Below are 111777 nucleotides of genomic sequence, written 5' to 3'. Positions count from 1 at the left end.
CGAGGTGCGCTTGAGGTAGAAGAACAGCGAGGCCAGCACGCCGGCGTAGACGGCGTTCTGCAGCGGCAGCAGCAAGGTCGCGGCGAGGGTCAGCAGCATCACCAGGGATTCCGCGCGGCTGCCTTGCCACAGTGCGCGCAGGGCAGGCCGATCAATCAGGTTCCAGCAGATCAGCAGGATGCCGGCGGCCATGGCCGGCAGCGGGATGTGAGTGATAAGCCCGGCGCCAGCCACTGCTAGAAGTGCGACCCACAGTGCGGAGAAAACCCCGGCCAGCGGCGTGCGTGCGCCCGCCTCCTGGTTCAGCCCGGAACGGGTGAAGGAGCCGGCGGAGAGCGTGCCGGACAGCCACGGCCCGATCAGGTTGGACAACCCTTGCGCACGCGCTTCCTGATTGGCATCCAGCGGCTGGTGCGAGCGCGCGGCCAGCGCGCGGGCAATCGACAGGCTGGTGACCAGCCCGAGCATGCCGCAGGCCACGGCGGCGGGGAGCAACTGGGCGAGGGCGGACAGATCGAACGACAACGGGCTGAGCGGCGGCAGTGCGCTACGGAAGGCGGTCACCCTGGCGACCTCGGCAAAGGTCGTCGGCATCGCCCAGACCAGCGCGCTGGCGCCGAACAGGCCGACCAGCAATGCCGGCCCGCGTCGCCACAGGCACTTCACCACGAGGCTCAGCGCCAGGCTGACCCATCCCACCAGCAGCGAAGGCCCATGGAACTGCGGCAGCTTCCACCAGAGTGCGGCGGCGCTGGTCAGCGCCGTGCCCTGCCCCGCAGCACTGATGCCGAGCAGGTAAGGCAACTGGCCGATCACGATTACCAGCGCAGCGCCGCAGGTGAAACCGAGCAGCACCGAGTGCGAGACGAAATTCACCAGCACGCCGAAGCGCAACAGGCCCAGCAGCCACTGGAACAGCCCGGCGAGGAAGGTCAGCAGCAGCGCATACTGGATGAACTGCGTGCTGCCCGGCGCGGCCAGTGGTGCGATGGCGGTGAACAGCACCACCGAGATCGCCGCAGTGGGCCCGCCAACCATATGCTTCGACGAACCCCACAGGCAGGCGATCAGCACCGGCAGCATCGCCGCGTAGAGCCCGTACTCCGCCGGAAGTCCGGCGATCAGCGCGTAGGCCATGGACTGCGGCAGGGCGAGCACCGCGCCGGATAGGCCCACGCCCAGGTCACGACGCACATCGCGCCCGCTGACCCGGGGCAGCCAGGCGAGGAAGGGCAGCAGGCGGATCAGGCGCTCCATCGACGGCCTACAGCTTGGCCTTCACGGCCGCCAGGGCGTCGCCGCCATCGCGGGTCTTCACGCCTTGCAGCCAGGTGTCGAGGCTCTGCGGGTTGGCCTTGATCCAGGCCTTCACCGCGTCGGCGTTCTTCACGTTTTTTTCCAGCACCTCGGCCATGATGGCGTTCTCCATCTTCAGGTCGAAGGACAGGTTGGCCAGCAGCTTGCCGCTGTTCGGGCACTGCTCGGTGTAGCCGTTGCGGGTGACGGTGAACACGCTGCCGGTGCTGCCGAAGTACTTCTCGCCGCCGGTGAGGTACTTCATGTCGACCTTCACGTTCATCGGGTGCGGCGTCCAGCCGAGGAATACCACCCAGCGCTCGCGCTTCACCGCGCGGCCCACCTCGGCGAGCATCGCCTGTTCGCTGGACTCCACCAGCTTCCAGTCGCGCAGGCCGAACTCATCGCCGCTGATCATCTTCTGGATCGACTGGTTGGCCGGCGCGCCGGAGCCGATGCCGTAGATTTTCTTGTTGAACTGGTCGGCGTGCTGGTCCAGGTCGGCGAAGGTTTTTACTCCGGCATTCCACACGTAGGTCGGCACGGCCAGGGTGAACTCGGTGCCTTCGAGGTTTTTTGCCAGTTGGGTGACCTGCTTGCTGGCGATGAACTGGTCATGGAAACCCTGCTGCGCCGGCATCCAATTGCCGAGGAAGGCGTCCACCTGGCCGTCGCGCAGACCGCCGTAGGTGATGGGCACCGACAGAGTGTCGATCTTCACCTGGTAGCCCAGGCCTTCGAGGAGGAAGGCGGCGATGCCGTTGGTGACGGCGATGTCGGTCCAGCCCGGATCGGCCAGTTTCACCGTACTGCAGGCTTCATCTTCGGCCCAGGCCAGCGGACCGCCCAGCGCGAGTGCGCCGGCCAGCAACAACGTCGATGCGTGTCGTACGGTGAATAGCTTGGTCATGCTCCCTTCCCCTTCGGCTTGTTGTGGTTGTTATTTCGGTTGCGGATAGCGGGCGCGGCGCTCCAGATCGTCGAGGTCGATGTGGTTGCGCATGTACTGCTGGCTGGCGTCGACCATGGGCTGGTGGTCCCAGCTTTTCAGCGTGCCGTGGGTCAGCGCGTCGGCCACCAGCCGGCGGCGACGCTGGCTCGCCAGCACCCGTTGCGTGATGGCGGAGATATCCCAGCGGGCGCGTGCCTCACCCAGCAGGTCGCGTACCAGGTTGGCGTGGGTGGGCGAGTCCATGAGGTTTTCCAGTTCGCGCGGGTCGTTCTTCACGTCGAACAGCAGGCATGGGTCCTGTTCCGAGTAGATGAACTTGAAGTCACCGCGACGGATCATCATCAGCGGGCTGACGGTGCCTTCGGCGGTGTATTCGCCGATCACCTCGTCATGGCCGCCTGCGCCTTGCAGGTGTGGCAGCAGCGAGCGGCCGTCGAGATCGATGCCAGGTTCGAGCTGCCCGCCGGCCAGCTCGACGAGGGTTGGCAGCAGGTCCACGGTGGATACCGACTGGCTGACCCGATGTGGGGCGAAACGCTTGGGCGCGTGCACCAGCAGCGGTACTCGGGCGGCCATCTCGAACCAGTGCATCTTGTACCAGAGGCCGCGCTCGCCGAGCATGTCGCCGTGGTCGCCGGAGAACACGATCAGCGTGTCTTCACTCAGGCCGCAATCTTCCAGGGTGCGCAGCAGCGCGCCGATCTGCGCGTCGACATAGCTGCAGGCGCCGAAGTAGGCACGGCGCGCGGCGCGGACTTTCTCTTCGGGCATTTCCTGGCCCCACAGGTCGATCACCTTCAGCAGCCGCTGGGAATGCGGGTCCTGCTTACCCTGGGCGATCTGCACCGAGGGCAGCGGGACGTCCTCGTCGCGGTACAGGTCCCAGTATTCGCGCCCGATGGTGTAGGGGTCGTGCGGGTGGGTCATGGACACGGTGAGGCAGAACGGCTGCTCGGGGTGTTCACGCACATGGTCGTAGAGGTACTGGCGTGCCTTGAACACCACTTCCTCGTCGAAATCGAGCTGGTTGGTGCGCACGCACGGGCCGGCCTGCAGCACCGAGGACATATTGTGGTACCAGCTCGGGCGCACGTCCGGCTCGTCCCAGTTCACCGCCCAGCCGTAGTCGGCGGGGTAGATGTCGCTGGTCAGGCGTTCCTCGTAGCCGTGCAACTGGTCCGGGCCGCAGAAGTGCATCTTGCCCGAGAGCGCGGTGCGGTAGCCCAGACGCCGCAGGTAGTGCGCATAGGTGGGGATGTCGGCGGCAAACTCCGCGGCGTTGTCCCAGGCGCCGATCCTGGTCGGTAACTGGCCGCTTACCAGAGTGAAGCGCGAGGGCGCGCAGAGCGGGCTGTTGCAGTAGGCCGAGTCGAACACCACGCCTTCACCGGCGAGGCGCGAGAGGTTGGGCAGCTTGATCGGCGACTGGGCGTCGTAGAAGGGCAGGAGCGGCGCGGCCATCTGGTCGGCCATGATGAAGAGGATGTTCGGGCGCTGGCGCTTCATGGCGTTGGGCTTATCCTGTTGGCGCTGTTATGGGATGCTGTGCGGTATGAGTCTGTTGGTTGATGGATAGAGGGTAAAGCGCATGGTGCGGCATGCTTCGGATAACGCCTGCTTATGTGAACGAAAGCCATGAGCGTGCCGCTGGAACTGCTGCGCGTGTTCGAGTCCGCCGCCCGGCTGCTCAGCTTCACCGCCGCCGCCGGTGAGCTGGGCACCACCCAGCCGGCGGTCAGCCAGCAGATCAAGCGCCTGGAGAAACTCCTCGCCGTGCGCCTGTTCGATCGCATCCACCGCGGCATCGCCCTCACCGAAAGCGGACAGGTGCTACAGCAGCACGTTCAGGCCGGGTTGGAGAGCATCGACGCCGGCATCGCCGCCATCACCGCCAAGCATCCCCACGAGGTGCTGCAGGTCGCCACCGACTTCGCCTTTGCCGCCTACTGGCTGATGCCGCGCCTGCCGCGCTTCCGGCAGGCCCATCCGGAGCTGGATGTCGGGCTGATCAGCAGCGACCGTAGTCCGATCTCCTTGCGTAGCGATATCGACGTCGCCATCGCCTTCGGTGATGGGCGCTTCAAGCATGGCGAGGCGTTGCGCCTGTTCAGCGAGGAAGTTTTCCCGGTGTGCAGTCCGCGGCTGCTGGAAGGCCGCGAGCTGCCACTGTCGCCCCAGGCGCTTACGACGTTGCCGACGTTGCACCTGAAGCCCGAAGCCTCCAGCCGCTGGTTCGACTGGGCCGGCGTCTATCGCCAGCTGGGCATCGACTCGGCGCCGGGCCCGGCCGGGCTGCGTTTCGACAACTACACCCTGCTGATCCAGGCGGCCATCGCCGGGCAGGGTGTGGCCATCGGTTGGCGGCACCTGGTCGACGAATTGCTGGAGCAGGGGTTACTGTGCCGGCCCATTGCCGGAGCGTTGCAATCGCGTTTCGGCTATTACGCCGTGCTGCCCGAACGCAAACGGCGCATGCGCCTGGTGCAGCGTTTCGTCGATTGGCTGCAGGCTGAACTGGAGCAGGACCGATGAGCGAGATTCAGGACTTCCACGCCCACGTCTATTTCGACGCTGGCAATATCGAGCGCGCCCGTGCGCTGTGCGAAGAGGCGGCACGCCGCTTCGGCGCAAGGATGGGCCGTGTCCACGAACGACCGGTCGGCCCGCACCCGGACTGGAGTTGCCAACTGGCCTTCGACAACGCCACCTTCGCCACCCTGGTGCCGTGGCTGGCGCTGAACCGCGATGGCCTGGTGATCTTCGTCCACCCCAACACGGGCAACGATCTGCGCGACCACCGCGACTACGCCATGTGGATGGGCGAAGTGCGCCCGCTGGACCTCTCGCAGTTCACGAGCTGACACGTTTTTGCATTCGATAATAATTCTCGATTCGGTGTATGCTGCCGTCCCTTCGCATCGGTCTGACAGACGTTGGCCGGTTTTTCGGGGTATTTCGGCCATCATGCGGCGCTTCGCTTCCTCCTCCCTGCTGCAGAGCTTCCAGGCGCATTACGCGGACCTGATGCGCTTCCTCGCCCGCAGGCTGGGAGACAACCAGCGCGCTGCCGACGTCGCCCAGGACACCTGGCTGCGTCTGGCCGACCATCCTGCCGAAGCCGAGGTGCAGGACCCGCGTGCCTACCTGTTCCGCGTCGCCGGCAATATCGCCATCGACAACCTGCGCCGCGAGGGCCGGCTGGCGGAGTTGCATGTCGATGAAGCCGCCGCCAGCGACCTGAGCGACCCCGCCTCCGGGCTGGAGCATCGTCTGCTCGCCCATGAGGCGCTGGAGCATCTGGACGCCGCGCTCGACCAGTTGCCGTCGAAGGCCCGCGAAGCGCTGCTGATGAACCGCCTCGACGGCCTGACCCATGCGCAGATCGCCCAGCGTCTGGGAGTGTCCGAGAGCATGGTGGGCAAGTACATCGTCCAGGCCATGCGCCATTGCCGTGACTGGGCGCAGCGCCAGGGGGACGCGCCATGAGCCGCGTCGAACCGAACCTGCTGGGCGATGAAGCCATCGAGCGCCTGGTGCACCTGCAGTCGGGAAGCGCCGGGGCCGCCGAACGCATGGAGTTCCTGCGCTGGCGCGGGCAGAGCCCGGAACACGAGCGCGCCGCCCGTGAGGCCGAGATGTTGTGGGGCGCGCTGCCGGAAACCCGCAATGCCGAGGAGTACCGACGCCGCGCCCGGCGTCCGCGTCGCTGGCTGGCGCTGGCCGCGACGGCCTGTGTCGCGGCGCTCGCCGTCACCATCGCCCTGCCCGAACCGCTGGCCGGGCTGTACTCCGATTACGCGACGCGCACCGGCGAGCGGCGGATGCTGGAGCTGGCCGACGGCAGCCGCGTGTGGCTGAACAGCGGCAGCGCGTTGTCCGTGGACTTCAGCCCGCAGCAGCGGCGCCTGCGTTTGCACAGCGGCGAAGCCTTGTTCGAAGTGGCGAAGGACGCGTCGCGGCCCTTCATAGTCGAAGCCAAGGGCGGCGAAGTGCGCGCCGTGGGCACGCGCTTCGATGTGGACAGCCGTGGGCCACAGGTGCGCGTGGACGTGACCGAGGGCGTGGTGCAGGTGAACAGTGCCGGGAGCGCGCCGGTGCGGCTGTCCGCCGGCGAGCGTCTGAGCTACCGCGAGGCCGCCGTGCCGGAGCCGGTGCAGCCCCTGGACCTGTCCAGCGCCAGTGCCTGGCAGCGCGGCAAGCTGATCTTCAACCAGCGCCCGCTGGGCGAAGTGCTCGATGAACTGGAGCGCTACGTGCCCGGCCGCATCGTGCTGACCGACAGCGCGCTGCGCCAGCACAAGGTTAGCGGCGTGTTCGACCTCAAGGACCCGGATGCCTTGCTCAAGACCCTGGAGCGCTTGCAGCCGGTGACGGTCACCCATATGCCCTGGCTGGTGCTGATCCGCCCCGCCCCAAAAACCTGACGTCGCGCTTTTCGTAGGAGCGAGCTTGCTCGCGAACCGCCCGACCGAAGACCCGCCGGGAAATCTGTTCGCGAGCAAGCTCGCTCCTACAGGTGAAGTCTCGTTCTGTGCCAAGAAAATGAAAATATTTTCCATTCAGCACTGCAAGGTTTGCATGACCGTTTCGTCGTAGGCAGGAACGCGAAAAATTCTCAATACGCGACCCTGTCCACACAAGAACGGATTTCACCCGCATGCATTACCGTCCGTCCCCGCTGCACCGCGCGATTCTGCTCGCTTCCCTGCTCGGCGCCGCCGCGCCCGTCGTCCACGCCGCGAACGCTGCCGCCGTCGAGCTGCATATCGCCCCGCGCAGCCTGGATAGCGCGTTGACCCAGTTCGCCGACCAGGCCGGGCTGCACCTGCTATTCAACTCCGAGGACATCCAGGGCCTGCAGAGCGAAGGGCTGGACGGCACCTACACCACCGAAGAGGCGCTCAATCAGCTGCTCTCCGGCAGTGGCGTGAGCTGGCGCTTCACCGACGAGCGCACCGTGCTGCTCAAGCGCGAGAAGGACGATTCCGCCGCCCTGAGCCTGGCACCCATGCAGATCAGCGTGGCGGCGCGCACGCCCACCGACATCAGCTCGATTCCCGGTACCGTCTGGGTAGTCGATCAGACTCAGCTGCGCGAGCAATTGGACACCGGAGTGAGCCTGAAGGAGGCCGTGGGAAAGCTGGTTCCCGGTCTTGATCTGGCGCCCGAGGGCCGCACCAACTACGGCCAGAACATGCGCGGGCGCAACGTGCTGGTGATGATCGACGGTGTCAGCCAGAACAGCTCGCGTGGCCTGTCGCGCCAGTTCGACAGCATCTCGCCGTTCAACGTCGAGCGCATCGAAGTGCTCTCCGGCGCCAGCGCCATCTACGGTGGCGGCGCCACCGGCGGCATCATCAACATCATCACCAAGAAGGGCGCGGCCGGTGATGCGCGCTTCGAGACGCAGCTGGGCGCCACCAGCGGCTTCAATAACAGCGATGACCTGTCGACCCGCGCCGCGCAGTCCATCAGCGGCGGCAACGACCGTGTCGTGGGCCGCCTGGGCGTCTCGGCAGAGAAGAACGAAGCCTTCTACGACGGCGGCGGCAACCAGATATTCATCGACAACACCCAGACCGACCTGCAGTACAACCGCACCGTCGACGTCATGGGCAACCTCACCACGCAGTTCACCGACGAGCAGAGCCTCGATCTGCTGGCGCAGTATTACGACTCGGGCAACGACGGCAGTACCGGCATCTACTTTCCCAACCTGAAGTACCAGGCCCCGTCGAACCTGGAAGATGCGGAAATCCGCAGCGGCCTGGACACCGATCTCGAGCCGCGCTCGCGTCGTGTGCTGCTCAATGCCAACTACCACCACAGCAACCTGCTGGAGCAGGACTTCTACCTGCAGGCGTACTACCGCAAGGAAGACGACAACTTCTACCCCTTCCCCTACTACAACACCGGCAAGCCGACCGGCTCCAAGGGCGTGTACTTCGCCGGCTCGCAGCAGAACTTCGAGGTCAGCGGCCTGAAGGGCCTGTTCAGCAAGCAGTGGGATGCGTTCAAGTTCACCTATGGCGTGGACTTCGACCACGAGCGCTTCAACGCCGAGCAGAAGGTCTTCGACCAGCGACTGTCCTCCGAGAGCGGCGGCCTGGACCTGGAAACCGCCAGCAGCGCGCCGCGCTACCCGAGCTACATCGTCGATGGCCTGTCCTTCTACGGCCAGCTGGACTGGAAGGCCACCGACAACCTGACCCTCTCCGGCGGCGCGCGCCACCAGAAGATGGACGTCGAGGTGGACGACTTCAAAGGCGTGCCCGGCGGCAGCAACGACTACCAGGTCAACCTGTTCAACCTCGGGGCGATCTACGACTTCAAGAACGGCCATCAGCTGTGGACCAACTACAGCGAAGGCTTCGACCTGCCCGACCCGGCCAAGTACTACGGCAAGGCTGGGCTGTCGGTGGACGATAACCCGCTGGCCGGCATCAAGAGCCGCCAGGTCGAGACCGGCTGGCGCTACAGCGACATGCAGTGGCAGGCGCAGGCGGCGGTGTATTACATCTGGTCGGACAAGATCATCACCACCGACATGGCGACCCTGACCATCGACGTGGAAGACCAGAAGAGCCGCGATTTCGGCTTCGAGGGCGCGGTCACCCGCTACTTCGACAACGGCTGGCAGGGCGGCACCACGCTGCACCTGGTGCGCTCGGAAGAAGAAGATGCCGATGGCGACTGGATCAAGCGCGATGCGCGCTACGCGTCGCTGTCCAAGTCCACCGCCTTCGTCGGCTGGGGCGATGGCGAGCGCAGTGCGCGCCTGCAGGCCCAGCACGCGTTCAACCTGAAGGACGATGCGGACCATGAGATCGACGGCTACACCACGTTTGACCTGATGGGCGAGCAGAAGACCGGCTTCGGTACCTTCAGCGCCGGTATCCAGAACCTGCTGGACAAGCAGTACAGCACCGTCTGGGGCCAGCGCGCCGCGCTGTTCTATTCGCCGACCTACGGGCCGGCCTATCTCTACGACTACCAGGGTCGAGGCCGTACCTTCACGCTGGGCTGGAGCCTGGAATATTGAGTGTCTGAAAACGCTCTACCTGAAAAGACTCAGGCCACCTTTCCGGTGGCCTGATCGAGGGTTTCCACTATGCCGCCACTGAGGCTTCGGCAGTGGCACAAGAGCACTTCGCCGAGCAGCTGCAAGGAGGGCGTGGCGAAGTAGTCCAGCAGCGCCTCCTCATCTTTCCAGCTGCCCTGCAGCAGCCATGGCTGGTCGCTGTCCCGGGCCACCAGTTGGCAACGCAGGCATCCCGGCGCACGGCGGGCGCCGTCGATGAGGTTGTCGATCAAGGCCCCCAGTTCCGCTTCGTGCCCCAGTCGGGGATGAATCTGCAGTTCGTGTTCGATGGGTGTTTGCCAGTGCATGTCCTGTCCTCCGCGCTACAGGAAGAGGTCCGAGGTGGCTCCTCGGACGACTGACAGGAAGATTACGGCCACGCCAGGGCCGGGCGTTATCCGGATGCTGCCGTCTTCTTGCCTGATCCTGCGTGACATTCGCCGCCGTCTGAAACCGGGTGTTTCCGGCCTCTGCACCGCCACGGTGCGCGACCCGATGGCGGGATGACTTGTCCATTCCTGCCGATTGCTTGCCTGATCCTCCAGCGGCTGCCTTACTGTCACACGCGCGCATGCGCCGTGGGCGTAAGCTGCGTGCGCCGCCACTGGAGGTCCTGTGCATGTCCCAGTCCGTTCCCGCCTTTGATCCCATCGCCGCCGGCCGCCAGGAGCTGGCCGACATCATCCAGCGCCACTGCCAGGGTGAAGGTCTCTTCGAAACCGCCATTGACTCCCTGCTGGTCGCCCGCGGTGACTGCCCCAACGAAGGCCGCATGCCGACGCTGTACCGTCCGGCCCTGTGCGTGATCGCCCAGGGTTGCAAGGAGGTGCGCCTGGGTAGCGAGGTCTATCGCTACGATGAACTCAACCTGCTGGTGGTGTCGGTGACGCTGCCGGTCTCCGGCCAGGTGATCGAGGCCTCGCCGGACAAGCCCTACCTGTCCATCCGCCTGGACATCGACCCCGGCGAGCTGACCCGGCTGATCGCCGAGGCCGGCCTGGCCGGCACTGCGCCGCGTCCGGCCAGCCGTGGCATCTACCTGCAGCGCCTGGATTGCACCGTACTCGACGCCCTGCTGCGATTGATGCGCCTGCTGGACACCCCGCGCGACATCGAGATGCTGGCGCCGTTGTTCGTCCGCGAAATCCTCTACCGCCTGCTGCGCGGCCCGCAGGGACACCTGTTGCACGACCTGGCGATGACCGACAGCCAGACCCACCGCGTTACCCGTGCCATCGAGTGGCTCAACCGCAACTACGACAAGTCGCTGCGTATCGAGGATCTGGCCCGCGAGGTGAACCTCAGCGTGTCCACCCTGCACCATCGCTTCAAGGAAGTGACCGCGCTGAGCCCGCTGCAATACCAGAAGCAACTGCGCCTGCAGGAAGCCCGTCGCCTGATGCTGTCGGAAGGGCTGGAGGTGGCGGTGGCCGGGCATCGCGTCGGCTACGAGAGCCCGTCGCAGTTCAGCCGCGAGTACAGCCGCCTGTTCGGCGCGCCGCCGCTGCGCGACCTGGCGAGCCTGCGAGGGGCTTTGGGCAGCGAGGCGGTGCCGGCCTGAATTGGTAGGAGCGAGCTTGCTCGCGAACGATTTTGCCGGCAGCTCCGATGCTGGGCGGGTTCGCGAGCAAGCTCGCTCCTACAGGGCGCTGGCTAGTCGGTGGGCATCAACGCTCGTAAAGCTCCAGCGGCAAATCATCCGGATCGGCGAAGAAGGTGAAGCGTTTGCCGGTCAGCTCGTCCTCGCGGATCGGCTCGCAGGCAACGCCGTGGCTTTCCAGGTGGGTCACGGCGCCTGCCAGGTCATCCACGGCGAACGCGAGGTGGCGCAGCCCCTGCGCCTCCGGGTAGGAAGGCCGCGCTGGCGCGCCGGGGAAAGAGAACAGCTCCAGCCGCGCATCGCCCAGTTCCAGGTCGAGCTTCCAGGAGTCGCGGGCGGTACGGTAGGTCTCGGCGACCACCTTCAGGCCCAGCACCTGGGTATAGAAGTGTTTGGAGCGCGGGTAGTCCGAGCAGATCAGGGCGACATGATGGAGGCTGTGCAGCAGGGCCATGGCAGAGGCTTCTCGGACAGGGGGAGCGCTCTATCCTGACAGCCGTGCCCGGCGGGTCAATGCTGGCGCTGTGAAGTCGGTCGCTGACGACGCTGGAGTGATGGCAGTGCGCCTGCTAGCATCCCGCCGCCACCCCCAAAATCACGGTCGACAGGATGTCCCCCGTACGGCCGCACTTGAAAGGACTCAGCATGAAGAAGACCGCCCTGGCCATCGCCATTCCCGTTGTCATCGCGGGCGCCGCCATTGCCGGCGCCTGGTACACCGGTACCCGCGTCGAGCAGGAAGTGAACCGCGGCATCACCGAAGCCAACGAACTGTTCAAGCAGGAAGCCCCCGGCCTGGGCGCCTACCTGACGCTCGTGGACATCCAGCGCGGCCTGTTCTCCAGCTCCGCGCGCTACAACCTGACCTTCACTGGAAAGGATGGCGAGCAGCCGCAGACCCTGGTCTTCACTGATCGCCTCGAGCACGGCCCCTTCCCGGCCTCGCGCCTGGCGGCCGGCAAGCTGGCGCCGGTCATGGCGCAGAGCCATTTCGCCCTGGAGCAGAACGAACTCACCGCCCCCTTGTTCACCGCCTCCGGCGGCAAGGCGCCGCTGTTCGGCGAGCTGACCATCCACTACGACCAGAAACAGGAAGGGGCCGTCGAGACCGCCGCCCTGGAATTCGCCAAGGACAGCGACAAGCTGCGCCTGTCCCCGGCCAAGATCACGTTCAACGTGTCCGGCGACAAGAAGGACGTGAGCGCTGTCGGCAACCTCGCCGAAGTGGACCTGGACTTCACCGACGAGAACACCGGCCAACCGGCGCGCGTACAACTGCGTGACCTGGGCATGCAGGGCGACAAGAAGGAAAACGCCAACGGCTTCGCCCTGGGCCCCAGCTCCGCCACTATCAAGAGCCTGAACATCAAGTCGCCGGGCGCTCCGGAAGTCGAGCTGCGCGACGCCGTAGTCGAGGAAACCCTCAAGCAGGGCGGCAAGGGCCTGGACCAGAGCGTCTCCTACCGCGTCGGCAAGGTCGTGGTGCAGGGCCAGGAAATCGGCGGCGTGAAGCTGGACCTGAGCCTGCGCAACCTCGACGAAGGCGTGCTCAAGACCTTCAAGGAGTCCTACAACAAGATGGCGCTGGACAGCCTGGAAAGCACCGAGCTGACCCCGGCGCAGGAAGAGGAACTCAAGCGCCTCGGCCTGGCGCTGCTGGAAGGCTCGCCGGTGCTGTCGCTGGACGAGCTGTCCCTGCAGACCAGCCACGGCGTGGCCAAGGCTTCGCTGTCGGTCGACCTGCGCAAGCCCAATGCCGCCGCAGCAACGCCTGACGAGATGGCCCGCAGCATCCTGGCCGCGCTCAAGGCCGACCTGAAGGTGGACAAGGCGGTGATCGGTGACATCGTTGCCCTGCAGGGCTCGCTGGGTGGCGAGGCTGCCGGCAGCGTCGATCCGGTGGCGCTCAAGCAGCAGTCCGATGCCATGACCGACCTGTTCAGCGGCATGGCGCTGAACTCGCAGTGGGCCGTTCTGGACGGCAATGCGCTGAGCAGCTCGCTGGCCTACGCCAACGACCAGGTGAAGTTCAACGGCAAGGACATGAGCGTGCCGGAATTCATGGCCTTCGCCATGGGCTCGGCGCAGGGTCTCGGCCTGGGCGGCGCGGCTGCCGGTGGCGAAGAGGAGCCGCAGGAAGAGAGCGTGGAATAAGCCTCGCCAGAAACGAAAAAAGCCCGGCATCTGCCGGGCTTTTTCATGCTTCCTGTAGGAGCGAGCGTGCTCGCGAACAGTTATTGCCGGTAGCTCCGATGCTGGGCCGGTTCGCGAGCAAGCTCGCTCCTACAGAAAAGCGATCCGGCGTCGCCGCTATCAGCGAGCGTTACGCACGCCTTCGGCCAGTTGGCGGCACAGGCCAAGCACGCCCTGCACCGCATCGGCGGAGCTGGTGGCTTCGGCGATCTTGTCGATCAGCGCCGAGCCCACCACCACGCCATCGGCCAGGCGGGCGATGCTTGCGGCGTGTTCGGCGGTGCGGATGCCGAAGCCGATGGACACCGGCAGGTCGGTGTGGCGACGCAGGCGTGCCACGGCTTCCTCGACGTGCTCCAGGGTGGCGGCGCCCGCGCCGGTCACGCCGGCCACCGAGACGTAATAGACGAAGCCGGAGCTGCCCTCGAGCACGGTGGGCAGGCGCTTGTCGTCGGTGGTCGGAGTGGTCAGGCGGATGAAGTCGATGCCCGCGGCCTGGGCCGGGTGGCAGAGGTCTTCGTTGTGCTCCGGCGGCAGGTCCACGACGATCAGGCCGTCGACGCCGGCCTCTTTCGCGTCGGCGATGAACTTGTCCACACCGTAGTAGTGGATCGGGTTGAAGTAACCCATCAGCACCAGCGGAGTAGTGGTGTTGCCGGCGCGGAATTCGCGGACCATCTTCAGCGTCTTGGCCAGGTTCTGGCCGTTGCCCAGTGCGCGGATGTTGGCCAGCTGGATCGCCGGGCCGTCGGCCATCGGATCGGTGAAGGGCATGCCCAGCTCGATCACGTCGGCGCCGGCTTCGGGCAGGCCCTTGAGGATGTCCAGCGAGGTCGAGTAGCCCGGATCGCCAGCGGTGATGAAAGTCACCAGGGCGGCGCGGTTCTGTTCCTTGAGTTCGGCGAAGCGGGTCTGCAGGCGGCTCATGCTTGCGGCTCCTGTTGCATGTGGTGCATGACGGTCTGCATGTCCTTGTCGCCACGACCGGACAGGTTCACCACCATGATGTGGTCCTTGGGCAGGTTCGGCGCGCGCTTGAAGACCTCGGCCAGCGCGTGGGAGGACTCCAGCGCGGGGATGATGCCCTCCAGGCGGCAGCACTGGTGGAAGGCGTCGAGGGCTTCGTGGTCGGTGATCGAGGTGTACTCGACGCGGCCGATGTCATGCAGCCACGCGTGTTCCGGACCGATGCCGGGGTAGTCCAGGCCAGCGGAGATGGAGTGCGCGTCGATGATCTGGCCGTCTTCGTCCTGCAGCAGGAAGGTACGGTTGCCGTGCAGCACGCCCGGCACGCCGCCGTTCAGGCTGGCCGCGTGCTTGCCGGTCTCGATGCCGTGGCCGGCAGCTTCGACGCCGATGATCTTGACGCTGGTGTCATCGAGGAACGGATGGAACAGGCCCATGGCGTTGGAGCCGCCGCCGATGCAGGCGACCAGCGAATCGGGCAGACGCCCTTCCTTCTCGGCCAGTTGCTCGCGGGTTTCCTTGCCGATCACCGCCTGGAAGTCGCGGACCATTGCCGGGTACGGGTGCGGGCCGGCCACGGTGCCGATCAGGTAGAAGGTGCTGTCGACGTTGGTCACCCAGTCGCGCAGGGCTTCGTTCATCGCGTCCTTGAGGGTGCCGGTGCCGGCGGTAACCGGGATCACCTCGGCGCCCAGCAGCTTCATGCGGAACACGTTGGCCTGCTGGCGATCGATGTCGGTGGTGCCCATGTAGATCACGCACTGCAGGCCGAAGCGCGCGGCCACGGTGGCGGTAGCCACGCCATGCATGCCGGCGCCGGTCTCGGCGATGATGCGCTGCTTGCCCATGCGCTTGGCCAGGAGGATCTGGCCGATGCAGTTGTTGATCTTGTGCGCGCCGGTGTGGTTCAGCTCTTCGCGCTTGAGGTAGATCTTCGCGCCGCCGCAGTGCTCGGTCAGGCGCTCGGCGAAGTACAGCGGGCTCGGGCGGCCGACGTAGTCGCGCTGGAAGTAGGCGAGTTCCTTGAGGAATTCCGGATCGTCCTTGGCCTTCTCGTACTCGCGGGCCAGGTCGTGGATCAGCGGCATCAGGGTCTCGGCGACGTACTGGCCGCCGAAGCTGCCGAACAGGCCCTTGGCGTCTGGACCGGTGCGCAGTGTGGACATGGGATCACTCCTGGATCGTGTCTCTTTCCGAGACAGTGTGCCTGGGCTCCCCTTCTCCCCAGTCCTGGCTACGCGCCCCGCTCCGAAGGGAGAGGGAGCCGTATGTGCCGGCTGATACCGAGGTTTCAACCTGCACCGAACAATCCCCTCTCCCGCTTGCGGGAGAGGGTTAGGGAGAGGGGCTCTGGTCATGCAGGAGCGGGCCATGGCGGCGCGGCTCCTACGAATGGTGCTCAGGATACGGCTGTGTGATGACGGGGAAAAGCGATAAGATCGCCATGACATGTCAGAAAAACTCACAGGTTGAATGCCATGAGCCGCGACCTTCCGCCCCTCAATGCCCTGCGCGCCTTCGAAGCCGCTGCCCGCCTGCGCGGCGTAAGCGCAGCGGCAGATGAGCTGAGTGTCACCCACGGGGCGATCAGCCGGCAGGTCCGCCTGTTGGAGGAAGAGCTGGGCGTTGCGCTGTTCGTCAAGGAAGGGCGCGGCGTAAAACTCACCGATGCCGGGGTTCGCCTGAGCGAGGTGTCCAGTGATTCCTTCGAGCGCCTGCGCAGTGTCTGCGCCGAGCTGCGGCGCCAGGCCGGGGGCGATGCGCCCTTTGTCCTCGGCTGCCCGGGCAGCCTGCTGGCGCGCTGGTTCATTCCGCGTCTTGATCGCCTGAATCGCGACCTTCCGGACCTGCGCCTGCAGCTTTCCGCCAGTGACGGCGACCTCGATCCGCGTCGTGGCGGCCTCGACGCCACCTTGTGTTTCGCCGCACCGCCGTGGCCGGCGGACATGCGGGTGCTTGAGCTGGCGGTGGAAAGCATCGGCCCGGTGCTCAGTCCGCGCTCGCCGCGCTTCGAGCAGTTGCGCGCGGCTCCGGCCGAAGCGCTGCTGGGGGAACCGCTACTGCACACCGTCTCGCGCCCGCAGGCGTGGCCGGAGTGGGCGGCGCGCCACGCGCTTGACTCATCGCGGCTGAAGTTGGGCCAGGGCTTCGAGCACCTCTATTACCTGCTGGAAGCCGCCGTGGCCGGCCTCGGCGTGGCCATCGCCCCGCAGCAACTGGTAGCCGACGACCTCGCCGCCGGCCGCCTTGCCGCGCCCTGGGGTTTCGTCGCAACCACCGCACGGCTGGCACTGTGGGTCCCCGAGCGCCGCGCCGATCCCCGCGCCGAGCGCCTGGCGCAGTGGCTGCAGGTCGAGTTCAACGGTCCGGCCTAAAGTCTGAACCCGTGCGTTTGCCCTGGGTCCACCCCTCTACTACTGTCCATTGAGGCGCTGGCAATCTGCCTGCGCGGCCCTGCGAATGAGGAGAGCCGTCATGTCCAATCACCACACCTACAAGAAGATCGAGCTGGTCGGCTCCTCGCGCACCAGCATCGAGGACGCGATCAACAACGCCCTGGCTGAAGCGGCGAAGAGCATCGATTTCCTGGAATGGTTCGAGGTGGTGGATACCCGCGGGCACATCGAGAACGGCGCGGTGGGGCACTACCAGGTGACCATCAAGGTCGGTTTCCGCATCGCCAATAGCTAGATCGAAGCGCTCGAACATTTGATGTCACGCGGCTTTTTTGTCACGCGTCTGGGCCATGCTGGCCGGGCGCGTGGATGTGCGTACCGGGGTAGCCCGGTTTTCCGGCCTGTTCGGGCCTTTTCTGTGTAAGACGAGGGAGCGTTACCGATGAAGAAGTTCATGATCGCTGTGGGGGTCTTCGCCCTGGCTGGCAACGTCTTTGCCGCCGGCAAGCCGTGCGAAGAGCTGAAGTCGGAAATCGAGGCGAAGATCAAGGCCAAGGGCGTCGCCTCATTCAACCTGGAGGTCGTCGACAAAGGCAGCGCGGGCGGCAAGCAAGTCGTCGGCACCTGCGAAGGCGGCACCAAGGAAATCGTTTATTCCAAGTAAGCCCCTGGACGTGAATCGAGGCCGGGCTCCGCGAGGGGCCCGGCCTTTTTCATGCACCGACGTTGTGTAGGAGCGAGCTTGCTCGCGAACGGGATGGCACCGTGCCGTGCAGGTTCGCGAGCAAGCTCGCTCCTACAAAGGACAGTGCGAAAAGCTGAACCCTGCGCGCGTCGCCGCCTCGAACGTCCTGACTGCAATCCACGCGGAGGACGCGACATGAAGAAATCGGCATCGGCCCACTGGCAGGGTGGCCTGAAGGACGGCAAGGGCACGATCTCCACCGAAAGCGGCGCGCTCAAGTCGCAACCCTACGGCTTCAACACCCGTTTCGAAGGCGCGCCGGGCACCAACCCGGAAGAACTGATCGGCGCGGCCCACGCGGGCTGCTTCTCCATGGCTCTGTCGATGATGCTTGGCGAGGCTGGCCTTACTGCTGACAGCATCGACACCCAGGCTGAAGTCAGCCTTGAGAAACTCACCGACGGCTTCGCCATCACCGCCGTGCACCTGACGTTGAAGGCCAAGGTGCCGGGCACCGACGCGCAGACCTTCCAGGCCATCGCCGACAAGGCCAAGGCTGGCTGCCCGGTCTCGCGGGTGCTCAACGCACGCATCACCCTCGACGCCAGCCTCGAATGAGCCCGCGCGGCACTCTGTCCGGCGATGGAGGTCCACCGTTAGGATAGGGTGCCCCACCGTGGGGCTTTGACGAGGGAATGTGATGACGACGAAGAAGTGGGCCGTGGCGACCGGCGTGGCGCTGCTGCTGGCGAGCGGCGCGAGCTGGGCGGCGGTGAAGCCGTGCGAAGAGCTCAAGGCCGAGATCGAAACCAAGATCCAGGCCGCCGGGGTGACCTCCTACACCCTGGAAATCGTGGACAAGGCCGAGGTGAAGGACCCGAACATGGTGGTCGGCACCTGCGACAACGGCAAGCGGCGAATCATCTACCAGAAGAACGACAGCTGAGTTCTGCGCGCGGGTGCTTGCTTGTAGGGGCGGGCCATGCCCGCTCCCACAGGGAAAGCCCGATTCAGAGGTCCAGCAGGTAACCCGCTGCGGCCGCGCTCAAGGCCAGCGCCGAGAACACCAGGGCCGGTTTCGACGTCAGTAGCCTGAGCATCATCTGGCTGACCTTGTGACGAGCCTCCCAGCGGATCTTGCGTAGCTCGTCAGCGGCCTCGGGGTGGATGTCGCGGATGAAGTACGTGCTGCTGTAGATCAGGTAACGCGCCTGCTTCATCTCGCTCACATTGGGGCAGGCGATGGAGAACAGCGGGCTGCCATCGCGGGCGACGCCGACCTTGAAGACGTAAGAGTCCAGCCCGTGCCGGCGCAGGGCCGAGTTCAGGTACTCGGCCAGCGCTTCATCCTTGAAATCGAGCAGCGTATGCATGTGGTCGCGAGGCTCCGCTCACTGGGAGCGCGACTGTACGACAGGATGCTGCGCGGGAGAAACGCTTCGACTAGTGAGCGACTCAGAACGGCCCGCAGCGCACCGCGCCCTGGAAGTCCGTCTTCGCCACCAGCTTGCCGTTGGCGTCCGTCAGCAGTGCCAGGGCGCTGCGTAATTGCGGGCGCAGCTCCAGGCGGTAGCGCTGGCCGGCGGCGAAGTCGTCGTAGGTTACCTTGACCCGGCAGGTCAGCTCCGAGGGGTCGGTCATCTGGCCCATGCCGCCGCCGCTGGAGACTTCGTACTGGAAGCGCACCACCAGCTCGTGGCGCCCCGGCGTCACCTGGTAGAAGCGGCCGTCGGTCACCGACTTGCCGTCCAGGCGCTCGGCCATCAGGGTCTTGCCCGGCGTGGTGTAGAGGTCGACCCAGGCCATCTGCGGGTCGTGGGCGGGCAGCGGGCTGGCGCAGCCGGCGAGCAGGGCGAGGCTCAGGGAAAGCGGGCCAGGCAGGTAGCGCGGACGCATGTTGGTTCACCGTGGGATGGGCTCATCCCACAGCATACCCCGCTCAGGCCTTGGCGCAGCCCCGTTCGCGACCGCGAGCGATCTCGCCGCCCTGGGCGTCGTAGAGCTTGGCCCAGGGGCGGAAGCCAATGCTGCCGGTCTCCAGGCGGTAGCGCTGGCCGGCGCTGAATTCCTTGTATTGCACCGTCATTTCGCAGTCGCGCCACAGCGCCTCGTCCACCGGGCCGATATCCACAGGTTCTACCTGGAACTGGAAGCGCACGCGCAGTTCGTGGGAGCCCGGGTCGACCTCGAAGTAGCGGGTGCTGGACCATTCCTTGTTGTCCACTTCCATGGCCGCCAGGTCGCTCTGGCTATTGGTATCCAGATCGACCCAGGCGCGGTTCGGGTCCGGCTGGGGCATCAGCATCGAACAGCCGCTCAGGGCGAGCAGGCCGGCAGGTATGAGAAGGGCGCGCATCGGGGGTGGCTCCTGGGTCAAGGGGGGCGGCAGCGAGCGGACCAGGCGCTGTGCTATGTTCCGCGCATGCCCTTCCGCCTTCTTATCCCGACACTCGACCGCCGCCTGTGCCGCTGGGTTCCCTGCCTGGCCATCTGGGCGCTGAGCGGTTGTTCCACCGTGGGTTATTACGGCCAGTTGGCGGACGGCCAGTTGCGCCTGCTTGCCGCCCGCGAGCCGGTGGCTGAAGTGGTCGCCGACCCTACCCGCGACCCTGCGCTGCGCCAGCGCCTGGAGCTGTCCCAGGAGGCGCGCGCCTTTGCCAGCGCCGAGCTGGGTCTGCCGGACAACCAGAGCTACCGCCTCTACGCCGACATCCATCGGCCCAACGTGGTGTGGAACGTGTTCGCTACGCCCGAGCTGTCGCTGCAGCCGCTGACCCACTGCTTCCCCATCGCCGGCTGCGTGGCTTATCGCGGCTACTACGGCGACAAGGGCGCGCAGGCCGAGGCGAAGCGCCTGAAGGAGCAGGGACTGGATGTCTATATTGGCGGCGTGGAGGCCTATTCGACCCTCGGCTGGTTCGACGACCCGATCCTCAGCAGCATGCTGCGCTGGGGTGACCAGCGCCTGGCCGAGACGATCTTCCACGAGCTGGCGCACCAGAAGTTCTATTTGCCGGGTGATACGGCCTTCAACGAGTCCTACGCGTCCTTCGTCGAGGAAGAAGGCGGCCGCCGCTGGCGCGCTGCGCGCAACCTGCCGGATGAATCGCCGCTGCTGGCCGAGCAACGCAAGCGCTTCACCCAACTGGTGCTCGATACCCGCGAGCGCTTGCAGGCGCTGTATGCCAGCCCGCGCAGCGACGCGCAAAAGCGTGCCGGCAAGGCCGCCGAGTTCGAGCGCCTGCGCCGCGACTACGCGCAGATGCGCGATCATGACTGGGGCGGCAAGGCGCCGTTCGACGCCTGGGTCAACGGGCCGATGAACAACGCCAAGCTGTTGCCCTTTGGCCTCTACGACCAGTGGGTGCCTGCCTTTGCGGCGTTGTTCAGGCAGGTGGGCGGTAACTGGCCGGCGTTCTTCGCGCGAGTGGAAAAGCTTGGGGCGTTGCCGCCAGCGGAGCGCAAGGCGGCGTTGGAGAAGCTGAAAGCCGGGGAGTTCGTCAGCTTCCAGTAGTGTTTTCGGGGAACCGGTTCGCGCAAGGCCATGACGTGTAGGAGCGCGCTTGCTCGCGAACCGATACCTGACGGCGGCGGCGCGCCTTACGCCCGCTCCACTCCCGGCATCTTCCACACCCCGCCCACCACTTCCTGCTTCGGCCCGTAGATACGCAGGATGACGTTGAACGGCCCCTGCTGCGTCGACGGCAGCCAGTTGGCTTCCTGCGCCTTGCCGGGTGAATCCGCCTGGATGTACAGCGTTACTCCGCCGTCTGCGTCGCGCACGAGGTGGTCGCGGCTGCTCAGGCAGTAGCGCTGGATCGGGTTGTCCACCAACTGGCGGTCCGGCAGATCGTAGAGAGTGATCGACCAGAACTCCTTCGCCGGCGGCAACGCGCCCGGTGCGAAGCGCAGGCGATAGCGCTGGCCGCCCACCAGCGGCTGCTGGCTGACGTCGCTGCGGGTGCCGAAATAGATCGCCTCCTCCACGCTGTTGCCGTAGATGCCGCTGGCCGCCGCCGCGGCGCGGGCCAGGTAGTCGTTGTGCATCGCCGCGCGGGTGCCGAACAGGCCGGCGGACGAGCGTAGCGTGGCGCCTTTCGCCTTCAGTTCCGCTACGCCCTGCTGGATGCCGGCGCCCAGCGCCTGGCGCTGTTCGGGCGACAGTGCGGCCGGGTCGAACCGTAGCCCCGCGCCGATGCCGAGCTGGGCAAAACGCTCGCGCAGCTCGATTTCGCTCGGGTCCACCGGGCAGAAGGCGAGGATCTGGTTCAGGTGCGCGATGAAGGCCGGACCGAGGTCACGGGGATATTCCCAGGGCAGCCAGTTCACCGCTGGCGCGCCGACCGGCGCCGGGCGGCCGGCGAACTCGTGCAGCGGGCGCAGACGGTACTGCTGTTGCAACTCGCGCACGGCGGGCAGGTCGTTGGCATCGCGCAGGCCGGTGCGGCCCAGGATCATGGCGATCTGCGTTTCGCTGCGCAGCACCTGGCGCACGCCCGCGGGTGTACTGCCCTGCCAGTCCGGCCCGGCAATCAGGTAGTCGCCGGCCTCGTGGCCGGTGCTGAGCACGCCGACGTAGCCGAAGTTGAACGTGTATTGGTCCACCAGTTGGTGCACGTAGTAACGGTCCTCGGGCACAGCAGGCACGCTGAGCACCCAGGGCTCGGCGCGCAGGTCGAGCCAGGCCCAGGAGTAGGGCGTGTCGTTGTTGGGCGTGACGATGTCGCGGTTCTTCGGCGTGAACAGTTCGCTGTAGTGGCGGAACACGCCGAAGCCGCCGACATACTCCGGCGATTTCGCATCGAGCGCCTGCTTCTGCATCGTCTGGTAGTGCATCAGCATCGGGTAGGCGTAGAGCCACGCCTGGCGAATGGTTTCCTGGAGCATGGCGGGATCACGCACCGGGGAGGGGGTTGCGGCCAGCAGCCAGCTCGGACAAACACCCAGGCCGAAGCCGAGCGCACCGCTGGCGCCGAGGAGACGGCGGCGGGTCAGGTTCGGATTCATGGCCTACTCCTGGGTGGCGATCGGCTGGGCGACGAGGGGCTGCACGGCCGGTGGCAGGTACTCGCCCTTGAGCGCCTTTTGCTGCGGCAGGTACATGCGCAGGATCAGGTTGAACGAGCCCGCTGGCGCCGGCAGCCAGTTGTCGGTGCTGGCCGGCCGGGCATGCTGGATGGTCAGGGTCAGGCCGCCATCGGCATCCTTCTTCAGAGCGCTGGCGCTGTTGATGGCGTAGCGATTCAGCGCATTGGCGGCGAGCATCTGCGTCTTGCCGTCGTAGAGGGTGACGGACCAGAAGGCATCCACCGGCGGCAACTGGCCCGCAGCGAAGTGCAGACGATAGGCACGACTGCCGTCGAGCGCCTGTCCGGCGGCGTCGACACGGGTGAGCGGGTACATCGCTTCGGCGGGGTCGTTGGCATAGATGTACTTCCAGGCGACCGCCGCGCGCGTCAGGTCGTCGTTGCCGTAGTGGCCGATGTTGGTCGGCGAGTTCTGCCAGCCATTGACCGGCGCGGCGAAGCGCTCGGTGGCGGCGACGATTTTTTCGCGCCCGGCCTCGGCGCCCTGCTCCACCGCCTGGGCGATGTCCGCCGGCAACTGTGTGGCGTCGAAGGGATTGCCGGTGCCCACGCCGATCTGCGCGAACTGCTTCAAGCGCTCCTGTTCTTCCGGGCTCCAGGCATGCCAGGCGGAGAGGCCGTTGAAGTCGATGAAGACGTTCTCCGCCGGGCCTTCCTTGGTCGGCAGATACTGCGGCACGTCGATCTTGTGCGGCAGCAGCGTGGGCTTGGTGCTGCGCAGCTTGTAGCCGTCCATCACGGCCTTGGCGGCGTCGAGGTCGGCTTCGCCATCCACTGCCGTGCGGCCGAGCAGGAAGACGATGCGGCTGGGCGAACGGATCACCTTGCCGTTGAAGTCCTCGGGTGTCTTGCCGTCCCAGTCGGGACCGGCGATCAGGAAACTGCCCGCGTCGCGCCCGGTGGCGCGGGTGCCGATGTAGTCGAGGTTGTTGGTACGCATGTCGATCAGCTGGAAGCTGTAGTAGCGCTGCGGAACCGCCGGCACGCTGAGCAGCACCGGATGTTCGCGCAGGTCGAGCAGCGCATAGGAGTAGAGCGTGTCGTTGTTCGGCGAGACCACGGTGCGGTCTTCCGGGCCGAGCAGCGTGGTCTTGTTGTACAGGTAGTTCACCGGCAGCTTGGCGGCGATGGCTTGCAGGGTCTTGCCGTGCTCGGCGGTGGCGAAGGCGAACAGGTAGGCCTGCTCGGCCAGGTCGCGGGCCTGTTGCGGCGTCGGCCCGGCGGCCCAGGCGTGGCCGGCGAACAGGGGAAGCAGGGCGAGTGCGGGCAGCCAGTGGCGCATGAGGTGTTCCTCGTTGTTCTTGTTGGCATGTCGCCGGCCAGAGTGCTCCACGGCGCTGCGCTCACAGTTAGCGCCAGCGGACAGAAAACGATCATCGCCGCTGGCGCACTACTCCGCCCGATCCGGGCTATGCAGCGGCAAATCCAGCTGCACCCGTCGCCGCAGCCAGGGACTGGGCCGGTAGCGTGCCTCGCCGTAGCAGGCCTGCAGGCCCTGGAGGATGGTGAGGATGCGCGCCGCGCCGTAGTGCTCGCCGAAGGCCAGCGGGCCCAGGGGATAGCCCAGTGCCAGTTGCACCGCGCGGTCCAGCGTCACTGGCGTAGCGATGCCGCGCAGGGCGATCTCGCAGCCCAGGTTGACGATGCCGGCGACCACCCGCTGGCTGATAAAGCCGGGCGAGTCGTTGATCACTTCCACCGGCACGCCGTCGCTGCCCAGCGCCTGGCGCGCCTGCGCCTCCAGCGCCGGGTCGAGCGCCGGCTGGCGCATCAGCACGCGACGGCGGTCCAGTTCGGTGAAGGTCTCCAGCGCCAGGCTGCGTTCCGGCGGCAGGCCGAGGGCGTCGATGCGCGTGCTGGCATCCACGCCCAGCGGAGTGACCAGGCAGATGGCGCGCGACGACGGCGCCTCGCCGGTCTCCAGTACCACGCCGCCGAGGGTGAGTATCGCCGCCACGCGGTGGCGCAGCTCCGGGTCCTGGCTGTCGAGCCAATAGGGGCGATTGAGCAGCACGGGTTCGTACTGCTCTTGCGGCTCGCGCACCGGCTGGCCGTCGCGGTAGCGGTAGAAGCCCTCGCCGCTCTTGCGCCCCAGCAGACCGCCGGCGACACGTTGCGCGGCCAGGGGCGACGGGGTGTAGCGTGGGTCCTGGTAGAACTGTTGGTAGAGCGACTCCATCACCGCGTGGGAAACGTCCAGGCCGGTCAGGTCGAGCAGCTCGAAGGGGCCCATGCGAAAGCCCACGCCGTCACGCAGGATGCGGTCGATCTGCGCCGGGCTGGCAATGCCTTCGCCGAGGATGCGCAGCGCTTCGGTGCTGAAGGCGCGGCCGGCGTGGTTGACGATGAAGCCAGGGCTATCCGGCGACACCGCCGGGTAATGCCCGGCCTGCTCCGCCAGTCGGCTCAGGCGGCGCACGACCGACTCGCTGGTGCGCTGGCCGCGCACCACCTCGACGATGCGCATCAGCGTCACCGGGTTGAAGAAATGGAAGCCGGCGACCCGTTCCGGGCGCTGGCAGCGCGCGGCGATACGGGTGACCGAGAGCGATGAGGTGTTGCTCGCCAGCACGGCATCCGGCGCCACGCGTTTTTCCAGCTCGGCGAGCAGCGCCTGCTTGGCGCCCAGGTCCTCGATGATGGCCTCGACCAGCAGGTCGCAGTCGGCCAGTTCGTCGAGGCTGTGGGTCGGCAGCAGGCGTTGCATCGTCGCGCCGAGTGCGTCAGGGCTGAGCTTGCCCTTGGCCACCGAACGCTCCAGCAGTTCGCGGTTGAAGGCCAGGGCCTGCTCCACGGTCTGCGGGTTGCTGTCGTACAACCGCACCGGCAGGCCGGCACTGGCGAACAGCTGGGCGATGCCGCGGCCCATGGCCCCGGCGCCGATGACGCCGATACGGTGGAAGGACTCGGTCATGCTGCGGCTCTCGTCGTGCGCACCTGCATCAACCATAGACGTTGTGCTCACACGGTGGCCCTTTTCGCCAGCTCCAGATCGCGCAGCTGACGGCGCAGCAGTTTGCCGACACTGGTCTTGGGCAGCTCGTCGAGCACCTCGACGAAGCTCGGCACCTTGTAGCCGGTGAGGTGCTCCCGGCAGTGGGCGATGATCTGCGCTGGCGCCAGGGAATCGTCCTTGAGGCTGACGAACAGCTTCACCGACTCGCCCTTGCGCTCGTCGGGCACGCCGATGGCCACGCACTCGCGCACGCCCGGGTGGCGCATCACTGCGTCCTCCACTTCGTTGGGGAACACGTTGAAACCCGAGACCAGGATCATGTCCTTCTTGCGGTCGACGATCTTGAGCATGCCGTCGGCGTCCAGTTCGGCGATGTCGCCGGTCTTCAGCCAGCCGTCCTCGGTCAATACCTGGGCGCTCTCCTCCGGGCGCTGCCAGTAACCCTGCATGACCTGTGGGCCGCGCAGCCACAATTCGCCGGGCTGGTCGGGGCCGGTGTCATTGCCCTCCTCGTCCACGGTGCGCAGCTCGGTATCCACCAGCGCCTGGCCGACGTAGCCCTCACGATACGGGCTGAGCAAGGTACCGGTGGAGACCACCGGGGAAGCCTCGGTCAGGCCGAAGCCTTCGCGCACCGGCGCACCGGTCGCCGCTTCCCAGCGCCGGCCCACTTCGCGGTTCAGCGGCGCACCGCCGGAGGTCACCCACTTCAGGTGGCTGAAGTCGATGACGGGGAAATCCGGGTGGTTCATCAGGCCGACGAACAGGGTGTTGATCCCGCTCATCAGGGTGAAGGGATAGCGGCGCATGGCGCCGATGATCTCGTCGAGGTTGCGCCCATCGCGGATGAATACCGTGTGCAGGCCCATGCCCACCGAGCTCAGCAGGTTCGTCGAGAACGCCATGATGTGGTAGAGCGGCAGTGGCGCGATGCGCACGTCGCTGGCCGGCTCCAGCAGGCCGGGGCGCAGGAACAGTTCCAGGGTCTGCACGACGTTGGCGATCAGGCTGCGGTGGCTGAGCATCGCGCCCTTGGAAACGCCCGTGGTGCCGCCGGTGTATTGCAGTAGCGCGAGGCGATCCAACCCCGGCTCGGCGTCCACAGGTGGCGCCTCGGCGCCCAGGCGCAGGGCCTGTTGGAAGCGCGTGCAGTCGGCTTCGTCACTGTCGAGCTGCGGACGTTCGATGTCGTCGATCGAGGTCAGCAGCACCTGCCGCACCTCGCTGTGCGCCTGCACGCCACGCAGCAGCGGCAGCAGGCGGTCGAGCAGGAGCACGGCAATGGCGCCGGAGTCGGCCAACTGGTGGCGCAACTCGCTCGCGGTGTACTGCGGGTTGGTGTTCACCAGTACCACGCCGGCCTTCAGTGCGCCGAAGGTGGCGATGGGGTACTGCAGGGAGTTGGGCAACATCAGCGCCAGGCGCTCGCCCGGTTGCAGGCCGGCGTGGTGGCGCAGGTAGCGGGCGAAGGCGTCGGCTTGGCGCTCGAGTTCGGCGAAGGTGAGATGACTGTCGCCGCAGGAGAAGGCGAGGCGTTCGGGAAACTCGCGACAGGCATCGCGCAGCAGGTCGTGGAGGTTCTGGTAGCCGTGACGGGCGATCTCGCGGGCTACGTGACCGGTCGGTTGAGCGGACATCGACTTCTCCGTTGCTTTTCCGAGCCTGGATCGGCTCTGGCTTCGAATTGTTGTTCTGCACAGCGAAACAGTGTGTCGAAATCGATGGTATGCGATAGGCTAGCTGCGTGCAATGAGCGCACGCGGACCGCTGCGAGGCGAGGGGGCTATCTGCTATCGTTCGCCCGCGCCGCGCGTGGCGCCGCAGAAATGATCCCGCCGAGGCCCCATGAGCGACGAAGTCGAAGACAGCAGCAACCCCAAGGACCGCAAGTACGTCGAGGCCCTCGCCCGCGGCCTGGATGTGCTGCGCGCCTTCACCCACGGCTCGGTGGTGCTCGGCAACCAGGAAATCTCGCGGATCACCGGCCTGCCCAAGGCAACGGTGTCGCGCATGACCTACACCCTGACCCAGCTCGGCTACCTCTGCTACTCGCAGCAGCACGAGAAGTACCAGCTGGATTCCGGCGTGCTGGCGCTGGGTTACGCCTACGTCTCCAACCTGCGCGTCCGCCAGCTGGCCAAGCCGTACATGGATGCCTTCGCTCGCCGCACCAACACCACGGTCGGCCTGACCTGCCGGGACTGGCTGTCGATGATCTACGTGGAAAACTGCCGTCCGCCGGAAGCCACTTCGCTGCGCATGGACGCCGGTGTGCGCCTGCCATTGGCAACCACCGCCGCCGGCCGCGCCTACCTCGCCGCGACCCCGCAGCAGGAGCGCGAGCACCTGCTGTCGGCGCTGCAGGAGCGGCATGAGGGCGACTGGTCCGTGATGCGTGCCTCGCTGGATGCTTCCTTCGAGGAGTATTACGAGCACGGTTTCTGCCTGTCGCTGGGCGACTGGGACCGTAACGTGCGCGCCGCTGGCGTGCCGCTGCGCCTGGCCGATGGTGGCCTGATGGCGCTGACCTGCGGGGCGCCGTCATTCCAGCTCAGCGAGGAAACCCTGCGCGGGTCGCTGGCCCATGAGCTGGAGATATTGGCGCGGGATATCGAGAGCCTCGGGGCCTGATTTTTTCCGAGCTTTCGTAGGAGCGGAGCTTCTCCGCGATGCTTTTCGTTTGGGTGTTCTGCGTCGCCTCGGCTTGCGCTGATAGATTTTTTTCGCCCCCTCGGGCGCCCCACTTTGGAGAGACCCAAAGTGGGCAAAGGTCTTGCCCCTCCATCCGGTTTTTCGCTTGGGGCGAAAAATACCCTCGTTGAGTCGGAATTTCAGGGGCACGCGCTGACGGGCCATCCCTGGCCCGACAGCGCTCTCGCGACATCCATGTCGCTCAACCCCTGAAACTCCGCTTCAACGAGGCCTCCTGAAAGGGGCGCTTCGGAGTGCGCTGACATTTCTCTGGAATTCTTTAGAACCAAAGCCTGAGCTGAGGTGTTTTCTGTAGGAGCGAGCTTGCTCGCGAACAGGTTCGCCGGCAGCTCCAATGCTGGGCGGTTCGCGAGCAAGCTCGCTCCTACAAGGGCAGGTGCATGCGTTACGCCACTTCCATCAACCCCGCGTACACCTTCAGGTGATGGTCGTCGTCACCCAACTGGTGGCTGAGCATCACCAGGCGCTTGGCGTGGTGAGCGAGTACGTATTCCCAGGTCATGCCGATGCCGCCGTGCAGCTGGATCGCCTGTTCCGCCACATAGCGCGCCGCACGGGTGACGATGAACTTGGCGGCGGCCAGGGTGCGGCTGCGCTCGGCGCTGTCGGGCTGGTCGGCGACGCAGGCGGCGAGGATCGCCATGCTGGTGGCCTGTTCCAGCTCACTGCGCATGTCCACCATGCGGTGCTGCAGCACCTGGAACTTGCCGATCGGGATGCCGAACTGCTTGCGCGTCTTCAAATAGTCCAGGGTCAGCGCGCAGGCTTCCTGCAGGCTGCCGAGGGCTTCGGCGCACTGCGCGGCAAGGGCGCGGCCCTGCTGGTAACGCAGCGCCGCTAGCGCCTCGCCCGGCACGCCGAGGGCTTCGCCAACAGCGCCATCGAGGAACAGCTCACAGGCGCGCTGGCCGTCCACCGTCGGGTACTCGCGGCGGCTGACGCCGCCTTGCTGTGGATCGATGAGGAACAGGCCGATGCCCGCCTCGTCCCGCGCAGTGCCTGCTACTCGAGCCGAAACGAGTATCGCCGTGGCGCTCTGCCCGCCGATAACCACCGCCTTGCGGCCGCTCAGTTTCCAGCTATCGCCGGCCTGCTCCGCGCGGGTCTGCACGTCGTGCAGGTGGTAATGGCTTTGCGGTTCTTCGAACGCGACCGCGAGCTGCGCTTCGCCGCTGGCGATGCGCGGCAGCCAATGGGCCTTCTGCGCATCGCTGCCCAACTGGGCGATCAGCCCGCCGGCGTGCACCACCGATTGCAGGTACGGCTCCAGGCAAAGCCCACGGCCCAGCTCGGTAAGCACCAGCATGCTCTCGACACCACTGCCGAAGCCGCCGTATGCCTCGGGTAGCGCCACCGAAGTCAGCCCCAGCTCGCCGAGCTGGCGCCAGAAGTCAGCGCTGTAGCCCAGCTCGGAGCGGCTGAAGCCTTCGCGCTTGTCGAACGGGTAGGCGTCGCGCACCAGGCGCGCCGCGGTGTCCTGCAGCATCTGCTGCTCTTCGCTCAGTTTGAAGTCCATGGTCAGCCCCTCACAGCTCGAGAATCATCTTGGAGACGATGTTCTTCTGGATTTCATTGGAGCCGCCAAAGATCGACAGCTTGCGCAGGTTGAAGTACTGGCTGGCTGGCGCCGCCGAGTAGTCCGCGTGCAGCGGTTCGGCGCCCAGCTCGAATTCGTCTTCGATGAAGGGCAGCGCGTAGGGGCCGAGCACCTTGCGCAGCAGGTGGCTGATCGCCTGGCGGATTTCCGTGCCCTTCACCTTCAGGATCGAGCTTTCCGCTCCCGGCACACCGCCTTCGCGGGCGGCGGCGAGGATGCGCAGCGTGCTCATCTCGATGGCCATCAGCTGCATTTCCACTTCCGCTACCTGGGCGCGGAACAGCGGGTCTTCGAGCATCGGCTTGCCCTCGCACAGCTCTCGGCCGGCCACGCGCTTGAGGTGCGCGAGCACCGCCTTGGACGCGCCGATGCCGGCCAGGCCGGTGCGCTCGTAGGTGAGCAGGTACTTGGCGCAGGTCCAGCCTTCGTTCTCGCGGCCCACCAGGTTTTCCACCGGTACGCGCACGTTGTCGAAGAACACCTCGTTGACCTCGTGCTCGCCGTCCAGGGTGATGATCGGGCGCACGGTGATGCCCGGCGTCTGCATGTCGATCAGCAGGAAGCTGATGCCGCGCTGCTGCTGCGCCTCGGGGTCGGTGCGCACCAGGCAGAAGATCCAGTCGGCGTGCTGGCCGAGGGTGGTCCAGGTCTTCTGGCCGTTCACCACGTAGTGATCGCCGTCGCGCACCGCGCGGGTCTTCAGCGAAGCGAGGTCGGAGCCGGCACCTGGCTCGGAGTAGCCCTGGCACCACCAGTCGGTGCCGTCGAGGATGCGCGGCAGGTAGTGCGCCTGCTGCTCGGGCGTGCCGAACCTGATGATAACCGGGGCGACCATGTTGACGCCGAAGGGGATGGTGCGCGGCGCGCCGAAGGCGGCGCATTCCTCTTCGAAGATGTGCTTCTGCACGGCGTTCCAGCCGGTGCCGCCAAACTCCTCGGGCCAGTGCGTGGCGTACCAGCCCTGTTCGGCGAGCACACGCTGCCAGCGCTGGTGGTCGCCCTTGTTCAGGTGTTTGCCCAGGCGCACCTTGCTGGCGATGTCCTGGGGCAGTTTGCTGTCGAGGAAGTGGCGTACTTCATCGCGGAACGCCAGTTCGTCGGGGGTGAAATGGATGTCCATGGCAGGTCCTCTACAGATCGGCGAAGCGGCGGCCTTCGGCCGCCAGGCGTTCGAGCAGTGGTGCGGGTTGCCACCAGGCGCCGAGGCGCTGGTGGAATTCGCGGATTCGTTCGAGCACACGGGCAAGGCCGATGCTGTCGGCATGGAACAGCGGGCCGCCACGCCAGGCGGGGAAGCCGTAGCCGTTGAGGAAGATCACGTCGACGTCGCTGGCGCGCTGGGCGATGCCTTCGTCGAGGATGTTCGCCGCCTCGTTGATCAGCGCGTAGATGCAGCGCTCGACGATTTCCTCGTCGCTCACCGGCCCACGGGTGATGCCACGGTCGGCCGCGGCCTGCTCCAGCATGGCCGGCAACGCCGGGTTGTCCTGCGGGGCGCGGTCACCCTCGCCGTACTGGTAGAAGCCGGTGCCGCTCTTCTGCCCGAGCATGCCGGCGGCGATCAGGTGGTCGAGCACGGTCGGCAGCGTCTGGCCGGGTTTCAGGTTCGGCCGCTGGCGCGAGCGGATCGCGTGGCTGATGTCCAGGCCGGACAGGTCGCGCACCGCCAGCGGCCCCATGGCCATGCCGAAGGCGCGCAGCGCATGGTCCACCTGCGCGGGTGTGGCGCCCTCCTCCAGCAGGAACTCGGCCTGGCGGCCGTACTGGAAGATCATGCGGTTGCCGACGAAGCCATCGCATACGCCGACCACTACCGCGACCTTCTTCAGGCGCTTGCCCAGTTGCATCGCGCTGGCCAGCACGGTGTCCGAGGTGGCCTTGCCGCGCACCACTTCGAGCAGGCGCATGACGTTGGCCGGGCTGAAGAAGTGCAGGCCGACCACGTCCTGAGGGCGTTGGGTGAAGGCGGCGATTTCGTCGAGGTCCAGCGAGGATGTGTTGCTGGCGAGGATCGCGCCGGGTTTGCAGGCGACGTCCAGCTGCTCGAAGACCTGGCGCTTCACGTCCAGGCTTTCGAACACCGCTTCGACCACCACGTCCGCATCGCCCAGCGCAGCGTAATCGAGCACGCCGCTGATCAGGCCCATGCGCCGCTCCATCTCCTCGGCGCCCAGGCTGCCACGCGTCACGCTGGCGGCGTAGGTGCTGCGGGCGCGGTCAAGGCCGCGTTGCAGGGCTTCGTCGTTCACCTCCAGCAGCTTGACCGGGATGCCGGCGTTGGCGAAGCACAGGACGATGCCGACGCCCATGGTGCCGCCGCCAATCACGGCGGCGTTGCGCACCTCGCGCGGCTGGATGCCGGCCGCCAGGCCTTCGACCTTGGCTGCCTCGCGCTCGGCGAAGAAGGCGTGGATCTGCGCGGCGCGTTGCGGCGACTCCATGCATTGCTGGAACAGCGCACGCTCGCGCACCAGGCCTTCGCGCAGCGGCAATTGGCTGGCGGCTTCCACGGCGTCGATGCAGCGTTGCGGCGCGAACTGGCCGGGCAGGCGCTTGTGCACCTCGCCGCGATTGTGGGCGATCAGCGCGGCCACGCCGGCTTGCTGCACGCGTTCATTGCGCTCGCCGGTGCGGCGCGGGCCCTTGCCGTCTGCCAGCAGGCGCTGGGCGAAGGCGAGGCCGGCTTCGATGAGGTCGCCGTCGAACAGTTCATCGAGGATGGCGTTTTCCAAGGCTTGCGGCGCGCGGATCGGCGCGCCGCTGACGATCATGTCCAAAGCCATCTCGATGCCGGCCAGGCGCGGCAGACGCTGGGTGCCGCCCGCGCCAGGAAGCAGACCGAGCTTCACTTCCGGCAGGCCGACCTGGGCGTCGCGGCGGGCGATGCGGTAATGGCAGGACAGCGCGACTTCCAGCCCGCCACCCAGCGCGGTGCCATGGATCACGGCAACGCTGGGTTTGGTCGAACCTTCGATGATCTCGACCACTTCCGGCAGCGAAGGCGCCTGCGGCGGCTTGCCGAACTCGCGGATATCGGCGCCGGCCATGAAGGTGCGCCCGGCACAGACCAGCACCACCGCGCGCACCTGCGGATCGGCCTCCGCCTGTTGGAAGGCGGCGAGCAGGCCAGCACGGACGGCTTGTCCGAGGGCATTCACCGGTGGGTTGTCGACCGTCACCAGGGCTATCTCGCCCCGGCGTTCGAGCAGTACCGCTTCTGACATGCTGTGCTCCGTTTAGACTTGTTTTAACGGAATGATGTTTCGCTGTGCAGAATACGATGCTGATTTTTGCTTGTCGATAGGACGGGCCAGCTCTTTGTAGGAGCGAGCTTGCTCGCGAACAGATTTGCCGGTGGCTCTGATGTTGGGTGGTTCGCGAGCAAGCTCGCTCCTACAAGGGGCTCTTGCGCTCAGGCTTGCCCGCACCTCCGCCCTCTTCCACAGGGAGAGGGCTGGGGTGAGGGAACGTGCTCGCGCCGGAGGCCCAGGCAGCACCCCGCCGAAAAACAAAAACGCCCTCTCCGGATTTCCGGAGAGGGCGCAACCGCGCCGGCTACGCCCAGCCGGGACAAGGGAGCGGAAGCGCTACTTCGCCCAGCGCCGCAGCTCCGATGGCGTGTAGTCACTCATCTTCGCGTGCTGGCCGGTTTTCAGGCCGCTGTTCTCCTCGTTCATCAGGCCGTTGACAAAGTAGCGCCCGCTGATGAGGTCGTAGGCCGCGGCCAGGGCTTCGTAGGTGAACTGCTTGTCGTAGTACGGCATGGCATGGGACTGGTAGTTGCGCCACAGCTCGCCACGGCTGTCATAGAACTCGCCGAGGACGATGTTCCAGCTGTCCTCGTCGAGGTAGTAGCGGCGCTTGCTGTAGATGTGGCGTGCGCCGGCCTTGAGGGTGGCTTCGACGACCCACACGCGGTGCTTCTCGAAGCGCGTCAGGTCCGGGTTGAGGTGGCCGGTCTTGAGGATATCGGTGTATTTCACCGAGCGGTCGTACAGGCGGAAGCTGTTGTACGGTACGAACAGTTCCTGCTTGCCCGTCAGCTTCCAGTCGTAGCGGTCCGGCGCGCCGTTGAAGCCGTCGAGGCTGTCGGCGGTGATCATGCCGTCGCTGTAGCGCGCACTGTTGTCATAGGCGATCAGCGGTGCGCGGCGCACGCGGCGCTGGCCGGGGATGTACTGCCAGGCGGCGCGCGGTTCGGCCATCTGGTCCATGGGCTCGTGGGACAGCACCGCCTCGCCGGACAGCCGCGCCGGTTCCAGCACGCGGGTCTTGAACAGGTAGAGCAGGTTGCCGTCCTGCGGCAGGTCGTCGATGGTTTCGGCGTAGTTCATCTCGGTCTGCGAGCGGACCAGGGCGAAGACGCCGTTCTCCTTCACGTTAGCCGAGCTGAAAGTGCGCGAGAGGCTGCCGCCGCGGTAGCGGGTGATGTGATTCCACAGCGCTTCGACGCCCTCCCTGGGCAGCGGGAAGGGCACGCCGCGATGGTAGTTCAGCACACCGTTGCCGCCGTCGGCGAGCTTGCTCTGCTCGGCGTTGCGGCGGGTTTCGGCATTGATGTCGTCGGGCAGCCGCGCGCTGCGATGGCTGGGGTAGACGTTGATCCTGTAAGTCGCCGGATAGCGCTTGAGCATCGCCTGCTCGCCGGGGCTGAGCCACTGGCTGTACTGCCCGGCGTTGGCCGGAGTGATGGTGAACAGTGGCTTCTCGCTGGCGTAGGGATTGGCGTAGCCACCCTTGGCGTCGACCTGCCCGGCGTCGGGTTTCAGGCCGCCGTCCCAGGCGGGGATGCTGCCGTCGGCGTTGCCTGCTTTTTCCGCACCGGTCGGGGTCAGCTTGCCGCCCAGGTCGGCGGCCGTGTTGGCGTGGGCGTTGAAGACCAGGCCCATGGCGAGCGCCAGGGCAGTGATTGGCATGAGTTGCATCGGCAGGTTCCTCAGAAGTCGACCTTGGCGCTGACGCTGTAGAAGTCGCGGTCGTCGAGCGTGCTGTACGTGTTGGTGCCGAAGAAGGTGTTGTAACCGAACTCCAGGCTGTAATCGTTGAGGTAGTTGAAGGCCAGCGACAGGCCGGCGGCCATCTGCCCTTCCTGGAACGGGCCGCCCGGATCGTAGGAGTAGCCTTCGACGTCGTGGCGGAAGTTCAGGCTGGGCAGCATGTTCACCCCTGGCAGCACGTCGCTGTATTCCAGGCCGGCGCGCAGGCGGTAGCCCCAGGACCAGGGCGTGGTGAATCCATCGTCGGTGCAGTAGCGGTTGGTCACGCCGCTCGCGACGGTGTTGCACGTCGTGCCGTTGAGCGGCGCGCTGCGGCCGAAGGCTGCGTTGCGCCCCAGGCGTTCATCGCCGACATCGCCCACGTGCACCACGCCGGCCTCGCCGAGCAGCGTCAGGCGGGTGGCGCCCAGTACGTTGTCGATGATCTGGGTGGCGGAAGCGGTCATCTGCCACACCGGCTTGCGCTCCCAGCCGTCCAGGGTCTGGCCGGTAGTGGTGGCGCTGGCCGGAATCCCCTCGATGGCCGAACTGCCGGATGGCCCGGTGATCATCGCGACGTTCATGTCGGGGCCGTTGTAGGCCACTGGCATGTTCGGCCGGTAGCTCAGCTCCGCCGCCAGCGAGGTACCCCAGCCTGGCAGTGCACCGTTGATGCTCAGGCCGTAGAGGTGGATGTTCTCCGGAAAGGCGGCGGCATACACCGGGCCCTGCACGCGGCCGATGGGGAAGTTGCCGGGCTTGCTGGCGTCCCGCGCGGTGAGCTGCAGGTACGGCAGGCGCGCGTGGTAGTTGACGTAGTAGAAGGCCGCCTCGGCATCGTTCAGCGAGCTGATCAGGGTGCGCAGGGCGACGCCCCACTGGCCCTGGTCGGACGGATCCTGGTCGTCGCCGTGGGAGGCGTACAGACCGCTGACCTGCATCTGCGCGTCGGTCTGCACCTGGCTCAGGTACAGCGGGCCACAGCCGGGCTGGATGACATCGCTGGTGGCGAAGAAGGTGCCGCAGCCGTCGAGCACGCTGGGGCGCCAGTTGTACTGGTAGAAGCCTTCCAGGTTGACCTTGTCGGTCAGCCCGAGGTTGAAGGAGAGCATCTCCACCGGCAGCTGGCCTTCCTTGATGTCCACCCCGGGTTTGTTGAAGGCGCTGTAGTCCAGCGGGTTGATCACGTTGACGCCGTTCTGGATCAGGATCGCCTCGCCCCAGGACAGCACCTGTTTGCCGAGCTTGAGGTTGAGCGGATGCTCGTCGACGTCGAAGTCCTTCCACACGTAGGCATCGAGGGTATCGAAGCCGTGGTAGCGCGCCAGGGTCGGCCAGCCGCTGTCGTCGAAGTCCTTGAAGCGGCCGTCGCCGGTTTCGTAGGCGTGGTCGTACCAGTACTTGACGCGGACAAAGGCGCCCTGCCCCTGGCCGTCGAGACTGAAGTCAGTGAGGCCCTTGAACATCTGCGAGATGGGGTCGCCCTTCTTGAAGTTCAGGCGGTTGTCGTCGGCGCTCACGCTGCTGCCGTCGGCGTTGTCGATGTGCTGCGCCTGCACCGCGTTGGCGTGGGTCATCAGGTGCCGGTCCGGGTCCTGCGCGGACCAGCTGGCGCCCAGGCTCAGGGTGGTCTTGGTCGACAGGCTCCAGTCGTCGTTCAGCTCGAAGGTGGTGGCCTGCGCGGGGATGGCGCTGCCCACCGCGAGGACAAGCAGGAGAGGTTTGCAGTGTTGGCACCGCCCCAGAAGCGGAATGGGGGCAGGGGCCGGATGGATTCTTGTCATTATGGGCTCCGGATGGGTAGTACCGCGGGCCCACCTTGCCGGGCGCGGGCCGTTGGGCCGCAAGCCGGGAAAGACAAAAACCGATCATCCTGCGCTGCGCCGGTGCCGCCTCGCCGCCTCAGGAATGCCCCAGGCGGAACTGCTTGGGAGTGATGCCGAAGCGCTTGCGGAAGGCGCGGATGAAGTTGCCGCTCTGCCGATAGCCGATGCGCTCGGCAATGCGTTCGATGGGCTGATCGGAGGAGCGCAGCCAGATGCGCGCCAGGTTCAGGCCATCGCCCTCGCCGGCTTCCCGCGTACCGCTCCATTGGCGCCGCAGGCTCTGATAGAGGAACTCGTTGGCGCCGGCCAGTGGCGTCTCCAGCAGCACGGTGGGTAGTGCCAGGTACGGGGTATGGCTCGTGCGCCACGGCACGCCCCATTGCGTCAGCACTTCGCCGCAACGCTGACGCGGGCCAGTGCCGGCTTCGATGAAGGTGGCGCGCGGCAAGCGGCTCACGCGGCGGGCGATGTTGCGGATCAGCGTCAGCTCAGCCGCATCGAGCCCGAAGTGATGCAGCTGCTGGCTCACCGGCGTGAGCGTTAGCCGGGTGGCATCGCCGTCGTGCGTCAGGCTTACCTCCAAGCAATTGGTCACCGACGGCACGTGCTCGCAGAAGGCCGCGAGGCTGGCGCCCAGGGTGGGCGCCGAGTCCAGCAGGATGTTCAGCCCTTGCAGGCAGTGAGTGGCCATGCCGTTGACCAGCCCACAACCGAACTGCGGGTTGCCGCTGGCGCGCTCGCATTCGCGCCAGAGCGATTCCATCTGCTCGACTGGAACGCGGGCGCGGTGGTCCGCCAGCAACGCCTCGGCGATCCCGGCGCGCGCCCGCAACTCGCCGGCACTCAGCCCAAGGCGGGTGGCGTGCAGCAGGATGGTGCTGGCAAAGGCACTGGAAGCGAACAGCAGGACGGACATGGCGATGGACCGGAGCGGCGACCGGTTTACTACATCAGCTCCCTCTGCTATCCATCAAATTCATTCGACTCAACACTTTGATGCGCAGGATGCATGATGGAATTGAGACAGCTCCGCCACCTGGCCGCCCTCGCCGATTTCCAGAACTTCCAGCGCGCCGCCGACGCCATTGGCCTCAGCCAGTCGGCGCTGAGCCGCAGCATCCAGACTCTGGAGCGCGACCTGGACTGCGAGCTGGTGGATCGCCAGAGCCGTGAATTCCGCCTCACCGGCCAGGGCCAACTGGTGCTTCAGCACGCCCGCCGCCTGCTCGCCGGAACGCGCTCGCTGCGCAATGAACTGGAGCAGTACAACGGCCTGAATGCCGGCGAGCTGCGCTTCGGCTGCGGCCCCTACCCCGCCCAGTTGCTGGTGCCCGAGGCGATGGCGGATTTCATCCGCGCGCACCCGGCCATAAACGTCGGTTTCCTCATGGGAGACTGGCTGCAGATGGCCCAACTGCTCAAGGAAGAGCAGGTGGAATTCTTCGTCGGCGACGCCCGCGAGTTCGCCGGCAATCCGGACTACCAGGTGCGCTGGATGGACCTGCGCCCGGGCCGCTTCTTCTGCCGTGTCGGTCACCCACTGGCCCTGCGCCCGACGCTGAAACTGGGCGAGCTGCTCGACTACCCGCGCGTTGGCACACGCATCCCGCCGCCGCTGCGCAAGGTGCTGGCCGAGGTGATCGGCGAGCGGGATTTCCACATGAACGTGGAGTGTGCGCAGTTCGCCGCCATCCTGCACATCGTCGCGCGCTCCGACGCCGTCGGCCTCGCCGCGGTGGAGGCTTTGCACGACCCGGTGCAGCGCGGCGAAATCGCTCTGTTGCAGATCACCGACGTCCCGCAGGATCGTCCTGAATTACGCCTGCACTACGGCATCGTCAGCCGCGCCGACTACGGACTTTCACCGGCGGCCCAGGCGATGGTGGAAGCGATCTACGCGGCCGATCGGCGGCTGCCACGTGGGGCGAAAGCCTAGCAGTGCGCGATGGCGATTCAGGAGCGGGGATGCTTCGCGAGCAAGCTCGCTCCTACAGGCCCCCGCGCGCTCCTTGTAGGAGCGAGCTTGCTCGCGAACCGCGCGGCACCAGGCCATCGCGAGCGCAGCCTGCTCCCACGTCCAGGGCTTTTGCGTGCTCCTCGCTCCTGCAGGCCCCCGCACGCTCCTTGTAGGAGCGAGCTTGCTCGCGAACCGCGCGGCACCAGGCCATCGCGGACGGAGTCCGCTCCTACTCTCCCTGGGGATGTTGGGTGCTACCGGCGACCAACAGATCGCCATGCAGCTCGCAGTAGCACTCGTCATTCCAGCCATAGTGCGGATCGCGGCAGATCGAATGGCGCACCGGGCCGGTGGTGCCGGGCTTGCGGGTTTTCAGGCTGTCGCGCAGGGCGGCGTAGATCGAGCCGGGCTGTGGCCAGTCGGTAAGGACAGGCCCCTCGCCCAACTGGTTTCCAGCGCGCAGCTCCGCGCGCAGGATTGCATCGAGTTCCGGGCAAAGGCTGGCGGTGGGCGATCGTCTCATGGAATTCCCTGCTCAAAGGCGGCAAACCCGCGGGACATTATCCAGGGTTTGCGCGCGCCAGAACGGAAATGGAAGCGGTTATTCGCTAGCGCTGCATACTCGACCGTTGCGACGGTTTCGGCAGGCCGGCGAACGCGGCCTGCACCTGGCGAATCGCCCGCTCCATGGCCTGCTCGAAGCGGTAGCGATTCTCCACGTACAGGCACAGCTCGATGGCGATCGGCTGCTCGATGGGCAGCGGGCTCTGGCATAGGCCCAGCTGCGTCGCGACGCGGCTGGGCAGGGTCAGGCCGTAGGGGCGCTGATCGGCGATCAGACGCGCCGCCAGCGCGCTCTGCAGGGTCAGCGCGATGTGTCGGCGCTGCCCGCGCAGGCCCAGCTCAAGGTCCACTGGCCCCAGGCCGTCGCGGCGCTGGGATACCTGGATCTGCGGCACCTTCAGGTACTCCTCCAGGGTGCGCGGCGGCTGCGCGAGAGCAGCGCCGTGGGCAAACACGAAGTGATCGCCGAGCAGCGCAATCTTGCGGATGCCCGCTTGCCGGGAAAGCGGCTGGTCGATGTCGATCAGCAGGTCGAGCTTGCCGCCGGTGAGCTCCTGCAATGCATCGCGCCGGCGGCTCTGGTAGAAGCGTGGCTGCCAGTCGATGCCGGGGCCTTCCAGCAGCGCCTCCAGCAGCAGCGGCTGGAACGCCTCCGGGCAACTGATGCGCAGGCTGCGTGCGGCGGGCGCGGCATGGGCAGCGGGTGTCTGGGCCAGGGCTTCGCGCAGGGCGTCCAGCGCCTCGCGGATCGAGCCGGAAAGCCGGTGCGCCACCAGCGTCGGCGCCACGCCCAGGTGGGTCTTGATGAACAGCGGGTCGTCGCACAGCAGGCGCAGGCGACGCAGTGCGTTGCTCATCGCCGGCTGGGTCAGGCCCATCACCTCGGCGGCGCGAGTGATGCTGCGCTGGTGGTAGATGGCGTCGAAGGCCAGCAGCAGGTTGAGGTCCAGTTGGCGAAGGTCGAGCATGGTGGGCACCGCGGCGAGCGCTGAAACGAGCGGCGCATGCTAGTGAGCGCCCTGCCCCGCGCCGCCAGCCCTACAGGACAATTTCCGATCATTGCGACGCTTCGCCGACAGGCGTGGTGCCGGCATTCGTCCGGTGAATGCGCTTCGGCGATGGGCGCCGGGCTTGGCATAGTGGAGGCCACCACTCGCGGGAGGGCGCGCCATGAATGAGTTCGAACAGCAGCTGCTGGCGGTCAACGACATCCAGCTCAGCGTCTACAGCTGCGGCCCGGAAGGCGGCAAGCCGGTCTGGCTGCTGCACGGCTTCCCCGAGTGCTGGCATTCCTGGCAGCACCAGATGCGCGCCCTCGCCGCTGCCGGCTACCGGGTGTATGCCCCGGAGATGCGCGGTTATGGCCAGACCAGCGCGCCCACCGAGGTGGATGCCTACGACGTGCTGACACTCTGCGCGGATATCCAGGGGGCAATGGACGCCCTGGGCCACGAGCGCGTGGCCATGGTCGGCCACGACTGGGGTGCGCCGGTGGCGTGGCACCTGGCGCTGCTGGAGCCGCAGCGTGTCGAGGTGCTCGCCACGCTCTCGGTGCCCTTCGCAGGCCGCGCCAAGCGCCCTGCGGTGGAGATCATGCGTGAAGTCTTCGCCGGCAAGTTCTTCTACATCCTCTACTTCCAGGAGCCCGGCCGCGCCGAGGCTGAGCTGGATGCGGACATCGCCATCAGCCTGCGCCACTTCCTCGGCGACAACGTGCGCCTGGCGCCCGACCAGCCGCCCGAAGGCCGCCTGTTCGACGGCCTGCCGCCCCCACCTGAACACCCGGACTGGTGCAGCGCCGAGGACTTCCAGCACTACGTGCGGACGTTCGAGGGCCGCGGCTTCCATGGCGCGCTGAACTGGTACCGCAACTTCGAGCGCACCTGGCAGCGCACCGAGCCGCTGGCCGGACGCAAGGTCGAGCAGCCGACGCTGTTCCTGATCGGCGACCGCGACCCGGTCGGGCGCTTCGAGGCCTACACCGTGCAGCGCATGCCCGAGCATGTGCCCAACCTGGAACAGCACGTGCTGGAGAACTGCGGCCACTGGATCCAGAGCCAGCAGCCGCAGCGGGTCAACGCCTTGTTGCTGGACTTCCTCGGCCGTCATTACACAGCCTGATCCGGCTTGTGGGCGCGCGGCGCAATGCGTAAGGTCGGCCGGCCAGCCTTCCGAGCCGCGCACCATGAGCCCACGCACCGCCGATCCGTCCAACGCCTTCTACGCGCCGACCCTGCTGCCGGCGATGGAAGAGCTGTTGTCGCGCGGCATCGCTGGCGCCGAGTTGGAGGCCTGTTTTCGCCGCAGTCTGCTGGAGTTGCGTACGCCGCTGGTACGGGTGCCGCTGTTTCTCTCGCGCCGCTTCTGGGACCTGGCCGAGCAGGCCAGCGGTGAAGCGGCCATCGGCCTGCTGGCAGGCAAGCGCTTCGCCTCGACGCTGACCAATGGCCTGACCTACCTGTTCGACGTGGCGCCCACGCTGGAATTGGCCTGCGCCTATTTCTGCGAGTACTTCCCCTACTTCAACGGCTCGTTGCGCGCCGAGTTGCGCGCCGAAGGCGACAGCCTCGCGCTGGTGCTCACCGAGCACGGCGCCCTGCTCTCCGGCCGGCAGAGCCGCGAGTACACCGTGGTGGGCATCTGCAGCCTGCTGCGGCGCAAGCTGCTGGCCAGCGGGATCGATCAGGACCCGCTGCTGGGCATCGACTTGCCGGGCATCGAGCCTGGAGAGCTGCAAGCCTACGACCAGGCCCTGCGTGTGCCACTGCGCTGGGGCGCGGCTGAGGTCGTGTTGCGCCTGGCGCCGGAACTGTTCCGCCGCCCATTGTCGCCGCCGAACCCGGAGCTCGAAGGCACGCTGGTCGGCCTGCTCGACCAGGCGCGCAGCCAGACCCAGCGCACGCTGCTGGACGAGGCCGCCGACTACGTTGCCCGTGAGCTGCCCCAGGGCGCGAGCTTCCAGTCCTTCTGCGAGGCGCGCCACCTCACCGAACGCACCGCCGCGCGGCGGCTGCTCAGCCATGGCTGGCGCTACAGCGAACTGCTGGATGAGCAGCGCCGCTACCGGGCGCTGGATCTGCTGGAGCAGTCGGCGCTGTCGCTGGCGCAAATCACCGACCAGCTCGGTTACGGCGATCTGCAGAGTTTCTCCCGTGCCTTCGGCCGCTGGTACGGCACCAGCCCGGGCGCCTGGCGCGAAAGCCTGCCGCGCTGAGTCAGGGGCTGCGGCGCATGCCGATGTGCGGGATGTCGTCTTCCAGGTAGACCTCGGTCACCGGCGTGAAGCCGTAGCGACCGTAGTAACCCTGCAGGTGCGCCTGGGCCGAGAGGTAGATCGGCAGGCCCGCCCGGCGCTGGGCGATGGCCTGCAATGCCTGCTCCATCAACTGATGGCCGAGGCCGGTGCCGCGTCCCTGCGGGGCGATCACCACGCGGCCGATCACCACGTCGCCGTCGTGGCGCTGCGGGTCCAGCAGGCGCAGGTAGCCGATCAGCTGGCCATTCTCTTCCACCATCAGGTGGCAGGTGTCGCCGACCAGGTCCAGGCCATCGACCTCCTGGTAAGGGCATTTCTGTTCCACCACGAAGACTTCGGTGCGCAGCTGCAGGATGGCGTAGAGCTCTTCCTTGGTCAGGTCGCGATGGTGCTTGCAGGTCCAGTTCAGGGCCATGTCGTGTTCACTCCGATCATCAGGTTGGCCATGGTAGCGCGCCTCAGACCGGCGCGTGGAAGCGCAGCGTGGTCGAGCCACCCAGGTGCCGGCGCAGCGCGTCGATGGCGACCTTCACCTTGGCCGGCTGGGCATCCCGGCGCGGGGTGACGGCGTAGATACCGAATGGCGGCAGCGACCATTCCGGCAGCAGGCGCACCAGCCTGCCCTCCTCCAGCGCCTCGCGGACTTCCGGCTCCGGCTGGGCGGAAACACCGAGACCGTCGAGGGTGAACTGGCGCAGGGCAATCATGCTGTTGGCGGCCACGCGCGCCTCGAGCCGCAGCTTGCAGCTCTCCCCGCCCGGCCCGCTGAAGGTCAGGTAGCTCTGGTGCGCGACGGTGTTCAGCGACAGCCAGTCCATGCCCTGCAACTGCTGCGGATGGTCGATGGCCGGCATGCGCCGCAGGTAGGCGGGAGCGGCACAGACAACGTTGTTCCATTCGGCCAGGTGCCGCGCTACCAGGCTGGAATCGGAGAGACTGCCGACGCGGATGGCGAGGTCGATGCGCTGCTCGATCAGGTCGATCTGCTCATCGTGGAAGAACAGTTGCAGGCGCAGTTGGCGATGATTCTCCAGCAGCGGGCGCAGCGCCTCGGTGATCAGCTTGCCGGAGAACCCGACCGGCGCTGCCAGGCGCAACTCACCCACCGGCGCCTCGCGCCATTCCCCCAGGCGTTGCTCGGCTTCCTCGGCGATGGCGAGCATTTGCGCGCAGCTGCGATAGAAGGCCTCGCCGGCCTCGGTCAGCGTCAGCTTGCGGGTAGTGCGGTGCAGCAGCGTGACCTGGGCGTGGGCTTCGAGCTTGCGGATCTGCTGGCTGACTGCCGACGGTGTCATGCCCAGCGCTTCGGCCGCAGCGGCCATGGAGCCGCGGGCGACCACGGTGGCGAACACCGCCATGCCGCGAAGATTGTCCATTGTGAAGCTCCGCTAAAGAGTGAAAGGCAAAATAGCGGGTTTTTCCCTTGATTGCCGGCGCCTAGGATGTCATCTCCCAAAATGGAGAAGAGAAAAGATGCCTTCGAGCCGTGCCACCGTCCCTACCCCCGAAGCCGCCCGCTACCTCAAGCGCCTGTGCAACCACTTCGCCCACAAGTTGCCGGTCGAACTGACTGAAGACCGTGGCGTGCTGCCCTTCGATTTTGGCACCTGCCGCCTGCATGCCACCCCCGAGGCGCTGCTGCTGGACGCCGAGTCTGCCGACGCGGAAGGCCTGGAGCGCCTGCAGAACGTGGTGGTCAGCCACCTCGACCGTTTCGCCTGGAAAGAAGGCCAACTGCCGGTGAACTGGCAAGCCGCCTGACAGCGCTGACGGAAAAAGCGCAAAAAACGAAAAAACCCGGCCAAGGCCGGGTTTTTTGTTGCCTGGAAAACGCCAGGCGTCGCTGAGATTTTGTGACCGTTAAGGCTCTAGTTGGTCACTGCAAATCCATGAATTACAACCTGGTCGATAAAGCGACCAGATGATTCAAAGCTGTACATTTGATTGATTTTTAATCAAACAGAAAAGTCAATACTTTGAAACATCTTGTAACCGTGTGGCCACTTTTACCCCGAGTTATCCACACGATCGATGCGCAAAATCTGTACAGAACGTCCCTTTACCCGAAAGGCGGCCTGGTACGGCCAGCGCTCGACCGGCAATTCGCGCACGCCGGGCACCTCGCTGGGCATGCCGCTGCTGCTTTGCTCCAGATTCGCCAGCGGGCTTACCTGCTCGACGATGTCCTGGATGGCCCGCAGCGCCTTCTCCGGGCCGATCAGCACGACGTAGTGGTCGTAGATGGCGTCCAGGTCGGCCGCGGCCTTGTGCGTCCACTGCAGACTCATGCCAGGCCCCACTTGGCTTCGATGTCGGCGTGCTCCAGCAGGTGGCCGGCATCGGCATCCGCCACGCCTTCATCGATGGCCGCCACGTGCCAGCTCTGGCGCTCCAGGTACTGCGCCAGGGCCTGGCGCAGGTGGTACGGCCGGTCCCGGTGGGTAGCGCGGGCCAGTTGGTCCAGCGCTGCCACGAGGGCGTCATCGGCGCGGAACGAAACAACGGTGGTCACTTTTTGAACAGCTCCGTTTACGCTGTATACACAGTATACAACGATAACATACGTATACGAATCAAGCACTTGGAGGGGCAGAAGTTTTTTCCGTGAAAGCCTGGAAAGCCCGCCGGGAGCGGGCCTGGGCGGCACTTTCGCGGCGGCGAAAGTTGGCTTCCGGCTTCGGGGATTTGTTGACGGGGCGAGGCGCATCAGGCTGGCGGGGCGACGGCCTGAATCCAGATGGCAGCAAAAAGAGCCACTGCGATGCTCGCCAAAACCCCTTCGCCTGCGGCCCGCTGACCAGCCTGCCGGCGCAGGTCGACTGAACCGCGCACCGACAGGAGACGCTCCATGCCCCATGACTTCCCGCAGCCTCTAGATGCCGCCCTCATCCCGCGCTTCGCCGGTATTCCCAGTTTCATGCGCCTGCCGATCTTCGAAGACCCGGCGCAGCTGGACATTGCCCTGCTCGGCGTGCCCTGGGATGGCGGCACCACCAACCGCGCTGGCGCCCGTCATGGCCCGCGCGAGGTGCGCAACCAGTCGAGCCTGATGCGCAAGGTGCACCATGTCAGCCACATCGCGCCCTACGACCTGGTACGCATCGGTGACATTGGCGACGCCCCGGTTAACCCCATCGACCTGCTGGATTCCCTCAAGCAGATCGAGGGCTTCTATCGGCGCATCCACGCCGCGGGCACCGTCCCATTGTCGGTGGGTGGCGATCACCTGGTGACCCTGCCGATCTTCCGCGCGCTGGCCGCCGAGCGGCCCATAGGAATGGTGCATTTCGACGCCCATTCCGACACCAACGACCGCTACTTCGGCGACAACCCCTACACCCACGGCACGCCCTTCCGCCGTGCCATCGAGGAAGGCCTGCTGGACCCGAAGCGCACCGTGCAGATTGGCATTCGCGGCTCGATCTATGATGCCGACGACGAGGCCTTCGCTCAGGAGTGCGGCATCCGTGTGATCCACATGGAAGAGTTCGCCGATCTGGGCGTCGAAGCCACGCTCGCCGAAGTGCGCCGGGTCGTGGGACAGGGGCCGACCTATGTCACCTTCGATGTCGATGTGCTCGACCCGGCCTTCGCTCCCGGCACCGGCACGCCGGAAATCGGCGGCATGACAACGCTGCAGGCGCAGCACCTGATCCGAGGTCTCCAGGGGCTGAACCTGATTGGCGCCGACGTGGTGGAAGTCTCGCCGCCGTTCGACCAGGGTGGGGCGACCGCCCTGGTGGGCGCCACCATGATGTTCGAGTTGCTCTGCGTCCTGGCCGATTCCATCGCCACGCGCCGTTGACTGCCCCGGGGGTTCACGGGGCGGTGCGCGCAGCGCTATAACGAAGGGCCAACGCCCACCGCCGCGAGAACTCCCATGCTGGGCAATCTTTCCGATATCGACCTGCGCCTGCTGCGCACCTTCTGCACCATCGTCGAGGCGGGCGGCTTCACCGCTGCCCAGGTGCGCCTGAACACCAGCCTGTCGCGGCTGAGCGTGCTGGTGCGCGACCTCGAACTGCGCCTGGGCTATTCACTGTGCCGGCGCGGCAGCAGTGGCTTCCAGCTCACCGAGGAAGGGCAGCAACTCTACGAGGCGGCGCTCGGGCTGTTCGTCGACATCGAGCGCTTCCGCGAGCAGGTGACGGGCCTGGGCGGTCGCGACCGCGAGGTGCTGCACCTGGGCTGCGTTGACGGTGTGCTTGGCCAGCACTGCTGGCCGATGCCCCTGGCCATCCGCTTGTTCCGTGAGCGTCATCCGCGGGTGCGCCTGAACCTGCACACCCAGCGCCCGGACGAGCTGGAGAACGCGGTGCTGGAGGAGCGCCTGCAACTGGCGATCGGTGCCTTCCATCATCGGCTGTCCGGCCTGCGTTACCAACTGCTGTTCCGCGAGGAGCAGAACCTCTACTGCGCCCCGGGGCATCCGTTCTTCGATGCTGCCGAGGGCGAGCCTTCGCTGGAGCAGATCTGCGCTGCCCAATACATCGGGCGCGGCTACATGACCGAGAGCCGTCGCCCGCACGGCCTGGTGTTCAGCCGCGCCACCAACGCCTACACCATGGAAGCCATCGCCAACCTGGTGTTCAGCGGCACGTTCATCGGCTATCTGCCCACGCACTACGCCGCGCAGTGGGTGGCCCAGGAGCGCCTGCGGGCGATTCGACCGGCGCAGCTGGCCTATATCTCCGAATTCCACTACGTGACCCGGCAGGGCGCCGAGCCGGGCGAAGTGCTGGGCGCGTTTATCGACGCCCTGGAGCGCGCCCAGCTCGAACTGGGCAGCGGGGAACCAGCGTGATCGACGCCCTGCGGGCACTGCACGAGGACGGTTTCGTCCTGCTGCGCGGCCTGTTGAGCGCGTCACAGGTGGCCGAAGTGCGCGAGTTGATCGATGGCCTTGAGCCGCTGCACTGGGACTATGAAGGGCTGGTGGATCACTACAAATGCGTGTTCAACCGCTCGCCGCGCTGGCTGCCCTATCTCGATCCTCCGGGCCTGATAGAGCTGGCGGAGGCGGCGCTGGGCGCGGACTGCCACGTGATAGGCCAGACCGCCTGGCGATGCCATCCCGGCTTCATCGGCGCCGAGATGCACCAGGATTACCTGCCGCTCACGCTACCGGGCTTGGCAGTCGACCTGCCGATGTTCATCTGCACGGCGCAGATCTACCTGGACGAGATCGACGAGGCGTTGTGCCCGACCTGGGTGATCCCCGGCAGCCAACGTGCCGGCCGCGCACCGGCGCCGGACGAGCGCGAATGGGCGGGCAGGGCGGCCGAGCCGGTGCTGTGTTCGGCAGGCGACTGCCTGCTGTTTCGCAGCGACCTGTGGCACGCCGGCAGCCGCAACTTGAGCGAGCGAACGCGTTATCTGCTGCAGGTGCACTATGGGCGCAGGATGGTGGCGCAGAAGTTCTCGCCCTACCTGGACTGGGCCTTCAACCCCGCGGTGCTCGCCGCCTGCACACCGCGACAGCGGCGGCTGCTGGGCGACCACGAGGCGGCCGAGTACGACTGACTGGGAGGATCACCGATGAATACGGTTCATGCTGGCGGTTGCCATTGTGGCCAGTTGCGCTATGAGTGCGATGCGACGCTGACGGACGTCGCCCATTGCCACTGCTCGATCTGTCGGCGCACCACCGGCGGCATCGTCACCACCTGGGTCACGGTACCGCTGACGAGCTTTCGCTGGACCCTCGGCAAGCCTGCCGAGTACCGCTCTTCACCGCCGTGCGTGCGCTACTTCTGCCGTAACTGTGGTGCCCAGCTGGCCCTGTTCACCGACCAGGCGCCGGACACGCTGGATCTCACCACCGCGACCCTGGATGAAGTGGCCAGCGTCGTGCCGAACCGGCATATCTGGGTGAACAGCCGCCTGCCGTGGATTCACCTGGATGAGCAGTTGGAAGAGGAGTGGGAGGAGAAGCTCTAGGGTTCGCGGTTCGGTTCGGTTCGGTTCGCGAGCAAGCTCGCTCCTACAGGTAGCGCTTTGTTGCTCTTCGTAGGAGCGAGCTTGCTCGCGAACGGGCTACCCGGCGGCTGTCAGGGCAGCTCGAGACCGCCCGACGCCTTGTGCAGCTCGCGCAGGTGCGCGCCGATCTGCTTGGTGTTGGCTTCCAGTGCGGCCAGCTCGTCACGACGTTCCGGAGTGAGCAGGGCGCGGACTTCGCGGTCGAGGTTGTCGCTGAGCTGGCGCAGGCGTTGCTGGCGCTGCTGCGTCTGCTTCTCCAGGGTTGCCGTCTCCGGCGCCTGGGGCAGGCCGTAGCCGCCGTCGAGCAGCTCGGCGGGGCGGCTGAGGAAGCCGCTGTCGTCGAGGATCTGCTGCAGCGTCTTGCCGGCCGCCGCGAGGTCCGGCTTGCTCTTCATGGCGTCCGGGTTGCTCAGGTACAGGCGCTTGAGCTCGTCCTGGGCCAGCAACAGCTGGCGGCGCAGCGAAGCCTGTTCGAGCAGCAGCAGGGCAGCGCTGGAGCGCAGGTCGGCCTTGTCGAACCAGGGGCGGCGTTCGACGGCGGGGAGGGCGAGCCAGTCCTCCACCTTGTCCTGCGGAACGTTCATGCGCTTCTTCAGCACATCGAACATGGCCTGGTAGCGGTCGCGGAAGGAGTCGAAGCGATAGCCCAGGCGCAGGGCTTCCTTGGGGTTGTCCAGCACGCTGGCGTCGGCGATGCCCTTGTTCTCCAGCAGGCCGAGCACGCCATAGGGCGTGATGCTGTCCATGGTCTGCAGGCTCTGGCGCCCGATGCCGCTGCGCAGCAGCTTGAGCGTCTCCACCGCGCAGTTGTTGGACAGGAAGTAATAGTTGCCGTCGTAGCTCCAGTGGCTCTGCGCCGAGCGCTCCACCAGGCTGGCGACTTCATCGCGGCTGAGCTTGAGCGGTATGGACGCGAGGCTGCGCAGCTCGACCTTGGTGTACTCCTCGATCACCTGGGACAGCGGCAGCACGAACAGGCGCGACGGGTAGGCGCCGGTCAGGCCGTCCCAGCTGGAAAGCTGCAGGTCGCCGACGAAAGCGCGGTAGGACAGCACCAGGTGCTGGTCGAGGTCCAGGCGGCAGGCCGGGCCGCGCGGGCGCCCTGGTGCACAGACCACCAGGCGCAGCATGGTGTGGCCCCAGCGGCTGGCGATCTCGGTGTTGGCCTCGGCAATCAGGTAGTCGACTTCGTAGACGCGTTCCGGATCGAGGTAGCCCAGCGGCTGGCGGCCGAAGTCGCGGCCGGCATTGAGGTACGCATAGCTGGCAGAACATTCGTCATGCGGACGCTCGCCGAAGCGCGCCGCGTAGTAGCGGTACAGCGCCGGGCGCCGGCAGGCGAAGCTGCGGTCGAGGAGGAAGTACTCCATGTTCACCGCGACGTACTCGCGCGGGTTGGTGAGTTCGTACTTGTCCGGGCTGCGCAGCAGGAAGCGATTGTGCTGCTCGCGTTCACCATGCTTGCCGGCGTACTGCGGCCAGCCAGCCAGGTCGAGCAGGCGCGGGTCGTCGGACAGGGTGAAGCGGCGACCCGTCTGGCCACGGCATTCGTCCGGCGCGCCAACGCGGCCGAGGCTTTTGTCGCGCATCGTACAGCGACGGATCACCCGGCCTTCGTCGGTCTCCCAGAGGCGCGCGCGGTCGTAGAGGTGGGTCAGTTCATGGAGGAGGGTGGCCAGCAGTTCGCGGCGCAGGGTGCCGTGGGTACGACCGGTCTGCTCGGTGGCCGCGCTGCCGTCGGTGAGCGGGCCGAGATAGCGGGTATTCAGGGCAATGGCGCCGGGACGCAGGGTCCGGCCCATGCCATTGCTGGGCAGGTCGTCGCGCCACTGCACCTGCACGCTGCGGTCCAGGCGCTGCACGAAGCTCTCCGGCAGGGTGTGCAGAGCTTCGTCGAGCAGCTGCTGGCTGGCCTGGCGCTGGGCGGCGGTCAGGCCGTCGGCGTCCAGCTCCAGGCGGAGCGAGGCGTGGCTGCTGGCGGCGACTAGCAGTGCCAGGGCCGCCAGCCAGCGGCCAGCCCGGAGTCTCACAGAGCGAGGATGGCTTCAGCCAGGTCCTGGTCGGAGGCTTCGCGCGCCTGCGGCACCTGCTCGCGCAGGACCGTGAACGCGGCTTCCAGCTGGGCGCCACGGATCGCGCCGTCGCTGCCGACGTAGCTGGCGGCATCGTCGCGGGCTTCGCGGACGACCTTCATGTCACGCACGGAGGTGGTGGTGTCCGAGGTGAAGTCGATGCTGCGGGCGAACGCGTTGGTGGTGATGTTGAATACGCGGACCACCGATTGGGCCTGGGCGGTGGACGCGCAGGCGGCGAGCAGCAGGCCGAGGATCAGGGGGCTCTTGGAAAGCGAGCTGAGGCGCATGGATGTCTCCGAAAGGGCAGCGAGGGCTGCTCACAACTTATTTGGCAAGAATGGCTTCGGCCAGTTCCCGATCATTCGCCGCCAGCCCGGGGTGTTCCCGTCGCAGCCAGTGCAGGGCCGCTTCCAGGCGCGCACCGCGCAGGGCGCCGTCGGAGGCAACGAACAGCGCCGCGTCATCGCGGGCGCTGCGCAGCAGCTTGTTGTCGAAGGGCGCGCTGGTGACCTTGCTGGTGGCGTAACTGGTCGCTACCGGGAACTGGGTCGTCTGGTCGAATGCCTGGGCGGGCAGGGAACAGGTCAGCAGCGGCAGTAGCAACAGCAGGGTACGCATGGGCTCGGACGATCGGAAAAGTACGACCGACAAGGCTAACGGAATGCGCGCAGGAGAGCCAGCGCAGAGCGCCGGGCGGAGCGCCCGGCGCGGCAGGATGCAGCGGATCAGATGGTCAGGATGGCCTGGGCCAGCTGCTGGTCATTGGCGGCCAGGGTCGGCAGCTTGCTGCGGATGTGGGCGAGGGCAGCTTCCAGGTGGGCGCCGCGGATCTGGCCCTGGCTGGCAACGAAAGTGGCCGCGTCGTCACGGGCTTCGAGGACGATCTTGTCGTCCTTGAAGGAGTTGCTCAGGTCCGAGGTGCCATCGGACGTGGCGCCGGTAGCGCGCACCGACAGGTCGGTGGTGTAGACGAAGCTGGTGGCGAAAGCACCGGTGGTGCAGCCGATCAGGGCGGTGGCGGCGATCAGGCGAAGGCTGTTCTTCATGGAGTGGCTCCGGATAAGACCAAACAAAAGGTGGCCGGGGCGGCCACTCTAACTGTGGTCAGACTAGCCAAGACTGATCGGCGTCACCAGCGCTCAGCGCCAGAATGGTTTCGAGATTTCTCTTACGCGCTCGCTGGGGCTGATGCCCAGGTCGGCCAGCTGCAGGCTGGTGAGCTCGGCGAGCTGGCGGCGGGTGCGGGCGTTCTGGTGCCATTGGCGCAGTCCGCGCACGAGCAATGCCGCGCAATGGCGTATTCCTGATGCGGGGCGCTGCGCCTGGGTTTCGAGATGGCTTTCCATGGCAGGTCATCCTGGGGTCCAACACTTGGAGGTTCAGGATGCCCCGCCGCGCTATGGCTGGTTAGCCGCAGCGAGCGGTTGGTTTGGTGTAACAGTTGCGGGTGGCGGGTGACTGTCAGGGTGTTTTTTGCGTTGACTGTATCTGGGCGAGTTTTTGATCCGTCCCCTCAGGCTGCAATTGGATGCGAATCAGCGAGAGTTCTCCGTTGCCATTGCTGAGTGTGCGTATTTCACAGCTGAGACTGTCCTGGTCGCGCTCGATGAGGCCCTCGATCGTCCGTTCCTTGCCGGCGGTACCTGTCAATTCTCCTTGGGCGAGCACGGCTGCGGACTGGGTTGCATTGCTGACGATGTCCCATGTCCCTAGACGCAGCGACGACTCCCCGGGAGCGGCGTAGGTGATCCGGTATCGATAGCGGCCCGCCGGAATCCGGGTATACGGACCATAGCTGAGGTATCCCGCGGCTCCAGTGGGCGCCACCAGGCGATCTTCTCGCAGATGGCCGATGATTGTTGGCAAACGTGAGGCCGGCCAATCGCCCCAGCGTAAGGTCTTGAAATCCGTTGTGCGGCATCCGGCGCAGCTTTGGAGGTCCGGGATGACCAGCTTTATGCCATCCAGTTCGCCGGCGATCGCACCATTTTTCAGCATGCGAATGGCTTGATCCCACAGTTCGGGTTCATTGAATACGTAGATCGCGTCGGGATCGTAATTTCCGCTAGCTACCTGTTCAGCCAGACGTGTACGCGCGCGCGTCTGGGCCTGGAGGTCGGAACGCGCAAAGTTGCCTGAGTTGATCGACATGCCGTGATGCAAGGCAAAGTCCGATAGCGAAATAAAATCGGCTGGAACGTGAGTTGGGTAGGCGAAAAGGATGCGCTGGTAACGCTTGCCCAGACTCCCCCACATCGGGGATATCAGGGGACTGGTCCAGCCGGCTTCCTGTTGGAAGTACTGGCGCATGCCCTGAAGGCCTTTGGATAGATCGTACAGCTGTACCGAGGCGGCCACGGTCAGCAGCAGGAAGGCAGCACGGGGGCGGGTACGGGTGCAGATGACGGCAATGGTCGCGACGGCCAGCAGGTAGAAGACCGGCCAGATCATCCGACCGGGAGAGCGGAACACCTGATAGACCCGTTCTGCCCAGGCAGGCAGCTCGACCCAGGTAACTACATAGGGGCCTGCACTCAGCGTGTTGGTCAGTGAAATCGACACCATCAGCACGCTCATCAGCACGAGTGGCCATCGAAGGTACGGCCGTTCGCTAGGTCCCTCAGTGCGCGGTAAAGCTGTCAATACGGCGGATATTGCCAGTAGGGCAAGCATGCCGACGCCCATGTAGGCGAAGCCATCGTTGTCGAGGAAGCCTTCCATGCCTTCCGCTCGCTTGAGCGCCGGTAGAAGCTGTGACCAGTCGCCACGAGAGTCCACCAGTGAGAACAGGTTCATGCGCCCGTACTGGCCGGGTGCTACTGGTGCTGGCCCCAGCATGAAGTAGCCCAGTAGCCACATGAGCAGCAGGACCATTGCGCTGCCGACCACTCCATGCGCCACGCACTGCCCCAATTTCAACTCGCGTTTCGCCAGGCGTTGCAGGAGATCGGCGCCCCAGATAGCCGCCAGCATCACCAGTAGGTAGGCGTGGATCTGAGTTGCCAGTGCCAGCATCACCAGCCATAAGCCGGCGCGGTAGCGTTGCGCAAAGTAGAGGTAAAGACCTCCGAGCAGCAGCCATTGCCCGCCGAGTGCCAGGTGGAAGGCGAAACGTATCAGATAGGGAGGCAGCAGTAGGAGCAGGAGTGTGCCCAGAGTGAGCAGGCGCTTGTCCTTGGTGAAGTGCGACAGGGTCAGGTAGGCGAAGACTGCCTGCATGACCATGCAAAGCAGCATCCATAGGCCGAAGTACTGGAAGGTGTCCGGCAGCCATGGCCCCAGCACCTTGAACGGTAGTGCGAAGAGCGGCAGGGAATCGGAAAAGACGATGGAGCTGCCCATCTCCATGCCGTAACGCGGGTTGGCGCCCAGCGGGAACTGCAGAAATGGTGTTTCGCGGAAGAATTCCCAGCCCAGCAGGTTGCTCGGTGGGTCCAGCAGGCCGCGCATGAGCCAGCCAATGCTGGAGGTCGGCAACACTGAAAGGCCACCCAGCGCGATGAATAACGCAGTACCCAGCAGGACTGGAATCCAGAGCGACGAACGGATGTTAGTCGGCGCCATCATGGCTGTGTAAGCTCCGTTTTTTGTTGTTTTTGGGGTCGCTATTCATGGTGCTGCTGCCTGAAGCCCCAGAGCCGGCTGGCCAGGAAGGTGATACCTGGCACCACAGCCGCGGAGGCTACGACTGCCAGCCGCGGAGATAGCCATCCGCTGGCAAGGATGGTGGCGAGCAGCGCGCTGTTGGCCAGAAAGGCGCTCAGCGATATCAGGAAGAATCGGCGGATTGCCTTGACCGGAGAGCCGGGAGCGGAAAACGTCCAGAGATAGTTGCCGCCGAATGAGAGTCCGAATGCGCACAGGAACGCTATCAGGTTGGCGAGCAGTGCCGGCATCTCCATGTAGGTGATCAGGCTCCACGCCACGCTGATGTGCAGTGCAGTGGCGCCTATCCCGACAACACCGAAACGAGCCGCGATGAGCAACTCGCGCAACAGGCGGCTCTGCAGGTTCGGCGTGGGGTTCGATTCTTTGGAAATCACGGTTTTGCGCCAGCGGAGCCGTCCGCGTTCGGTGCGCCGTTGATATCCTCCGGCAACCTCTGCGTCGCTGCACGTTTGGAACGGCAATGCTCCTGTTCACCGATGCGCTCGCCGAGGATGTCGGTTTCCTTCAGGTCCATGCTCAGTCCTTGCTCTCATAAATGCGCCGTACCAGATACACCGGTCTGCGCTTGGATTCCAGATAGGTCCGCCCCAGGTATTCGCCAAGCACGCCAATGCCGATGAGCTGCAGGCCGCCCAGGAAGGTTACGGCGACTATGATCGATGCATAGCCGGGCACGTCGACCCCGAAGAGCACCACCTTGAGTACGATCAACGTCGCGAACAGGAAGGACCCCAGCGACACCGTGATGCCGAGATAAGTCCATATCTTCAGGGGGTCGGTGCTAAAACTGGTAATGCCCTCGAGGGCAAAGTTCCACAGGCGCCAGCCATTGAACTTGCTCGACCCAGCGATGCGCTCGGGGCGGTGGTAGTCCAGGCAGGTCGTGCGGAACCCGACCCAGGCGAAGAGTCCCTTCATGAACCGCCGCGACTCGGGCAACTCGTTGAGAGCATCCACGACCTGCCGGTCCATGAGGCGGAAGTCGCCGACGTTCTCCGGAATGGCGGGGTCGGCGATCTTGTTGTGGATCCGGTAGAACCAGTTGGCCGAGGCGCGCTTGGCCCAGGAGTCGGAGGTACGATCGACACGTCGTCCTAGAACGACTTCGTAGCCTTCGCGCCACTTCTCGATCATTTCCAGAATCAGTTCGGGAGGGTCCTGCAGGTCGACATCAATGGGCACCACGACCTGGCCGGTGGCGCAGCGCAGGCCGGCGCTCAGCGCGGCCTCTTTGCCGAAGTTCCTGCTCAGGTCGACCACCCTGATTCGTGGCATGCTGCGCTGCTTCAGGAGCAGGATTTCCAGCGTCCCGTCCGTGCTGCCATCATTGACGAAGATGTATTCCACTTGCACGGCCACCGGATCGTTGAACACGCTCTCCACGCGCTCCACGAACAAGGCCACGGTCTCGACTTCGTTGTAGACGGGCACTACCAGCGAAAGCATCACCGGAGCGTCATCCTGAGTCCGTCGCTCCTGCTCCGTTCGAGGGCTTATATGCAGTTCACTGGTCATCTTTCATCTCCCCACTCGATGGCTGGCAGTCCATGCTTTATCTGTCTTATTGGTCGTTGAGCGCAGGATGATCTGCGCTCAACGAGATGGCCTCAAGTTGGACGTCGCCACCGTTGCTGAACAGGCGTAGCTCCACCTTCTGCAGTGGGCTGTTCAGGGCGGCTCTGCCCGTGAGCGCGATGCTCTTGCCTGAAGTCCCCATGAGCGGCCCGGAGGCCAGGGTGACGACAGTGCCCGAGGCCTGCTGCCCGACCAGGTCCCAGGTGCCCACGTTCGTGGTGTCGTCTGCCTGGCTGAGATAGTCGATGCGGTGCTGGTAGACGCCGGCCGGCAAGTCGATGTAGGGACCGTAGCTGAGGTATCCCGCCTGGCCCGGAGAGCGCGGTACCAATCGGTCTCCTTGCAATTGGCCGATCAATGAGGGCAGTTGAGCGGCCCCCCAGTGCGCGGAAAACTCCTGCTGCTGCAGGGTCAGGGGGGCTCCGACCTTTCCCCAGGAGGCGCCGGAATGGTTCTTGGCGCAGATCAGATGGACGGTATCGAGCATGCAATCGCCTGCCGCGATTGCCTGCTGAAACAGGGGCGGCAAGTCCAGCGAGTTGCGCAGGAAACCCGCTCTCACATACAGCTGGCCGTCCTGCGCGGGAGCTTGCGAGAAAGCATTCTTCTGGTCGCAGTGCACTACCGTTCGCGCTGTATAGGCGCTGTTGATTGTCAGGCCAAGATTGGCAGCGATGTACTGATAGCGGACGTAGTCTTCAGTCGGGGCATCTTTGCACCCATAGGCGGGATAGATCTCGATGTTGTGCAGTCCGGCCAGTGCTGAGCGCCAGGGGGCGAGCTCCAGGGTTGGGGGAAGGCTGGTAAAGAACTGCACTCGTTCGCGCAGCGGACGGGTGTCATGCCACTGCAGCGCCAGGGCGGCGACGACGATCAGCAGCAATGCGCCGCTTTGGCGACGAAGCAAGGTGACGAGCACGGCGAACAGTACACCGTAGCCAAACAGCCAGAAGAATCGTCCGCTGACGCGGAAGATGCCGAAGGCACCTTCCAGCAGCCGGGGGAGAGGCAAGTCCAGCAGGAGAAGCTGGCCGAGGAAGATGCGGTCGCTAGCGGCGTAGAGTAGAAAAACCGCCATGACCAGCGTCAGCGGCCAATGCCTGCGCAGCGCTCGGAACAGATCTGCGCCCTGAAGAGTCAGAGCGATGGGCAACAGCAGCAGAATGCCGGCGCCAAGGTAGTTGAAGCCTTCATCCTGGCCGCCGGTGGCATCCACGGGTGCACAGAGCAGTCCGCCACAGAATGGCGAAAGCAGGTTCATCGAATAGACGCCGAAACCGCCGATCGCTGCTCCCTTGCCGATGAAGTATCCACCGACATACATGATCAGCAACAGTGCTGCCAGGGAGGCGATGATCCAGCGTGCTCCCTGAGCGAGCGTCAGACGGGATTGCTGGTGCCGAGCCAACAGGCAGGCGATGAAAACCGGATAGGTCATCGCCAGCAAATACGGATGGATCAGCAGCGCGGTGCAGGTCAGCGCGATAAAGCTGATGCTGGTCCTGCCCAGGCTCCAGGTTGTCTGGAAACTGCGGAAGTAGATACCCAGTGCTACCAGCAGCAGGCCCTGGGTCATCAGGGCCGTATGCCCCAGGCGATGGGTAAGCGCCGGCCAGGTGATCGCGAAGGCGGCCGCGAGGAGTGCGCCCGGCAGGTGGCGAACTTTCAGCGAGCGGATGAGGAACACGGCGGCGGCCGCCTGGAGCAGATAGCTGAAGCCATGCCAGAGCCCGAAGTAATGGAAGCCGTCGGGGAGCAGAGTGCGGAAAGGTTTCAGCAGCAGGGCCAGCAGTGGGATGCTATCGGCGAAGGCGATGCTGGTGCCTTCTGGGGCGTTCATGCGAACGGATTTGAGCAGCGGGAAATGCCAGCCATCTTTCTCGAAGAACAACCAGCCCGCCACGTGGGAGGCTGCATCCCCTCCTTCGAAATACAGCCCATGCCCGGCCAGGAAGGAGAGCGGATAAAGGTGCAGCACCAATGCCATGGCCATCAGCAGTGCTGCCGCATAGGCGGTGCTGCTTGGCGCCTCTCTCCAGAGCCACGCGCTTTTTCCAAGAGTTGCTGGCTCAGGCAGTTTCTGGAACTGGCTCATCCTGCGCGCTCGGATGGTATGCGGGCGGTGGTTCCGAAGTGTCTCGCTATCGAATCGCGGTGGTCAGGAAGATCAAGGCAGTACAAACCTGTGTTGGCCGTTCTGCGGGTCGAGCGATTGGCAGGGCAAGCCCCGCGTGGAAAGCGGCGCATCTGATTGATTGCCGGAGTGGGCAGGGAACAGCTCAGCGGCGACAGGAGGAGTTGCAGGGTACGCATGGGCTCGGCCGATCTGAAAGCACGGCCAATTAGGCTATCGGAATGCTTGAGCGCGATCTAGCGTCGAGCGCTGGGTGAAGAAGGTAAGTTCGTAGCGAGCAAATCCGTGTTCTGAGGTGACTGTTCAGTCATGGAGGGGGCGATTGTTCCGGGTCAGTTCAACGGCTTCCGCAACTGTACAGTCCCGCTGTCGCCTCAGCTGTACTCAATGTATCCGGATGCTTGCCAGCGCCTCGAAGAACTGGTGCTATGCATGCCTTCCTTGAAAAACGCACCGGTCAAACCGGTCGTGTCATAACAAAAAACAGCGCAGGAACGGGGCCTGCGTACGCATGATGGATCTGCTTATTCTCATTGGCTCGAAAATCAGCCAGGACACCATCCACAGCTCGCTGGGCAAGCCGGAATACAGCTACTACTTCCTGTTGAAGGAGTTCTTGCCGGCCTTCGAAGCGATCGGAACGGTCGTCGAAGTGCGCAGCATCGCCGAGGTCGAGTCGCTCTATGATCAGCACCATGCGGCCGGCCGGCCGGTGGTGTTCATCAGCGTAAGCCCGCCGCAGCAGACGCCGCTTGGCCTGCGTTGCCCGACCATTCCGCTGTTCGCCTGGGAGTTCGACAGCCTGCCCGACGTTGCCTGGGAGGGTGACCCGCGCAACGACTGGCGCCATGTCTTCGAGCGCGTTCAGGGCGCCATCGCGACGAGCCGGGAGGCCGCCGCCCTGGTGGCCGAACAACATCGTCACCTGCCTGTACTCGCCGCCCCCGCCCCGATCTGGGAGCGCTTCGGTGCTGGCAAGGTCGCACCCGTTCGGCCGGCCCAGAGTGAGCGGCGTATCCCGTTTGCGGGTGTTGTCATTGACAGCCCGTTGCTGGGACTCAGTGCCGATGGTCTGGTTCGTCGCGCCGAGGCGCCAGAGCCTGTGCCGGAGGTCGTGGACGTCCCGAGGCCGCCTTCGCGCTGGAGGCAGCGGCTGGAGATCGGCCGGCTTCTCTTCGACGGCTGGCGCCGTGAGGCATTCGGTCAGACAGAGGTCGCTGTACCCAGCGCTCCGGCGCTGGCGGCGCCGCCCGTCCGCGACGTCCTGGTGGATGGGGTCGTGTACACGACGGTCCTCAATCCTGCCGACGGTCGCAAGAACTGGATCGACCTGATCACCGCCTTCTGCTGGGCGTTCCGTGATACGCCCGATGCCGTGTTGCTGGTGAAGATGACCCACCACGACCTGGAACATTACCGGGTCGTGCTGATGACGCTGCTTTCCCGCTTGGCTCCCTTCTCCTGCCGGGTGGTCGTGTTGCATGGCTTCCTCGAGGACGACCAGTATCAGGCGATGGTCGCGGCCACCGATTACTACGTGAACGCCTCATCGTGCGAAGGGCTTTGCCTGCCGCTGATGGAGTTCCTGAGTGCGGGGAAACCGGCACTGGCGCCCCGGCATACGGCGATGGCCGATTATCTGGATGAGCGCATGGCGTTCGTTGTCGAGGGTGCACTGGAACCGACCTGCTGGCCCCACGACCCCACTGGCATGCTGGTCACGCATCGGCACCGGCTGAACTGGCAGTCGCTGATGGAGGCGTTCCGCCGCAGCCATGCTGTGGCGATTCGTGAGCCGCAGGTCTATGTGCAGATGGCCCGCGCGGCCAGCACGCGGATGGAAGCGTTCAGCTCCCTGAAGACGGTGGCGGGTGCACTGGAAGCCTTCATTGGCGATGTGCTGGATACCGATCGGTCGGTACGAGCGCCTGCCCGTGTCGCGGGAGGAATGGCGGAATGAGGTTCCTGGTCTACTCGGAGGTCAACAGCGCACGCATCGAGTCGAGCCTGGGGCTGCCGGACTATAGCTACTACTTTGTGCTCAAGGAGTTCCTGCCGCTGCTGCGCGGCCTGGGAGACGTCACTGTGGTGGAGCAGGTCGGGGAGGTTGACGCCCTCTATCGACAAGCCCTCGATAACGGCGAACCCTGTGTTTTCCTAAGCTTCACGCCGCCGCACAAGACGCCGCTGGACCTGCAGTGCCCGACCATTCCGGTGTTCGCCTGGGAGTTCGACTCCATTCCCAACCAGCATTGGCTGGAGGATGATCGACAGAACTGGGCGGCGGTATTGCAGCGCTGTGGACGTGCCATTACCCATTCCGGGCTCACCGTCGAGGCGACCCGCGCTGAGTTGGGCGCGGCGTTTCCGGTGGTCTCGATTCCCGCGCCGGTGTGGGACAAGTTTGCCCCCCTGCGCCAGCAACCCGCTGGCCTGCCGAGCGACCCGGTGACCCTGACCGTTCGCTCCGGCGTGGTCATGGATACCCACGATCTGTCGCTGGCTCCCTACATTCCCAACGCTGATGCCGTCACTCGCGCCGTTGCCAGCGCGCGTGCTCGGGAACTGCCAGCGGCAGCCGCAAAGGCTGAAGCCGCGGAGCAGCCGACAGCGGTTCGCCAGTCGCTGGCCCGTATTACCTTGCGTTACCTGGTGGAATGGTATCGCCTGGCCTGGCGAGCGCAGGTGCCGGTTGTACCAGTCGCCGCAGAGCCCGCGCCCGCACGGATGGAGCCGCCCAACCCGGTGGAACCCGGTGGTCTGCCGGATGTGGAGGTGGATGAAGAAACGATGCCGGCGCTGCCATTGGGCGAGCATCGGCTGACCCTCTCCGGCGTGGTCTTCACGGCCGTGTTCAACCCTTACGATGGCCGCAAGAACTGGGTCGACATGCTCACCGCGTTCTGCAGCGCCTTCCGCGACACTCCCGAAGCCACGCTGCTGTTCAAGCTCGGCCACCACGAGTACGAGTCGGCGATGAACGACATGCTGATGTGCATGGCGCGCATGCCGGCCTTCCAGTGCCGTGTCGTCCTTTTGCACGGCTATCTGGATCGTTCCGAATTCGACGAGCTGATCCGTCATACCGCGTATATCGTCAATGCTTCTCACGGAGAGGGCCAGTGCCTGCCGCTGATGGAGTTCCTCAGTTGCGGCAAGCCGGCGGTTGCGCCACGCCATTCGGCGATGGTCGATTACATCGACGAGAGCGTAGCTTTTGAAGTGGCGACCTGGCTGGATGCGACCGCCTGGCCGCACGATCCGCGCCTGGCGTATCGCACGCTGCGCCACCAGATCGACTGGGCATCGCTGGTAGAGGCATACCGTGCTGCGTTCCAGTGCTTCACGCAGCAGCCGGAGCGCTATGCGCGTATGTCGAATGCGGCGATTGAAAGAATGCGTACGCACTGCTCACTGGAGGCCGGTCGCGGTCGTCTTGAGACATTTTTGGCTGCAGGCACCGCCTGAAGGCGCTGCGGCACACACGAAGTCATAGCGGGAGCTGACATGCTGGAGTTCATCAAGAGCCTGAGGCGCAAGCCGGCGCCCGTCACGCCGGCGCAGGAGGCTGTGCCGCCGCCCGCTGCGCCGGCGGAGGACCTGTCGACGCTGACCGATACCTACCTCAGCGGCTGGTTCCACCAGGAAACCGATGAGCTGTTCGAGGGCTTTCCGATCAGCGCACAGGACTCGGTCCTGGATATCGGTTGTGGCGACGGGCCTTTCGTTGCCTTCTGCGCCCAGCGCGGTGCCGAGGTGATCTTCGCCGATATCGATGCGGACAAGGTTGCCGCTGTCGAGCGCGGCCTGCAGGGCTCCAATGCCCGAGCCATGCTGCCGCTGGTCACCGATGCGAACCCGATTCCCCTGCCCGATGCTCGGGTGGACAAGGTCGTGGCGATGGAGGTGCTGGAGCACGTCGAGGACCCGGCGCAGTTCATGACCGAACTGGTCCGCGTCGGCAAGCCCGGCGCGCTCTACCTGATCACCGTGCCCGATCCGCTGGGCGAAAGTGTGCAGAAGGAACTGGCTCCTGCCGCTTACTTCGAACACCCCAACCACATCCGTGTCTTCGAGCGCGAAGCTTTCGAGCAGTTGATACGCGACGCGGGCCTGGTGATCGAGCGCCAGGCGCATTACGGCTTCTACTGGTCGGTCTGGTGGTTCTTCTTCTGGGCCTGCAAGCAGGACCTGTCGCCGCCGTGGCACCCGCTGCTCGATAGCTGGACGCGCACCTGGAACATGATGCTGGCTACGGAAGAAGGGCCGCGCATCAAGAAGGCCCTGGACAAGGCGATGCCCAAGAGCCAGGCGATCATCGCGCGCAAGCCGCTTTGAGATAGGGGCACTTTCTGAAATGAGCAGTGTGCAAAGCGGATCAAGGTGCAACCGATGAGCAAGGGGCGGATCGCCGACATCGAGATCCTGCGCGCCTTCGCGGTACTGTTCGTGGTGCTGCACCACGCCCATGGGAATCTGATCTCCTGGGCTTCACCTCGCTTCGATGCGTTGACCGCACATTTTTCCGGCGGCTTTGGTGTGGACCTGTTCCTCGCTATTTCCGGTTTCGTCATTGCCCGCGATCTGCTGCCCCGGCTGCGATCCGCTACACAGGCCGGCACGGCATGGCGTTGCATCCTCGCCTTCTGGGTGCGCCGCGCCTGGCGCTTGTTGCCTTCGGCCTGGTTCTGGCTGGCCGTGGTGCTGCTGGCGGTCGTGTATTTCAATCGTACGGGCGTTTTCGGTACCTGGGGCGCCAACCTCGATGCGACCTATGCCGGCGTGCTGCAATTCGCCAACTGGCGCTTTGCCGAGACGTTCATGCGCAGCGAATACGGGGCCAGCTTCGTTTACTGGAGCCTGTCGCTGGAGGAGCAGTTCTATATCCTGCTGCCGCTCATCGCTCTGCTGGCTCGCCGCTGGTTGGTCCCTGTGTTGCTGGTCCTGGTGGTGTACCAGTTGTTCGCTTCCCGCGGCCTGGTGATGGTGATGTTCCGCAGCGATGCGCTGATACTGGGCGTATTGCTGGCTATCTGGAGTCGGACGGCGTCCTACGAGCGCTTGCGCACGCTCCTGCCCGCCCGTGGTGGCAGCCTGGTGCTGGCTGCAATCAGTTTGCTCATGGGAGCCTTCTGGTCGGACACACTCGACGTGGGCGCCTACAAGTTCAGCCTGGTGGCGATCTGTTCCTTCGTGCTGGTGTGGATGGCGTCCTATGATGCGGAACTGTTCATTCCGGCGGGGCCCTGGCGTCAGTTGATCATCTGGATCGGCACGCGTTCCTATGCCATCTACCTGATTCACGTTCCGGCGTTTTTCGCTACGCGCGAAATCGCCGCCCGTTTGTACCCTCAGCTGCCGGTGGATGAGCGCTTCTTCTACCCTTTCGTGCTGTGCGCGGCGGCTTTGATCCTCATGTTGAGCGAGCTCAATTTCCGTCTGTTGGAGACGCCGCTGCGTCGCCGCGGTGCGCTGATGGCGCGGCAGATATCTGGCGAGCGGGCTGAAACATCGCAGAGCCTTGCAGTTGAGCAGGGATTTGGACGGTGATCATGGAACAATGCTTCGCGCTGGCCGGAAAGTGCCTTGCCATGCAGGAAATGAGGAAGGTCGGGGAGTGCGAATGAACAAGGGAAAAAACCCGGAGATCGAGTACCTGCGGGCGGTGGCCATCGGCATGACATTGCTATGCCACGTGCCGATGCTGTTGCCCTATTACGATGCACTTTTCGGCCGTTTTTTCAGCCTGTACATGCCCTGGTCAGGCGTAGACCTGTTCTTCTGCATTTCCGGCTACATCGTCTGCAAAAGCTATCTGGACTATTTCGATCAGCATCGGCAGCGGGGCAGTTTTGCCATCGCGGCCCAGAGCTTCTGGTTGCGGCGTGTTTACCGACTGTTGCCGACCGCCTGGTTGTGGATCCTGATTCCTCTGGCACTCTCGGTCCTGTTCAACCGCAGCGGCGCCTTTGGATCCTGGTTCGAGAACCTGCGTAGCTTTGCGGCTGTGGCGACCTTCACCGGCAACCTCGCGAACCAGTACAACGGAATGCTGGGCCCCAATGCGGTCTACTGGAGTCTCGCGCTGGAAGAGCAATTCTACTTCGTGTTGCCGTTCTTCCTGCTGTGCGTGACGGCCTTCCGCTGGCGCGTCGGGTTGCTGTTGGCGTTGATTGCCCTGCAGTTTGGACTTGACCGCAATATGTTCGGGACGCCGACCAGCGCCATGCTCAACTCGTTCCGGCTCGACGCCATGATGTGGGGTGTGCTGCTGTGCCTGGCGGGACGCACACCCTTGCTTCGACAATTCGAACCGACCTTCCTGGGTAAGAGTGTCTGGCTGCGCCTGGCCTATGCAGTCATCCTGCTCTACCTGCTGGGGGCGATTCCGGGGCAGCTCATCGCCATGCCTATCGCCGTGGGGTTGATAGCCATCGTTGCGCTGCTGCTGGTGTGGGTTGCCAGCTACCAGCAGGGATATCTGTACTGCCCGTCGGTACTGTCACGCCCGCTGCTCTGGCTGGGGTCGCGCTCCTACGGCCTGTACGTCATTCATATCTGCGCTTATCACTTGAGTCGCGAAATCTGGTATCGCTACGCCGCAGCGCAGGGGGTAGAGCTGGACAAGTCCTTTACCCCGGAACTGGTGGTGACGGCACTGGCGATCGCACTGGTTGCCAGCGAGCTGAACTATCGTTTCGTCGAGGAGCCCCTGCGGCGCAAGGGTGCGCGGATTGCGCGGGAGCGTCTGGAGCGGTTTTGCGGCGGCGCCCCGGTTGTGGATGCCCCGCATCCGGACACGCAGCCGCTTGATGCCACCCGGACAGATGCGCCGAGCGCGCGTGCGACCGAATAAGTGCCGTCAGTTGCGAGAGTGGAAACCCTCGAGGCTGTTTCCGGGTCACAGAAAGCCCGGGGTGTAATCGAATTATCGTGACCAGCCGGTCAGCCATTTTAGGTTCCTTTCCCTTAGAACAATCAGAGAGACTGGCCTTTGAACAAACGATTACTGGTGACAGGGCTTTCCGGTTTCGTGGGCACCCGGCTTCGGGCGTCGCTGGGGTCGCAATGGCAGTTGATGGAGCTCCCGCGTCTGGATCTGACCGAGCCCGGGGTTTTCGATGAGTATCTGCGCGAGGATGTGCCCGACGCAGTGATCCACCTGGCCGGCCAGACCTTCGTGCCGCAGGCGTTTCGCGATCCCGCCGGGACCTTGCAGGTGAACCTGATCGGGACGCTGAACCTACTGCAGTCGCTCAAGCGTTGCGACTTTAACGGAGCGTTTCTTTATGTCAGCTCCGGGGATGTCTATGGACAGGTGAGCGAGGATCAGCTGCCGATTACCGAGTTGCAGTTGCCCAGACCGAGGAATCCCTACGGTGTGAGCAAGCTCTCGGCGGAGTTGCTGTGTCAGCAGTGGAGCTTCGCCGAACCTTGGCGCATGATGGTGGCACGGCCGTTCAACCACGTGGGCGCGGGCCAGAAGGCCGATTTCGTGATACCGGCGGTCGCAAGACAACTCGCGCGTATTCGTCATGGATTGCAGGACGCGTATATCGAGGTCGGGGACATTGATGTCACCCGCGACTTCCTCGATGTACGGGATGTATTGGCGGCGTACTTCGCATTGCTCGAAAACGGGCGTTCGGGGGAGGTGTACAACGTTTGCTCGGGTCAGGAATATCGCCTGCGCGACGTGATCGACCAGATGGCTTCGCTGTCAGGCGTTGATCTGCAGATCCGCCAGGACCCGCAAAGGATGCGCAAGGCCGAGCAAAGGCGTGTGCGCGGCAGCAATGCAAAGCTGCAGCGTGAGACCGGCTGGAAACCGTCTTACGCAATGGAGCAGATCCTGCTGGATGTATTGGCGGAATGGGATGTCCGTGCATTGCAGGAGTGACACCGGTGACTGGCTGATTGTGGCCCACCGCGGCGAAACCTGTCGCCGGTTCAAGACCCCGCCATACCTGCCAGGGGGAATGGGGTCCCAGGTAATGTGCTGTACGCGGAGGCATCGCTCGGGCGGAAGCCGATCGAGACTCCGGCATAACTACAACGAGCTCGCGGCGCTTTCATCTGCGAGCCACCACGGATGCTAGAAGAATGACAAAAAGTGCTCTGATCACCGGTCTGACCGGACAGGATGGCGCCTACCTTGCGAAACTGCTGCTGGAAAAGGGCTACAAGGTCCACGGTCTGGTAGCTCGCCGTAGTAGCGATACGCGCTGGCGCCTGCGTGAGTTGGGGATCGAGTCCGAGGTGGTCTACCTCGACGGCGATCTGGCGGACGCATCGTCCGTACAGCGGGCCGTCATCAAGGCCAAGCCGGATGAGCTCTATAACCTCGGTGCACAGAGCTTTGTCGGCAGTTCCTGGGACCAGCCGGTGACCACCGGCATTGTCGATGGCCTGGGCGTTACCCACCTGCTGGAAGCCATCCGCCAGTTCAACCCGGAAACCCGCTTCTATCAGGCATCCACCAGCGAGATGTTCGGTCTGATCCAGGCCGAGCGGCAGGACGAGAACACACCGTTCTACCCGCGCAGCCCCTACGGCGTGGCCAAGCTCTATGGCCACTGGATCACCGTGAACTACCGCGAGAGCTTCAAGCTGCACGCTTCCAGCGGCATTCTCTTCAACCACGAGTCGCCGCTACGCGGCATCGAGTTCGTGACCCGCAAGGTCACCGACGCGGTGGCGCGCATCAAGCTGGGCAAGCAGAACGAACTGCGCCTGGGCAACATCGACGCCAAGCGTGACTGGGGCTTCGCCGGCGACTACGTCGAAGCCATGTGGCTGATGCTGCAGCAGGACAAGCCTGACGACTATGTGGTGGCCACCGGTGTCACCACCACGGTACGCGAGATGTGCCGTATCGCCTTCGAATACGTAGGCCTGAAGTACCAGGATCATGTGGTGATCGACCCGGCCTTCTTCCGCCCGGCGGAAGTGGATGTGCTGCTGGGCAACCCTGGAAAGGCCGAGCGAGTGTTGGGCTGGAGTCCGAAAACCAGTCTGGAGAACCTCATCCACATGATGGTTGACGCCGACCTGCGTCGCGTTGACAAGGAGTGATGCATGCTCGTCCCTGTGATCCTTTCCGGTGGAGCCGGCACCCGGCTGTGGCCGGTCTCCCGTGAAGGCCAGCCCAAGCCGTTCATGGCGATGCCCGACGGGCAGTCGCTGCTGAGCAAGACCTATCGGCGCGCGGCCAGCCTGCTGGGTGCGGACGGGCACATCGTCACGGTGACCAATCGCGACTACTACTTCCAGAGCAAGGATCACTTCCAGTCGGCCAAGCTGCGCCAGCGTGGCCACTTCATCCTCGAACCCGCCGGGCGCAATACTGCCCCGGCTATTGCGGTCGCCGCACTCGCGCTGCGTGCACTGCATGGTGATGACGTGACCATGGTGGTGATGCCGGCGGACCATCTGATCCGCGACATCGATACCTTCGGACGCTGCGTCGAGCATGCTGTGGAACTGGCCGAGGCGGGGCACCTGGTGACATTCGGTGTCGTGCCCAACGCGCCGGAAACCGGCTTCGGCTACATCGAAATGGGCGATGCGCTGGACACTTGTGGCGGCAGCCGCGTGAGGCGCTTCGTCGAGAAGCCCGACCTGGATACTGCCAAGGGCTTCCTTCAGGCGGGCACCTTCCTGTGGAACTCGGGGATGTTCTGCTTCACCGTCGGCACCTTCATCAGCGAGCTGGAAAAGTACGCTCCGCAGATGCTCGAACAAGCCATCGCCTGCCAGATGGCGAGCCAGCCGGCGGACTTCGGCAATCTGGTTCAGCAGGAGTTGCCGTCGGATCATTTCTGCGCGCTGGAGGACATCTCCATCGACTACGCACTGATGGAGCGCTCCGACCGTGTGGCGGTGATCCCCGCGGCGTTCGACTGGAGTGATATCGGATCGTGGACCGCGATGAGTGCGCTGGTGGATGCCGATGCCGACAACAACCGCGCCGCCGGCAATGCCATCTTCGTCGATAGCCGCGACAACTACGTACAGAGCGAAGGCCGACTGATCGCCACCGTGGGCGTCGAAGGGCTGGTCGTGGTCGAGACCGCCGATGCGATTCTGGTGGCGCGTGCCGACCGTGCGCAGGATGTGCGCAAGGTGGTAAAGCAACTCAAGGATACCGACAACGAAGCCTATCGCCTGCATCGCACGGTCAGCCGCCCCTGGGGCACCTACACCGTTCTCGAGGAAGGCCCGCGCTTCAAGATCAAGCGCATCGTGGTGAAGGCTGGCGCCGCCCTGTCGCTGCAGATGCATCACCATCGCAGCGAGCACTGGGTCGTGGTGCAGGGCATGGCCAAGGTCACCAACGGCGAGTCCGTACGGCTGGTGAACAGCAATGAGTCCACCTACATCCCCGCGGGCCACCGCCATCGCCTGGAGAACCCGGGTGTTATCGATCTGGTGATGATCGAGGTGCAAAGCGGCGAGTACCTGGGCGAGGACGACATCGTTCGCTTCGAGGATATTTACGGCAGGATCGTTTGATGTCGCTGAGCAGTCTGAAAGGCACCTGGCAGTACCGCGGATTCATCGTGGGCAGTGTGCGGCGGGAATTCGAGTCGCGCTATCGCGGCTCGCTGCTGGGAGCGGCCTGGACCATCCTCAATCCCCTGGCGATGATTCTGGTGTACACCGTGATCTTCTCCGAAGTGATGCGTGCGCGCCTGCCGGGCGTGGACGACAAGATGGCCTACAGCGTGTTTCTTTGCGCGGGGCTGCTGACCTGGGGATTGTTCTCCGAAGTGGTCAGCCGCTGCCTGAACATGTTCCTCGAAAACGCCAATCTGCTGAAGAAGCTGAGCTTCCCGCGCCTCTGCCTGCCGGTGGTGAGCGTCTGCAGTGCGTCGCTGAATTTCGCCATCATCTTCGCGTTGTTCATCGGCTTCCTGCTTATCACCGGGCGCCTGCCCGGCGTTGCGCTGCTGTCGTTCCCGCTGTTGCTGGCGCTGCAGCTGATGTTCGCCGTCGGCCTGGGCATGCTGGTCGGCGTGCTCAATGTGTTCTTCCGCGATGTCGGGCAGCTGTTCGGGATTCTCCTGCAGTTCTGGTTCTGGCTCACCCCCATCGTCTACCCGCTGACTATTCTGCCGGAGTCGATCGGCCGGCTGGTGCAGCTCAATCCGCTGACCGGCCTGATGCAGGCCTACCAGAACCTGTTCCTCCACGGCCAATGGCCGCAGCTCTCGCAGTTGCTGCCGGTGACGGTATCCGGCGCTCTGCTGTGCGTGCTGGCCATGGTGTTGTACCGCGCACGCGCAGGTGAAATGGTGGACGAACTCTGATGGGCCATATCCGCATTCAGCAACTGGGCAAGGCCTATCGTCAGTACCCCAAACGCTGGTCCCGCCTGGTCGAGTGGATCGCTCCCGATGGCAAGCCGCGGCATCACAAGCATTGGGTCCTGCAGAACATTTCCCTGGAGATCGAGCCGGGCGAGGCGGTCGGTATCGTCGGTTCCAATGGTGCCGGCAAGAGCACCCTGCTCAAGATCATCACCGGCACTACGCAGCCTACCAGTGGCACCTGCGAGGTGGGAGGAACAGTATCCGCCCTGCTCGAACTGGGCATGGGCTTTCACCCGGAGTTCACCGGTCGGCAGAACGTCTACATGGCCGCGCAGCTGCTGGGGCTGCAGCGTGGCGAGATCGACGCGCTGTTCCCGGAGATCGAGGCCTTCGCTGAAATCGGTGACGCCATCGACCAGCCGGTACGCACCTACTCCAGCGGCATGCAGATGCGCTTGGCGTTCAGCGTGGCCACCGCGCGGCGGCCGGATGTACTGATCATCGACGAGGCGCTGTCGGTCGGCGACTCGTATTTCCAGCACAAGAGCTTCGAGCGTATCCGCAGCTTCCGTCGTGCCGGCACCACGCTGTTGATCGTTTCCCATGACCGCTTCTCCATCCAGTCCATCTGTGATCGTGCGGTGTTGTTGGAGTTCGGCCAGGTGGCGATGCAGGGCGACCCGGAAATGGTCATGGACTACTACCACGCGAGGATGGGCGAGGGACTCAATCATCTCGTGCGCCAGGAGATGCTCGCCAACGGCAAGGCCCGCACCATCTCTGGCACGGGGGAGGCGGAGATCGAATCGGTACGGCTGCTGGACGCTGGAGGCAAGGACATCGACCTGGTCGAAGTGGGCCACGACGTTGTGCTGGAGGTCGGTGTGCGAGTCTGCCAGGACGTCGACCGGTTGGTGCTTGGCTTCATGCTCAAGGACCGGCTCGGGCAGGCGATGTATGGCATCAACTCGCACCGCCTCAAGCAGGTGCAGAAGGGGCTCAAGACCGGCGACCGGCTGGTCTATCGCTACGCCTTCCCCATGCGGCTGGGAGCCGGTAACTACTCGGTGTCGCTGAGCCTTTCACGGCTCGACTCGCACCTGGACGGCAATTACGAGTGGCGGGACTGCGCAATGATCTTCCATGTGGTCAACAGCACGCGTGAGAACTTCATCGGTTATTCCTGGCTGGATGCCCGCGCCAGCATCGAGCATTTCCCCAGCGATTCCCTGGCCCAACGCAGTGGAGAGCATTCCTGATGCGCCTGCTCGTCGAATGCACCTACGTCTTCGAACATCCGCACGTGAATTCCGGCATCCAGCGCGTCGTGCGCAATGTCATCCGCCATCTTGAGGATGCCGAAGGCGGGGTCGAATGCGTTCCGGTGGCGTTCATCAACGGCCGTATGCATCGGGTGCTGCATCTGGCACCGCTGTCGACCGAGGAACTGCCCTGGCACAGCCGGATGAAGATCGCCCTGGAGCAGATGCGCAATGACTATTGGGTAAGGCATGCGAGCCTGGAGCGCCGCTGGCCGATGAACCGCTACCACAACGCACGCCGCGTTCTTTACGTGGCGTGCAAGATTGCCAGCCTGGCGATTACCCTGCCGCTGCGCTTCGCCATGTTTGCCTCGCGCGGCCATGTTGTGCCCGAGCGCCTGGAGCCGCTGGAGGTTCAGCCTGGCGACCAGCTCCTGCTGCTTGATTCGTCCTGGCACGCCGATTTCTTCCCGGTAGCGGAAAAGCTCAAGTCCCAAGGTGTCGGGCTGATCTCGGTGATCTACGACCTGATCCCCTGTACCCACCCGCAGTTCTGCGACGCCGGACTGGTGAAGGTGTTCGACCGCTGGTTCGATTGGATCGTCGAAATGGCGGACGGATTCATCTGCATTTCCACCACCATCCGCGACCAGGTGCGTGCCGAGATCGTTCGCCGTCGAGGCGAAGAGGTTGCCCAGGGCTTGTGGTTCGAGCACTTCTACCTCGGCTCGGAACTGGACCTAGTGCATGACGCCTCGCAGCTGGACGGAAAACTGGTACAGATGTTCGAAGACGGCGCGCCGGTCTACCTGATGGTCAGCACCATCGAGCCGCGCAAGAACCACGCCTACCTGCTCGACGCTTTCGAGCGCCTGTGGGCGCAGGGCTCGCCGGCACGGCTGTGCATCATCGGCCGCTATGGCTGGAAGTGCGAGGGCCTGATGGATCGCATCCGTCGCCACAAGGAACTCGACAAGCGCCTGTTCATGTTCAACAAACTCAATGATCGCGGCCTGGAGTACGCCTACGCCAACGCCCGCTCGCTGGTCTTCCCGTCGTACGTCGAGGGCTTTGGCCTGCCGCTGGTGGAAGCGATGCAGCGCCGCCTGCCGGTGATGGCCAGCGACATTCCGGTGTTCCGTGAAGTCGGCGGCGACTTCGTGGCTTACTTCGATCTGCAGCGACCGGAGTCTCTGGCCGAGTTGGTGCAGGAGTTCGAAGATAGCAACCGATTCCCGGCAACCCGCGCTGCTGCTGACTGGAGCTGGCTGACCTGGCGTGATGCCAGTCGGCAACTGGTCAGCCGCGTGCTGGGGGCCCTGATGCTGCGCAGGCCGGCGCAGTCCCGACCCGAAGCGGAAGTGGGTTAGCGTGCACGTTGCGCTGAACGCTCGCATCCTTCAGGCACCGAGGACTGGCATCGGCCAGTATGTCTCGTCCCTGACCCGAGCGCTGCAGGATCAGGCGGAAGTCAGCCTGCAGTTGTTTCTGGGCCGCCAGTGGTCGGTCGATCTGCCGCCGGCCTCGCTGCCCGGCTATTCCCGCCGCACTGCGCTGGCCAAGCGAGTGCCTGGTGCCTATCGCATTCGTCGCTGGCTGGAGCAGGGAAACTTCGACCGAGGGCTGAGTCAGCGTTCGATCGACCTGTACCACGAGCCCAGCCTGTGGCCGCTGGAGTTCGACGGGCCGATGGTCATGACCCTGCATGACCTGACCCATGTGCACTACCCCCACACCCAGCCCGCCGATCGCCTGGCCGAGATCGAACGCCATGTCGGCAGGGGTGTCGAGCGGGCGCGGATCGTACTGACAGACTCCGAGCACGTTGCCGGAGAGGTCCGCCGTCACTTTGCATTGCCTGATGAACGCGTGGTGGTGGCGCCGCTCGGATACGCGCCGCGCTTCCGTCCCCGAACTGATGCAGAACTGTTGAGTCCGCTGGCCTCGTTTGGATTGTCAGCGGGGCAGTATCTGATCTGCGTCGGCACACTGGAGCCGCGTAAGAACCTGCAGCTGGCGCTGCGGGCTCATTCCCTGTTGCCGCCCATGCTGCGCTCGCGCTTGCCATTGGTGATAGTCGGAATGCCAGGCTGGCGCAGCGATGGTCTCGATGAGACGCTGGATGTCGCCGTGAAGGGCGGCTGGGCCAAGGTGCTCGGCTATCAGAGTGATGAGGTGCTCGCGGAGTTGCTGGCCGGGGCGAAGGCGTTGCTCTTCCCGTCGCTGTACGAAGGCTTCGGCCTGCCCGTGCTGGAAGCGATGGCCAGTGGCGTGCCGGTATTACTGACTCGTACCTCCTCGCTGCCGGAAGTGGCGGGAGAGGCGGGCATCTATGTCGATGCCCATGATCCGCAGGAGATGTGCTCCGCCCTGCAGGAACTGGTGGACGATTCTTCTCTCGGGCAACGTTGCCGTGTGCTGGGCCTTGAGAGAGCCCGGGACTTCAGCTGGCAGCGATGCGCCCGGATAACCAGCGAAGCCTACCGAAAGGCTGTGGGAGGCTGAATGCGCGTATTGCACTTCTTCAAGACCTATCTGCCGGACTCCGTGGGGGGCATCGAGCAGGTGATCAACCAGCTCTGTCGCACCGGGCGACATCACGGCATCGAACACCAGGTACTCACCCTGAGCTCGAACCCAGAGCCCGCGGAGCTGATGGTCGATGGGCACCGTGTCTACCGGGCGCGCCTCGACCTGCAATTGGCCTCCACCGGTTTCTCCTACAGCGTCATACCGCAGTTCCGCAAGCTCGCGGCGGAAGCGGACATCATCAATTTCCACTTCCCCTGGCCGTTCATGGATGTGGTGCACCTGCTGGCGGGCATCGACAAGCCGACCGTGGTGACCTACCACTCGGATATCGTTCGCCAGCGGCACCTTTTCAAACTGTACCAACCGCTGATGCACCGCTTCCTCGGCAGCGTGGACCGCATCGTCGCGGCTTCGCCCAACTACCTGGGCTCCAGCGAGACCCTGCGCCGCTACCAGCACAAAGCGGAAGTCATTCCCTATGGTCTGGACAAGCAGGCCTACCCGGTTCCTTCCGAGGAGTGCACCGCTCGCTGGCGCCGCGAGGTAGGGGAGCAGTTCTTCCTGTTCGTCGGCGTGATGCGCTACTACAAAGGCCTGCATATTCTGCTGGAAGCCGTGCAGGGCACCGGGTACCCGGTGGTCATCGTCGGCGCTGGCCCCCTGGAGCAGCAGTTGAAGGCTCAGGCGGCGGCGCTGGGTGTTGAGTCCCACGTGCGCTTCGTCGGGCGCGTGAGCGAAGAGGACAAGGTTGCCTTGCTGCAGTTGTCGCGGGCGATCGTCTTCCCCTCGCACCTGCGCTCGGAAGCCTTTGGCATTTCCCTGCTGGAAGGGGCGATGTATGGCAAGCCGATGATTTCCAGCGAGATCGGAACCGGCACCAGCTTCATCAATGCCAACGGCCTGACCGGGCTGGTAGTGCCACCCAGCGATCCCCTGGCGTTCCGTCAGGCGATGAAGTGGTGCTGGGAAAATCCCGCGGCGGCGGAAGAAATGGGGCGGCAGGCGGAAGCGCGCTACCAGGAGCTGTTCACGGCTGATGCGATGGGGCGCGTCTGGGCAGATCTGTATCGCGATCTACTGGACGAGAGAGCAGAGAAGGAAGGGCTGCTGCCCGAGGGCCGCTCTGGCTGAGCGGCCGGGGCAACGAACTTACCAGTACAGTTATGACGAGCCTGGAAAGTGTGGCTCAGTTGTACTGTTGAATCAGCGCCAGAACGGCTTGTTCAGTTCGGCGTAACGCTGGGCTTCGCTGATGCCGGCGTCGGCCAGCAGTCGGGAGTCCAGGCGGGCCAGCTGGCGGCGGCTTTCCATGCGGCGCTGCCACAGGCGAACGGTGCCGACGAGGCCACGATGGGCGCTGGAGGTGCTACGGGTGGTGCTCAGAGCTGCGGAACCGAGGGTACGTTCCATGGTGGTCATCCTTCTCGCTTGTGGCGAGTAGTCAGTTGCTGAATGGATTGAGCATATGATCTGACTTTTTGGTCAGGGATGACAGGTACAGTTGTGCAGTATTGCAGCTGCTCAGCCGATTGTAATTTTGAACTGTTATGGTCTTTTTCAGGGCAAACTGTACCGTTACGCTCCATTCTGGTGCGCAATTGGTAGGCATCTGAGGTGTTTCGACGGTGCCGGCCAAGGTGGCGGCGGGGTAAGCTGAACAGTTGGGGCGGGATAAAAATCTGTTCAGTAGTGTTTTTACGTGGTTTTTTTCCGGCTGTAAACCCTTGCGGGCCATTCATTGCTGAATGACCCGCAGAGTGTCTGGAATCAGCTCGCCGCCAGCATGTGGCCGCGTTCTTCCAGATTGATATGCCACTCCAGGGCCTCGCGCAGGATGTGCGGGGTATGGCCGCCGCGTTCGCAAGCGGCATCGAAGTAACTGTTCAGGGCGTCGCGGTAGGACGGGTGCACACAGTTGTCGATGATCACCCGGGCGCGCTCGCGCGGCGCCAGGCCACGCAGGTCGGCCAGACCTTCCTCGGTGACCAGGATGTCCACGTCGTGTTCGGTGTGGTCGACGTGGCTGACCATCGGCACGACGCTGGAGATGTTGCCGCCCTTGGCGATGGACTTGGTGACGAAGATGGCCAGGTGTGCGTTGCGGGCGAAGTCGCCCGAGCCACCGATGCCGTTCATCATCTTGGTGCCGCCGACGTGGGTGGAGTTCACGTTGCCGTAGATGTCGAATTCCAGCGCGGTGTTGATGCCGATGATGCCCAGGCGACGGACCACTTCGGGGTGGTTGGAGATCTCCTGCGGGCGCAGCACCAGCTTGTCCTTGTAACGCTCCAGATTGCCGAAGACTTCTTCGTTACGGCGCGCGGAGAGGGTGATGGAGCTGCCCGAGGCGAAGCGCAGCTTGCCGGCGTCCATCAGGTCGAAGGTCGAGTCCTGCAGCACTTCGGAGTACATGGTCAGGTCTTCGAACGGCGATTCGATCAGGCCGCACATCACCGCGTTGGCAATGGTACCGACGCCCGCTTGCAGCGGCGCGAGGTTCTTGGCCAGGCGGCCGGCTTCCACTTCCTGCTTGAAGAAATCGATCAGGTGATTGGCGATGGCCTGGGTTTCGTCGTCCGGCGGCAGCACGGTGGACGGGGAGTCCGGCTGGTCGTTGACGACGATGGCGACGATCTTTTCTGCTGGGATCGGGATGGCGGTGCTGCCGATGCGGTCGTCCACGCGAGTGAGCGGGATCGGCGTGCGGGTCGGGCGGTAGGTCGGGATATAGATGTCGTGCAGGCCTTCGAGGTTGGCGTTGTGCGCGACGTTGATCTCGACGATCACCTGCTTGGCGAAGATCGCGAAGCTGGCCGAATTGCCCACCGAGGTGGTCGGCACGATGTGGCCTTCCTCGGTGATGGCGACGGCTTCGATGACGGCGATGTCCGGCAGCTTGAGCTGGTGGTTGCGCAACTGCTCGACGGTTTCCGACAGGTGCTGGTCGATGAACATGACTTCGCCGGCATTGATCGCCTTGCGCAGGGTGCTGTCGACCTGGAAGGGCATGCGGCGGGCCAGCACGCCGGCTTCGGTGAGCTGCTTGTCGAGGTCGTTGCCCAGGCTGGCGCCGGTCATCAGGCTGATGCGCAGCGGCTCCTGCTTGGCGCGCTCGGCGAGGGCCTTGGGTACGGCTTTGGCTTCGCCGGCGCGGGTGAAACCGCTCATGCCGACGGTCATGCCGTCCTTGATAAGGGCCGCGGCCTGGTCGGCAGTCATCACCTTGTCCAACAGGGAGGACATACGCACGCGATCACGGAACATGGGAAAACCTCGGGCAGTAGGAAGTGCGAGGCCGCCAGTCTAGGGACTCGGCGATTTTTGGCTCTTATACCAAGGTCGAAAAATCGCCCGGCCAGGGCCTTCTTACTACCAATGTCCAGCGCTTTTCGTGTTGCCCGAAAGCAAGACACCGACGCAAGGCCGGTGTCTTTTGGATCAGCGGTCGACTTATTCGACGGCCTTGACCATGTCTTCGATGACTTTCTTGGCGTCGCCGAAGACCATCATGGTCTTGTCCAGGTAGAACAGTTCGTTGTCCAGGCCGGCGTAGCCGCTGGCCATCGAGCGCTTGTTGACGATCACGGTCTTGGCTTTGTAGGCCTCGAGGATCGGCATGCCGGCGATCGGCGACTTCGGATCGTTCTTCGCCGCCGGGTTCACCACGTCGTTGGCGCCCAGCACCAGCACCACGTCGGTCTGGCCGAACTCGGAGTTGATGTCTTCCATCTCGAACACCTGCTCGTAAGGCACTTCGGCCTCGGCCAGCAGGACGTTCATGTGGCCCGGCATGCGGCCGGCAACCGGGTGGATGGCGAACTTCACGTTGACGCCGCGATGGGTCAGCTTCTCGGCCAGTTCCATCAGCGCGTGCTGGGCACGGGCCACCGCCAGGCCGTAGCCAGGAACGATGATCACGCTGTCGGCGTTGGTCAGCAGGAAGGAGGCGTCGTCGGCCGAGCCGGATTTCACCGGGCGGGCTTCCTTGGCACCGGCCGGGCCGCCAGCGTCCGCTTCGGCGCCGAAGCCACCGAGGATGACGTTGAAGAACGAGCGGTTCATCGCCTTGCACATGATGTAGGAGAGGATCGCGCCCGAGGAGCCCACCAGGGAGCCGGCGATGATCAGCATCGAGTTGTTCAGCGAGAAGCCGATACCGGCCGCGGCCCAGCCCGAGTAGGAGTTCAGCATCGACACGACCACGGGCATGTCCGCACCGCCGATCGGGATGATGATCAGCACGCCGAGGACGAACGCCAGGGCCAGCATCACCACGAAGGCGGTCAGGTTGCCGGTGAACATGAACAGCAGGCCCAGGCCCAGGGTGGTCAGGCCGAGCACCAGGTTGAGCATGTGTTGGCCGGCGAACTGCACCGGAGCGCCCTGGAACAGGCGGAACTTGTATTTGCCCGACAGCTTGCCGAAGGCGATCACCGAACCGGAGAAGGTGATGGCGCCGATGGCCGCGCCGAGGAACAGCTCCAGGCGGTTACCGGTGGGGATGGTGTCGCCCAGGTTCTGCACGATGCCCAGCGACTGCGGCTCGACCACGGCGGCGATGGCGATGAACACGGCGGCCAGGCCGATCATGCTGTGCATGAAGGCGACCAGTTCCGGCATCTTGGTCATCTCGACGCGCTTGGCCATGATCGAGCCGGCGGTGCCGCCGACCAGCAGGCCGATGATCACGTAGACGATGCCGGTGGTGGCGATCTCGCTGCTGATCTTGAACACCAGTGCGACGGTGGTCAGCGCGGCGATGGCCATGCCGATCATGCCGAACAGGTTGCCGCGACGCGAGGTGGTCGGGTGCGACAGGCCTTTGAGGGCCTGGATGAAGCAGACCGAGGCGATGAGGTAGAGGAGGGTGACGAGGTTCATGCTCATGTCAGTGCTTCTCCGCCTTCGGCGCTTTTTTCTTGAACATTTCCAGCATGCGGCGGGTGACCAGGAAGCCACCGAACACATTCACTGCAGCCAGGGCTACGGCCAGGGTGCCCATGGCCTTACCCAGCGGAGTGACGGTCAGGGCGGCGGCCAGCATGGCGCCGACGATCACGATCGCCGAGATGGCGTTGGTTACTGCCATCAGCGGGGTGTGCAGGGCAGGGGTGACGTTCCAGACCACGTGGTAGCCGACGTAGATCGCCAGCACGAAGATGATCAGGTTGTAGATGCCGTGGGAGATCAGCATGTCTTCCATAGTTTCTCACCGGTCTTCAGGGCCGGACGCGGGGTCCGGCGCGTTCTTATATAAGAAGGGCTCAGCCGTTCTTGCGCACGATCTGGCCGTCACGGCACATCAGGCACGCGGCGACGATGTCGTCTTCCATGTTCACCGTGAAGCCTTCGGCGGTCAGGGTGAGCTTGAGGAAGTCGAGCAGGTTGCGTGCGTAGAGTGCGGAGGCGTCCGCCGGTACCAGTGCGGCCAGGTTGCTCAGGCCGACGATGGTTACGCCGTGCTTGACCACGACCTGGTCGGCCTCGGTCAGCGGGCAGTTGCCGCCCTGGGATGCCGCGAGGTCGATGACCACGGAGCCCGGCTTCATCTCGGCGACAGTCGCTTCATGCAGCAGGGTCGGCGCCTTGCGGCCCGGGATCAGCGCGGTGGTGATGACGATGTCCGACTGCTTGGCGCGCTCGTGCACGGCCTTGGCCTGGCGCTCCATCCACGAGGCCGGCATCGGTCGGGCATAACCGCCGACACCTTCGGCGCACTCGCGCTCTTCGTCGGTCTCGTAAGGGACGTCAACGAACTTGGCGCCCAGGGACTCGATCTGCTCCTTCACCGCCGGACGAACGTCCGAGGCCTCGATCACCGCACCCAGGCGCTTGGCCGTGGCGATGGCCTGCAGGCCGGCAACGCCAGCGCCGAGGATCAGCACGCGGGCGGCCTTAACGGTGCCGGCGGCGGTCATCAGCATCGGCATGAAGCGCGGGTAATGGTGAGCAGCGAGCAACACGGCCTTGTAGCCGGCGATGTTGGCCTGGGAAGAGAGCACGTCCAGGCTCTGCGCGCGGGAAGTACGCGGCGCGGCCTCGAGGGCGAAGGCGGTGACGCCGCGTTCGGCCATGCGGGCGATGTTCTCGTTGTTGAACGGGTTGAGCATGCCGATCAGCACGGTACCCGGCTTCATCTGTGCCAGCTCGCTTTCGCTGGGCGCGACAACCTTCAGCACAAGCTCCGAACCGTAGGCATCGGCGGCAGTGCCGATCTTCGCGCCAACGGCTTCATAGGCGGCATCCGGCTGGCTGGCGCTGACGCCCGCACCGCTCTGAATGACGACCTGATGGCCCTGCCCGATCAGTTTCTTGACCGTCTCCGGCGTTGCTGCGACCCGCGTCTCACCGGCTTGGGTCTCGAGGGGTACACCGATCTGCACTTGCAAATCTCCTGCGTGATCCTGGGATGGTCCGGGCTACTACGTTGGCGACCCGGGTTTTGAACTGGCAACGGTCTATTTTTTGTTTTAAGAGCTTGTTTTCAGACCGGGTTGTGACCCGGCGGCCGCGGCATTGTGCAATCGAACCTGGAGGGCATCAAGAAGTTCTGGAGTGGTACGAAGCGATAACTACAAGTCACGTTTGGACCCGCAGTTTTCCGGTCGCCACCGAGGCCGCGTGAGCCCTGGCGTTAAGCCTAATTGCCTATTGTGACCGGACGGAAATGTCATCCTCGCCGTGAATGACCACCCATCAGAGGCTCCCCATGCCCACCGAAAGGCCCGGTAATCCTGCAACAGGCTCAGGCATAGGTGTTAATTAATGTTTCTAATATGGAGTATGAGTCATTCCTGATGCCTGATTTCCTGTAGCAGATTTTTTACATTGACTACGGGGTCAGGAAATTCGTCAGGATGCTTCAAGGCCGCGCATTACACCGTTCCAGAGCCATGAGACGAGGTTTAGCAGAAAGCTCGGGTTTGTCCGCTACAACGACGAATGACGCAGAAAAAACAACGGCCACCGTTATCGGGTGGCCGCTGGGGGTGAGACACGGTGTCGCGGGTGGCTCAGTTGTTGGCGCTGATCACGCTGGGCAACTGGGCCGCGAGCTTGTCGTTATGCAGCGGTGCGCGGATGAAGCCGTGCTGCGTGCCGTCCGGGCCGATGACCACCAGGTTGCCGCTGTGATCCACGGTGTAGTTGGGCTTGCTGGTGTCCGCCGGGATGTAGGGGATGCTCATCGCGTTGGCCAGCTTCTGCACGTTTTCTTCCGAGCCGGTGATGCCCTTGAAGCCGGCATTGAAGAAGCCGAGGTATTCCTTGATGCGCGGCGCGGTATCGCGGTGCGGGTCGACGCTGACGAATACCACCTGCAGGTTCTTCGCCACTTCCGGCGGCAGCTTGGTCTGCAGTTCGCGCAGTTGTGCCAGGGTGGTGGGGCAGACGTCCGGGCAGAAGGTGTAGCCGAAGAACAGCAGGGACCACTTGTCCTTCAGGCTGGCGGTCTGGAACGGCTGGCCGTCCTGGTCGGTGAAGGTCAGGTCGGGGACGCTACGGGTTTGCGGCAGGATCACGATGCCGGCGTCGAGCAGCACGGTCGGGTCGAGCTGGTGGCGCTGGTTGAGCACCTTCTGGACGGTGAGTCCGAGGATCAGGGCGACGATGGCGACGAGGATGAAGACGGTCTTGTTGACTCGGGTCATGGGGTACTCGTGGGTCGGGACGTCTGGGCTTTGTGTTGCTGTTCGTGCCGTTGGCAGGGGGCGGTGATGTTCGCGAGCAAGCTCGCTCCTACAAACGGAGCTCCCCTGTAGGAGCGAGCTTGCTCGCGAACCCTCAATAGTTCAGGTGCAGCGGCAGGTAGTGGTCCACCAGCAGCGCGATGAACAGCAGGAACAGGTAGGCGATAGAGTACTTGAAGGTCTTGATCGCCGCATGGGGTCGGCTGCCGCAGTAGAGCGCCCAGGCCCAGTCGAGGAAGCGCGCGCCCAGGGCCAGCGCGGCGAGCAGGTAGACCAGCCCGGCCATGTGGATGGCGAAGGGCATCAGCGTCACGGCGAACAGCACCAGGGTGTAGAGCAGGATGTGCAGCTTGGTGTAGTGCTCGCCGTGGGTCACCGGCAGCATCGGGATGTCAGCCTTGGCGTACTCGTCCTTGCGGTGCAGGCACAGCGCCCAGAAGTGCGGCGGCGTCCAGGCGAAGATGATGAGTACCAGCAGCAGCGGTTCGGCGGAAATCTGCCCCGTTACCGCAACCCAGCCCAGCAGCGGCGGGGCGGCGCCGGCGAGGCCGCCGATGACGATGTTCTGTGGTGTGGCCCGCTTGAGAAAACCGGTGTAGAGCGCCGCGTAGCCCAGCAGCGAAGCCAGTGTCAGCCAGGCCGTCAGCGCATTGGTGAAGACCAGCAGGACGGCCATCCCGGCCACCGACAGCAGCATGGCGAAACCCAGAGCGATGGGTGGCGAAACGCGTCCTTCGGCCAGCGGGCGCTTGTGGGTACGCGCCATGATCGAGTCGATGCGCCTGTCCACCACGTGGTTCACCGCCGCCGCGCCGCCGGCGCACAGGCCGATGCCGAGGTTGCCGAATAGCAGCACCTGCCAGGGCACGCCGGCCTTGGTGGCGAGCAGCATGCCGATCAGCGAGGTGATCAGCATGAGCAGCACCACCTTGGGTTTGGTCAGTTCTAACAGGTCGCGCCAGCTGGCTTGGCTGGAAGTGCTGATGACGCTGGCCATGGGCATTTCTCCGTCTTCTGACTTCTGGAATGGGGCCGGCGCGCCTCGGCGCCGGCCGGCGTCGTGCTCAAGCTTGTTTCATCCTTGCGAGGGATAGGCCACCGGGCGCTCCAGAGCGTCCAGGGCAATCGGGCTGCCGGCGGGCAGCTCGACACGTTTCGCCGCGGGCGCGCGCACCCGGTAATTCACCAGCACCAGCATCAGCAGCAGGAAAGCGCCGCCGCCGTTGTGCGCCACCGCCACCGGCAGCGGCAGGTGCAGCAGCACGTTGCTGATCCCCAGGCCGATCTGCAAGGACAGCCCCAGCAGCATCAGTGCGGTAATGCCGATCAGCCCGTGGCGCTGGAGGTTCCAGGCCAGCAGCAGGATCACCGCCGTCACGCCCAGCGCGCCCATGCGGTGGGTCATGTGGATGGCCGTGCGGGCGTCGCTGTCGAGTTGGCCACCGAGATAATTCGGGCCGATGTGCTGGGTAAGGTGGAAGCCGTTGGCGAAGTCCATGTTCGGCCACCACTCGCCGTGGCACATCGGCAGGTCGATGCAGGCCACTGCCGCGTAGTTGCTGCTGACCCAGCCGCCCAGGGCGATCTGCCCGATCACCATCAGCAGGGCCAGCGCCGCCAGCGCGCGCAATTTCGAAGGCAGTTGCAGCGGGGCGAAGGCGCCGGACAGGCGCAGGCTGAGCAGGAACAGCAGCGACAGCGTGGTGAAGCCTCCGAGCAGATGCGCGGTGACCACCTGCGGCCAGAGTTTGAGGGTGACTGTCCACATGCCAAATGCCGCCTGGGCGATCACCACCGCGAGCAGTACCAGCGGCAGGCGCATCGGTTGGCCGTCACGGCCACGCCGCACCAGTGCGTGGACCGCCAGCCCGAGGATCAGCAGGCCGAGGCTGCCGGCGAAGTAGCGGTGGATCATTTCGTTCCAGCCCTTCTGCGCCTCCACCGGCGAGTCGGGGAAGTGCATCTCGGCATGAGCGAGTTGCGCCTCGTTCAGCGGCACGTGGACGAAGCCGTAGCAGCCGGGCCAGTCCGGGCAGCCGAGGCCGGCGTGGGTCAGGCGGGTGTAGGCGCCCAGCAGGATGACCACGAAGGCCAGCGCCGTGGCCAGCACGGCGAGGTAGAAGGCGGGTTTGCGTCTTGCCTGGATCATGCGTCGCTCCCGATCTTGTTGTTGTCTGAGGCTGGCGAGCTCTTAGAACCTGTTAACGATCTGCTGCGCGTCGGCATAACTGCGTTAAAAGCGGGCTGAAAAATGCTCATTTACGCCGCGTAAACTCCGCTTTTTTAGCCCGCTTTTGCCTTGTTCTGCTCTAGCTCGCGAGATCGTAAACAGGTTCTTAACCGATGTTGGACAGCTTCAGCAGCAACTGCAGGTCCTTGAGGATCGACTTGCCGTTGGCCTTGGCGTCGTAGCGCAGCACCAGGTTGCCGTGGGGGTCGACAATCCACAGCTGCGGTTGGGCGCCGGTGTGCTGGTTGGGTGTCAGGCCCAGGCGTTGCAGGCGTGGGTAGTCCTTGTCGAGCAACCCCGTGAACTCGGCTGGCAGCGGTTTGGCGAAGGCCAGCGCGTGTTCGGCGCGGCTGGCTTCGCGGCCCAGGCCGATGTTGATCTGGCGGGCCAGGTAGACCAGTTGCTGGCAGTCGCTGGTGCAGCTTTCCGGCGCGGTGACCAACAGTTGCCAATGCTCGCTCGACTGGTCGGCCTGCACGCCCAGATCGGCCGGGGTCTGCCCGGTGGCGATCAGGTCGCCGCTGTAACTGCGGCCTTCCGGCACCCAGAACTGCAGCTTGTACATCGCGGTGGCGAGCAGCATCGGCCCCAGCACCATGCCGAGGATCAGCAGCAGTTGCACGCGCCCGCGGCGGCGGGCGGAGGAGTCAGGCAGAGTCATGGCGGTCATGGTCGAGGGTCTCCCGTGCGCGACGGATGCCGAGGTAGAGGTAGAGGGCGGAGAGTGCGATGGCCAGGGCGAACCACTGCACGGCGTAGCCGACGTGGCGCTCCGGTGGCATGGCGACGATCGGCCAGTCGGTGTCGAAGGCGGCGTCGCCCGGCTCCAGGCGGATTTCCAGCGGGCTGCCTTCGCGACCCAGCTGATCCCACAGGAAAGGGGCGTCCACCTGGGTGATCAGACGTGGCCAGCCGGCGAGCGGAGCGCTCGGGCCGGTGGACAGCGGGGCGTAGGTCCAGGCATCCAGCAACAGGTCGTGGCTGGGGGTATCGATCTTCGGTGGCACGCGGCGGTCGGGCCAGGGCACCCAGCCGCGATTGACCAGCAGCCACTGGTGGCCGACGCGGTCGAAGAAGGGTTGCAGCACCTCGACGCCGGCCTGGCCGTTGCGGGTGCGGTTGTCGAGCAGGGCGGTATGTTCGGCGTCGAGCTGGCCCTGCAGGCGCACACGAACGTAGCTGCGCGGCGGTTGGCGTTCCAGTTCGGCGATGCTGATCGGGTCCTGCTGGCGCTGCACTTCGGCGGCGGCGAGGAGGGTACGTTTCTCGGCGGCGCGGGACAGTTGCCAGAAGCCCAGGCCGATCAGCACCGGCAGCAGCACGAGGACCACCAGGGTCGGCGCGATACCGGGCCGGAAGGCGCGCGTGGCGCGGCTTCCCTGCGCGGGATCGGGCCGGTGCTCAGATGCGTGCTGGCTATACTGCAAGACATCCCCCTCAACCCCAGTCCCCTGCGGACAGGAGGCCGGTAGTGCTCAAAGCTGCGATCGTTCTGTTGTTGCTGGCGACCGTCGTCAGTCTGTTCAGTGGTCTGTTCTTTCTGGTCAAGGACGAGGGCCACGGCTCGCGGGTGGTCAACGCGCTGACCGTGCGTGTCACCCTGACTGCCCTGACCGTCGCTCTCATCGCCTGGGGTTTCTTCAGCGGCCAACTCGGCAGCTCCGCCCCCTGGCATTTCTGATCCCGCATTGCTTTTCGTAGGAGCGGGCTTGCTCGCGAACCGCACACCCCTGAGGCATCAGGGAAAAGCGTTCGCGAGCAAGCTCGCTCCTACAGGTCCCTCTCGCCTCACAGCACGTAAACGAAGATGAACAGCCCGATCCACACCACGTCGACGAAGTGCCAGTACCAGCTGGCCGCCTCGAAGCCGAAGTGTTTGTCGGCGTCGAAGTGCCCACGGATGATGCGGATCAGCATGATGCTCAGCATGATCGCGCCGATGGTCACGTGGGCGCCGTGGAAGCCCGTGAGCATGAAGAAAGTCGCGCCGTAGATGCCCGAGCCCAGGGTCAGGCCCAGCTCGCTATAGGCCTCGTGGTATTCGTAGGCCTGCAGCACGATGAAGCACGCGCCCAGTGCCACGGTCAGCGCGAGCCACATCTTCAGCGGGCCGCGGTGGTTCTTCTTCAGCGCATGGTGGGCGAAGGTCACGGTGAAGCTGGAGGTAACCAGCAGCAGGGTGTTGATCAGCGGCAGCTTCCACGGATCGATCACTTCCTTGGGCGGCGGGAAGAGCTTGTTGTCCGGGTTGTTCAACTGCGGCCAGCCGGTTTCGAACTGCGGCCAGAGCATATGCGAGATGCCGTGGTGGCCTTCGCCACCCAGCCATGGGTTGACGAAGTGGCGCACGTAGAACAGCGCGCCGAAGAAGGCGGCGAAGAACATCACCTCGGAGAAGATGAACCAGCTCATGCCCCAGCGGAACGAGCGGTCCATCTGCGGGCTGTAGAGCCCGCCGCGGCTTTCCTTGATGACGTTGCCGAACCAGCCGAACAGCATGTACGCCAGGATCAGCCCGCCGGCGAAGAATATCCAGGGGCCGTGGGAGTGTTCCTTGCCGGCGCTCATGTCGTTCATCCAGGTGCCGACGCCAAACATCGTCACCAGCATGCCGAGGGTGGCGATGATCGGCCACTTGCTCTGCGCGGGGACGTAATAGGGATCGTGGGTTGCCATCTCTCTTGTTCTCCTTTGCCCTTCAGCGCTCGTTACTGGCCACGGGTGGCTTGCGGGCAGTGATGTCGAACAGCGTGTAAGCAAGCGTCAGGTGACGCACATCCTTGGGCAGGTCGCGGTCGACGATGAAACGCACCGGCATTTCGATGCGCTCGCCCGGCTGCAGCACCTGCTGGGTGAAACAGAAGCATTCGGTCTTGTGGAAGTAGGTGGCCGCCACCGACGGCGCGATGCTCGGGATCGCCTGGGCGGTCATCGGTTTGTCGGTGGGGTTGTAGGCGACGAACAGCATCTGGTTCACCGCGCCGGGATGCACCACCAATTGTTCGGCCTCGGGGTGGAACTCCCAGACCATGTCGATGTTGTTGTTGGCGACGAACTGGATCTTCACCTCGCGCGACTGATCGACCACCTGGCCGTCGCCCTGGTAGGCGCTGCCGGAGGTCTTGCCGTTGATGCCCAGCGCCTTGCACATCACGTCGTACAGCGGCACCAGGGCGAAGCCGAAGGCGAACATGGCGACCACGGCAATGACCAGCCGGGTTACCAGCTTGCGCGTTTCGATGTTGCCGTCGCTCATCTTGTTGTCCTCTTTTCGTAGGAGCGAGCTTGCTCGCGAACCACTTGAAGCCATGGCCTGCGGGGGAGGCCGGTTCGCGAGCAAGCTCGCTCCTACAAGAGCCAGTTCGTCACTTCACCTCGGGCGGCGTGGTGAAGGTGTGGTAGGGCGCGGGCGAGGGAATCGTCCACTCCAGGCCTTCCGCGCCATCCCACGGCTTGGCCGGTGCCGGCTTGCCGCCCTTGATGCACTTGATGACGATGAACAGGAACAGCAACTGCGTGGTGCCGAACATGAAGGCGCCGATGGACGAGACCATGTTGAAGTCGGCGAACTGCAGGTTGTAGTCCGGAATCCGTCGCGGCATGCCGGCAAGCCCGACGAAGTGCATCGGGAAGAACGCCAGGTTCATGCCGATGAAGCTCATCCAGAAGTGCAGCTTGCCCAGGGTCTCGTCGTACATGTGGCCGGTCCACTTCGGCAGCCAGTAGTAGGCCGAGGCAAAGATGCCGAAGATCGCGCCGGGCACCAGCACGTAGTGGAAGTGCGCCACCACGAAGTAGGTGTCCTGGTACTGGAAGTCCGCCGGGGCGATGGCCAGCATCAGCCCGGAGAAGCCGCCGATGGTGAACAGGATGACGAAGGCCACGGCGAACAGCATCGGCGTCTCGAAGGTCAGCGAACCCTGCCACATGGTCGACGCCCAGTTGAACACCTTCACCCCGGTGGGCACGGCGATCAGCATGGTCGCGTACATGAAGAACAGCTCGCCCACCAGCGGAATGCCCACCACGAACATGTGGTGCGCCCACACGACAAAGGACAGGAAGGCGATCGAGGCGGTGGCGTAGACCATCGAGGTGTAACCGAACAGCGGCTTGCGGCTGAAGGCCGGGATGATCGAGCTGACGGCGCCGAACGCCGGCAGGATCATGATGTACACCTCGGGGTGGCCGAAGAACCAGAACACGTGCTGGAACAGCACCGGGTCGCCGCCGCCGGCCGCGCTGAAGAAGCTGGTGCCGAAGTGGATGTCCATCAGCATCATCGTCACGCAACCTGCCAGCACCGGCATCACCGCGATCAGCAGGAAGGCAGTGATCAGCCAGGTCCAGACGAACAGCGGCATCTTCATCAGTGTCATGCCCGGGGCGCGCAGGTTGAGGATGGTGGCGATCACGTTGATCGCGCCCATGATCGAACTCATGCCCATCAGGTGGATGGCGAAGATGAAGAAGGTCACGCTGTGTGGCGCGAAAGTCGTCGATAACGGCGCGTAGAACGTCCAGCCGAAGTTCGGGCCGCCGCCGGGCATGAACAGGGTGCTCACCAGCAGGCCGAAGGCCGCCGGCAGCAGCCAGAAGCTGAAGTTGTTCATCCGTGGCAGGGCCATGTCCGGCGCGCCGATCATTAGCGGCACCATCCAGTTGGCCAGGCCGACGAAGGCCGGCATCACCGCACCGAAGACCATCACCAGGCCGTGCATGGTGGTCATCTGGTTGAAGAACGCCGGCTCGACGATCTGCAGGCCCGGCTGGAACAGTTCGGCGCGGATCACCATGGCGAAGGAGCCGCCCAGCAGGAAGGCGCAGAAGCTGAACCATAGGTACAGCGTGCCGATGTCCTTGTGGTTGGTGGTCAGTACCCAGCGCATCAGGCCCTTGGCGGGGCCGTGGTGGTGGTCGCCGGCGTGAGAATGGTCGGGGTGATCGATCACTGTACTCATCGCGGCCTCCTTATTGTTGTTTCTGCTTGTAGGCGACCACTTCTTGCGGGGTCACCATGTCGCCGTCGTTGTTGCCCCAGGCATTGCGCTCGTAGGTGATCACCGAAGCGATATCCACTTCCGAGAGCTGCTTGCCGAAGGCCGCCATCGCGGTGCCGCTGACGCCGTTGAAGACGGTCTCCAGGTGGTGCTCCTTCGGCCCGGTGACGATCTTCGAGCCCTTGAGCGCCGGGAACATGGGCGGCATGCCCTGGCCTTCGGGCTGGTGACACGCGGCGCAGACGGTGTGGTAGACCTTGTCGCCGCGGGCGACCAGCTCTTCCTTCGTCCACTCCTTGCTGGTCAGCTCCTTGAGCTTGGCGGCTTCTTCCTTGCGTTCGGCCAGCCACTTGTCGAAGTCGGGCTTGGACTTCACGTCGACGACAATGGGCATGAAGCCGTGGTCCTTGCCGCACAGCTCGGCGCATTGGCCGCGGTAGACGCCGGGCTGGTCGACCTTGGTCCAGGCCTCGTTGACGAAGCCGGGAATGGCGTCGCGCTTGACCGCGAAGGCCGGCACCCACCAGGAGTGGATCACGTCGCTGGAGGTGACCAGGAAACGCACCTTGACCCCTGCCGGCAGCACCAGCGGGTTGTCCACTTCGAGCAGGTAGTGCTCGTCCTTATCGGCCTTGTTGTGGATCTGGTCCTGGGGCGTGGCGAGGTTGGAGAAGAACTCCACGTCCTGGCCCAGGTACTTGTACTGCCACTTCCACTGGTAACCGGTGACCTGCACGTCCAGCTCGGGCTCCGAGGTGTCGTACATGTGGATCAGCGTCTTGGTGGCCGGAACGGCCATCACCACCAGGATCAGGAAGGGAATGACGGTCCAGAGGATTTCCACCGTGGTGCTCTCGTGGAAATGCGCGGGCTGCTGCCCGGTGGACCGGCGGTGGACGATCATCGACCAGAACATCGCGCCAAAGACGACGATGCCAATGACCACGCAGATCCAGAAGATCGTCATGTGCAGATCGAAAACGTTACGGCTGACTTCTGTCGCACCGGGGGCCATGTTGACCGTCCAGGCGGCGTTTGCCTGACTGAAAGCCAAGAGCAAAAGGAAGCCCATCCAGACTCGTGGATGTCGCAGCATTCGGGTTCCCCTTATCGTTGTTTTTATCCCGCCGGCATAGCGCCCTGGCTGCGATCCCCATTGCAGAGGGTTCGAGCCTGAACAAGCCAACGGCCAAGGGAGTGACCGCCAAGACAACTTACTTTGACGTCTTACCTCGGCAGCACGCAGGGCAGGCCGGGTCCATCAGGTTTTCGGTGTGTCGAAGCGGAGTATAGCCACGGGTTGCGACATAACAACGCAGAGTAAAAACTGTGTTTGAAAGACCGAAGTGCGATCTCAAGGCCACGGATGGCGCGGGTTTGGAGTACCATGCTGGCGGTCTGATATGCCGTGCCGGCATAACCAGTTCATGAATATGACAATCGCGTCTTAGCTGCGCCCCGGGTGCGGCTAAGGTCTTTCTTCACTTTCCAAACCCGTTGTCTTGGAGTTGTCATGAACACCGCTGCACTGCGTGAGCTGATCCGGAATGCCCACCTGCTCGAATCCCGCCACGGCCATCTCGCCCGCCTGATCCAGAGCCAACTGCAAAGCCTGCACAAGAGCATCGCCCTGACGGGGGAGGACCCCAGCGGCACGCTGACGCGCTTCGTCCATGCTTACATCGAACAGGTGCCGGACTTCCTCGACGCCGCCAACTCGGTGGCCCGCGCGGCCGGCATCGAGGACCGCATCAAGCCGGTGCTCAAGCTTGCCGAACAGTTCTTCCTCACCCCGCCCGCGCTGCTCGACGGCCATGATGGCCTCGACGCACTGCTGGACGAGGCCTACCTCGCCCATCGCCTGGTGGAAGAGGTGAACGACCGCTACATCGCCCACTTCAACCAGCCGCTGATCCCGCTGGACACCACGGTGGCGAACCTGGTGGCGCACCAGCTGATCGGCGAACCCTTCGCCAACCAACTGGATGAAGCGGTGCACCATGCGGTCAATGGCATGCTCGACGACAGTACCTTCAGTGCCGAGTCCGCCGTCAGCTACCGTGCCCGCCTCAATGATCCGCAGGTGGTCATGGCCTGGCAGCAGTGGCCGTGCCTGTCTCGGCAGTTCGGTGTGGAGCTGGAACTGGGCCGCGACTGAGGCTCAGCCGGCACTCTGCAGCGCGCGCACCCGGCCTTCCACGCGGCGGCGCAGGCCGTTGCCCTCAATGGATAGCCGGCAATCGCTGGCCGCGGCGCTGCGGCCCCAGTCGTCCAGTAACTCCATGCACGCGTGGTCGATGTAGCTCAGGTGTTGCAGCGGTACGCGCAGGTGCGTGCCTGGCTTCACCGATTGCAACGCCTGGGACAGCGCCGGCACCTTGAGGAAGGTGGCAGCGCCGACCAGACGCAGCTCGGCACCGTTGCCCTGGCCGTCATAGCGCAGGTTGATCTTCAGCCGCGCCGCCTTGAATACCAGCTTCAGTACCGTCAGCGCGAAGCCCAGCAGCACACCCGTCAGCAGATCGGTGGCGACGATGGCCAGCGCGGTCGCCGCGTGCACCAGCACTGGCATCCGCCCGTAACGGCCCAGCGAGCGCAGCGCCTTGAGGTCCACCAGCTTGATCCCGGTGTAGACCAGCACGCCGGCCAGGCTGGCGATGGGAATCTGCCGCAGCAACCCGCCCAGCAGCACGACGAACGCCAGCAGCCACAACCCATGGAAGATCGCCGAGGCGCGGCTGCGCGCACCGGCCTGCACATTGGCCGAACTGCGCACAATCACCCCGGTCATCGGCAGCGCGCCGACCAGCCCGCAGAGCATATTGCCGACGCCCTGGGCGGTCAGTTCGCGGTCCATGTCCGAGCGTGGGCCGGTGTGCATGCGGTCCACCGCTGCGGCGGAGAGCAACGTCTCGGCGCTGGCGATGAAGGCCACCACCACGGCGGCCAGCAAAAGCGTCGGGTCGAGTAGCGCAGCAAGGTCGCTCGGGCGGACCCAGTCGACGGCGTCGCCGAGGTTCTCCGGCACGCTCACCCGCAGCACATCGAGCTGCAGTGCGATGCACACCAACGTCGCCAGGCTCACGCCAATCAGCGCACCGGGCAGCATGCGCAACCGGCCCGGCTTGAAGCGGTCCCATAGCGCCATGCAGGCCATGGTGCCGAGCCCGAGCAGCGCCGCATCGAAACCGCTGGCCTCGGACAGCAGCGCCGAGGGGAAGGCCAGCAGGTTATCCAGCCCGGATGCCTGCGGCTTGAGGTCCAGCATGACGTGGACCTGCGATAGCACGATAAGGATGCCGATGCCCGCGAGCATGCCGTAGACCACCGCTGGCGAGGTCACGCGGAACCAGCAGCCCAGACGCAGCCTTCCCGCCAGCAGTTGCAGCGTGCCGGCCAGCAGCAGGATCGGTCCGAGCATGGCAATGCCATGGGTACGCACCAATTCGAAGACCAGCACCGCAAGGCCCGCCGCAGGGCCGCTCACTTGCAGGGGCGAACCGGCGAGAAAGCCGACCACCAGGCCACCGATGATGCCAGTCACCAGGCCCTTGGCCGGCGGCATGCCCGAGGCGATGGCGATGCCCATGCACAACGGCAGGGCAACGAGAAAGACCACCACCGACGCGAGCAGGTCGCGCGGCAGCGCTTGGCGCAGCTGGGAAAATCCGCATGGAACAGAGTGGGAGGCCGACATGGCGCTGTTCTCCTTCAAGCATTTTTCGGGCGCGCGAAAGCCCACGACGCCGGTCTCGACCGCATCGACACGCGCAATTCAGAGGGATGGCGAACGCGGTGGGGGCGTACGCCTCAGGCAGGGATCAAGTCAGAAGCGGGGCGCGGCGTTTGTTCTGCTGGGCCGCCGCGCCCCGGAGCGTACTGGTATCAGCCGCTTATTGGGGGGAGTAGCGCGGGCGCGGGGTCGCACTCGGCGTCGGGCCTTCGCCGTCGAGGGCACGGAAGCGGCCTTCCTGGGCGTCATAGGCCTTGATGGCGCTGGTCTCGATGTCATACACCCAGCCATGGATGAACAGCTGGCCGGAAGCCAGGCGCGCCGCCACGGACGGGTGGGTTTTCAAGTGGTCGAGCTGGGCTACTACGTTCTCCTCGGTCAGCACGCCCAGGTGCTCCTGGGTGGCGCAGCCGCAGGTCTGCGCGACCACGGTGCGAGCCACTTCGGCATGGCGCAGCCAGGCTTTTACCGTGGGCATGCCTTCCAGTGTCTGCGGCGCCAGCACCGCCTTCATCGCGCCACAGTCGGAGTGGCCGCAGACGATGATGTGCTGCACACCCAGCGCCATTACCGCGAACTCGATGGCGGTGGAAACGCCGCCGTTCATCTGGCCATACGGCGGGACCACGTTGCCCACGTTACGGGTGACGAACAGGTCGCCCGGCGAGCTCTGGGTGATCAGCTCCGGGACGATGCGCGAATCGGCACAGGTGATGAACATGGCGCGCGGGTTCTGCGCGTGGGCCAGTTTCTTGAACAGTTCTTCCTGCTGCGGGAAGACCTCATGGCGGAACTGGCGGAAGCCCTCGACGATATGGCGCAGCGCCTCGTCAGCAGATTCGTGGGCGTGATCCTCACCGTGCGTTTTGTCGTTCATGTATCAGCCTCGAAGAATGACGAAGAATTTTCCCACGTCAGCCGACGCTCTCCCTAGGGAGAAAAGACACAGGCGTGGGAAAAAATCTGGCGTGACCGGTTAGTCACTTTATGCGCAAACCTTAGGCAACGAAGATTAAACCAAAATTAAAAAACCGCTCTGGAATGAGCTTTTGCATGATGTTTCGCCGACATTCCAAGATGATATCGGCAAGCTATCATGGCAAGGCGATATTGCGGTGATTGTAATCCGCTGAGCGAAAATTCCGCTGGGCGGCTGTCAGAACAGGCTCATCTGGCTGCGCGGCGGGGCGAATGCCGTGCAGTCCAGGTTGAAGTTGCCGCGCCGGCCCAGGCCCAGACGACGCATGGCCACCTCGAAGCGCTTGGCCAGCAGGTCGGCGAACGGGCCCTCGCCGCGAAAGCGGTGGCCAAAGCGGCTGTCGTAGATTTCCCCGCCGCGCACCTGGCGGATCAGGCTCATCACATGATTGGCGCGCTGCGGGTAGTGCGCCGCCAGCCACTCCTCGAACAGCGGCCCGACTTCGCGGGGCAGGCGCAGCATCATGTAGCTGGCGCTCTGCGCGCCGGCATCGTGAGCAGCCTCCAGCAAGGCTTCCAGATCGCGGTCATTCACCATCGGGATCATCGGCGAACACAGCACGCCCACCGGAATGCCCTGTTCGCGCAGCACGCGGATCGCCCGCAGACGCGCAGACGGCGCGGCGGCGCGGGGTTCGAGGATGCGTTTCAACTCATCGTCCAGGGTGGTCAGGCTGATCATCACCGCGACCAGGTTCTGTCTGGCCAGCTCCGCCAGCAGGTCGAGGTCGCGCAGGATCAACGAGCCCTTGGTGACGATGGTCACCGGGTGGCGGAAGCGCAGCAGCACTTCGAGGATCTGCCGGGTCAGGCGCTGCTGGCGTTCGATGGGCTGGTACGGGTCGGTGTTGGCGCCCAGGTTGATCGGCGCACAGACGTAGCCCTTGCGGCTCAGCTCTTCTTCCAGCACTTCGGCGGCATTGGTCTTGGCGATCAGCTTCGTCTCGAAATCCAGCCCTGGCGACAGGTCCCAGTAGGCGTGGCTGGGCCGCGCGTAGCAGTAGATGCAGCCGTGCTCGCAACCGCGATACGGATTGATCGAGCGGTCGAAGGGAAGGTCCGGCGACTGGTTGCGCGAGATCACCGACTTCGCCCGCTCAGTACGGATTTCGGTCACCTGGGGCTTGGGGACTTCGTCGTACCAGTCGTTTTCCACAGGCACCGAGGTGGTCGGCGCGAAACGGTTGTGTGGATTGCTGGCGGTGCCCCGGCCGCGGGGTGGAAGGGAAGTGGTCATGTGGGAAAGCTCGGAATAAATACTGTATATGAATACAGTAATCCACGGAGTTTTCCACAGCCAGCGTTAACTGCTCGGCGGTCGGCGCGGCTCACCGGGCGCGCCGTCTTTATATGAGAGCGGGGTCTTCGTAGGAGCGAGCTTGCTCGCGAACCGCTTGGCTCCCAAGCAGTGCGGAAATTCTGTTCGCGAGCAAGCTCGCTCCTACTGGGTTCTACATCAGTCGGATGAACAGCCAGTACAGCCCCGCGGCCAGGCCGATGGCCGCCGGCAGCGTCAGCACCCAGGCCAGCAGCATGTTGCGGATGGTCGGCCACTGTCGCACCAGTCGTTATCCACAGGCACCGAGGTGGTCGGCGCGAAACGGTTGTGTGGATTGCTGGCGGTGCCCCGGCCGCGGGGTGGAAGGGAAGTGGTCATGTGGGAAAGCTCGGAATAAATACTGTATATGAATACAGTAATCCATGGAGTTTTCCACAGCCAGCGTTAACTGCTCGGCGGTCGGCGCGGCTCACCGGCACGCCGTCTTTATATGGGAGCAGGCTCTTTGTAGGAGCCTGCTTGCTCGCGAACCGCTTGGCTCCCAAGCAGTGCGGAAATTCTGTTCGCGAGCAAGCTCGCTCCTACAAGGTTCTACATCAGCCGGATGAACAGCCAGTACAGCCCCGCGGCCAGGTCGATGGCTGCCGGTAGCCTCAGCACCCAGGCCAGCAGCATGTTGCGGATGGTCGGCCACGGTCGCACCAGTCGTTATCCACAGGCACCGAGGTGGTCGGCGCGAAACGGTTGTGTGGATTGCTGGCGGTGCCCCGGCCGCGGGGTGGAAGGGAAGTGGTCATGTGGGAAAGCTCGGAATAAATACTGTATATGAATACAGTAATCCACGGAGTTTTCCACAGCCAGCGTTAACTGCTCGGCGGTCGGCGCGGCTCACCGGGCGCGCCGTCTTTATATGAGAGCGGGGTCTTCGTAGGAGCGAGCTTGCTCGCGAACCGCTTGGCTCCCAAGCAGTGCGGAAATTCTGTTCGCGAGCAAGCTCGCTCCTACTGGGTTCTACATCAGTCGGATGAACAGCCAGTAGAGCCCCGCGGCCAGGCCGATGGCCGCCGGCAGCGTCAGTACCCAGGCCAGCAGCATGTTGCGGATGGTCGGCCACGGTCGTACCAGTCGTTATCCACAGGCACCGAGGTGGTCGGCGCGAAACGGTTGTGTGGATTGCTGGCGGTGCCCCGGCCGCGGGGTGGAAGGGAAGTGGTCATGAGCCAGCGTTAACTGCTCGGCGGTCGGCGCGGCTCACCGGCACGCCGTCTTTATATGGGAGCAGGCTCTTTGTAGGAGCGAGCTTGCTCGCGAACCGCTTGGCTCCCAAGCAGTGCGGAAATTCTGTTCGCGAGCAAGCTCGCTCCTACAGGGTTCTACATCAGCCGGATGAACAGCCAGTACAGCCCTGCGGCCAGGCCGATGGCCGCCGGCAGCGTCAGCACCCAGGCCAGCAGCATGTTGCGGATGGTCGGCCACTGCAGCCCGCTGCCGTTCGCCGCCATGGTGCCGGCCACGCCGGAGGAGAGCACCTGGGTCGTCGACACCGGCAACCCGAAGCCATCCGCCGCGCCGATGGTGAGCATCGCCACCAGCTGCGCCGACGCGCCCTGTGCATAAGTCAGAGGGGTCTTGCCGATGCCCTCGCCGACGGTGGTGACAATGCGCCGCCAGCCCACCAGCGTGCCTAGCCCGAGTGCCAGGGCGACCGCGACCTTCACCCACACCGGAATGAAGCGGATGGTGCGATCGGCTTCATGGCGCAGCGCCTGCAGGCTGTTCCAGGCTTCCAGGTCGAAGCGCTGGCCACTGCGGTCCAGCAGGCGGATGGTTTCCAGGCTCAGGTAGAGGTCGTTGCGCAGGTCCTGCACCTCTTCGGCGGGCACGTCGCTCATCTGCCCATGGCGCTTCAGGCGCGCGCCGATATCGCCGATGACGCTGCCCAGCGACGGCAGTAGGTCGGGGTGCACCACCTCGTCTTCCTGGTAACTCAGCAGCGCCTGGCGCGGGTCCGCCGCCGGGCTGCCGCCAGCGCGGTGCAGTTGTTCCTGGCTGGCCTGGGTGAGGGCGATCAGCTGGCGAGTCTGCTCCGGCGAGTGGGCGCGATCCACCGCGAACGCCAGGGGAACGGTTGCGATCAGGATCAGCATGATCAACCCGATACCCTTCTGCCCGTCATTGGAGCCGTGGGCGAAGGAGACGCCGGTACAGGTGAGGATGAGGATGGCGCGAATCCAGCGGGGCGGCGGTGTGCGGCCTTCAGGGGCGTGGAACAGTGTGCGGTTGCGAATGGTCGAGCTCATCACCCGCAGCAGCACGAAGGCGGCGAAGAAGCCCACCACCGGCGAGAGGAACAGTGCGTAGCCCACCGTCGTCAGCTGCGACCAGGCATTGCCTGACAGCCCGATGTGCCCGGCGATGGCGCCGTGGGCCAGGCCGACGCCGACGATGGAGCCGATCAGCGTGTGCGAGGAGGACACCGGCAAGCCCAGCCACCAGGTGCCGAGGTTCCACAGGATCGAGGCGATCAGCAGGGCGAAGATCATCGCCAGCCCGGCGCTGCTGTCCACCTTGAGCAGCAGGTCCAACGGCAGCAGCGAGACGATGGCGAAGGCCACCGCGCCGCTGGAGAAGAGCACACCGAGGAAATTCCACAGCCCCGACCAGGCCACCGCGAAGCGTGGCGGCAGGGCGTTGGTGTAGATCACCGTGGCTACGGCGTTGGCTGTGTCGTGGAAGCCGTTGATGAACTCGAAGCCCAGGGCGATCAGCAGAGCGACCACCAGCACCACCACGGGCCAGCCGGCCTCCAGATGGGTGCCGCTGGCGCGGATATCATGGCCGAGCGCGCCGAAGGTGAACACCAGCGCGGCGGCCAGCAGCAGAAAGAAGGTCAGGCGGCCCTTGAAGCCGTGGGTTTCGCGCAGAACGGGGCTGATCGGGAACTGCGTCAGGCGTGAGGCGCGCATCACCTCCAGCATGCCAAAGCGGTCAAGCACGAGAGGGCTTCCTTCGGGTCGGTTGCGGCATCGGTAGGATTCCTTGCGGCGATGCCCTACAGACTAGCCGGCCGTGGCGATCATGGGCTGGCCGGGCGAGAAGGGCGGAGGGTCATGCTAGGGCAAGGCTGCTTCGACATTCCTTGATGTTGGTGGTGGTGCGCGGCACTTCGGCGCCGCAAGAAGAATGCCCCGGCAAGCCGGGGCATTTTCAGCACAACGTCGCAGTGCTATTCCTGCGGCTTCTTCAGCTTCGGATTGGGGAAGAACTGCACCCCCTGCACCTTCGGGTCCTTGGGCTTTTCCAGCGCGCTGGTGTTGACGCGGGTGGAGAGCTCTTTCGGTACCGACTGGCCCTGGGCGTTAAGCGTATCGGCATAGCCGCAGGCTACGCATTCACGGTGCGGCACGCCGTCGACGTCCCACATGACGATCTTGTCCTGCTCGCTGCAGGCCGGGCAGACGGCCCCGGCGATAAAGCGCTTCTTCACCTCGCTCATCACGCCGCCTCCTCGGAGAGGCCCGAGTGGCGCAGCAGGGCGTCGATGGACGGCTCGCGGCCACGGAAGGCGACGAACAGCGCCATTGGCTCCTGGGAACCGCCCTTGGCCAGGATCGCTTCGCGGAACGCCGCGCCGGTTGCTGGGTTGAGCACACCTTCTTCCTCGAAGCGCGAGAAGGCGTCGGCGGACAGCACTTCAGCCCACTTGTAGCTGTAGTAACCGGCCGCGTAACCGCCGGCGAAGATGTGCGCGAAGCTGTTGGCGAAGCGGTTGTAGGCTGGCGGGCGCATCACCGCGACTTCATCGCGGATCGCCCCGATCACATCGAGCACGCTGCGGCCGTCGCCATGGGTGGCGTGCAGTTCGAAGTCGAACAGGGAGAATTCCAGCTGGCGGACCATCATCAGGCCGGACTGGAAGTTCTTCGCTGCGAGCATCTTCTCCAGCAGGTCCTGGGGCAGCGGCGCGCCAGTTTCGTAATGGCCGGAGATCAGCGCCAGGCCGTCGGGCTCCCAGCACCAGTTCTCCATGAACTGGCTGGGCAGCTCCACGGCGTCCCAAGCCACGCCGTTGATGCCCGAGGCGCCGGCATGTTCGACGCGGGTCAGCAGGTGGTGCAGGCCGTGGCCGAATTCGTGGAACAGGGTGGTGACTTCATCGTGGGTCAGCAGCGCCGGCTTGCCGCCGACCGCCGGGGTGAAGTTGCACACCAGGTACGCCACTGGCGCCTGCAGGTCGCCGCCGGCGGTGCGGCGACGGTCGCGGGCGCCGTCCATCCAGGCGCCGCCACGCTTGTTGGCGCGGGCGTAGAGGTCGAAGTAGAAGCGGCCGACGTGCTGGCCGTTTTCCTCGATCTCGAACAGGCGCACGTCCGGGTGCCAGCGCTCGAAGTCGCTCAGCTCGCGGATCTGGATGCCGTAGAGCTTCTGCACGATGGCGAACAGGCCGGAGAGCACCTTGTCGATCGGGAAGTATTCGCGCAGCGCTTCCTGGGACACGCTGTAGCGCGCTTCGCGCAGCTTCTCGCCGAAGTAGCTGGCATCCCAGCTCGACAGGTTCGCGCAGCCTTGCTCGGCGGCATAGGCCTTGAGCTGCGCAAGATCCTGGGCGGCGAAGGGCTTGCTGCGCACGGCCAGGTCGCGGAGGAAGTTCAGGACCTGCTCCGGGGTCTCGGCCATCTTGGTGGCCAGGGACAGTTCGGCGAAGTTCGCAAAGCCCAGCAGGCGCGACAGCTCCTGGCGCAGGTCGAGGATCTCCTGCATCACCGGGCCGTTGTCGTTCTGCCCGGCGTTCGGGCCCTGATCGGAGGCGCGGGTGCAGTACGCGGCGTAGACCTCTTCGCGCAGGGCGCGGTCTTCGGCGTAGGTCATCACCGCGTAGTAGCTGGGGAATTCCAGGCTGATCAGCCAGCCGTCCAGCTCCTTGGCCTCTGCGGCGGCCTGCATCTGCGCCTTGGCCGAGTCGGTCAGGCCGGCCAGCGCCGCTTCGTCAGTGATGTGCTTGGTCCAGGCCTGGGTGGCGTCCAGCAACTGGTTGGAGAAGCGGCTGCCCAGCTCGGACAGGCGCGTCTGGATTTCGGCGTAGCGCTGTTGCTGCTCGGCCGGCAGGTCGATACCCGACAGACGGAAGTCGCGCAGGGCGTGTTCGAGGATGGTCTTCTGGGCGACGTCGTAGCCTTTCGACTCAGGGCTGCTGGCGAGCGCCTCGTAGGCCTTGAACAGTTCGGAGTTCTGGCCCAGCTCGGTCCAGTAGGCGGACAGCAGCGGCAGGCAGCCTTCGTAGGCGTCGCGCAGTTCGGCGCTGTTGCACACCGCGTTGAGGTGGCTGACCGGGCTCCAGGCCTTGCCCAGGCGGTCATGCAGTTCGTCCATGGCCAGCACCAGGCCGGCCCAGGTCGGGGTGCCGTTCTGCTGGGCGAGGATGCGCGCGATGGCGGCGCGGTTGTCGGCGAGGATCTGCTCGATGGCCGGCTTCACGTGCTCGGGGCGAATGGAGGAGAAGGGCGGCAGGTCGTAGCTCTGCAGAAGAGGATTCGCGCTCACGGTGGCACCTTGGCTGAAGAAACACCCGGCCATCTTAAATACAATCGGCGTCAACCGCAGCTTGAGGCTGATATTAGGAGAGCAGCTATCGTGACGATTCGAACCTATCAGGGCAAAACGCCATCCCTCGGCGAGCGCGTCTTCGTCGATGCCAGTGCCGTGGTCATCGGCGACGTGGAGATTGGCGCGGATAGCTCGGTCTGGCCGCTCGTCGTGATCCGCGGCGACATGCACCGCATCCGCATCGGTGCACGTACCAGCGTGCAGGATGGCAGCGTGCTGCACATCACCCACGCCGGGCCCTTCAACCCGGACGGCTTCCCGCTGACCATCGGCGACGAAGTGACCATCGGCCACAAGGTCCTGCTGCATGGCTGCACCATCGGCAGCCGAATCCTGGTGGGTATGGGCTCCATCGTCATGGACGGCGCGGTGATCGAGGACGAGGTGATCCTCGGCGCCGGCAGCCTGGTGCCACCGGGCAAGGTGCTGGAGAGCGGCTTCCTGTATGTCGGCAGCCCGGTGAAGAAAGCTCGGCCGCTGACTGACAAGGAGCGAGCGTTCTTCAGCTATACGGCCGGGAATTACGTGAAGTTGAAGGATCAGCATATTGCCGAGGGGTTTGCGGGCTGATGCCATGATGGCGGATAACGCCTGCGGCGTTATGCGGCCTACGGTTGTACGTTCCGATTGATTTCATTCGGTTCGGCGGTTCGGCGGTTCGGCGGTTCGGCGGTTCGCGAGCAAGCTCGCTCCTACAGAAAGCCTCGCGCGCTCTAGTAGGAGCGAGCTTGCTCGCGAACCTTGGCCGAACCGCCAGACGGCCCGTCGCGCCAAGCCCCGCGCCCTATACTGAGCCAAGGTGACCGGACGCCAGCGCGTGCCCGGCCGGGTTCAGCAGCGGGCGGCCAGCCATCTCGGCGTCGCCGAGCCGGCGAGCGGCCATGAACAGTCTGTGCTCTCCCAGCGCCACCGTTTCGCCCTGGCTGCGCGGCGGTGTCATCGTCCTGCTCTTGCTGGCGCTGAGCGGTTGCGCCCATCACCCCGCCCAGCCCGTCGCACCGATCACCGAGGCCACCTGGCACCAGGTCGACGCCGACATCGGCGCCGCCTCGCTGGCCGCCACGTCCCAGGCCCGCGCCTACGCCGAAGCAGCCATGCAGCAGTGGATGGACCTGGTCTACCAGCGCACCGACGAGAAATTCATCCCCTGGTTCTCCAGCTACTGGACCCAGCAATGGCTGGGCATGAAGGTCGCCTGGTACAAGATGGGCTCCCACGGTGACCTTGATCCCACTGTCGACAAGCTGGCCGCTTACCTGCAGGAGCAGTACCGAAAGCAGGTACTGGTCCCGGTGGCCAAGCAGATCGACCCTGACTCGGTGATGGAAAAGGCCACCCGGCACTACATCGAACTGCTGACCGTGGCGGTGAAGGAGATCCCCCAGCGCCGCGGCATCCCGCAGAAGGCGTTCGATGAACACCTGATGGGCGTTCCGGCAATCAGCCTCGGCCCGCCGTCCAGTCGTGACGCCTCGCTTTACGACGTGGTGAATGCCAAGGACATCGGCAAGCTGCCGGCCTTCGCCGCCTTGATGCAGGAAGTTCGCACTGCCTCCGGCAAGGCCGGGGCCGGCACCAAGGTCAGCGGGGTTTCACCGGTGGCGCAGCGCACCAGCGCCAAGCTGGTCAACGAACTGAAGAACCGCAGCATCGCCGGCGTGGTAGCGGGCGCGGCGGGCAAGGTCGCCGGTTCGGTCATTTCGGTGGCCTTCACCCTGTTCAGCATGGCAGGCAACGACCACGACCGGCCCGAGGTGGAAACCCAGTTGCGCAAGGAGATCAATGCCGCCTTCGACGAACAGTGGCTGGCGTTGATGCGTGACCCGGAGGGCGGCGTGATGTCCGGTGTCGATCACCTCGGCGCCCGCGTGCAGGCAAGCCTGAGCGGCCGTCTGGCGCAGCCGGAGGACGAGCCGGAAGAGGGCTCAAGCGTGCAGAGCTACGGCGCCGGCGAGGCCGAGCCGGTGAGCGTCAGCGGTGGTTTTCGCGTGCTCAGGCAGGGGCAGGGCTCGGCGCCCTGAGGTGTCGTTCGGCGCTCCGCGCTTCGCGCAGGCGGCCATGCGCAGTATCCTTCCCGCCCGACTTTCGCGGCCGGACGCTGACCTCATGCATTACCAGAACATCCTCTTCGACCTCGACGGCACCCTCACGGACCCGCGCGAGGGCATCACCCGCTCGATCCAGTACGCCCTCGCCCAACTGGGCATCGATGAGCCCGACCTGCGCCAGCTCGAACACTTCATCGGCCCGCCGCTGCTGCAGTGCTTCATGAGTACCTACGACTTCGACGAGGCACGCGCCTGGGAAGCGGTGAACCACTACCGCGTACGCTTCAAGGACACCGGGCTGTACGAGAACAAGGTGTTCGACGGCGTTGCCGAGCTGCTGCGCCTGCTCGGCGGCCAGGGTCGCACGCTGTATATCTGCACCAGCAAGCCGACGGTATTCGCTGCCGAGATCGCCCGGCACTTCGACTTCGCCCGGTACTTCAAGGTGATCTACGGCAGCGAGCTGGACGGCACCCGCACCAACAAGGTCGAGCTGATCGAGCACCTGCTGGGCATCGAGCAGCTGGACCTGGCGCAGACGCTGATGATCGGCGACCGCAAGCACGACCTGATCGGCGCGCACCGCAATGGGCTGTCTGCTGCTGGTGTCGGCTATGGCTTTGGCAGCCGCGAGGAACTGATGGCGGAAGGCCCGGCGCATTACTTCGCGAGCATGGACGAGTTGCGCGCGGCGTTTGCCTGATAGTTCGGTGCTGGGACTGTTCGCGAGCAAGCTCGCTCCTACAAAGAGCGAGCGCACCCTGTAGGAGCGAGCTTGCTCGCGAACCTGACCTGAAGTCCCGAGCCATGGCATGCCCACACCCCAGCCGTCTCCCGGGTGGAAGAGGGGCTTTGGCTCTTGCAGGAGTGGCTGCATCAGCAATCGATTGCCGGCCGCTCCTGCGATACCTGATGCACCGTGCGACGCATCAGGCGCGCAGCCATTGCGCCAGCCGGCCCATCATTTCATCGCACTTGGCCAACTGCTCAAGGCTGACGAACTCGTCCGGCTTGTGGCCCTGGTCCATGCTGCCCGGGCCGCAGACCACGGTTGGGATGCCGGCCTGGTGGAACAGCCCGCCCTCGGTGCCATAGGCGACGGTGGTGAAGTCGCGCGAGCCAGTCAGCTGCGCGATCAGCTCAGCCGCTTGGGCCTGCTGGTCGGTGACCAGCGCCGGATAGGCGGAAATTTCGCTGAAGCGGATATCCGTCTCGGCCTTCACCGCGCGCATCTTCGGCAGCAGCTCGGCCTCGGCGAAGGCGCGCAGGTCATCGGCGACCTGTTGCGGGTCATCGCTGGGCAACGCGCGTACCTCGAAATCGAACTGGCACTCGGCGGGCACGATGTTCAGCGCGCGGCCGCCGCTGATCACGCCAGTCTGCACGGTGGAATAGGGTGGGTCGAAGCGCGGGTCATGGCGCTCGGGAGCGGCCAGGCGGGTGCCGATCTCGCCGAGGCGGCCGATCAGCTTCGCCGCGTATTCGATGGCGTTCACGCCCTGCGGCGCATAGGCCGAGTGGCACGGGGCGCCGTGCACCTGGCAGCGCATGGCGAGCTTGCCCTTGTGGCCGAGCACCGGCTTGAGTTCGGTGGGCTCGCCGATGATGCACAGCATCGGCTTGTGCTCGCGGTGCTCCAGTGCGGCGAGCAGCGAGCGCACACCCAGGCAGCCGACTTCCTCGTCGTAGGAGAAGGCCAGGTGTACCGGCAGGCGCAGCGGTTGGGCAAGGAACGCCGGCACCGCCGCCAGCACGCAGGCGATGTAGCCCTTCATGTCCGCAGTGCCGCGCCCGTAGAGACGACCGTCGCGCTCGGTCAGTTCGAACGGCGGCACCGTCCACGGCTGGCCATCGGTCGGCACCACGTCGGTGTGGCCGGACAGGCACACGCCGCCGCGGTCCTGCGGACCCAGCGTGGCGTAGAGGTTGGCCTTGCCGCCTTCGGCATCGTGGAACAGCTCGCAGGCGATGCCGTGGCCTGCGAGGTAGTCGCGGATGTAGTGGATCAGCGCCAGGTTGGAGTTGCGGCTGACGGTGTCGAAGGCGATCAGGTCGGCGAGGATTTCACGGCTGGAAGGCATGGTCGGGTCCTGCATGAAAGAGCGCTTTTCTGTAGGAGCGAGCTTGCTCGCGAACAGCCTCCGCTGCGGGGCCCAGGTTCGCGAGCAAGCTCGCTCCTACAGGTACATGGCGTTACTCGTCGCCCGGCACACCGTAGCTCGGCGCCTTGGTCGGGTCGAGGGCGCGCACGAGGTAGTCCTCCAGTTGCGGCTTGTAGGCCACCCAGAGTTTCTCCAGCTCATCGATGGGCGCTTCGTCCGCCCAGTCGACGCGCAGGTCGACGATCGGCCAGACGAGGTCGCCGACCACCTTCAGCGCGGCCGAATGCACCGGGCCCGCTTCGCCACCGGCGGCCATCGCTGCCTGCATCGCGGCGAGCAGGCGCTCGGCCAGGCAGCCATTGGCGCCTTCGAACGCTTTGGTCATGGCTTCGATCACCGCCGTGGAGGACAGCAGGTTGCCGGCCGCCACGCAGTTTTCCCCGGCCACGGCGTTGTACACGCCCAGCGCTTCGCTGCCGGTGAACAGCGCGACCTTGCCGTGCTGGTCGATCACCGTCACCTGGCGGTACTGGCTGTAGCCGTTGCTGGAGAGCGCCTTGTCCAGCGCCGCGCCCGGCTCCAGGCCGGCTTCGAGCTGGTCGAGGATCTGCGGGCCGAGGGCCGGCAGGGTGATGTTCTGTGTCGAGACGGCGCCGACGCCAGCGCGTACCCAGGGGCAGCGGGCGCCCACGGCGATGCTCGAGGAGCTGATGGCGATACCCAGTTGTCCGGTTTCGGCGCAGCGGCCGACGATGGAGAAGGTCATGGTGGCTCCTTGCTTGTTCTGGTAGCTGAAACGACAAAGGGCGATGCGGATAATCCGCATCGCCTGCACGCTTGAAAGCGTCACGAGCGACGGCCAGGCAAGGCGGGGTTGGGCGAGAAAAGCGAAGTTTGCTGTAGCAAATGAGCTTTTTCTCGACCGGCCCCAACGCAGCATGGCCTAGCGCAGTAGCTTTCAGTCCGGAATGACCGCGATGACGTCGATCTCCATCAACCACTGCGGCTGGCCGAGGGCCGACACCACCAGGCCGGTGGAGATCGGGAACACGCCCTTCAGCCACTTGCCGACTTCCTGGTACACCGGCTCGCGGTAGCGCGGGTCGATCAGGTAGGTGGTGGTCTTGACGATGTGCGACAGGTCGCTGCCGGCTTCTTCCAGCAGTTGCTTGACGTTCTTCATCGCCTGCTCGGCCTGGGCGCGCGGGTCGCCCAGCCCGACCAGGTTGCCCTCGAAGTCGGTACCGACCTGACCGCGTACGTAAACGGTGTTGCCGGCGCGCACGGCCTGGCAGAGGTCGTTGTCCAGGGTCTGGTTCGGGTAGGTGTCCTTGGTGTTGAACATGCGAATGCGAGTGTGGGTAGGCATCTCTTACTCCCAGGATGCGGCTTTCGGTACGGAGCCTTCGCGCTGCGAGGCATCCTGATATTCGACATAACGGCGTTGGGTGGCGATGTGGCCGGCCACGTGCTTGGCGTCGTGCCATACACCCCAGATGAAGGTGGAGCCGCGACGGGACAGCCATGGCAGGCCGACGAAGTACACGCCCGGCTCGCGGGACACGCCGCGCTGGTGCTTGGGCTTGCCCTTGTCGTCGAAGGCGTCCACCTGCAGCCAGTTGAAGTCCACGGCGTAGCCGGTGGCCCAGATGATGGCGGTGATGCCGGCGTCGGCGAGGTTCAGCTGCTGAATCGGATTGCGGATGCACTCGGCATCGGCGAAGACCTTGCGGGCCTCCGGTTCCAGCGGCAGGTCCAGGCCGTTGCGCTCGATATAGGCGTCGGCGGCGTCGAGCAGGCCGAGGTAGTTGTCATCGCCGGCCTTCAGGTTGGCCACCAGGTCGTCCTGGAAGCTCACCTTGCCGCCTTCGAAGGCCTTGGTCAGGCCGGTCAGGGTGATGCCCTCGTTGGCCAGGCGACGGAAGTCGATGGTCTCGCCGCCACGGGCACCGCTCACGGCGATGGTCACGTGCTCGCGGCCCGGCTGCACTTCCTCGGCGTCCCACAGGCCGAGCACGCCCAGCCACCAGACGAAGTCGCGGTTGCGGTAAGCGCGCGGCGGACGGTCGTGGGCGCCGACGGACAGGTAGGTCTTCTTGCCGGCGCGGTTCAGCTCGTCGGCGATCTGCACGCCGGAAGAGCCGGCACCGATCACCAGCACGGCGCCTTCGGGCAACTGCTGCGGGTTGTAGTACTTGGCCGAGTGGATCTGGTACAGGCCTTCGTCCTTCGGCGCGATGGCCGGGATCACCGGGCGCTGGAACGGGCCGGTGGCGGAGACGATGCGCAGGGCCTGGATCGTGCCTTCGGAGGTTTCCACGGTGAAGCCGGGGCGGCCTTCGTTACGGGTGACCTTCTTTACTTCCACGCCGGTGCGGATCGGCGCGTTGAACTGCTTGGCGTAGGCGACGAAGTAATCCGCCACCTGCTCCTTGTGCGGGAAATCGTCCGGGCCGACCGGGAATTCCATGTTCGGGAAGCGGTCGTGCCAGGCCGGGCCGTTGGCGACCAGCGAGTCCCAGCGACCGGTGCGCCAGGCTTCGGCGATGCGGCTCTTTTCCAGCACGATGTGCGGCACGCCCTGTTGGGTCAGGTGCTCGCTCATGGCGACGCCGGCTTGTCCGGCGCCAACGACCAGCGTGTCGATTTCCAGGTTATCAAGCGACTTCTTGCCGAAGGCGCCTGGATTCAGGTCGGTCATGGCTTGCTTCCTCAGACTCTGATCACGTTTGTTCTTGTTGCGGCTAGCGATGAGGTGTTGGCCGCATTCTGTTCAGAGGCTGTGAATAGCGAAATTATGTTTTTTGTAGTCGCAGGCTAGGGAAAAGCTGCACCCACGCAAACCCCGCGGCCCGCGGGCTGCAGGGGCGGGCTATAGGATTTTTGGTGGCTGGGGCGACAAATTGGATAGGCAGAATGTGGCTTGTGCGGCTTTTCGTAGGAGCGAGCTTGCTCGCGAACAGGGTCCGCTGCGGGGCTGGTTCGCGAGCAAGCTCGCTCCTACAGCAGGAGTCACGCCTGTGCGTTTGTCCGCGATAGGTCCGCATCGCGCCGGATGCCATTGCGGGCGGAGTCCGCTCCTACGAAAGCATCGTCTCAGCGGCTCTGCGCCACCGCTTCGAGGAATCGCTCCAGCACCAGGTTCGGCCGGCGGCCCTTGCGGGTCACCACGGTCAGCGGGATGTCGTAGTGGAAGCGCTCCGGCCGCAGCGGGCGCAGGCGGCCCTGGGCGACCCAGTCGGCGGCGTAGTGGTCGGGCAGGTAGCCGATGTAGCTGCCGGTGAGGATCAGGAAGGCCATGCCCTCGCGGTCCGAGGCCGTGGCGCTGCCCGACAGTTCCTGGTGCCTCTCCTGCGCCTCGGCAGGGATGCGGTAGCTCGGTGCCACTGCGTCGCAGGCGTGGATTTCCTGCACGGTGATGCTCGCGTCGTCGCGCTCGAACAGCGGGTGTTCCTGGCTGCAGAACAGCAGCGAGCGCTCCTCATATAGAGAGGAATACTCCAGCCCCGACAGTGGACTGATGAGCGGCACCACGCCGACATGCAACCGTCCGTCGAGAACCCCGAGCTCGATCTCGTTGGGCGTGGTCATGCCGATGTTGATCCGCACCCCCGGACCGCTGGCCTTCAGCGCGCGCAGGGCGTGGGTGATGCGCATCTGCGGCAGGGTCACCAGGTTGTTGATGATGCCGATGTTCAGCTCGCCGCGCAGGTGCTGGTGCAGCTCGTTGACCTCGGCGCGGAAGCCCTCCAGCGCCGCCAGCAGGGACTGAGTCGCGCGGTACACCTCGCGGCCCTCGTCGGTCAGCGCGAAGCCCGCCCGGCCGCGCTGGCACAGGCGCATCCCCAGGCGCTTCTCCAGGTCGCCCATGTGCAGGCTGATCGCCGAGCGGCTGATGCCCAGCGTGCTCTCGGCGGCCGAGAAGCTGCCGCACTCGACTATGGTTTTGAAGATGCGCAACAGGCGGATCTCGAAGTCGCTGACCTGGCCCAGGGAAGGCGCTCGTTGTTTCGCCATTTTAGTTTTACCAATCCGAAACTGAACGTAAGAAGAATAAGCTTTAACTCACGTTAAGTCAGGCCCAATCTACGAGCATCGCACCAGGCCCGACGCGGCTTGCGCGCCCAACAAGACTGTCTTCGAGGACAAGCTGCATGAACCAGCAAGTGAACGTCACCCCGTCGGTGGCCAGCGAACTGAACCTGAAGGCCCACTGGATGCCCTTCAGCGCCAACCGCAACTTCCATAAAGACCCGCGCATCATCGTCGCCGCCGAAGGCAGCTGGCTGGTGGACGACAAGGGCCGCAAGATCTACGACAGCCTGTCGGGCCTGTGGACCTGCGGCGCCGGTCACTCGCGCAAGGAAATCGCCGACGCGGTCGCCAAGCAGCTGACCACCCTCGACTACTCCCCGGCATTCCAGTACGGCCACCCGCTGTCCTTCAAGCTGGCCGAGAAGATCACCCAGCTGACCCCGGCCGGCCTCGACCACGTGTTCTTCACCGGCTCGGGCTCCGAGTGCGCCGACACCTCCATCAAGATGGCCCGCGCCTACTGGCGTCTGAAAGGCCAGGCGCAGAAGACCAAGCTGATCGGCCGCGCCCGTGGCTACCACGGTGTGAACGTCGCCGGCACCGCCCTGGGCGGCATCGGCGGCAACCGCAAGATGTTCGGCCAGCTGATGGACGTCGACCACCTGCCGCACACCCTGCAGCCGGGCATGGCCTTCACCAAGGGCATGGCCGAGACTGGCGGCGTCGAGCTGGCCAACGAACTGCTGAAGCTGATCGAACTGCATGACGCTTCCAACATCGCCGCCGTCATCGTCGAGCCGATGTCCGGCTCCGCCGGCGTGCTGGTTCCGCCGAAGGGCTACCTGCAACGTCTGCGCGAAATCTGCGACCAGCACAATATCCTGCTGATCTTCGACGAAGTGATCACCGCCTTCGGCCGTATGGGCAAGGCCACCGGCGCCGAGTTCTTCGGCGTGAAGCCGGACATCATGAACGTCGCCAAGCAGGTCACCAACGGCGCCATCCCCATGGGCGCGGTGATCGCCAGCAGCGAAATCTACGACACCTTCATGGGCCAGAACCTGCCGGAATACGCCGTCGAGTTCGGCCATGGCTACACCTACTCCGCACACCCGGTCGCCTGCGCCGCCGGTCTCGCCGCGCTGGACCTGCTGGAAAAAGAGAACCTGATCCAGCAGTCTCTGGAACTGGCTCCGCACTTCGAGAAGGCCCTGCACGGCCTGAAAGGCGCGAAGAACGTCGTCGACATCCGCAACTGCGGCCTGGCCGGCGCCATCCAGATCGGTGCCCGTGACGGCGACGCCATCGTGCGTCCGTTCGAAGCCAGCATGAAGCTGTGGAAAGAAGGCTTCTACGTGCGCTTCGGCGGCGACACCCTGCAGTTCGGCCCGACCTTCAACGCCAAGCCCGAAGACCTGGACCGCCTGTTCAGCGCCGTCGGCGACGCCCTCAACGGGGTGGCGTAAGTGAGCGAACGTCCCAAGGCCGTCCCGACGGTACAGATCGACAACGACAAGGTCCTGGTCACCGAGTGGCGCTTCGCCCCCGGTGCCGAGACCGGCTGGCACCGCCACGGCATGGAGTACGTCGTGGTCCCGGTGACCAACGGCGAGCTGCTGCTGGAAACCCCCGAGGGTGAGCGCCGCGCACCGCTGGTCCTGGGGGTGAGTTACACCCGCCAGATCGGTACCGAGCACAACGTGATCAACCCGTGCGATCACGAAGTGGCGTTCATCGAGATCGAGCTCAAGGACGGTCAGCCGCACGACCACTGAGCGCGCGGGCACGCGAGAAGGCATGCCGCGCCGAGTCACCTTAGAGTGACTGCCGGCGTGCCTTGCAGCCCACGCTTCATACCGAACAATCCCCTCTCCCTTCACGGAGAGGGCTAGGGAGAGGGGCTCCTCGCGAGCCCCGCCCCAATACTTTCAGCGAGAAGAGACTTCCCATGACCACCGTCAAGCACCTGATCGGCGGCGAGATGATCGCCGACACCGGCCGCACCGCCGACGTCTTCAACCCGTCCACCGGCGAAGCCATCCGCAAGGTCCCGCTGGCCAGCCGCGAAACCGTGCAGCAGGCCATCGACGCCGCCAAGGCCGCCTTCCCGGCCTGGCGCAACACCCCGCCGGCCAAGCGCGCCCAGGTGCTGTTCCGCTTCAAGCAACTGCTCGAAGCCAACGAAGCGCGCATCAGCCAGCTGATCAGCGAAGAACACGGCAAGACCCTGGAAGACGCCGCCGGTGAACTCAAGCGCGGCATCGAGAACGTCGAGTACGCCAGCGCCGCCCCGGAAATCCTCAAGGGCGAATACAGCCGCAACGTCGGCCCGAACATCGACGCCTGGAGCGACTTCCAGCCGATCGGCGTGGTCGCCGGCATCACCCCGTTCAACTTCCCGGCCATGGTGCCCCTGTGGATGTACCCGCTGGCCATCGCCTGCGGCAACACCTTCATCCTCAAGCCGTCCGAGCGTGACCCGAGCTCCACCCTGCTGATCGCCGAACTCTTCGAAGAAGCCGGCCTGCCCAAGGGCGTGCTGAACGTGGTGCACGGCGACAAGACCGCCGTGGACGCGCTGATCGAGGCCCCGGAAGTCAAAGCCCTGAGCTTCGTTGGTTCGACCCCGATCGCCGAGTACATCTATTCCGAAGGTACCAAGCGCGGCAAGCGTGTGCAGGCCCTGGGCGGCGCCAAGAACCACGCCGTGCTGATGCCCGACTGCGACCTGGACAACGCCGTCAGCGCCCTGATGGGTGCGGCCTACGGCTCCTGCGGCGAGCGCTGCATGGCCATCTCCGTCGCCGTGTGCGTGGGCGACCAGATCGGCGACGCGCTGGTCGAGAAGATCGTTCCGCAGATCAAGGCCCTGAAGATCGGTGCCGGCACCTCCTGCGGCCTGGACATGGGCCCGCTGGTCACCGGCGCTGCCCAGCAGAAAGTCACCGGCTACATCGATGCCGGCGTCGAGCAGGGCGCCCAGTTGCTGGTCGACGGCCGCAACTACAAGGTCGCCGGTCACGAGAATGGCTTCTTCGTCGGTGGCACCCTGTTCGACAAGGTGACCCCGGACATGACCATCTACCAGGAAGAAATCTTCGGCCCGGTGCTGTGCATCGTGCGCGTGAACAGCCTGGAAGAAGCCATGCAGCTGATCAACGACCACGAATACGGCAACGGCACCTGCATCTTCACCCGTGACGGTGAGGCTGCCCGCCTGTTCTGCGACGAGATCGAAGTCGGCATGGTCGGCGTCAACGTACCGCTGCCGGTCCCGGTGGCCTACCACAGCTTCGGCGGCTGGAAGCGTTCGCTGTTCGGCGACCTGCACGCCTACGGCCCGGATGGCGTGCGCTTCTACACCAAGCGCAAGGCCATCACCCAGCGCTGGCCGCAGCGCAAGTCGCACGAAGCGGCGCAGTTCGCCTTCCCCAGCAATGGCTGATGGTGAGTAAGCGGTAAGAAAAAGGCCGGTCAGTTGACCGGCCTTTTTCATTTCCAGGAGGTTGGGCCATCACCTCACCTTTCCGGCGCCGCGTCGGTATGCGCGTGGGCTTCCTGTTTCGCCCCTTCGGGCGACCTCCTTTGGCAAACGACGGATGGCCGCCCCACCCAAAGGAGGCAAAGGTCTTGCCCCTTCATCCGGTTTCGCTTAGGCGAAAAATTCCTCCGTTGAATCGAAGTTTCAGGGGCACGCGCTGACGGGCCATCCCTGGCCCGACAGCGCTCTCGCGGCATCCATACCGCTCAACCCCTGAAGCTCCAATTCAACGGGGCCTCCTGAATGGGGCGGTTCGGAGTGTGCGGGTGTTCTTCTGGAAATCTTCAAGAGCCGGAGCGGGTTATCCGCCGCCAAAGTTTTCTGCCGGTGGGTCCGTACCCGCGCCGCCCCCTCATCCCAACCCTCTCCCCAAGGAGAGGGAGCCGTCTGTGCCGGCTGGCGCTGAGGTTTTATCCTGCTCCAGACGGTCCCCTCTCCCGCGAGCGGGAGAGGGTTAGGGTGAGGGGCTCTTGATCTTGTAGGAGCGGACTCTGTCCGCGATTGGCCAGGCGAGATTTGCGTTGGGCGGGTTCGCGAGCAAGCTCGCTCCTACAAGGAATTGCGAGCGGGAATCAGCCGAGGTGCTTCTTCAGGTAGATGCGCTGATGCCCCGGCGGGCAGTCTTCGAGGACGCCCATGCGCTCGAAGCCCTGTTTCTCGTAGAAGCCGGGGGCCTGGAAGCTGTAGGTGTAGAGGAACAGGCCGACGCAGCCGCGGCGGCGGGCTTCGTCCTCGGCCAGGGCGATGAGCTGGCTGCCCAGGCCGCTGCCGCGCTGGTCGTCCTGCAGCCAGAGGTAATCGATGTAGAGCCAGCCCATGCCGGATTGGCCAAACATGCCGCCCACCACTTCGCCGTCTTCGCTACGGGCGTAGAGCTCGAAGTCGTCGTAGGTGTTGC

General features: G+C 65.0%; 105 protein-coding genes and 5 pseudogenes (2 of these 110 only partly in view). 43 read left to right on the top strand and 67 right to left on the bottom strand.

The annotated features are described in order from the left end of the window. The 3 genes in view from ACNFH5_RS02925 to betC are tightly spaced (at most 30 nt apart) and all read right to left on the bottom strand, a layout consistent with a single transcriptional unit that may run on beyond the window. Nucleotides 1-1257, bottom strand: partial view of a SulP family inorganic anion transporter gene (locus ACNFH5_RS02925; RefSeq protein WP_416744081.1) — the 5' portion only. The gene continues 303 nt to the left of window position 1, outside the view; the window shows 1257 of its 1560 coding nt (coding positions 1-1257); the start codon lies at nt 1255-1257; the stop codon falls past the left edge of the window. A gap of 7 nt (nt 1258-1264) precedes the next feature. Further along, nucleotides 1265-2206, bottom strand: coding sequence for a choline ABC transporter substrate-binding protein (locus tag ACNFH5_RS02920; RefSeq protein WP_416744080.1), 942 nt, complete (start codon nt 2204-2206; stop codon nt 1265-1267). 30 nt (nt 2207-2236) lie between these two features. Further along, entirely contained in the window at nt 2237-3754 is a 1518-nt protein-coding gene (betC, locus tag ACNFH5_RS02915; RefSeq protein WP_416744079.1) for a choline-sulfatase, read from the bottom strand. 129 nt (nt 3755-3883) lie between these two features. Here betC and ACNFH5_RS02910 point away from each other — a divergent pair, with 129 nt between their 5' ends. From ACNFH5_RS02910 to ACNFH5_RS02890, 5 genes are all read left to right on the top strand, one after another. After that, nucleotides 3884-4780 carry a choline sulfate utilization transcriptional regulator gene (locus tag ACNFH5_RS02910; protein ID WP_416744078.1) on the top strand — a complete coding sequence of 299 codons (897 nt, stop codon included), beginning with the start codon at nt 3884-3886 and terminating at the stop codon, nt 4778-4780. After that, nucleotides 4777-5109, top strand: a complete 333-nt coding sequence (locus tag ACNFH5_RS02905) for a DOPA 4,5-dioxygenase family protein (RefSeq protein ID WP_416744076.1) — start codon at nt 4777-4779, stop codon at nt 5107-5109. The genes ACNFH5_RS02910 and ACNFH5_RS02905 overlap by 4 nt, the downstream gene beginning before the upstream one ends. 103 nt (nt 5110-5212) lie before the next feature. After that, nucleotides 5213-5734 carry a sigma-70 family RNA polymerase sigma factor gene (locus tag ACNFH5_RS02900; protein ID WP_416744074.1) on the top strand — a complete coding sequence of 174 codons (522 nt, stop codon included), beginning with the start codon at nt 5213-5215 and terminating at the stop codon, nt 5732-5734. Further along, entirely contained in the window at nt 5731-6672 is a 942-nt protein-coding gene (locus ACNFH5_RS02895; RefSeq protein WP_416744073.1) for a FecR family protein, read from the top strand. The genes ACNFH5_RS02900 and ACNFH5_RS02895 overlap by 4 nt, the downstream gene beginning before the upstream one ends. A 233-nt stretch (nt 6673-6905) precedes the next feature. Further along, entirely contained in the window at nt 6906-9290 is a 2385-nt protein-coding gene (locus ACNFH5_RS02890; protein ID WP_416744072.1) for a TonB-dependent receptor, read from the top strand. 29 nt (nt 9291-9319) lie between these two features. Here the strand turns inward: ACNFH5_RS02890 and ACNFH5_RS02885 are convergent, their stop codons facing one another. Continuing rightward, on the bottom strand, nt 9320-9637 hold the full coding sequence (locus ACNFH5_RS02885; RefSeq protein ID WP_416744070.1) for a putative quinol monooxygenase: 318 nt from the start codon (nt 9635-9637) through the stop codon (nt 9320-9322). 311 nt (nt 9638-9948) lie between these two features. On the opposite strand from ACNFH5_RS02885, the gene ACNFH5_RS02880 reads away from it, so the two are divergent. Beyond that, nucleotides 9949-10890, top strand: coding sequence for an AraC family transcriptional regulator (locus ACNFH5_RS02880; protein ID WP_416744069.1), 942 nt, complete (start codon nt 9949-9951; stop codon nt 10888-10890). Between the two features lie 106 nt (nt 10891-10996). On the opposite strand, the gene ACNFH5_RS02875 is transcribed toward ACNFH5_RS02880, so the two are convergent. Beyond that, nucleotides 10997-11383: a VOC family protein gene (locus ACNFH5_RS02875; RefSeq protein ID WP_416744068.1), complete on the bottom strand. Its 387-nt coding sequence runs from the start codon at nt 11381-11383 to the stop codon at nt 10997-10999. 191 nt (nt 11384-11574) lie between these two features. Between ACNFH5_RS02875 and ACNFH5_RS02870 the strand changes: the two genes are divergently transcribed. Beyond that, a complete protein-coding gene (locus ACNFH5_RS02870) occupies nt 11575-13083 on the top strand; it encodes a YdgA family protein (protein ID WP_416744067.1) in 1509 nt (502 codons plus the stop codon). A 159-nt stretch (nt 13084-13242) separates the two neighbouring features. Here the strand turns inward: ACNFH5_RS02870 and trpA are convergent, their stop codons facing one another. Both trpA and trpB read right to left on the bottom strand, forming a co-directional pair. Further along, the gene (gene trpA / locus ACNFH5_RS02865) at nt 13243-14049 is read right to left on the bottom strand and encodes a tryptophan synthase subunit alpha (protein WP_416744066.1); all 807 of its coding nucleotides are present in this window, start codon (nt 14047-14049) and stop codon (nt 13243-13245) included. Next, nucleotides 14046-15254: a tryptophan synthase subunit beta gene (gene trpB, locus ACNFH5_RS02860; protein ID WP_054907542.1), complete on the bottom strand. Its 1209-nt coding sequence runs from the start codon at nt 15252-15254 to the stop codon at nt 14046-14048. The genes trpA and trpB overlap by 4 nt, the downstream gene beginning before the upstream one ends. Nucleotides 15255-15566: 312 nt before the next feature. On the opposite strand from trpB, the gene ACNFH5_RS02855 reads away from it, so the two are divergent. The 5 genes from ACNFH5_RS02855 (at nt 15567) to ACNFH5_RS02835 (ending at nt 18115) form a co-directional block, all read left to right on the top strand. Continuing rightward, nucleotides 15567-16463, top strand: coding sequence for a LysR family transcriptional regulator (locus ACNFH5_RS02855; RefSeq protein WP_416744064.1), 897 nt, complete (start codon nt 15567-15569; stop codon nt 16461-16463). A 100-nt stretch (nt 16464-16563) separates the two neighbouring features. After that, nucleotides 16564-16779 carry a dodecin gene (locus ACNFH5_RS02850; protein ID WP_017518905.1) on the top strand — a complete coding sequence of 72 codons (216 nt, stop codon included), beginning with the start codon at nt 16564-16566 and terminating at the stop codon, nt 16777-16779. A 147-nt stretch (nt 16780-16926) separates the two neighbouring features. After that, entirely contained in the window at nt 16927-17148 is a 222-nt protein-coding gene (locus tag ACNFH5_RS02845; protein ID WP_416744062.1) for a DUF1161 domain-containing protein, read from the top strand. Nucleotides 17149-17364: 216 nt separating this feature from the next. Next, nucleotides 17365-17787, top strand: coding sequence for an OsmC family protein (locus tag ACNFH5_RS02840; RefSeq protein WP_416744060.1), 423 nt, complete (start codon nt 17365-17367; stop codon nt 17785-17787). An 82-nt stretch (nt 17788-17869) separates the two neighbouring features. Continuing rightward, entirely contained in the window at nt 17870-18115 is a 246-nt protein-coding gene (locus tag ACNFH5_RS02835; protein WP_416744058.1) for a DUF1161 domain-containing protein, read from the top strand. Between the two features lie 64 nt (nt 18116-18179). Here the strand turns inward: ACNFH5_RS02835 and ACNFH5_RS02830 are convergent, their stop codons facing one another. From ACNFH5_RS02830 to ACNFH5_RS02820, 3 genes are all read right to left on the bottom strand, one after another. Further along, complete coding sequence (locus ACNFH5_RS02830; RefSeq protein ID WP_416744057.1) at nt 18180-18542, bottom strand: hypothetical protein; 363 nt, start codon at nt 18540-18542, stop codon at nt 18180-18182. Nucleotides 18543-18624: 82 nt separating this feature from the next. Continuing rightward, entirely contained in the window at nt 18625-19065 is a 441-nt protein-coding gene (locus tag ACNFH5_RS02825; RefSeq protein ID WP_416744056.1) for a hypothetical protein, read from the bottom strand. A 43-nt stretch (nt 19066-19108) separates the two neighbouring features. Continuing rightward, nucleotides 19109-19525 carry a hypothetical protein gene (locus tag ACNFH5_RS02820; protein ID WP_017517676.1) on the bottom strand — a complete coding sequence of 139 codons (417 nt, stop codon included), beginning with the start codon at nt 19523-19525 and terminating at the stop codon, nt 19109-19111. A gap of 66 nt (nt 19526-19591) precedes the next feature. Between ACNFH5_RS02820 and ACNFH5_RS02815 the strand changes: the two genes are divergently transcribed. Continuing rightward, nucleotides 19592-20683 (top strand): aminopeptidase, encoded by a 1092-nt coding sequence (locus ACNFH5_RS02815; protein ID WP_416744054.1) that lies wholly within the window; start codon nt 19592-19594, stop codon nt 20681-20683. 86 nt (nt 20684-20769) lie between these two features. Here ACNFH5_RS02815 and ACNFH5_RS02810 read toward each other — a convergent pair whose 3' ends face one another. From ACNFH5_RS02810 to ACNFH5_RS02795, 4 genes are all read right to left on the bottom strand, one after another. After that, complete coding sequence (locus ACNFH5_RS02810; RefSeq protein ID WP_416744053.1) at nt 20770-22176, bottom strand: DUF1254 domain-containing protein; 1407 nt, start codon at nt 22174-22176, stop codon at nt 20770-20772. A 3-nt stretch (nt 22177-22179) separates the two neighbouring features. Continuing rightward, nucleotides 22180-23538 (bottom strand): DUF1254 domain-containing protein, encoded by a 1359-nt coding sequence (locus ACNFH5_RS02805; protein ID WP_416744052.1) that lies wholly within the window; start codon nt 23536-23538, stop codon nt 22180-22182. 108 nt (nt 23539-23646) lie between these two features. Then, the gene (locus ACNFH5_RS02800; RefSeq protein WP_416744051.1) at nt 23647-25170 is read right to left on the bottom strand and encodes a 3-hydroxyacyl-CoA dehydrogenase; all 1524 of its coding nucleotides are present in this window, start codon (nt 25168-25170) and stop codon (nt 23647-23649) included. Nucleotides 25171-25217: 47 nt separating this feature from the next. After that, the gene (locus ACNFH5_RS02795; protein WP_416744049.1) at nt 25218-26849 is read right to left on the bottom strand and encodes an AMP-binding protein; all 1632 of its coding nucleotides are present in this window, start codon (nt 26847-26849) and stop codon (nt 25218-25220) included. Nucleotides 26850-27057: 208 nt separating this feature from the next. Here ACNFH5_RS02795 and ACNFH5_RS02790 point away from each other — a divergent pair, with 208 nt between their 5' ends. Further along, on the top strand, nt 27058-27843 hold the full coding sequence (locus ACNFH5_RS02790) for an IclR family transcriptional regulator (RefSeq protein WP_416744047.1): 786 nt from the start codon (nt 27058-27060) through the stop codon (nt 27841-27843). Between the two features lie 466 nt (nt 27844-28309). Here ACNFH5_RS02790 and ACNFH5_RS02785 read toward each other — a convergent pair whose 3' ends face one another. The 6 genes from ACNFH5_RS02785 to ACNFH5_RS02760 form a co-directional block, all read right to left on the bottom strand. Further along, entirely contained in the window at nt 28310-29440 is a 1131-nt protein-coding gene (locus ACNFH5_RS02785) for an acyl-CoA dehydrogenase family protein (protein ID WP_416744045.1), read from the bottom strand. A gap of 10 nt (nt 29441-29450) precedes the next feature. Next, nucleotides 29451-30641, bottom strand: a complete 1191-nt coding sequence (locus ACNFH5_RS02780) for an acyl-CoA dehydrogenase family protein (RefSeq protein ID WP_416744044.1) — start codon at nt 30639-30641, stop codon at nt 29451-29453. A gap of 10 nt (nt 30642-30651) precedes the next feature. Next, nucleotides 30652-32745 carry a 3-hydroxyacyl-CoA dehydrogenase NAD-binding domain-containing protein gene (locus ACNFH5_RS02775; protein WP_416744042.1) on the bottom strand — a complete coding sequence of 698 codons (2094 nt, stop codon included), beginning with the start codon at nt 32743-32745 and terminating at the stop codon, nt 30652-30654. 363 nt (nt 32746-33108) lie between these two features. After that, nucleotides 33109-34446 carry a DUF1329 domain-containing protein gene (locus ACNFH5_RS02770; RefSeq protein ID WP_416744040.1) on the bottom strand — a complete coding sequence of 446 codons (1338 nt, stop codon included), beginning with the start codon at nt 34444-34446 and terminating at the stop codon, nt 33109-33111. Nucleotides 34447-34457: 11 nt separating this feature from the next. Further along, nucleotides 34458-36281 (bottom strand): DUF1302 domain-containing protein, encoded by a 1824-nt coding sequence (locus ACNFH5_RS02765; RefSeq protein ID WP_416744038.1) that lies wholly within the window; start codon nt 36279-36281, stop codon nt 34458-34460. Between the two features lie 118 nt (nt 36282-36399). Continuing rightward, nucleotides 36400-37239 (bottom strand): AraC family transcriptional regulator ligand-binding domain-containing protein, encoded by an 840-nt coding sequence (locus tag ACNFH5_RS02760; protein WP_416744036.1) that lies wholly within the window; start codon nt 37237-37239, stop codon nt 36400-36402. Nucleotides 37240-37335: 96 nt separating this feature from the next. On the opposite strand from ACNFH5_RS02760, the gene ACNFH5_RS02755 reads away from it, so the two are divergent. Beyond that, on the top strand, nt 37336-38259 hold the full coding sequence (locus ACNFH5_RS02755; RefSeq protein ID WP_416744035.1) for a LysR family transcriptional regulator: 924 nt from the start codon (nt 37336-37338) through the stop codon (nt 38257-38259). 250 nt (nt 38260-38509) lie between these two features. On the opposite strand, the gene ACNFH5_RS02750 is transcribed toward ACNFH5_RS02755, so the two are convergent. After that, nucleotides 38510-38803: a hypothetical protein gene (locus ACNFH5_RS02750; protein ID WP_416744033.1), complete on the bottom strand. Its 294-nt coding sequence runs from the start codon at nt 38801-38803 to the stop codon at nt 38510-38512. An 85-nt stretch (nt 38804-38888) separates the two neighbouring features. Next, nucleotides 38889-39812 carry a LysR family transcriptional regulator gene (locus tag ACNFH5_RS02745; RefSeq protein ID WP_416744032.1) on the bottom strand — a complete coding sequence of 308 codons (924 nt, stop codon included), beginning with the start codon at nt 39810-39812 and terminating at the stop codon, nt 38889-38891. Nucleotides 39813-40014: 202 nt separating this feature from the next. On the opposite strand from ACNFH5_RS02745, the gene ACNFH5_RS02740 reads away from it, so the two are divergent. Next, entirely contained in the window at nt 40015-40965 is a 951-nt protein-coding gene (locus tag ACNFH5_RS02740; protein ID WP_416744030.1) for an alpha/beta fold hydrolase, read from the top strand. Nucleotides 40966-41029: 64 nt separating this feature from the next. Continuing rightward, entirely contained in the window at nt 41030-42058 is a 1029-nt protein-coding gene (locus tag ACNFH5_RS02735; protein WP_416744029.1) for a helix-turn-helix domain-containing protein, read from the top strand. A gap of 1 nt (nt 42059) precedes the next feature. Here the strand turns inward: ACNFH5_RS02735 and ACNFH5_RS02730 are convergent, their stop codons facing one another. Both ACNFH5_RS02730 and ACNFH5_RS02725 read right to left on the bottom strand, forming a co-directional pair. Next, entirely contained in the window at nt 42060-42515 is a 456-nt protein-coding gene (locus ACNFH5_RS02730; RefSeq protein ID WP_416744028.1) for a GNAT family N-acetyltransferase, read from the bottom strand. A 43-nt stretch (nt 42516-42558) separates the two neighbouring features. Beyond that, on the bottom strand, nt 42559-43476 hold the full coding sequence (locus ACNFH5_RS02725; RefSeq protein WP_416744027.1) for a LysR family transcriptional regulator: 918 nt from the start codon (nt 43474-43476) through the stop codon (nt 42559-42561). A gap of 97 nt (nt 43477-43573) precedes the next feature. Between ACNFH5_RS02725 and ACNFH5_RS02720 the strand changes: the two genes are divergently transcribed. Further along, a complete protein-coding gene (locus ACNFH5_RS02720; RefSeq protein WP_416744026.1) occupies nt 43574-43861 on the top strand; it encodes a DUF2218 domain-containing protein in 288 nt (95 codons plus the stop codon). A 245-nt stretch (nt 43862-44106) separates the two neighbouring features. On the opposite strand, the gene ACNFH5_RS02715 is transcribed toward ACNFH5_RS02720, so the two are convergent. Both ACNFH5_RS02715 and ACNFH5_RS02710 read right to left on the bottom strand, forming a co-directional pair. Beyond that, nucleotides 44107-44388 (bottom strand): type II toxin-antitoxin system RelE/ParE family toxin, encoded by a 282-nt coding sequence (locus ACNFH5_RS02715; RefSeq protein WP_416744025.1) that lies wholly within the window; start codon nt 44386-44388, stop codon nt 44107-44109. Further along, a complete protein-coding gene (locus tag ACNFH5_RS02710; protein ID WP_416744024.1) occupies nt 44385-44612 on the bottom strand; it encodes a CopG family ribbon-helix-helix protein in 228 nt (75 codons plus the stop codon). Before ACNFH5_RS02710 ends, ACNFH5_RS02715 begins: the two co-directional genes overlap by 4 nt. Nucleotides 44613-44948: 336 nt before the next feature. Here ACNFH5_RS02710 and speB point away from each other — a divergent pair, with 336 nt between their 5' ends. The 4 genes from speB (at nt 44949) to ACNFH5_RS02690 (ending at nt 48040) form a co-directional block, all read left to right on the top strand. Next, nucleotides 44949-45905, top strand: coding sequence for an agmatinase (speB, locus tag ACNFH5_RS02705; RefSeq protein ID WP_416744023.1), 957 nt, complete (start codon nt 44949-44951; stop codon nt 45903-45905). Between the two features lie 75 nt (nt 45906-45980). Then, the gene (locus tag ACNFH5_RS02700; RefSeq protein WP_416744021.1) at nt 45981-46904 is read left to right on the top strand and encodes a LysR family transcriptional regulator; all 924 of its coding nucleotides are present in this window, start codon (nt 45981-45983) and stop codon (nt 46902-46904) included. Beyond that, a complete protein-coding gene (locus ACNFH5_RS02695) occupies nt 46904-47623 on the top strand; it encodes a phytanoyl-CoA dioxygenase family protein (RefSeq protein ID WP_416744384.1) in 720 nt (239 codons plus the stop codon). Before ACNFH5_RS02700 ends, ACNFH5_RS02695 begins: the two co-directional genes overlap by 1 nt. A 15-nt stretch (nt 47624-47638) precedes the next feature. Further along, nucleotides 47639-48040, top strand: a complete 402-nt coding sequence (locus tag ACNFH5_RS02690) for a GFA family protein (RefSeq protein ID WP_416744020.1) — start codon at nt 47639-47641, stop codon at nt 48038-48040. Nucleotides 48041-48150: 110 nt separating this feature from the next. Here the strand turns inward: ACNFH5_RS02690 and ACNFH5_RS02685 are convergent, their stop codons facing one another. The 10 genes from ACNFH5_RS02685 to ACNFH5_RS02640 form a co-directional block, all read right to left on the bottom strand. Beyond that, the gene (locus ACNFH5_RS02685) at nt 48151-50109 is read right to left on the bottom strand and encodes a DUF4105 domain-containing protein (protein WP_416744018.1); all 1959 of its coding nucleotides are present in this window, start codon (nt 50107-50109) and stop codon (nt 48151-48153) included. Then, complete coding sequence (locus ACNFH5_RS02680) at nt 50106-50441, bottom strand: DUF2388 domain-containing protein (protein WP_416744017.1); 336 nt, start codon at nt 50439-50441, stop codon at nt 50106-50108. The genes ACNFH5_RS02685 and ACNFH5_RS02680 overlap by 4 nt, the downstream gene beginning before the upstream one ends. 37 nt (nt 50442-50478) lie before the next feature. Further along, the gene (locus ACNFH5_RS02675; RefSeq protein WP_416744016.1) at nt 50479-50772 is read right to left on the bottom strand and encodes a DUF2388 domain-containing protein; all 294 of its coding nucleotides are present in this window, start codon (nt 50770-50772) and stop codon (nt 50479-50481) included. A gap of 107 nt (nt 50773-50879) precedes the next feature. Beyond that, the gene (locus tag ACNFH5_RS02670) at nt 50880-51200 is read right to left on the bottom strand and encodes a DUF2388 domain-containing protein (RefSeq protein WP_416744015.1); all 321 of its coding nucleotides are present in this window, start codon (nt 51198-51200) and stop codon (nt 50880-50882) included. Nucleotides 51201-51293: 93 nt separating this feature from the next. Beyond that, nucleotides 51294-51500 carry a DUF1127 domain-containing protein gene (locus ACNFH5_RS02665; protein WP_416744014.1) on the bottom strand — a complete coding sequence of 69 codons (207 nt, stop codon included), beginning with the start codon at nt 51498-51500 and terminating at the stop codon, nt 51294-51296. Between the two features lie 115 nt (nt 51501-51615). After that, the gene (locus tag ACNFH5_RS02660; protein ID WP_416744012.1) at nt 51616-53721 is read right to left on the bottom strand and encodes a DUF6311 domain-containing protein; all 2106 of its coding nucleotides are present in this window, start codon (nt 53719-53721) and stop codon (nt 51616-51618) included. A 38-nt stretch (nt 53722-53759) separates the two neighbouring features. After that, nucleotides 53760-54197, bottom strand: a complete 438-nt coding sequence (locus ACNFH5_RS02655; RefSeq protein ID WP_416744010.1) for a GtrA family protein — start codon at nt 54195-54197, stop codon at nt 53760-53762. Then, the gene (locus ACNFH5_RS02650; RefSeq protein WP_416744008.1) at nt 54194-54337 is read right to left on the bottom strand and encodes a hypothetical protein; all 144 of its coding nucleotides are present in this window, start codon (nt 54335-54337) and stop codon (nt 54194-54196) included. Before ACNFH5_RS02650 ends, ACNFH5_RS02655 begins: the two co-directional genes overlap by 4 nt. A 2-nt stretch (nt 54338-54339) precedes the next feature. After that, nucleotides 54340-55338, bottom strand: coding sequence for a glycosyltransferase family 2 protein (locus ACNFH5_RS02645; protein ID WP_416744007.1), 999 nt, complete (start codon nt 55336-55338; stop codon nt 54340-54342). Nucleotides 55339-55384: 46 nt separating this feature from the next. After that, a complete protein-coding gene (locus tag ACNFH5_RS02640; RefSeq protein ID WP_416744005.1) occupies nt 55385-57493 on the bottom strand; it encodes a DUF6311 domain-containing protein in 2109 nt (702 codons plus the stop codon). Nucleotides 57494-58043: 550 nt separating this feature from the next. Between ACNFH5_RS02640 and ACNFH5_RS02635 the strand changes: the two genes are divergently transcribed. The 13 genes from ACNFH5_RS02635 to ACNFH5_RS02575 all read left to right on the top strand — a co-directional run bounded on the left by ACNFH5_RS02635 (nt 58044) and on the right by ACNFH5_RS02575 (nt 73772). Beyond that, the gene (locus tag ACNFH5_RS02635) at nt 58044-59492 is read left to right on the top strand and encodes a glycosyltransferase (RefSeq protein WP_416744003.1); all 1449 of its coding nucleotides are present in this window, start codon (nt 58044-58046) and stop codon (nt 59490-59492) included. Continuing rightward, on the top strand, nt 59489-61000 hold the full coding sequence (locus ACNFH5_RS02630; RefSeq protein WP_416744001.1) for a glycosyltransferase: 1512 nt from the start codon (nt 59489-59491) through the stop codon (nt 60998-61000). The genes ACNFH5_RS02635 and ACNFH5_RS02630 overlap by 4 nt, the downstream gene beginning before the upstream one ends. Before the next feature lie 39 nt (nt 61001-61039). After that, a complete protein-coding gene (locus ACNFH5_RS02625) occupies nt 61040-61870 on the top strand; it encodes a class I SAM-dependent methyltransferase (RefSeq protein WP_416744000.1) in 831 nt (276 codons plus the stop codon). Nucleotides 61871-61924: 54 nt separating this feature from the next. Further along, complete coding sequence (locus ACNFH5_RS02620) at nt 61925-63082, top strand: acyltransferase family protein (protein ID WP_416743999.1); 1158 nt, start codon at nt 61925-61927, stop codon at nt 63080-63082. Between the two features lie 73 nt (nt 63083-63155). Further along, the gene (locus ACNFH5_RS02615; RefSeq protein ID WP_416743997.1) at nt 63156-64388 is read left to right on the top strand and encodes an acyltransferase family protein; all 1233 of its coding nucleotides are present in this window, start codon (nt 63156-63158) and stop codon (nt 64386-64388) included. A gap of 138 nt (nt 64389-64526) precedes the next feature. After that, entirely contained in the window at nt 64527-65432 is a 906-nt protein-coding gene (locus ACNFH5_RS02610) for a GDP-mannose 4,6-dehydratase (protein ID WP_416743996.1), read from the top strand. Between the two features lie 203 nt (nt 65433-65635). Beyond that, nucleotides 65636-66607, top strand: coding sequence for a GDP-mannose 4,6-dehydratase (gene gmd / locus ACNFH5_RS02605; protein ID WP_416743994.1), 972 nt, complete (start codon nt 65636-65638; stop codon nt 66605-66607). Between the two features lie 3 nt (nt 66608-66610). Then, nucleotides 66611-68047, top strand: coding sequence for a mannose-1-phosphate guanylyltransferase/mannose-6-phosphate isomerase (locus ACNFH5_RS02600; RefSeq protein WP_416743993.1), 1437 nt, complete (start codon nt 66611-66613; stop codon nt 68045-68047). Continuing rightward, entirely contained in the window at nt 68047-68844 is a 798-nt protein-coding gene (locus ACNFH5_RS02595; RefSeq protein WP_416743992.1) for an ABC transporter permease, read from the top strand. Before ACNFH5_RS02600 ends, ACNFH5_RS02595 begins: the two co-directional genes overlap by 1 nt. Then, nucleotides 68844-70106, top strand: coding sequence for an ABC transporter ATP-binding protein (locus tag ACNFH5_RS02590; protein ID WP_416743990.1), 1263 nt, complete (start codon nt 68844-68846; stop codon nt 70104-70106). The genes ACNFH5_RS02595 and ACNFH5_RS02590 overlap by 1 nt, the downstream gene beginning before the upstream one ends. Continuing rightward, nucleotides 70103-71479, top strand: coding sequence for a glycosyltransferase family 4 protein (locus ACNFH5_RS02585; protein ID WP_416744383.1), 1377 nt, complete (start codon nt 70103-70105; stop codon nt 71477-71479). Before ACNFH5_RS02590 ends, ACNFH5_RS02585 begins: the two co-directional genes overlap by 4 nt. Before the next feature lies 1 nt (nt 71480). Further along, nucleotides 71481-72614: a glycosyltransferase family 4 protein gene (locus ACNFH5_RS02580; RefSeq protein ID WP_416743988.1), complete on the top strand. Its 1134-nt coding sequence runs from the start codon at nt 71481-71483 to the stop codon at nt 72612-72614. Further along, nucleotides 72615-73772: a glycosyltransferase family 4 protein gene (locus ACNFH5_RS02575; RefSeq protein WP_416743987.1), complete on the top strand. Its 1158-nt coding sequence runs from the start codon at nt 72615-72617 to the stop codon at nt 73770-73772. 72 nt (nt 73773-73844) lie between these two features. Here the strand turns inward: ACNFH5_RS02575 and ACNFH5_RS02570 are convergent, their stop codons facing one another. The 10 genes from ACNFH5_RS02570 to ACNFH5_RS02525 form a co-directional block, all read right to left on the bottom strand. Continuing rightward, nucleotides 73845-74051, bottom strand: a complete 207-nt coding sequence (locus tag ACNFH5_RS02570) for a DUF1127 domain-containing protein (RefSeq protein ID WP_015474893.1) — start codon at nt 74049-74051, stop codon at nt 73845-73847. Between the two features lie 357 nt (nt 74052-74408). Beyond that, nucleotides 74409-75905, bottom strand: a complete 1497-nt coding sequence (locus tag ACNFH5_RS02565) for an acetyl-CoA hydrolase/transferase family protein (protein WP_416743985.1) — start codon at nt 75903-75905, stop codon at nt 74409-74411. 186 nt (nt 75906-76091) lie between these two features. Then, nucleotides 76092-77528 (bottom strand): NAD(P)(+) transhydrogenase (Re/Si-specific) subunit beta, encoded by a 1437-nt coding sequence (locus tag ACNFH5_RS02560; protein ID WP_088420512.1) that lies wholly within the window; start codon nt 77526-77528, stop codon nt 76092-76094. 1 nt (nt 77529) lies between these two features. After that, complete coding sequence (locus ACNFH5_RS02555; protein ID WP_015474896.1) at nt 77530-77844, bottom strand: NAD(P) transhydrogenase subunit alpha; 315 nt, start codon at nt 77842-77844, stop codon at nt 77530-77532. A 61-nt stretch (nt 77845-77905) separates the two neighbouring features. Then, nucleotides 77906-79024 carry a Re/Si-specific NAD(P)(+) transhydrogenase subunit alpha gene (locus ACNFH5_RS02550; RefSeq protein ID WP_192403344.1) on the bottom strand — a complete coding sequence of 373 codons (1119 nt, stop codon included), beginning with the start codon at nt 79022-79024 and terminating at the stop codon, nt 77906-77908. A gap of 630 nt (nt 79025-79654) precedes the next feature. After that, nucleotides 79655-80290, bottom strand: coding sequence for an SCO family protein (locus tag ACNFH5_RS02545; protein WP_416743982.1), 636 nt, complete (start codon nt 80288-80290; stop codon nt 79655-79657). Between the two features lie 133 nt (nt 80291-80423). Continuing rightward, the gene (cyoE, locus tag ACNFH5_RS02540) at nt 80424-81326 is read right to left on the bottom strand and encodes a heme o synthase (RefSeq protein WP_416743980.1); all 903 of its coding nucleotides are present in this window, start codon (nt 81324-81326) and stop codon (nt 80424-80426) included. 78 nt (nt 81327-81404) lie between these two features. Further along, nucleotides 81405-82478 carry a COX15/CtaA family protein gene (locus ACNFH5_RS02535; RefSeq protein WP_416743978.1) on the bottom strand — a complete coding sequence of 358 codons (1074 nt, stop codon included), beginning with the start codon at nt 82476-82478 and terminating at the stop codon, nt 81405-81407. A gap of 187 nt (nt 82479-82665) precedes the next feature. Beyond that, nucleotides 82666-83229, bottom strand: a complete 564-nt coding sequence (locus ACNFH5_RS02530) for a hypothetical protein (RefSeq protein ID WP_416743976.1) — start codon at nt 83227-83229, stop codon at nt 82666-82668. Next, nucleotides 83207-83986: an SURF1 family protein gene (locus ACNFH5_RS02525; RefSeq protein WP_416743974.1), complete on the bottom strand. Its 780-nt coding sequence runs from the start codon at nt 83984-83986 to the stop codon at nt 83207-83209. Before ACNFH5_RS02525 ends, ACNFH5_RS02530 begins: the two co-directional genes overlap by 23 nt. 44 nt (nt 83987-84030) lie before the next feature. Between ACNFH5_RS02525 and ACNFH5_RS02520 the strand changes: the two genes are divergently transcribed. Beyond that, complete coding sequence (locus tag ACNFH5_RS02520; protein ID WP_015474903.1) at nt 84031-84240, top strand: twin transmembrane helix small protein; 210 nt, start codon at nt 84031-84033, stop codon at nt 84238-84240. Between the two features lie 107 nt (nt 84241-84347). Here ACNFH5_RS02520 and ACNFH5_RS02515 read toward each other — a convergent pair whose 3' ends face one another. The 4 genes from ACNFH5_RS02515 to coxB all read right to left on the bottom strand — a co-directional run bounded on the left by ACNFH5_RS02515 (nt 84348) and on the right by coxB (nt 88655). Continuing rightward, nucleotides 84348-85235 (bottom strand): cytochrome c oxidase subunit 3, encoded by an 888-nt coding sequence (locus ACNFH5_RS02515; RefSeq protein ID WP_416743972.1) that lies wholly within the window; start codon nt 85233-85235, stop codon nt 84348-84350. A gap of 22 nt (nt 85236-85257) precedes the next feature. Next, nucleotides 85258-85815, bottom strand: a complete 558-nt coding sequence (locus tag ACNFH5_RS02510; RefSeq protein ID WP_081518891.1) for a cytochrome c oxidase assembly protein — start codon at nt 85813-85815, stop codon at nt 85258-85260. A gap of 109 nt (nt 85816-85924) precedes the next feature. Next, nucleotides 85925-87520 carry a cytochrome c oxidase subunit I gene (ctaD, locus tag ACNFH5_RS02505; RefSeq protein ID WP_017517728.1) on the bottom strand — a complete coding sequence of 532 codons (1596 nt, stop codon included), beginning with the start codon at nt 87518-87520 and terminating at the stop codon, nt 85925-85927. A 10-nt stretch (nt 87521-87530) separates the two neighbouring features. Then, a complete protein-coding gene (gene coxB / locus ACNFH5_RS02500; protein ID WP_416743969.1) occupies nt 87531-88655 on the bottom strand; it encodes a cytochrome c oxidase subunit II in 1125 nt (374 codons plus the stop codon). Nucleotides 88656-89072: 417 nt separating this feature from the next. On the opposite strand from coxB, the gene ACNFH5_RS02495 reads away from it, so the two are divergent. Beyond that, nucleotides 89073-89717: a hypothetical protein gene (locus ACNFH5_RS02495; protein ID WP_416743967.1), complete on the top strand. Its 645-nt coding sequence runs from the start codon at nt 89073-89075 to the stop codon at nt 89715-89717. 3 nt (nt 89718-89720) lie between these two features. On the opposite strand, the gene ACNFH5_RS02490 is transcribed toward ACNFH5_RS02495, so the two are convergent. The 11 genes and pseudogenes from ACNFH5_RS02490 to prlC form a co-directional block, all read right to left on the bottom strand. After that, nucleotides 89721-91256, bottom strand: a complete 1536-nt coding sequence (locus ACNFH5_RS02490) for a SulP family inorganic anion transporter (RefSeq protein WP_416743965.1) — start codon at nt 91254-91256, stop codon at nt 89721-89723. 196 nt (nt 91257-91452) lie between these two features. Beyond that, entirely contained in the window at nt 91453-92169 is a 717-nt protein-coding gene (locus ACNFH5_RS02485; RefSeq protein WP_170858109.1) for a carbonic anhydrase, read from the bottom strand. A 279-nt stretch (nt 92170-92448) separates the two neighbouring features. Next, complete coding sequence (locus ACNFH5_RS02480) at nt 92449-93507, bottom strand: PA0069 family radical SAM protein (RefSeq protein WP_416743963.1); 1059 nt, start codon at nt 93505-93507, stop codon at nt 92449-92451. 214 nt (nt 93508-93721) lie between these two features. Then, nucleotides 93722-93826, bottom strand: a pseudogene (locus ACNFH5_RS02475) (hypothetical protein); the annotation flags it as partial. A 5-nt stretch (nt 93827-93831) separates the two neighbouring features. Continuing rightward, a pseudogene (locus ACNFH5_RS02470) lies at nt 93832-93927 on the bottom strand (hypothetical protein); the annotation flags it as partial. A gap of 323 nt (nt 93928-94250) precedes the next feature. Then, nucleotides 94251-94346 (bottom strand): annotated as a pseudogene (locus ACNFH5_RS02465) (hypothetical protein); the annotation flags it as partial. A 214-nt stretch (nt 94347-94560) separates the two neighbouring features. Further along, nucleotides 94561-94662 (bottom strand): annotated as a pseudogene (locus ACNFH5_RS02460) (hypothetical protein); the annotation flags it as partial. A 2-nt stretch (nt 94663-94664) separates the two neighbouring features. Further along, nucleotides 94665-94766: pseudogene (locus ACNFH5_RS02455) on the bottom strand (hypothetical protein); the annotation flags it as partial. A gap of 156 nt (nt 94767-94922) precedes the next feature. Next, on the bottom strand, nt 94923-96527 hold the full coding sequence (locus ACNFH5_RS02450; RefSeq protein ID WP_416744382.1) for an inorganic phosphate transporter: 1605 nt from the start codon (nt 96525-96527) through the stop codon (nt 94923-94925). Between the two features lie 248 nt (nt 96528-96775). Beyond that, nucleotides 96776-97045 (bottom strand): YheV family putative zinc ribbon protein, encoded by a 270-nt coding sequence (locus ACNFH5_RS02445; protein ID WP_024763727.1) that lies wholly within the window; start codon nt 97043-97045, stop codon nt 96776-96778. Next, a complete protein-coding gene (prlC, locus tag ACNFH5_RS02440) occupies nt 97045-99090 on the bottom strand; it encodes an oligopeptidase A (protein ID WP_416743961.1) in 2046 nt (681 codons plus the stop codon). The genes ACNFH5_RS02445 and prlC overlap by 1 nt, the downstream gene beginning before the upstream one ends. A 90-nt stretch (nt 99091-99180) precedes the next feature. Between prlC and ACNFH5_RS02435 the strand changes: the two genes are divergently transcribed. The 3 genes from ACNFH5_RS02435 to ACNFH5_RS02425 all read left to right on the top strand — a co-directional run bounded on the left by ACNFH5_RS02435 (nt 99181) and on the right by ACNFH5_RS02425 (nt 101904). Then, on the top strand, nt 99181-99723 hold the full coding sequence (locus tag ACNFH5_RS02435) for a gamma carbonic anhydrase family protein (RefSeq protein WP_416743959.1): 543 nt from the start codon (nt 99181-99183) through the stop codon (nt 99721-99723). A gap of 311 nt (nt 99724-100034) precedes the next feature. Beyond that, nucleotides 100035-101174, top strand: coding sequence for a hypothetical protein (locus ACNFH5_RS02430; protein ID WP_416743957.1), 1140 nt, complete (start codon nt 100035-100037; stop codon nt 101172-101174). An 85-nt stretch (nt 101175-101259) separates the two neighbouring features. Continuing rightward, entirely contained in the window at nt 101260-101904 is a 645-nt protein-coding gene (locus tag ACNFH5_RS02425; protein ID WP_416743955.1) for an HAD family hydrolase, read from the top strand. Between the two features lie 226 nt (nt 101905-102130). Here the strand turns inward: ACNFH5_RS02425 and argE are convergent, their stop codons facing one another. The 5 genes from argE to ACNFH5_RS02400 all read right to left on the bottom strand — a co-directional run bounded on the left by argE (nt 102131) and on the right by ACNFH5_RS02400 (nt 107320). Beyond that, nucleotides 102131-103282: an acetylornithine deacetylase gene (gene argE, locus ACNFH5_RS02420; protein ID WP_416743953.1), complete on the bottom strand. Its 1152-nt coding sequence runs from the start codon at nt 103280-103282 to the stop codon at nt 102131-102133. A gap of 112 nt (nt 103283-103394) precedes the next feature. Continuing rightward, a complete protein-coding gene (locus ACNFH5_RS02415) occupies nt 103395-104069 on the bottom strand; it encodes a DUF1028 domain-containing protein (RefSeq protein WP_416743951.1) in 675 nt (224 codons plus the stop codon). 192 nt (nt 104070-104261) lie between these two features. After that, nucleotides 104262-104672, bottom strand: coding sequence for a RidA family protein (locus tag ACNFH5_RS02410; protein ID WP_015474916.1), 411 nt, complete (start codon nt 104670-104672; stop codon nt 104262-104264). A 3-nt stretch (nt 104673-104675) separates the two neighbouring features. Beyond that, nucleotides 104676-106004 (bottom strand): flavin-containing monooxygenase, encoded by a 1329-nt coding sequence (locus tag ACNFH5_RS02405; protein WP_416743949.1) that lies wholly within the window; start codon nt 106002-106004, stop codon nt 104676-104678. Nucleotides 106005-106399: 395 nt separating this feature from the next. Beyond that, entirely contained in the window at nt 106400-107320 is a 921-nt protein-coding gene (locus tag ACNFH5_RS02400) for a LysR family transcriptional regulator (RefSeq protein WP_416743947.1), read from the bottom strand. 137 nt (nt 107321-107457) lie between these two features. Between ACNFH5_RS02400 and ACNFH5_RS02395 the strand changes: the two genes are divergently transcribed. The 3 genes from ACNFH5_RS02395 to ACNFH5_RS02385 all read left to right on the top strand — a co-directional run bounded on the left by ACNFH5_RS02395 (nt 107458) and on the right by ACNFH5_RS02385 (nt 110783). Continuing rightward, on the top strand, nt 107458-108804 hold the full coding sequence (locus tag ACNFH5_RS02395; RefSeq protein WP_205338434.1) for an aspartate aminotransferase family protein: 1347 nt from the start codon (nt 107458-107460) through the stop codon (nt 108802-108804). Further along, nucleotides 108805-109113, top strand: coding sequence for a cupin domain-containing protein (locus ACNFH5_RS02390; RefSeq protein ID WP_416743945.1), 309 nt, complete (start codon nt 108805-108807; stop codon nt 109111-109113). A 173-nt stretch (nt 109114-109286) separates the two neighbouring features. Further along, complete coding sequence (locus ACNFH5_RS02385; protein ID WP_024766243.1) at nt 109287-110783, top strand: CoA-acylating methylmalonate-semialdehyde dehydrogenase; 1497 nt, start codon at nt 109287-109289, stop codon at nt 110781-110783. Between the two features lie 668 nt (nt 110784-111451). Here ACNFH5_RS02385 and ACNFH5_RS02380 read toward each other — a convergent pair. Continuing rightward, on the bottom strand, nt 111452-111777 hold the 3' portion of the coding sequence (locus ACNFH5_RS02380; RefSeq protein ID WP_416743942.1) for a GNAT family N-acetyltransferase. Its footprint extends 100 nt past the window's final position; 326 of the gene's 426 nt are visible here — the last part of the coding sequence; its start codon lies beyond the right edge, outside the window; its stop codon occupies nt 111452-111454.

This window comes from Pseudomonas sp. NY15435 (assembly GCF_048068295.1).
Classification (GTDB): domain Bacteria; phylum Pseudomonadota; class Gammaproteobacteria; order Pseudomonadales; family Pseudomonadaceae; genus Pseudomonas.
This window is presented reverse-complemented; position numbering and strand designations above follow the sequence as displayed.

Coding starts and splice junctions, on each gene's coding strand:
- ACNFH5_RS02920 (WP_416744080.1), bottom strand. CDS start 2,206: ATGACCAAGCTATTCACCGTACGACACGCATCGACGTTGTTGCTGGCC.
- betC (WP_416744079.1), bottom strand. CDS start 3,754: ATGAAGCGCCAGCGCCCGAACATCCTCTTCATCATGGCCGACCAGATG.
- ACNFH5_RS02910 (WP_416744078.1), top strand. CDS start 3,884: ATGAGCGTGCCGCTGGAACTGCTGCGCGTGTTCGAGTCCGCCGCCCGG.
- ACNFH5_RS02905 (WP_416744076.1), top strand. CDS start 4,777: ATGAGCGAGATTCAGGACTTCCACGCCCACGTCTATTTCGACGCTGGC.
- ACNFH5_RS02900 (WP_416744074.1), top strand. CDS start 5,213: ATGCGGCGCTTCGCTTCCTCCTCCCTGCTGCAGAGCTTCCAGGCGCAT.
- ACNFH5_RS02895 (WP_416744073.1), top strand. CDS start 5,731: ATGAGCCGCGTCGAACCGAACCTGCTGGGCGATGAAGCCATCGAGCGC.
- ACNFH5_RS02890 (WP_416744072.1), top strand. CDS start 6,906: ATGCATTACCGTCCGTCCCCGCTGCACCGCGCGATTCTGCTCGCTTCC.
- ACNFH5_RS02885 (WP_416744070.1), bottom strand. CDS start 9,637: ATGCACTGGCAAACACCCATCGAACACGAACTGCAGATTCATCCCCGA.
- ACNFH5_RS02880 (WP_416744069.1), top strand. CDS start 9,949: ATGTCCCAGTCCGTTCCCGCCTTTGATCCCATCGCCGCCGGCCGCCAG.
- ACNFH5_RS02875 (WP_416744068.1), bottom strand. CDS start 11,383: ATGGCCCTGCTGCACAGCCTCCATCATGTCGCCCTGATCTGCTCGGAC.
- ACNFH5_RS02870 (WP_416744067.1), top strand. CDS start 11,575: ATGAAGAAGACCGCCCTGGCCATCGCCATTCCCGTTGTCATCGCGGGC.
- trpA (WP_416744066.1), bottom strand. CDS start 14,049: ATGAGCCGCCTGCAGACCCGCTTCGCCGAACTCAAGGAACAGAACCGC.
- trpB (WP_054907542.1), bottom strand. CDS start 15,254: ATGTCCACACTGCGCACCGGTCCAGACGCCAAGGGCCTGTTCGGCAGC.
- ACNFH5_RS02855 (WP_416744064.1), top strand. CDS start 15,567: ATGAGCCGCGACCTTCCGCCCCTCAATGCCCTGCGCGCCTTCGAAGCC.
- ACNFH5_RS02850 (WP_017518905.1), top strand. CDS start 16,564: ATGTCCAATCACCACACCTACAAGAAGATCGAGCTGGTCGGCTCCTCG.
- ACNFH5_RS02845 (WP_416744062.1), top strand. CDS start 16,927: ATGAAGAAGTTCATGATCGCTGTGGGGGTCTTCGCCCTGGCTGGCAAC.
- ACNFH5_RS02840 (WP_416744060.1), top strand. CDS start 17,365: ATGAAGAAATCGGCATCGGCCCACTGGCAGGGTGGCCTGAAGGACGGC.
- ACNFH5_RS02835 (WP_416744058.1), top strand. CDS start 17,870: ATGACGACGAAGAAGTGGGCCGTGGCGACCGGCGTGGCGCTGCTGCTG.
- ACNFH5_RS02830 (WP_416744057.1), bottom strand. CDS start 18,542: ATGCATACGCTGCTCGATTTCAAGGATGAAGCGCTGGCCGAGTACCTG.
- ACNFH5_RS02825 (WP_416744056.1), bottom strand. CDS start 19,065: ATGCGTCCGCGCTACCTGCCTGGCCCGCTTTCCCTGAGCCTCGCCCTG.
- ACNFH5_RS02820 (WP_017517676.1), bottom strand. CDS start 19,525: ATGCGCGCCCTTCTCATACCTGCCGGCCTGCTCGCCCTGAGCGGCTGT.
- ACNFH5_RS02815 (WP_416744054.1), top strand. CDS start 19,592: ATGCCCTTCCGCCTTCTTATCCCGACACTCGACCGCCGCCTGTGCCGC.
- ACNFH5_RS02810 (WP_416744053.1), bottom strand. CDS start 22,176: ATGAATCCGAACCTGACCCGCCGCCGTCTCCTCGGCGCCAGCGGTGCG.
- ACNFH5_RS02805 (WP_416744052.1), bottom strand. CDS start 23,538: ATGCGCCACTGGCTGCCCGCACTCGCCCTGCTTCCCCTGTTCGCCGGC.
- ACNFH5_RS02800 (WP_416744051.1), bottom strand. CDS start 25,170: ATGACCGAGTCCTTCCACCGTATCGGCGTCATCGGCGCCGGGGCCATG.
- ACNFH5_RS02795 (WP_416744049.1), bottom strand. CDS start 26,849: ATGTCCGCTCAACCGACCGGTCACGTAGCCCGCGAGATCGCCCGTCAC.
- ACNFH5_RS02790 (WP_416744047.1), top strand. CDS start 27,058: ATGAGCGACGAAGTCGAAGACAGCAGCAACCCCAAGGACCGCAAGTAC.
- ACNFH5_RS02785 (WP_416744045.1), bottom strand. CDS start 29,440: ATGGACTTCAAACTGAGCGAAGAGCAGCAGATGCTGCAGGACACCGCG.
- ACNFH5_RS02780 (WP_416744044.1), bottom strand. CDS start 30,641: ATGGACATCCATTTCACCCCCGACGAACTGGCGTTCCGCGATGAAGTA.
- ACNFH5_RS02775 (WP_416744042.1), bottom strand. CDS start 32,745: ATGTCAGAAGCGGTACTGCTCGAACGCCGGGGCGAGATAGCCCTGGTG.
- ACNFH5_RS02770 (WP_416744040.1), bottom strand. CDS start 34,446: ATGCAACTCATGCCAATCACTGCCCTGGCGCTCGCCATGGGCCTGGTC.
- ACNFH5_RS02765 (WP_416744038.1), bottom strand. CDS start 36,281: ATGACAAGAATCCATCCGGCCCCTGCCCCCATTCCGCTTCTGGGGCGG.
- ACNFH5_RS02760 (WP_416744036.1), bottom strand. CDS start 37,239: ATGTCCGTCCTGCTGTTCGCTTCCAGTGCCTTTGCCAGCACCATCCTG.
- ACNFH5_RS02755 (WP_416744035.1), top strand. CDS start 37,336: ATGGAATTGAGACAGCTCCGCCACCTGGCCGCCCTCGCCGATTTCCAG.
- ACNFH5_RS02750 (WP_416744033.1), bottom strand. CDS start 38,803: ATGAGACGATCGCCCACCGCCAGCCTTTGCCCGGAACTCGATGCAATC.
- ACNFH5_RS02745 (WP_416744032.1), bottom strand. CDS start 39,812: ATGCTCGACCTTCGCCAACTGGACCTCAACCTGCTGCTGGCCTTCGAC.
- ACNFH5_RS02740 (WP_416744030.1), top strand. CDS start 40,015: ATGAATGAGTTCGAACAGCAGCTGCTGGCGGTCAACGACATCCAGCTC.
- ACNFH5_RS02735 (WP_416744029.1), top strand. CDS start 41,030: ATGAGCCCACGCACCGCCGATCCGTCCAACGCCTTCTACGCGCCGACC.
- ACNFH5_RS02730 (WP_416744028.1), bottom strand. CDS start 42,515: ATGGCCCTGAACTGGACCTGCAAGCACCATCGCGACCTGACCAAGGAA.
- ACNFH5_RS02725 (WP_416744027.1), bottom strand. CDS start 43,476: ATGGACAATCTTCGCGGCATGGCGGTGTTCGCCACCGTGGTCGCCCGC.
- ACNFH5_RS02720 (WP_416744026.1), top strand. CDS start 43,574: ATGCCTTCGAGCCGTGCCACCGTCCCTACCCCCGAAGCCGCCCGCTAC.
- ACNFH5_RS02715 (WP_416744025.1), bottom strand. CDS start 44,388: ATGAGTCTGCAGTGGACGCACAAGGCCGCGGCCGACCTGGACGCCATC.
- speB (WP_416744023.1), top strand. CDS start 44,949: ATGCCCCATGACTTCCCGCAGCCTCTAGATGCCGCCCTCATCCCGCGC.
- ACNFH5_RS02700 (WP_416744021.1), top strand. CDS start 45,981: ATGCTGGGCAATCTTTCCGATATCGACCTGCGCCTGCTGCGCACCTTC.
- ACNFH5_RS02690 (WP_416744020.1), top strand. CDS start 47,639: ATGAATACGGTTCATGCTGGCGGTTGCCATTGTGGCCAGTTGCGCTAT.
- ACNFH5_RS02680 (WP_416744017.1), bottom strand. CDS start 50,441: ATGCGCCTCAGCTCGCTTTCCAAGAGCCCCCTGATCCTCGGCCTGCTG.
- ACNFH5_RS02675 (WP_416744016.1), bottom strand. CDS start 50,772: ATGCGTACCCTGCTGTTGCTACTGCCGCTGCTGACCTGTTCCCTGCCC.
- ACNFH5_RS02670 (WP_416744015.1), bottom strand. CDS start 51,200: ATGAAGAACAGCCTTCGCCTGATCGCCGCCACCGCCCTGATCGGCTGC.
- ACNFH5_RS02665 (WP_416744014.1), bottom strand. CDS start 51,500: ATGGAAAGCCATCTCGAAACCCAGGCGCAGCGCCCCGCATCAGGAATA.
- ACNFH5_RS02660 (WP_416744012.1), bottom strand. CDS start 53,721: ATGATGGCGCCGACTAACATCCGTTCGTCGCTCTGGATTCCAGTCCTG.
- ACNFH5_RS02650 (WP_416744008.1), bottom strand. CDS start 54,337: ATGGACCTGAAGGAAACCGACATCCTCGGCGAGCGCATCGGTGAACAG.
- ACNFH5_RS02645 (WP_416744007.1), bottom strand. CDS start 55,338: ATGACCAGTGAACTGCATATAAGCCCTCGAACGGAGCAGGAGCGACGG.
- ACNFH5_RS02640 (WP_416744005.1), bottom strand. CDS start 57,493: ATGAGCCAGTTCCAGAAACTGCCTGAGCCAGCAACTCTTGGAAAAAGC.
- ACNFH5_RS02635 (WP_416744003.1), top strand. CDS start 58,044: ATGATGGATCTGCTTATTCTCATTGGCTCGAAAATCAGCCAGGACACC.
- ACNFH5_RS02630 (WP_416744001.1), top strand. CDS start 59,489: ATGAGGTTCCTGGTCTACTCGGAGGTCAACAGCGCACGCATCGAGTCG.
- ACNFH5_RS02625 (WP_416744000.1), top strand. CDS start 61,040: ATGCTGGAGTTCATCAAGAGCCTGAGGCGCAAGCCGGCGCCCGTCACG.
- ACNFH5_RS02620 (WP_416743999.1), top strand. CDS start 61,925: ATGAGCAAGGGGCGGATCGCCGACATCGAGATCCTGCGCGCCTTCGCG.
- ACNFH5_RS02615 (WP_416743997.1), top strand. CDS start 63,156: ATGAACAAGGGAAAAAACCCGGAGATCGAGTACCTGCGGGCGGTGGCC.
- gmd (WP_416743994.1), top strand. CDS start 65,636: ATGACAAAAAGTGCTCTGATCACCGGTCTGACCGGACAGGATGGCGCC.
- ACNFH5_RS02600 (WP_416743993.1), top strand. CDS start 66,611: ATGCTCGTCCCTGTGATCCTTTCCGGTGGAGCCGGCACCCGGCTGTGG.
- ACNFH5_RS02595 (WP_416743992.1), top strand. CDS start 68,047: ATGTCGCTGAGCAGTCTGAAAGGCACCTGGCAGTACCGCGGATTCATC.
- ACNFH5_RS02590 (WP_416743990.1), top strand. CDS start 68,844: ATGGGCCATATCCGCATTCAGCAACTGGGCAAGGCCTATCGTCAGTAC.
- ACNFH5_RS02575 (WP_416743987.1), top strand. CDS start 72,615: ATGCGCGTATTGCACTTCTTCAAGACCTATCTGCCGGACTCCGTGGGG.
- ACNFH5_RS02570 (WP_015474893.1), bottom strand. CDS start 74,051: ATGGAACGTACCCTCGGTTCCGCAGCTCTGAGCACCACCCGTAGCACC.
- ACNFH5_RS02565 (WP_416743985.1), bottom strand. CDS start 75,905: ATGTTCCGTGATCGCGTGCGTATGTCCTCCCTGTTGGACAAGGTGATG.
- ACNFH5_RS02560 (WP_088420512.1), bottom strand. CDS start 77,528: ATGAGCATGAACCTCGTCACCCTCCTCTACCTCATCGCCTCGGTCTGC.
- ACNFH5_RS02555 (WP_015474896.1), bottom strand. CDS start 77,844: ATGGAAGACATGCTGATCTCCCACGGCATCTACAACCTGATCATCTTC.
- ACNFH5_RS02545 (WP_416743982.1), bottom strand. CDS start 80,290: ATGACCCGAGTCAACAAGACCGTCTTCATCCTCGTCGCCATCGTCGCC.
- cyoE (WP_416743980.1), bottom strand. CDS start 81,326: ATGGCCAGCGTCATCAGCACTTCCAGCCAAGCCAGCTGGCGCGACCTG.
- ACNFH5_RS02535 (WP_416743978.1), bottom strand. CDS start 82,478: ATGATCCAGGCAAGACGCAAACCCGCCTTCTACCTCGCCGTGCTGGCC.
- ACNFH5_RS02530 (WP_416743976.1), bottom strand. CDS start 83,229: ATGACCGCCATGACTCTGCCTGACTCCTCCGCCCGCCGCCGCGGGCGC.
- ACNFH5_RS02515 (WP_416743972.1), bottom strand. CDS start 85,235: ATGGCAACCCACGATCCCTATTACGTCCCCGCGCAGAGCAAGTGGCCG.
- ACNFH5_RS02510 (WP_081518891.1), bottom strand. CDS start 85,815: ATGAGCGACGGCAACATCGAAACGCGCAAGCTGGTAACCCGGCTGGTC.
- ctaD (WP_017517728.1), bottom strand. CDS start 87,520: ATGAGTACAGTGATCGATCACCCCGACCATTCTCACGCCGGCGACCAC.
- coxB (WP_416743969.1), bottom strand. CDS start 88,655: ATGCTGCGACATCCACGAGTCTGGATGGGCTTCCTTTTGCTCTTGGCT.
- ACNFH5_RS02495 (WP_416743967.1), top strand. CDS start 89,073: ATGAACACCGCTGCACTGCGTGAGCTGATCCGGAATGCCCACCTGCTC.
- ACNFH5_RS02490 (WP_416743965.1), bottom strand. CDS start 91,256: ATGTCGGCCTCCCACTCTGTTCCATGCGGATTTTCCCAGCTGCGCCAA.
- ACNFH5_RS02485 (WP_170858109.1), bottom strand. CDS start 92,169: ATGAACGACAAAACGCACGGTGAGGATCACGCCCACGAATCTGCTGAC.
- ACNFH5_RS02480 (WP_416743963.1), bottom strand. CDS start 93,507: ATGACCACTTCCCTTCCACCCCGCGGCCGGGGCACCGCCAGCAATCCA.
- ACNFH5_RS02450 (WP_416744382.1), bottom strand. CDS start 96,527: ATGCTGGAGGTGATGCGCGCCTCACGCCTGACGCAGTTCCCGATCAGC.
- ACNFH5_RS02445 (WP_024763727.1), bottom strand. CDS start 97,045: ATGAGCGAGGTGAAGAAGCGCTTTATCGCCGGGGCCGTCTGCCCGGCC.
- ACNFH5_RS02430 (WP_416743957.1), top strand. CDS start 100,035: ATGAACAGTCTGTGCTCTCCCAGCGCCACCGTTTCGCCCTGGCTGCGC.
- ACNFH5_RS02425 (WP_416743955.1), top strand. CDS start 101,260: ATGCATTACCAGAACATCCTCTTCGACCTCGACGGCACCCTCACGGAC.
- argE (WP_416743953.1), bottom strand. CDS start 103,282: ATGCCTTCCAGCCGTGAAATCCTCGCCGACCTGATCGCCTTCGACACC.
- ACNFH5_RS02415 (WP_416743951.1), bottom strand. CDS start 104,069: ATGACCTTCTCCATCGTCGGCCGCTGCGCCGAAACCGGACAACTGGGT.
- ACNFH5_RS02410 (WP_015474916.1), bottom strand. CDS start 104,672: ATGCCTACCCACACTCGCATTCGCATGTTCAACACCAAGGACACCTAC.
- ACNFH5_RS02405 (WP_416743949.1), bottom strand. CDS start 106,004: ATGACCGACCTGAATCCAGGCGCCTTCGGCAAGAAGTCGCTTGATAAC.
- ACNFH5_RS02400 (WP_416743947.1), bottom strand. CDS start 107,320: ATGGCGAAACAACGAGCGCCTTCCCTGGGCCAGGTCAGCGACTTCGAG.
- ACNFH5_RS02395 (WP_205338434.1), top strand. CDS start 107,458: ATGAACCAGCAAGTGAACGTCACCCCGTCGGTGGCCAGCGAACTGAAC.
- ACNFH5_RS02385 (WP_024766243.1), top strand. CDS start 109,287: ATGACCACCGTCAAGCACCTGATCGGCGGCGAGATGATCGCCGACACC.